The following is a 110977-nucleotide window of genomic DNA, read 5'->3' on the forward strand; positions in this document are numbered from 1 at the left end:
CATGCCGTAGATGGTGGTGTTGTACTGGTCGTGCGAGCGCGTGGTCAGCAGCGTGAAGACCACCGCATCCTTGTAGCGTTCGCGCGCGATGTGCGTGGGCGTATCGCGCGGCACGGCATGGGCATGGAAGCTGGCCTTGCCCGATGCCGTGGCCCACACGCGCTCGCTGGCCGTGTTGCGCAGGCGGAACCCGCCGGGCACGGCCACGCGCTGGTTGAAGTCCTTGAAGTCGGGGAACACCTTCTCGATCTGGTCGCGGATGCGTGCGTAGTCTTCCACCAGCCACAGCCAGGGCACGTTGCTGCGCGCGCCCAGCGTGGCGGCGGCAAGCCGCGCGACGATGGCGGGCTCTGACAGCAGGTGCTCGGACGCGGGCGGGTTGATGCCCACCGAGATGTGCACCATGCTCATCGAGTCTTCCACCGTCACGCCCTGCGGGCCGGTGGCCTGCATGTCGATCTCGGTGCGGCCCAGGCATGGCAGGATCAGCGCCTCCTTGCCATGCACGATGTGGCTGCGGTTGAGCTTGGTGGTCACGTGCACCGTGAGGTCGCAGCGCTGCAGGGCCTTCCAGGTCTCGTAGGTGTCCGGCGTGGCGGATGCGAAGTTGCCGCCCAGGGCGAAGAACACCTTGCCCTTGCCGTCCAGCATGTGGCGGATGGCCTCCACCGTGTCCACGCCGTTTTCGCGTGGCGGCTCAAAGCCGAACACGTCGCGCAGCTTGTCGAGCAAGGCGGCCGGGGGCTTTTCCCAGATGCCCATGGTGCGGTCGCCCTGCACGTTGCTGTGGCCGCGCACCGGGCACGGGCCCGCGCCCTCGCGGCCGATGTTGCCGCGCATCATGAGCAGGCTGACGATGGCCTGGATGGTGGCCACCGCGTACTTGTGCTGGGTGATGCCCATGCCCCAGCAGGCGATCACGCTCTTGGCGCCGATGTAGATGTCGGCCGCGGAGCGCATCTGCGCCTCGGTCAGGCCCGACTCCTGCTCCAGCAGCGCCCAGGATTCGGTGCGCAGGTCGTCCGCCATGGCCGCAAAGCCGGTGGTGTGCTCGGCGATGAAGGCGTGGTCGAGCACGCCGCCGCGCGCGTCCTCCTGCTCCAGCACATGCTTCATCATGCCCTTGACCGCCGGCAGGTCGCCGCCCACGCGCAGCTGGAAGTAGTGGGTGCTGATGGGCGTGGAGCCCATCGTGGCCATCTCCAGCTTGTCCTGCGGGTCGGCAAAGCGCTCCAGCCCGCGCTCGCGCAAAGGGTTGAAGCTCACGATGCGCGCGCCGCGCTTGTGCGCCTCGCGCAGCTCGCCGAGCATGCGCGGGTGGTTGGTGCCGGGGTTCTGGCCGAAGATGAAGATCGCGTCGGCGCACTCGAAGTCGTGCAGGGTCACCGTGCCCTTGCCCACGCCGATCTGCGGGCGCATGCCGCTGCCGCTGGGCTCGTGGCACATGTTCGAGCAGTCGGGAAAGTTGTTGGTGCCGAACTGGCGCACGAACAGCTGGTACAGGAAGGCCGCTTCGTTGCTGGCCCGGCCCGAGGTATAGAAGATGGCCTGGTTGGGGTCGGGCAGCGCGTTCAGGTGGCGCGCGATCAGCGCGAAGGCATCGTCCCAGGAGATCGGACGGTACTGGTCGCTGGGCGCGTGGTAGGCCATGGGCTGCGTGAGCCGGCCCTGGTCTTCGAGCCAGAAATCGCTCTGCTCGGCCAGCTCGGCCACGGTGTACTGGGCGAACAGGCCGGGTCCGGCGCGGCGGGCGGTGGCCTCGGCCGCGACGGCCTTGACGCCGTTCTCGCAGAACTCGAAGGTGGACGCATGGTTGCGGTCGGGCCAGGCGCAGCCCGGGCAGTCGAAGCCGTCGGGCTGGTTGGCCGAGAGCAGCGTCTTGGCGCCCTTCAACGGAATGTCCTGGCGCAGCAGCGCGTTCTTGACGCTGTTGAGCGCGCCCCAGCCGCCGGCGGGGCCTTTGTAGAACTCGATTTTTTCTTGCTTCATCATGGTCTCCTGGACGGTGCGCCACGGCTTGGACTGTGCCACGCCCGCGGCGTTCCCGGCCCCTGCCCCGCAAGGGGCGCGCACAGGGCGGCTGCGGCCCCGTGCATCGGCGAAGGCGCCATGCCGGCGGCCTGCGCCTTCGTCACTGGAAGAACTTGGCGGCGCTCACCAGCGTCTTGTAGATGCCCCAGACGAGCGGCACACCCACTGCCAGCCACGCGAAGGCCACCAGCGCGGGGCTGGTCGCACCGCCGCTGCCGGGGCCGCCGCCCACTTCGGCCGCCACGCTCTTTTCGTGGGCCAGCTTCTTCTCGTGCGCCAGTTCCTCGTCGCTCATGAACCACTTGTCGGCCAGCGGACGCACCATCAGGTTGGCGATGAGGCCGATCACCAGCATGCCCACCAGGATGTACATGGTCTGGTTGTACACCTGTTCGCGCGGCAGGCCCAGGCCCAGTTGGTATTCGCGCATGTAGTTGACCACCACGGGGCCGAGGATGCCGGCCGTGGCCCAGGCCGTCAGCAGGCGGCCGTGGATGGCGCCCACGAACTGCGTGCCGAACAGGTCGGCCAGGTAGGCCGGCACCGTGGCGAAGCCGCCGCCGTACATCGACAGGATCACGCAGAAGGCACCCACGAACAGGAGCTTGCTGCCCGCGCCTGCAGAGCTGGGGATGCTCGCGTACATCAGGCCGCCGAGCACGAAGAAGATCACGTAGGTCATCTTGCGGCCGAACTTGTCGGACAGGCTGGCCCAGAAGAAGCGGCCGCCAATGTTGAACAGCGACAGCAAGGCGGTGAAGCCGCCGGCCACGGCCGCAATGGCGGCCAGCTGGGCCTTGTCGAGTTCGCCGAACTTCTGCTGCACACCGATCAGGCCGCCGCCGAAGACTTCCTGCAGCATGGGCGAGGCCATGCCGATCACGCCGATGCCGGCGCTCACGTTCATGCACAGCACGACCCAGATGAGCCAGAACTGCGGGATGCCCCAGACGCGCTTCACGTGCACGTGGCGCTGGGTGATCATGGCGTTGGCCGAGGGGGGTGGCGGGGTCCAGCCGGCGGGCTTCCAGCCCGTGGGCGGCACGCGGTAGCCCACGGCACCGGCCATCATGAACACGAAGTACACCAGCGCCATGACCACAAAGGTCTGCATCACGCCCACGTCGGTGGGGCTCGAGAAGTGCTTCATCAGGTCCACGGCCAGGGGCGAGCCGATCATCGCGCCGCCGCCAAAGCCCATGATGGCCATGCCGGTGGCCATGCCGCGCCGGTCAGGGAACCACTTGATCAGGGTGGACACGGGGGAGATGTAGCCAAGCCCCAGCCCGATACCCCCGATCACGCCCGAGCCCAGGATCATGAGCCAGAACTGGTGCAGGTGAATGCCCAGCGCCGACAGCAGCATGCCGCCGCACCAGCACACGGCCGAGACCACGCCGGCCTTGCGCGGGCCGGCACGTTCCAGCCATCCGCCCCAGATGGCGGCAGAGCAGCCCAGGAAGACGAAGAACAGGGTGTACATCCACCCCAGCGTGGCCACGCGCCAGTCGCAGCCCGATGCGAACAGCTCGGCGAAGAAGCTCATGTCCTTGGCGCAGGCCGCGCCCGTGCCGGCCGTGGAGAGGGCCTTGGACAGCGGCAGCCAGAACACCGAGAAGCCATAGGCCATGCCGATGCACAGGTGGATTGCAAGCGCTGCCGGCGGCACCAGCCACCGGTTGAAGCCGGGCGCGGCGATGATGCGCTCCTTGTCCAGGAAGCCGGGAGACGCGTGGGCCCCGGGCAAGGCGGCCGAGCCCGCTGTGGATGCGTTCATAGGTTCTCTCTCCTGTGATGTCGTGCAGGCGCTGCAGGGCGTGCACCAGTTTTTCTTGACGCAAGTCAATTGCGCGGGGCGGAGTGTCCGGACAGGAGCGCCATGGCGTCAAATTGAATCGGCACATGCTGCGATTCAACAATTGAATGACGCGAATGGAAATTGATTGCAGATGGCTTGCAATCAGCCAAAGTCAGTCACGCTAAAGCCGACGAAACTGGCGCGGTGCCAAGCCAGTGCACCCGTGGAACTGGCTTTGCCAGGCCACGGGGTGCGTCCCCCCTTGGGCGAAGGCGCCGAAGGCGACTCAGGGGGAGTCCCTCAGCTCTCCGCAGTGCAGCGCCACATGGTCCCGCCAGGCAGGCTGGTCCAGCAGCTCGAGCGCGGCTTCGAGGGCCCGGGAAACGCGGGGCCCGCGCTGGGTCATGAAGCCGATGGGCGTGCGCACATCGGGCGCGACCAGGGGCAGGGCCTCCAGGCCGCGTTCGCTGCGCGCGGCGGCCACCATGGCGCCCGGCAGCACGCTGCAGACCTCGCCCGACAGCACGGACAGCACCAGGGTCAGCACCGAGTTGGTCTCGATGGCCGGCGGCACGGGCTCGCCCGCCTCGCGGAACGCCTCGTCGATGATGAAGCGGTTGTGCATGTCGGGGGTGAGCAGGCACAGCGGAAGCCGCGCCGCGTCCTTCCAGCGCATGGGCGCGCCGATGCACAGGCGGTCCGGGCCGGGCGTGCGGGCACGGCGCAGCAGGTAGTAGTGTTCGTTGCACTGCGGCCACGAGCGCAGGTTCACGCGCTTGGCCTGCATGCGCTCGCTGTAGCCCACGGCCAGGTCCAGCGACAGGTCTTCGAGCCGCTGTTCGAGCTCCTGCGAACTCATCGACAGCACCACGGGCAGTATGCCCGGGTGCCGCGCCTGCAGCATGGCCGCAAAGCGCGAGAGGATGGGCACCGCCGTGGGCGTGGACGCCATGCGCAGGCGGCCCTGAGGCTCGGCCTCCGTGCTGCGCAGTTCCTGGCGCAGCACCTCGTTGTCGCGCAGCATGCGCTGCGCCGTGGCCAGCACGGCCTCGCCCTCGTGGGTCAGGCCCACATAGGTGCGCGCGCGCTGCACGATGACGACCCCGAACTCCTCCTCCAGCGAGCGCAGCGCGTTCGACAGCGCCGGTTGCGTGATGTGGCAGGCCTGCGCCGCCCGGCCGAAGTGCCGGTGCTCGTGCAGGGCAACCAGGTAGCGCAGGGAGGCGAGCAGGTTCATGGGCGGTGGTTTGCAGGCATTTTTTTGGCTGTAGCGCTTATGTAGAAAGCGCTAGAAGCTCACATTTCAGGAACAATCAAGTATCTCCGGCATCGGGCATAGGGCTGTCCGCCAGTTCACGCTCGATCTGCTCGATGCTGGGAAGGCTGGTCTGCAATTCTGCGGGCAGGGATTCCAGCAACTTGTACTCGGCAATGCCCATCGGTTGCGACTTGTCTCCGAGAGCGTACTCAGCCACCACCTTGTTCTTGGTTTTGCACAGCAGCAGTCCAATCGTGGGGTTGTCGTACTCGCCCTTGACCTGGCGGTCCACTGCCGTGAGGTAGAAGCCCAATTGGCCGAGATGCTCGGGTTTGAATTTGCCCGCCTTCAATTCGATCACCACATAGCAGCGCAGTTTGAGGTGATAGAACAACAGGTCGATGAAAAACTCGTCGCCACCCACATCCAGCAGCACCTGCCTGCCCACGAAGGCAAACCCTGCGCCGAGTTCCAGCAGGAATTCAGTCACATGCTTGACCAGGGCACCTTCGATTTCGCGCTCTTGAGCCTCGTCGGACAAGCCCAGGAAGTCAAAACGGTAGGGGTCTTTCAGAGATTCTCGGGCCAAGTCCGACTGCGGCTTGGGCAAGCAGCCCTCAAAATTCGTCACCGCCTGGCCGCTGCGTTCCAGGCGACGTGTTTCGATATGGATGTTCAGCATATTGCGCGACCATCCATGCGCAATGGCACTTTGTGCATAGGCCAGCCGTTGCGCGGGATCTTTCAACTGCGACAGAAGCACCAGGTTGTGGCCCCAAGGCAATTGTCCAACAGCCTGTTGGACAATTGCCGCATCAGGCCACGCCTGCGCAAACGCGCGCATGTACATGAGGTTAGCCCGAGAAAAGCCCTTCATCTCAGGAAAGGCTGCGCGCAAGTCCTGTGCCAGCCGATCGATCACCTTCGAGCCCCAACCCTGCGCCGCCTGGCGCTGCAGGATGTCCCGGCCGATCTGCCAGTACAGCAGGACCAACTCACGGTTCACAGCGAGCGTGGCGCGCTGCTGGGAGCCGTGGATGCGCCCCTTCAACTCGGCCAGCCAATCGGCGTAGCCTGCGGGCGGGTCGATCAGGCCGACGGGCTCTTCGCTCATGGGGTTAGTCCTCTGCGCAGCTTTTTGGTGCGCTACCGCTTGTCCATCAAGCGCCAACAGCTATCCATTCAATAGCAAACCCGACCTCAGGTGTTCTTGCTGATCGAAATCGTCGGAAACTTGTTCGAGAAGTCCTTGGCCTGCTGCGCGATCTTCACCGCCACGTCGCGCGCCACCTTCTTGTAGATCTGGGCGATCTCGCCATCGGGGTCGGCCACCACCGTGGGCTTGCCGCTGTCGGCCTGCAGGCGGATGCTCATGTCCAGGGGCAGCGCACCCAGGTAGTCCATGTGGTAGTCGGCCGCCATCTTCTTGCCGCCGTCGGCGCCGAAGATGTGCTCCACATGGCCGCAGTTGCTGCACACGTGGGCGGCCATGTTCTCGACGATGCCCAGGATGGGCACGCCCACCTTCTCGAACATCTTGATGCCCTTCTTGGCGTCCAGCAGGGCGATGTCCTGCGGGGTGGTGACGATCACCGCGCCGGTCATGGGCACGCGCTGGGACAGCGTGAGCTGGATGTCGCCGGTGCCCGGCGGCATGTCGATGATGAGGTAGTCCAGATCCTTCCAGTTGGTCTGGCGCAAGAGCTGCTCCAGCGCCTGCGTGGCCATGGGGCCGCGCCAGATCATGGCTTCGTCCTGGTCCACCAGGAAGCCGATGGACATGACCTGCACGCCGTAGTTCTCCAGCGGCTCCATGGTCTTGCCGTCGTCGCTTTCGGGGCGGCGGTTGATGCCCAGCATCATGGGCTGGCTGGGGCCGTAGATGTCGGCGTCCAGCACGCCCACGCTGGCGCCCTCGGCGGCCAGGGCCAGGGCCAGGTTGGCGGCCGTGGTGCTCTTGCCCACGCCGCCCTTGCCCGACGCCACGGCGATGATGTTCTTGACCTGGGGCAGCAGTTGCACGCCGCGCTGCACCGCATGGGCGATGACCTTGGTGGTGATGTTGACCGAGACGTTCTCGACGCCCGCCACGCCCTTGGCAGCGGCCACCAGGCTGCGGCGCAGCTCGGGCACCAGGCTCTTGGCGGGGTAGCCCAGTTCCACGTCGAACGCGATGTCGCCACCGGTGATCTGCACGTTGCGCACGGCGCGGGAGCTGACGAAATCCTTGCCCGTGTGGGGGTCCAGAACGCTGGAAAGAGCGGCCAAGAGGCCCTGTTCGGTGACTGCCATTCAATTAACTCCTGTGGGTCCGCTAGTCTATTCCGAAGGACGGTGCCCCTTCGACTGAAGGACAATGCGCGCCTATCGCGTCCCTGGCGCATCCGAACCCACCGAGAAGAAGAGAAGGTTTCCCCGTGAAATTCAAGATGGCCGAAAAGTCCCTGTTTGCCATGCTGCTGCGCTCACCCTGGTGGGTCAGCTTCCTGGTGGTCGGCCTGATCGTGATGGCGGCGGGCGCGCTGCTGCCCAAGGAATACTTCGTGGTCGGTGCGCTGGCTGGCTTTCCCATCCTGGTGGTGGGCTGCATCGCGGCCTGGAAGCAGTTGCGCGCCCCCAACCCCGCCCGGGTGGCCGAGATGCTGGACGCCGTGGCCAGCATGCCCTGGCGCAGCTTTGCCGACACGCTGGCCGCCGCCTGGACGCGCGCGGGCTACGCGGTCGAGCGCCTGCCCGCCACCAGCGCGGCCGACCTGTGCCTGACCCAGGACGGGCGCACGACGCTGGTCAGCGCCCGCCGCTGGAAGGCCGCCACCCACGGCGTGGAGCCGCTGCGCGAGCTGCACGCCGCGATTCAGGCCCGGGGGTCGTCGGGCGGCATCTACGTGGCCACGCACGGGCAGTTGAGCGACAACGCACGCCTGTTTGCGCGCGACCACGGCATTGCCGTGCTGCAGGGCGATGCCGTGGCGGTGCTGCTGCTGAGCCAGCGCTGACCCGGCCTGCCGCTGCGGCCCGGCCCGCGGCATCTCGGTGATGCCGCCACCGCCAGGCACGCCGCCCGCCGCCCGCCATGCGGGTTTTCCCAGATGAGGCCGGCCGTGGCGCACCCCACACTCGGGGCACACCCCGCCCTACAGCCGATGCCATCGACCCGCCCCCACACTGCGCCCGCCTCCACCGCGTCCACGCCCCCCACCCGCCCCACGGGCCTGCTGCTGACCGGCGGCGGCGCCCGCGCGGCCTACCAGGTGGGCGTGCTCGAAGCCATTGCCGACATCCGCAACGCCTGCGGCGCAGGCGAGGAGCCCAACCCGTTTCCGATCATCACCGGCACCTCGGCCGGTGCCATCAATGCCGCCGCGCTGGCCTGCGGCGCGGACCACTTCGACCGAGCGGTGCGCCGCATTGCGCGGGTGTGGAGGCAGTTCCACGCCAGCCAGGTGTACGGGGCCGACTCGCTGTCGGTGATGCGCAGCGGGGCGCGCTGGCTCACACTGCTGTCCATGGGCTGGGCCCTGGCGCGCTGGCGGCGCATGCGGCCCCGGTCGCTGCTGGACAACTCGCCGCTGGAAAAACTGCTGGTCAAGATGGTGCCGCTGGTGCGCCTGCCGCGGCTCATCCGCAAGGGCCACCTCACGGCGCTGGCGGTGACGGCATCGAGCTACAGCTCGGGCGAGCACGTGACCTTCTTCGAATCCAATGCGCCGGTGCAGCCCTGGGTGCGCTCGCAGCGCAAGGCGGCCCGCGACCGCATCACGCACGAGCACCTGCTCGCGTCCTCGGCCATTCCGTTCATCTTTCCGGCCAAGGGCATCACCATCGGCGACCACACCGAGTTCTTCGGCGACGGCTCCATGCGACAGTCGGCCCCCATCGCACCGGCCATCCACCTGGGGGCCGAGCGCATCCTCGTGATCGGCGCGGGCCGCATGCACGAGCCCAAGGGCGACACCGCCGCCAACCCCACGGCCAACTACCCGTCGCTTGCGCAGATCGCGGGGCATGCGCTGTCCAACATCTTTCTCGATGCCCTGGCGGTGGACGTGGAGCGCGTGCAGCGCGTGAACCAGACGCTGTCGCTCATCCCCGAAGACGTGCGCAACAAAAGCGCGCTGCGCCCCATCGAGCTCTTGGTCATCGCGCCGTCGCAGCGGCTGGACGCCGTGGCCGCGCGCCATGTGGGCGAGCTGCCCGGCCCGGTGCGCACCATGCTGGCGGCGCTGGGTGTCACGTCCAACATGGCGGATGTGCGCGGCGCGGCGCTGGCCAGTTACCTGCTGTTCGAGTCCGGCTACACGCAGGAGCTGATGGCCCTGGGCCGCGCCGACACGCTGGCCATGCGCGCCGAGGTGTGCCGGTTCTTCGGCTGGACGGACACCGGCGCCGAAGTGCAGACCAAGCACCACGCCTGACACCGAGTCGCCTTCAAGAAATATCCAACCGTTCACGCTGAGCCTGTCGAAGCGCCGCGCAGGGCTTCGGCAGCTCGAACGGTAGGGGGCATTGAATGATCGAACGCGAGCCCGCATGGGTTGCGCCTACCGTCTACTTCTGCTGCAGCACATCCTTGGGCAACCAGCCCAGGCCATGCGCATGCAGGCTCTGCACATACAGCCGGTCGGCCGTCTCGGTGATGGCCGTGGTCTCGGGGTAGGCGCCCGTCGGGTCCTGCAGGTCTGCCACCACCTTGCCGTCGTCGGTGAACGCGATCACGTGGCCGTAGGGCTTGGGGATGGGCCACAGCGCGCGCGGCAGTCGCAGCGTCAGGCTGCGCAGCCAGGGCTTGCCGGCCATGTTGTCGATGGCGGCGCCGCGCGGCTTGGCAAAGCCCAGCCAGATGCGGCCGTCCATGCCGCGCATGAGGTTGTCGGGGTAGCCGGGCAGGTTGTCCAGCAGCACGCGGGCCTGGGGCGCCGGCTGGCTGCCGGCGGGGGCCTTCACCTTGGCATCGGCCTCGCTGATGTCCAGGTCGTTCGCGTCCACCGCGATCTTCCACACCCGGTACTTGCCGGTCTCGTTGACGAACAGGCTTTGCCCGTCCTGGCTGAGCGCCACGCCGTTGGCAAAGCTGATGCCGCGCGCCACCACGCGCGTGGCGCGGGTGGCGGGGTCGTATTCGAGCACGCGGCCGGTGCTGGCCTGCTCCAGAATGTCGAGCACGCTGGCCTCGAAGGTGCCGCCCCAGTCCTTGGGCGCAAAGCGGGTAGAGGCGTCGCTCAGGTACATCTTGCCGCTTCGGGCCACCACCACGCCGTCGGCGTAGCGGATGGGGTCGTTGCCGACCTTGTCGGCCAGCACGGTGACCTTGCCGTCGGGCGCGATCGACAACAGCCCCTTGACCGCGTCGGCCGCAATCAGGTTTCCCGCTGCGTCGAAGTCAAAACCCAGCACCCGCCCGCCGGTGTTGGCAAACACCTCCTGGCCCGATCCGTCGGGGTTCATGCGCAGGATGTTGCCGCTCAATACCGTGGTGTAGAGCTTGCCGTCCTTGCCCAGCGCGATGTGCTCGGGGCCGACTTCGCCTTTCAGGTCGATCATCCGCAGCCCTGCCAGGCGCTGGTTGGGCGCGTGCACGCCCTGGTAGCCCGGCGCGGCCGGGGCCGTCCACGCCACCGGCCGGATGGGCACGGGCCACCACGCCAGGTAGGCCGCACCCGCCAGCAAGATGCCGCCCACACCCCACCCCAGAGTCTTTGCCAAGGTCCTCTTCGCCATCGATTTGTCCTGTGGTTGTCGATGCCGCGCATTGTGATCCAGCGCCGGGCCGGCCCCGCCGCGGAGCGAAGGGGCTGCGAGCGCCTAAAATCACCGGTTCCGCCTGAGAAAGCCGCTTTTCATGACGTCATCCGCACGCAAACTCTTCGTTACCACCGCCCTGCCGTATGCCAACGGCAACTTCCACATCGGCCACATCATGGAATACATCCAGGCCGACACCTGGGTGCGTGCGCAGCGGATGCAGGGCAACGCGGTCAACTTCGTGGGCGCGGACGACGCCCACGGCGCGCCCATCATGATCGCGGCCGAAAAGGCCGGCAAGACGCCCCAGCAGTTCGTGGCCGACATCGCCGCCGGCCGCAAGCAGTACCTCGACGGCTTTCACATCGCCTTCGACAACTGGAGCAACACCGACAGCCCCGCCAACCATACGCTATCGAAGCAGATCTACCTGGACCTCAAGAAGGCCGGGTTCATCGAGACCCGCACCATCGAGCAGTTCTTCGACCCCGAGAAGAACATGTTCCTGCCGGACCGCTTCATCAAGGGCGAATGCCCGCGCTGCCACGCCAAGGACCAGTACGGCGACAACTGCGAGGTGTGCAGTTCCGTTTATGCGCCCACCGACCTGATCAACCCCTTCTCGGCCCTGTCGGGCGCCAAGCCGGTGCTCAAGACGTCGGAGCATTTCTTCTTCAAGCTGTCCGACCCGCGCGCGGTGGAGTTCCTGACCACCTGGACGCAGGACGGCGTGCATGTGCAGCCCGAGGTGGCCGCCAAGATCAAGGAATGGTTCGGCGTGCGCACCAACCCCGACGGCAGCACCAGCGAGGGCCTGGACGACTGGGACATCTCGCGCGATGCGCCGTACTTCGGCATCGAGATCCCGGATGCGCCGGGCAAGTACTTCTACGTGTGGCTGGACGCGCCCGTGGGCTACCTGGCCTCCCTGAAGGAGCTGCTGGAGCGGCGCGGCGAGGACTTCGACGCCTACATGGCCGACCCGGCCGTCGAGCAGTACCACTTCATCGGCAAGGACATCATCACCTTCCACACGCTGTTCTGGCCGGCCATGCTGAAGTTCAGCGGCCGCAAGACGCCCACCAGAATCTGCGTGCACGGCTTCATGACCGTGAACGACGGCGAGAAGATGAGCAAGAGCCGCGGCACGGGCCTGGACCCGCTCAAGTACCTGGCACTCAAGATGAACCCCGAGTGGCTGCGCTACTACCTGGGCGCCAAGCTCAACGGCAAGAACGAAGACATCGACTTCAACCCCGAAGACTTCATGGCCCGCGTCAACTCCGACCTGATCGGCAAGTACGTGAACATCGCCAGCCGCGCGGCCGGCTTCATCTTCAAGCGCTTTGGCGGCCAGCTGGGCCCCGTGAGCGACGACGGACAAGCCCTGCTGGCGCAGCTGCGCGACGCCCGGGCCGGCATCGTGGCCGCGTACGAAAACCGCGACAGCGCCCGTGCCGCACGCGACATCATGCTGCTGTGCGACCGGGTGAACAGCTACGTGGACGCCAACAAGCCCTGGGAGCTGGCCAAGCAGGACGGCATGGACGCACGCCTGCAGGACGTGTGCACCACCTGCATCGAAGCCTTCCGCCTGCTCACCATTTACCTCAAACCCATGCTGCCCGCCGTGGCCGCCCAGGTGGAGGCCTTCCTGAACGTGCAGCCGCTGCAGTTTGCCGACGCCGGGCAGCTGCTGGGCGCCGGCCACACCATCGGCCAGTACCAGCACCTGATGCAACGCGTGGTGCCCGAGCAGCTGGAAGCCCTGTTCGAGCCCCCAGCGCCCGCCACACCAGCGCCAGCCGCTAGCGAAACCATAGCAGCCCCCGGCGGCGAGGAACTGGCCCCCACCATCGGCATCGACGACTTCACCAAGATCGACCTGCGCATCGCGCTGATCGTGAACTGCGAGCCGGTGGAGGGCTCCACCAAGCTGCTGCGCCTGACGCTGGACGTGGGCGAAGGCAAGACCCGCAACGTCTTCAGCGGCATCGCCAGCGCCTACAAGCCTGAAGACCTGGTAGGCAAGCACACGGTGATGGTGGCCAACCTGGCACCGCGCAAGATGAAGTTCGGCATCTCCGAAGGCATGGTGCTGGCTGCCAGCCATGGGGATGAGAAGGCGAATCCGGGTATCTACGTGCTCAACCCCTGGCCGGGTGCTGCGCCGGGCATGCGGGTGCGGTGAGCCGTATTCGCTCGATGACCTCCGATCGGATCTGATGCGACGCCGCCCCGCGCTTGCGCTCGGCGGCTGACCGCAGCACCAAGATGCAGAGCCGAAGCCGCTCCATGCGCACCCTCGTTGTTTTCGGTTTCTCCGCAGTCCTCGGAATTTTTTCTGACTCAACAGGAGCGTCTGAGAAGGCCTTTACCGGAGACTTCGAAGGCACGGGCCGAGCATGCTCAGGGGAGCTGCGTGTGCGGACGAAAACCCTCGAATGGCGTTCAAGTTTCAGCACCTGCTTGCCCGCGCATTACGAAGTTCTGGAAAGAAGCGCCCATGGCTCCATGGAACGAATCGTTTTTCGGCTGAAGAAACGCAGCAGCCAATGCCGCTACCCGGTGATAGAAGCGGCGCGTACCAGCGACTACGGCTGGAATGTGACGGGCTACCAGTCCTTGGAAGGGTTCCAGAAAAAAGAGCTGCCGGACTGGAGCAACTCCCCGCTGCCCGACAGGCAAGTACTGTCGTGCCCGATGACCAAGACCCACTAGCGCCAAGGCCTGCGGCAAGCGCCGTGGCGTCGCCGAACACGGCCGCGATCAACTCCCCGCGTACCGCCCCGGCCGGTGGCTGATCCACAAGAACCCGCTCATCACGAGCACTGCCAGCACCGAGTACGCCACCCGGTCTGCGGGCACCACAAACAGCGCCAGCAGCACCACCGTCCCGTCGATCATCATCTGCACCTTGCCGGCGCGCATGCCGTAGCGGCTTTGCAGGTACAGCGACACCACGGTGGCGCCGCCCAGGCTGGAGCGGTGGCGTGCGAGGAACAGGCAGCCCGTGCCCAGCAGCAGCCCGCCCAGCAGCGATGCGAACAGGGGGTTCAGGTAGTCCACGCGCATCACATGCGGGAACAGTTCGGTCAGCAGCGACAGCAGGGCCACGCAGACAAAGGTCTTGAGGGTGAACTCGCGCCCCATGCGGGTCCAGGCAAACCAGTAGAACGGCAGGTTGACCGCGAAGAACAGCTTGCCGAACGAGATGCCGGTGACGTAGTGCAGCAAGAACGCCGCCCCCGCCGTGCCGCCCACCAGCAGCCCCGCCTGGTTGAACAGCATGAGCGCCATGGCCACGAACAGCGTGCCGGCGAACAGGGCCTGGGCGTCTTCGAAGGCGCCGTGGCGCAGGGAGGGCAGCGGCTGCGGCACGGCGCGCGCTGCGGCCTCGGGCGCGGTGTGGGGTGGCGGGGGAGCGTCGTTCATGGGGGCTTCAAAGGGGTGGGCTGTGGTCGCAGCGGCAGCATTGGCAGCGACAGCACCCAGCCAGCATCATCCATGCCAGCCGTGGCCCCGCCATGACAGCCGCGCCGCTCACTTACTTGCCGCCCTTGAACTCGGGGGCGTCCAGGTCGGGGCCCGTCTGCGTGCGCAGCACGACGTGGTCGGGCCCGTGCACCACCGTGAACACCTTGGCCTGGTTGGAGCCCTCCAGGTAGCGCCAATCGACGTGGGTTTCGTTTTTCAGCGCGTAGGGCGTGACCTTGGCGGGCTTGCCCAGCAGGCGGCGGACTTCGTCCATGCGCTGGCCGGGTTGCACGCGGGCGAAGTTCTCGGGCGTGAGCACCTGGCGCAGGGCCGTCATGCGGCCATCGGGGCCCAGGGTGATCATGTAGTTGACCTGGCCCGCGGGCTGGCGGTTGTACTCGAAGGTGCGGGCGCCGCCGGGCTCGTCCCACACGTTGTCGGGGGCGCCGAAGCGGTCGCGCACGTCGGCTTCGGTCGACACGCCCTCCTTCAGTTCACTGATGCGCTGGGGGTCGCAGGCGGTGAGCGCCAGCAGCGAAAAAGCGGCGATGGCCAGCGTGGCCGCGCGATATATCAAAGGCATAAGTCGGTCCCGGTAAAATCAGCAGGCTTGCGATGCACTCCTGCGTGCTCACGGCAGTGCAGAACACGCCCACTGAAAGAGGTTAACAGTCCATGTCCATTTTCCGCCGCCCCGACTACCAGTCCGACGCTACCCAGTTCATCAACCAGCTCAAGACCAGCCATCCGGCGCTGGACCAGCAGCAACAGGCGGGCCGCGCCCTCCTGTGGGACAAGCAGGTAGACCGCAAGATCTGGGTGGAATACCGTGACGGCCAGGTCGCCCAGAAGCCCTACGTGTACCAGACCAACGCGGACTGACCCGCATTGGCGCTCCCATCGGGCCTCCAGATAGCCTCCACCGCTTTGTGCACAAGCGCTGGCAGCTATATTTTCAATAGCAATCCATGACCCCATCGCGCGAAGCCGATGCCGCAGGCGGCGTGGGCAGCATGCCCGACGTGGTCGACCAGGTAGCGCTCGCGCGCCTGTACGGCGAGCCGCTGTTCGCGCTGCCCACCGACCTGTACATCCCGCCCGACGCGCTGGAGGTCTTCCTCGAGGCCTTCGAAGGCCCGCTGGACCTGTTGCTGTACCTGATCAGAAAGCAGAACTTCAACATCCTCGACATCCCCATGGTGGGGGTCACCAAGCAGTACCTGGCGTATGTGGACGAGATCCGCAGCCGCAACCTGGAGCTGGCGGCCGAATACCTGCTGATGGCGGCGATGCTGATCGAGATCAAGTCGCGCATGCTGCTGCCGCCCAAGAAGCAGGAAGGCAGCGAGGAGCCTGAGGACCCGCGCGCCGAGCTGGTGCGCCGCCTGCTCGAGTACGAGCAGATGAAAATGGCCGCCGCCCGCCTGGGGCAGCTGCCGCAGTACGGCCGCGACTTCCTGAAGGCGCAGGTCTACATCGAACAAAGCCTGCAGCCGCGCTTTCCGGACGTGCACGTGGTGGAGCTGCAGGACGCGTGGCGCGACATCTTGAAGCGCGCCAAGCTCGTGCAGCACCACAAGATCACGCGCGAGGAGCTGTCGGTGCGCGAGTACATGAGCATGGTGCTCAAGACCCTGCAGGGCCGCCGGTTCGTCGAGTTCGAAGAACTCTTCGAGCCCGAGAACGGCAGCACCGTGCTGGTCGTGACCTTCATCGCGCTGCTGGAGCTGGCCAAGGAGACGCTGATCGAGATCACGCAGGCCGAAGCCTTCGCGCCCATTTACGTGCGCCTGGCTTATGTACCGGCATGACACCCCCTGAGCGGCTGCGCCGCTTCCCCCTTTCTCGCTGCGCGGGAGGGGGACGCCACCGGCGGCCTGGCGAAGCCAGTTCCACGGTGGCACTGGCCTGAAGCAGCGCCGGTTCCAACGGCAACTACGGACCCCATATGGCATCCCACGACTTCGACGTTCTCATCGTAGGCAGCGGCCTGGCCGGCCTTTCGGCCGCGCTGCACCTCGCCCCCACGCACCGCGTGGCGGTGATCACCAAGCGCGCGCTGCAGGATGGCTCCAGCGGCTGGGCGCAGGGCGGCATTGCCGCCGTGCTGGCCGATGACGACAGCTTTGCGGCGCACATCGAGGACACGCTGGTCGCAGGCGCGGGCCTGTGCGACCTGGCCACCACGCGCTTCGTGGTGGAGAACGCGCCCGCATCGATCGCCTGGCTGCGCGAGCTGGGCGTGCCCTTCACACTCGAAGGCGACCAGCTGCACCTGACCCGCGAAGGCGGCCACAGCGCCCGGCGCATCGCCCACGTGACCGACGCCACCGGCGCGGCCGTGCAGCGCACGCTGATGGACGTGGTGCGCGCCACGCCCGGTATCACCGTGTTCGAGCACCACACGCTGGTGGACCTGATCACCACGCACAAGCTGGGATTGCCCGGCCACCGGTGCCTGGGCCTGTATGCGCTGGACGACGCCACCGACTCCGTCGTGACCTTCCGCGCGCCGCAGACCATCCTGGCCACGGGCGGCGCGGGCAAGGTGTACCTGTACACCACCAACCCCGACACCGCCACCGGCGACGGCATTGCCGCCGCGTGGCGCGCGGGCTGCCGCGTGGCCAACATGGAGTTCATCCAGTTCCACCCCACGGGGCTGTACCACCCGCACGAAAAATCCTTCCTCATCAGCGAGGCCGTGCGCGGCGAGGGCGGCCAGCTCAAACTCCCCGATGGCACCCGCTTCATGCCCGACCACGACCCGCGCGCCGAGCTGGCCCCGCGCGACGTGGTGGCCCGCGCCATCGACTTCGAGATGAAGAAACACGGCCTGGACTGCGTGCACCTCGATATCTCGCACCAGAGCCCGGCGTTTTTGCAGGAGCACTTTCCGAACATCCTCGCGCACTGCGCGGCGCTGGGCATCGACATCACCAAAGAGCCCATCCCCGTGGTGCCCACCGCGCACTTCACCTGCGGCGGCGTGCTGACCGACCTGGCGGGCCGCACCGACCTGCCGGGCCTCTTTGCGGTGGGCGAGGTGGCCTGCACCGGCCTGCACGGCGCCAACCGGCTGGCCAGCAACTCGCTGCTCGAATGCATGGTGTTCGCGCGCGCCGCTGCCCAGGCCATTGCCGCAGCGCCCGCGGCAGACCTGCCCGCCCTGCCCGCCTGGGACGACAGCCGCGTGACCGACGCCGACGAGTGCGTGGTCATCTCGCACAACTGGGACGAGCTGCGCCGCTTCATGTGGGACTACGTGGGCATCGTGCGCACCAACAAGCGCCTGGAGCGCGCCGCGCACCGCATCGCCACGCTGCAGGGCGAGATCAACGAGTTCTACGCGAACTTCCACGTCACGCGCGACCTGCTGGAGCTGCGCAACCTGGTGCAGGTGGCCGACCTCATCGTGCAGAGCGCGCAGATGCGCCGCGAAAGCCGGGGCCTGCACTTCAGCCGCGACTACCCCGAGCTGGCCGCTCCCGCTGCGCCCACCATTCTCGTTCCCCCCGTGGTCAAACGCACCGCAGAAAAACCGAGCCTGCGGCCATGACCTACAGCGTCAAGGAAATCTTCTACACCCTGCAGGGCGAAGGCGGCCAGGCGGGCACGCCCGCCGTGTTCTGCCGCTTTGCGGGCTGCAACCTCTGGACGGGCCGCGAGCAGGACCGCGCGCAGGCCGTCTGCCAGTTCTGCGACACCGACTTCGTGGGCACCGACGGCACGCTGGGCGGCAAGTTCGACACCGCCGAGCGGCTGGCCGAGACCATCGCCGCGCAGTGGCCTGCGGGCGCGGGCCACCGCCTGGTGGTGCTGACCGGCGGCGAGCCCCTGCTGCAGGTGGACGCCGCCCTCATCGACGCGCTGCATGCGCAGCAGTTCCGCATCGCCGTGGAGAGCAACGGCACGGTGAAGGCGCCGGACGGCATCGACTGGCTGTGCATCAGCCCCAAGGCGGGCGCGCCCTTCGTGCAGCGCAGCGGGCAGGAGCTGAAACTCGTGTGGCCCCAGCCCGGGTTCGACCTGCAGGCGCTGGAGCGTGACACCCAGTTCAGCCATCGCTTCTTGCAGCCCATGGATGGCCTGCTGCAGCGCCAGAACACTGCCGCCTGCATCGACGCCTGCATGGCCCACCCCGCATGGCGCCTGAGCCTGCAGACCCACAAGCTCACCGGCATCCGGTGAACCGAATTTCTCCGTCAGTCCTATGTTGTTCACCATTTCCCAGCGCTTCTTCTTCGACGCCGCCCACACCCTGCGCCGCGAGATCGAGGCCGAAGGCAGCCGCCGCGTGCACGGCCACACCTACCATGCCGAGGTTTCGCTGAGCGGCCCGCGCGATCCCGCCACCGGCATGGTGCTGGACCTGGGCCTGCTGCGCCAGGGCCTGGCCGTGGTGCGCGAGCAGCTGGACCACCACCTGCTGGACGACGTGCCCGGCCTGGGCACCCCCACGCTGGAGAACCTGTGCGTGTTCATCGCAGCGGCCCTGCCCGCCGACCTGCAGCCACGCGTGAGCCGGGTGCGCGTCTGGCGCGACGCGCTGGGCGACAGCTGCACGCTGGACCTGCCCGTGGCCTGACGCAGACTGCCCGCACCGCCACAATTTTCAGACGCCAACCCAGGACGCCCGATGTTCCGCACCCTGCTCAAATCCAAGATCCACCGCGTGGCCGTGACCCAGTGCGAGCTGCACTACGAGGGCTCCTGCGCCATCGACGAAGACCTGCTCGATGCGGCCGACATCGCCGAGAACGAGCAGGTGCACCTCTGGAACATCAACAACGGCGAGCGCTTCATCACCTATGCCATCAAGGGCCAGCGCGGCAGCGGGATGATCTCGGTCAACGGCTCGGCCGCACGCCGCGCGTCGGTGGGCGACCTGATCATCATCGCGGCCTTCGCCCAGGTGCATGAAGACCAGGTGGCCACGCACCAGCCACAGCTGGTGTTCGTGGACGAGAACAACCGCCAGACGGAACTGCGCCACGCGGTGCCCACCCAGGCGCTGTGATTTCACTTTGTCTGCAAACTTACCCGACCCCGTTCACGCTGAGCCTGTCCAAGCGCCGCGCGAGGCTTCGACAAGCTCAGCCCGAACGGCTGTGAATGCAATGAACCGGCGCAAATCCGCATGAGTGCGACCCCACAACCTCCACCCGACACCCTGGCCGCCCGCAGCCTCGCCAGCGTCTGGCACCCCTGCACGCAGATGAAGCGGCACGAGGCCCAGCCGCCCGTGGCCATCGCCCGCGCGCAGGGCCCCTGGCTGTACGGCACCGACGGCAAGCGCTACCTGGATGGCATCAGCTCCTGGTGGGTCAACCTGTTCGGCCACAGCCACCCGCACATCCAGGCTGCGCTGGTGGACCAACTGGGCCGGCTCGACCACGTGATGCTCGCGGGCTTCACGCACGCGCCGGTGGTGGAGCTGTCGGAGCGCCTGGCTGCACTCACCGGCCTGGGCCACGCGTTCTACGGCAGCGACGGCGCAGCCGCCACCGAGATCGCACTGAAGATGAGCGCGCACTGCTGGCGCAACCGGGGCCGGCCCGCCAAGAGCCGCTTCGTGGGCCTGGCCGGCGGCTACCACGGCGAGACGGTGGGCGCGCTGGCCGTGACGGACATCGCGATCTTCCGCGAGGCCTACGCGCCGCTGGTGCGCCTGGCCGACACCGTGCCCAGCCCCGATGCGCGCGGCGCCGCCGCTGGCGAGACCGCTGACGATGTGGCGCAGCGCGCCGCAGCAGGCCTGGAAGGCTGGCTGGCAGAACACCACGCAACCACCGCGGCCTTCATCGTCGAGCCGCTGGTGCAGTGCGCCGCCGGCATGGCGATGCACAGCCCCGACTACCTGCGCCGGGCGCGCGAGCTGTGCGACCGCTATGAGGTGCACCTGGTGGTGGACGAAATCGCCGTGGGCTTTGGCCGCACGGGCACGATGTTCGCGCACCAGCAGGCGGGCATCCGGCCGGACTTCATCTGCCTGTCCAAGGGCCTCACCGGCGGCACGCTGCCGCTGTCGGCCGTGCTGACCACCGATGCGGTGTACGCGGCTTTCTACGACGACGACGTGGCGCGCGGCTTTTTGCATTCGCACTCGTACACCGGCAATCCGCTGGCCTGCCGCGCGGCGCTGGCCACGCTGGAATTGTTCGACCAGCTCGACGCACTGAAAGCCAACGCCGCGCTGGCGCAACGCCTCGACGCGGCATGCGTACCCATCACCCACCACCCACGCGTGCACCATGCGCGGCGCCAGGGGATGATCTGGGCGTGGGACGTGGACACTTCGCTGCCCGACTTTGCCCGCCGCTACCACCAGCACGCCATGGCGCGCGGGCTGGTGCTGCGCCCCATCGGCAAGACCCTGTACGCCATGCCGCCCTATCTGCTCGACGACGAGGCCGTGCAATGCCTGGCCCGCGGCGCGCTCGACGCGCTCGACGCCACCCTGCAAGAGGAAATTTAAATGATTGGATGTTTTGTGACCGGCACCGACACCGGCGTCGGCAAGACGCTGGTGTCCGCCGGCCTGCTGCACGCGCTGGCGCCGCACCACCGCCACGTGGTGGGCATGAAGCCCGTGGCCGCGGGCCTGGTGCCCTGGGGCGAGGACTGGGCCAGCGAGGATGCCATCGCACTGCGCTCGGCCTCCACCCTGGCCGTGGCGCCCGAGCTGGACAACCCCGTGCTGCTGCCCGACCCGCTCTCGCCCCACATCGCGGCGGCGCGGGCCGGCGTGGAGATCGACATCGCGGCCATCGTGCGCAGCTACCAGGCGCTGGCGGCGCAGGCGGACGCCGTGGTGGTGGAAGGCGCAGGCGGCTTTCTGGTGCCGCTGTCCGACACGCTCACCGGCGCCGACCTGGCCCAGGCCCTGGCACTGCCTGTGGTGCTGGTGGTGGGCCTGCGCCTGGGCTGCCTGAACCACGCGCTGCTGACGGCCGAGGCCATCCGCGCGCGCGGCCTCACGCTCATCGGCTGGGTGGCCAACCGCATGGACCCCGGCATGGAAGCGGCCGGCGACAACATCGCCTACCTGCGCGCCCGCCTGGGCGCCCCGCTGCTGGCCGAGGTGCCCTACCAGGACCTGCCCGAGGCACGCAGCATGCAGCTGGAGCTGCCGCCGGCATGGCTGTGACCGGCACGTCCGCTGCGGGCTCGACCGCAACATCGTGGCTCGATGAGATCCCGGGCCGCCTGGCCGACATCGAGCGCGCGCACCTGCTGCGCCGCCGCCGCGTGGTGGAGCCGGCAGGCGGCGCACGCCTGCTGGTGGACGGCCAGCCCATGCTGGCGTTCTGCAGCAACGACTACCTGGGCCTGGCCAGCCATCCTGCGCTGGCGCAGGCCGCGCGCGAGGCCACGCACACCTTCGGCGTGGGCTCGGGCGGCTCGCCCCTGGTCAGCGGCCACAGCGCCGCCAACGCCGCGCTGGAGCACGACCTGGCCGCCTTCGTGCAACTGCCCCGTGCGCTGTACTTCTACGCGGGCTACGCCACCAACGCGGGCATCATCCCGGCGCTGGTGGGCGATGGCGATGCGGTGTTCTCTGATGCGCTCAACCACGCCTGCCTGATCGACGGCGCCCGCCTGTCGCGCGCCATCATTCACCGGTACCCGCACGCCGACCTGCCCGCGCTGGAGGCCGCCCTGGCCGCCAGCCCCGCCCGGCGCAAGCTGGTGATCAGCGATGCGGTGTTCAGCATGGACGGCGACCTGATCGACATCCCTGCCCTGCTGGCGCTGTGCGAGCGCTACGACGCCTTGCTGCTGCTGGACGATGCGCACGGCTTCGGCGTGCTGGGGCCCCAGGGGCGCGGCAGCCTGGCGCAGGCGGGCTTGACGGGTGCGAATGCCGCGCGCCGCGTGCTCTACATGGCCACGCTGGGCAAGGCCGCGGGCGTGGCAGGCGCCTTCGTCGCGGGCGATGCAGCGCTGATTGAATGGCTGCTGCAGAAAACGCGCACCTACATCTTTGCCACCGCGGCCCCGGCGCTGCTGGCCAGCGCGCTGCGCGAAAGCCTGGTGCTGATCGCCGCGGCCGACGACCGCCGCGCGCACCTGCAGGCCCGCATCACCCAGTTGCGCGGTGGCCTGGCGGCGCTGCCCGCACCAACGGCCTGGCACCTGCTGCCGTCGCAAACGCCTGTGCAGGCACTGGTGGTGGGCAGCAACGAAGCCGCGCTGGCCGCCATGGACAGCCTGCGCGCGCAGGGCCTGTGGGTGCCGGCCATTCGGCCACCCACGGTGCCGGCGGGTACGGCACGGCTGCGCATCGCACTGTCTGCCGCGCACACCGAGGCGGACGTGGAAGACCTGCTGGCCGCGTTGCGCCAGCATGCAGCAGAGCGTCTGGGCTAGCCGCTCGAAGGATCGGGGTGGGTCACCGGTCCTTCGGCAGTCCTCAGATGCTTTCCTTGATCACCCGGCTGTTGATGGGCTGCAGCGGCCGTGCGTTGGCGCTGTACATGTGGCGGAACGCATTGATCTGCTGCGGGCTGAGCTTGACGGGCTCCTTGAGCACCATCCACTGCACGCCTTCGGAGCATGGCGGCGTGGTCAGCGACCCGGCAAAGCTGTAGTAGCCCTTGCTGGCAGGCAGCAGGCTGCTGGCGTCGAGGGAGAGTCCGTTCACCGTGACCTGCTCGCCCGCACGGGGCAGGTGGGCAAAGATCGGGGCCCAGGCGGCATTGGCCTTGCCGGGCTGGATCAGCACGGCCACCACGCCCAGCGTGCCGTCTTCGGCCTTGTGCACGAAGTGCGCCACCATGGCCGCGCGTTTGCCGCCAATGGCTTCTTCGCTGGGCGTGTGGAAGTGGAACTGCAGCAGCTCCATCGGCTTGCCGTCCACCACCAGCTTGCTGCCGGCGGGCATGTTGACCTGCACCGTGTGGCCGTTGTTGAGCAGCGTGGGGGCGGCGGGTGTGTACTGGAAGTCGAGCGCGGGCAGCGCTTCCTTCACGGTCTTGCGGATGTTCACCGGGCTTTGCGCCGCGCCGCGCGCGCAGGCTTCAAAGCCTGCTTCCAGCTCGCCCCAGTGGGTGGCGCCGTGTTTGCCTTTGTATTCCCAGTGCGGGTTGGCGCTTTGTGCGTTGGCAGCGGCAGCGGTGCACAGTGCGATGGCGGCCAGGGCGATGTGTCGGACGAATGCAGGGTGGGTCATGGCATGGAGGGGATGGTGAACAGGCAATCATCGATCTGCGCGCGTTCAATCCCTTGCCGAACACACGACGCCCGGCCAGGGCCTGCTCTGCGGCCGAACGCGCCATATTCTGCGCACCTGCCTGCTGAGTTGCAACACAAATGATACGAATGGCCGCCACCGTCGGTACCGTGCCACGACAGCGCCCGAACTGGGCGAGCTTAAGGAAGCGATAAGAAATCTGTGGTTTGTGGCGCGCTGGCTGCGCTTGGGCCACACACCCCGAGGGCACGCCGCCCCGCCGGCACCATCCAGCCCCTTAAACTGGCGCCGGGTGCGCAACCTTTGTGCCCTGTGTGCCTGCCGATGCGGCACATGCCCCTGAACGGACCCTTCACCATGCCCCATCTCGTCGTCGAATACACCAGCAACCTGCCGCACTTCCCCGAAGCCGAGGCGCTCAAGGCCCTGAACGCCCAGCTGTGCGCCCACCCCGAAATCCAGGACGAAGCCGACCTGAAGACCCGCTTCGTGGTGGCCGACAGCTTCGAGATCGGCACTGCACCAGCCAACCGCGCCTTTGTGCATGCACAACTGCGCCTGCTGGCTGGCCGCTCGCCCGAGGCCAAGAAGGACCTCTCCGGCCGCGTGGCCGCGGTGCTGCGCGAGCTCTCGCCCCGGCCTGCCGGCGTGCTGGTGCAATTGAGCGTGGAGGTGGTGGACATGGACCGCGGCTCCTACGCCAAGGAACGGCTCTGACCCTCCGACAGCCGCCGCGTGCCAGCGGCAGCAGCGGGCCCCGCGTTCAGCGGGCTTCGCGGTCCGCGGGTCCGGCCACCTGCGGCAGTGCGCCGGGCGCGTCCATCTGCGCCTGCAGCCAGCCGCGCAGGCTGTTGATGAAGGCCCAGCCCTGCACGCGCGGCAAGTCGGCCAGGCGCACCACGGCTTCGGCCACCTGCCCTTCGCGCAGCGCCACGGCCCGCCCCACGCCAGGCAGCAGGCCGCAGGCCAGGGGCGGGGTGACCCACTGGCCGTCCAGCAGCACGGCGATGTTGCCGAAGGTGCTCTCGGTGATCTCGCCCGCCTCGTTCCACAGCACGGTGTCGAACACCCCCGGCGTGGTGGGCGCATACGCCGCGTAGTGCGCGCGGCGGGTGGTCTTGTGCCGCACGAACTCGCCGTGGGCCGCTTCGAAGGCGGTGGCGGCCAACTGCAGGCGCACGGGCTCCGCGGTGGGCTGCAGGGCAAAGGCTTCGGCGCGCGCACTGCCGTCGGCGGCCAGCAGCAGCCGCACGCGCCAGGCGCCGTTGAAGTTCTGCAGCGCCGCGATCTGCAGCTCTTGCCGCACGGCATGGGCGTTCCACGGATAGCCGAAGTGCACCGCCGCCTGGCCCATGCGCGCCACGTGCAGGTCGGCATGGCGGAACTTGCCGTCGTTCAGAGCCAGTGTTTCCAGGATCTCGAAAGGCATGCTCGCGCGCTCCACGAATGCGCGCTTGTGGCGCCACTCCTGCCATTCTGCGGCAGCTTCGGCGCCCGAGGTGATGCCGCTGCCGATGCCGCAGGTGGCGCTCCACCCATCTTCCGGTCCGCGCCCCCCGTGGAGCACCACGGTGCGGATCGGCACGTTGAAGGTGGCGGACACGGCGTGGGTGGCGCCGCCCGGCCCCGCCTTTCTCATTCGCCCCGCGGGCCGCACCACGCCCACGGCGCCGCAGTACACGCCCCGGGGCTGGCCTTCGAGCGCATGGATCATCTGCATGGCCCGCACCTTGGGCGCGCCTGTGACGGAGCCACACGGGAACAGCGCCGCGAACACGTCGGTGAGCGTGGTGCCGGGCCGCGTGCGCGCCACCACGTCGGACGTCATCTGCCACACGGTGGGCAAGGCCTGGGTGGCGAACAGTGCGGGCACCTGCACGCTGTGCGGCAGCGCGATGCGCGACAGGTCGTTGCGCAGCAGGTCCACGATCATCACGTTCTCGGCACGCTCCTTGGGCGCCGTGCGCAGGTGGTCGGCACGGGCCGCATCCTGCTCAGGCGTGGCGCCGCGCGGGGCGGTGCCCTTCATGGGGCGCGCCAGGATGCTGCCGCCCTCGGGCGCGTCCTGCCAGTCGAAGAAGAGTTCGGGCGACACCGACAGCACCTGCTCGCCGCCCGCGTCGATGTGCGCGGCGTAGCCGCCGGGCTGCGCCCGCAGCAGCGCTGCAAACAGCCCGGCGGGGCTGCCCTGCAGCGTGCCCGTCAGCGGCGCCGTGTGGTTGACCTGGTACAGCTCGCCCGCGCCGATGGCATGCTGGATGCGCGCCATGGCGTCATCGAAGGCGGCGCGGCCCGGGGCGCCGGTCCAGGCCACTTCGGCAGGGTCTTGGGGGGCTGCACCCGCCGCGTCGGCGGGCCACGGCAGGGGTGCGTCGTGCACCGCAAACCACGCCAGCGGGCCATCGGCCGCATGGGTCTGCAGCGCAGCATCGAACGCGGCAGCAGCCTCGTAGCGCACATACCCCACGCACCAACGCCCTGCCGCGGCCGCCGCATGCACGGCGTCGAGCACACCGCGCACACCGGCCAGGTCGCGCGCCACCAGCACCTCGCGCGGCACACCGAACGCGTGGCGCAGGCGCGCCCTGTCGGCATCCTGCGGCTGGGTGAAGTCGATGCGCGAAATACCAGTCAAAACCGCTCCTACCGCTTGATGAATGAGCGCAAGCAGCTATCAAATAAGTAGCGCATCATTGCCACCACGCCCTCAGGCAGCGCCCAGGTGCGGCACCAGCGCTGGGGTGGGCTGCCCGTTCTTGAGCGCCGCAGTGAAGGCCAGCATGCGGTCGATGGGCTGGCGGGCGCGCGGGATGAGGGCCGGGTCCACCGTGATGGCGTTGGCGCCGGTCTCCAGCACGCGGGCCACGTCGGCCAGACCGTTCATCGCCATCCAGGGGCAGTGCGCGCAGCTCTTGCAGGTGGCGCTGTTGCCGGCCGTAGGGGCTTCGTAGAACGTCTTGCCGGGATTGAGGGTGCGCAGCTTGTGCATCATGCCGTTGTCGGTGGCCACGATGAACTCGGTAGCATCCAGCTCCCGCGCAGCCTTGAGGATGGCGCTGGTGGAGCCCACGGCGTCGGCCAGCGCCACCACGTCGGCGGGGCTCTCGGGGTGCACCAGCACCTTGGCGCGGGGGTGTTCCTTTTTGAGGGCTTCCAGCTCGAAGGCCTTGAACTCGTCGTGCACGATGCAGGCGCCGTTCCAGAACACCATGTCGGCGCCGGTCTCGCGCTGGATGTAGGCCCCAAGATGCCGGTCGGGTGCCCACAGGATCTTTTGCCCCGCGGCCTTCAGGGCGCCCACGATGTCGAGGGCGCAGCTGGAGGTGACGAGCCAGTCGGCGCGTGCCTTCACCGCGGCGCTGGTGTTGGCGTAGACCACCACGGTGCGGTCGGGGTGCGCGTCGCAGAAGGCGCTGAACTCGTCGATCGGGCAGCCCAGGTCCAGCGAGCAGGTCGCGTCCAGATCAGGCATCAGGATGGTTTTTTCGGGGCTCAGGATCTTGGCCGTCTCGCCCATGAAGCGCACGCCGCTCACCACCAGCGTCTGCGCCGCGTGGTCGCGGCCAAAGCGCGCCATCTCCAGCGAGTCGCTCACGAGGCCGCCGGTTTCTTCGGCCAGGTCCTGCAGGTCGGGGTGCACGTAATAGTGCGACACCATGACCGCGTTCTTTTCCTTCAGCAGGCGGCGGATGCGGTCCTTGAGCGCCGCGCGCTCGGCCGGCGCGGGCTCGGGCGGCACGCGCGCCCAGGCGTGCTTGGTGGAACAGACGCCGCCGTCCGCGCCCGGGGCGGGCTGCTCGTACTCGACGTCCTTGATGGCAATGGTGGTCATGGGGTACTTGCTACCAGCGGCTGGGGCTGGTTTCGTGGAGGGGTAAGCATATCGGCCCGGCCCGCCCTGCGCTGGCAACCCTGCGCAACGCAGGGTCGGCCGGGCGGGTGCGGCCAGGGGCTCAGGCCAGGTCCTGCAGGCGCATCGAAAAGTCGGTGGCCTGCACGTCCTTGGTCAGCGTGCCGATGGAAATGCGGTCCACGCCGGTGTCGGCCAGTGTGCGCAGCCCTTCGAGCGTGACGCCGCCCGAGATCTCGAGGATGGCACCGCCGCCAGGGTGCGCGGCGTTGATGCGCACGGCCTCCTGCAGCGTGGGCAGGGGCATGTTGTCCAGCAGAACCATCTTCGCGCCGGCCTGCAGGGCCTCGGCCAGCTGGTCCAGCGTTTCCACCTCGATCTCGATGAATCGGGCCTGGCCCGCCACCGCCTGCGCAGCCCGCAGCACGGCCGTCACGCCGCCGGCCGCGGCGATGTGGTTTTCCTTGATCAGCACCGCATCGTGCAGGCCGATGCGGTGGTTGGTGCCGCCGCCCACGCGCACGGCGTACTTCTGCGCCAGGCGCAGGCCCGGCAGGGTCTTGCGGGTGTCGACGATCTGCGCGCGGGTGCCGGCCACCACGTCCACGTAATGCCGCGTCTTGGTGGCCACGGCCGAGAGCAGTTGCAGGAAGTTGAGCGCGGTGCGCTCGGCGCTGAGCAGCGCGCGGGCCTGGCCTTCGATCTCCAGCACGATCTGGTCGGCCACGCAGCGCTGGCCTTCCTGCACGCGCCAGGTGAGCTGCACGCCAGGGTCCAGCGCGCGCAGCGCGGCCTCGGCCCAGGGGGCCCCGCAGATCACGGCGGGCTCACGCGCCAGGATGCGGGCACGGGCGCGGCGGCTGGGGTCGATGAGCCCGGCCGTGAGGTCGCCGGTGCCCACGTCTTCGGCCAGGGCGCGGGCCACATCCTGCTGTGCCAGCGCGGCCACGGCCGCGTCGGTTTCATCGTCTCGATTTTTCATGGTGGGCAAGCATAGCGGCATCGCACAGACGCGCCGAAATTTTGACGGGCGCCGGACAAGGTGTTCATCGTCCGCAAAGGGTCGCGCAGCAGCCTTTGTGGTACGGGATGCGCGGCAGTGCGCATGGCGGACAGCCAGTGACCGGCCGGCGTGCGACGCATCGGACCGGCAGCCGCAAGCCTGTGCCGACCCAGATAACCGACCGCGCTGCGGGCACGGGCGTCAATCCGCGCCGTCGTCAGACATGTCGTGCGACCGGCGGCTGGCCAACAGATCAGCGGGCGTTCTACCTGCCACATTGACGGCCCTGTCGTCCGCTCCGTGCCGGCGCAGCAGGTCGATGACCTTCGGGTTGTCATCCAGCGCGAACCAGAGCGTCCCCCCGCCCGGCTCGTTCACCCACGTTTGGCCGCTGCAGTAATGCAGCGCTGTGTTGCCATACGCGTCCACCGCGTGCAGGTCGGCCCCGGCGGACAGCAGGTACTGGATCACCGCCAAATCGTCCGCCAGCGCTGCCGCCATCAAGGCCGTGCCAAGGCGGCCCACCGGCCCCTTGAACGCGCAGGCGACCTTTGTCCCGCGGGCATTCACGTCGCAGCCCAGTTCCTCCACCAGATAACGCACCATCTCCAGCTTGCCGGGCATGATGCTATGGGCAGAGCAAGCGACGAGCAGCAGATCAGGCCCCGCCAGGTGCGCGTGGTGCTGGGCGAGCTTGCGCACCATGTCCAGCGAAAAGCTGCGGACTGCGCCCTGCAGTGCGCCCGCGTTGACCGTTGCGCCGTGTGCCATGAGCAGATCAACGAACTCCACGCTGCCGGACTCTGCCGCCAGGCCCAGGGCGTCCGAGCCATCCCTGTTGCGCACGGCCATGTCGGGGCGGCGTTGCAGCACGGTGTGCAGGTTGTGCACGTTCCTTTCCCACTCCCGCGCCGCACAGGCTGTTTCTTCCGGGTCTTCTTCGTCGTCGCTATCGGTGTCGGTGTCGGTGTCGCCGTCCATCTGCGCATCTGCACGCGCCGAAATGGCCCAGCGGTAACTCGTACTCGCCGCGAGCAACGGCGTGTCGCCGTTGTAGTTGCAAAAGTCCACGCCGCCTTCGCTGGCGATCACGGCATCGAGTTCAGCCAAGGTGATCTTGCGATCTCCCATCGCGCTGATGAAGTCATCGGCCGCTTCGCTGGCGTGGTGGCGGGCGTCCTGCTCGTCGTCCACATCCTCACCGGCTTCGATCATCGCCAGCTTGCCCCCCTCGGACAGGGAACCCGGGTTCTCCTCGTGCGCCAACGTTTCAATGAAGTCCCAGTAGTAGGCCGAGAGGTCCACGCTCTCGCTGCTTGCGAAAGGCACCAGCACCAGATCGCCACCATCCACATCGCATTGCGTGCCCAGCAGCTCAAACGCCCGGGCAAGGTAGTGCGTGCTGGCGAACTCTTCGGGGTTCTGCAGGTAGTCCGCGATCACCATGTGTTTGGGGCACCCGCGCTGCAGGTTCTTCAATGCGGCGGCATGGTCGGCCACACGGATCCGGAAAGCTCCAGGTTCACTGACAAATACGCTGGTTTCCATGGGTCCACACTCTCGTCTTGGTTGGTTGGCTGGGTTTGAAATGGGCACCTGGCCTCAGCCGGTGCAGCGTGTGTTGGTGTAGAGGGCCGGTGCCAGAACCTTGGCTTCTTGGCCCCATGCATCGCTCACCACGACCTCGCCGCTGCGGGCTGCGGCGATCAGGGCTTGGAACGAAGCGGAAAACTCGCGCTGCGTGAGCAAAGCCCGCGCCCTGTGCACGAAGCGGGTGCGCGGGCTGTCAGGGCCTTCCTGGTCCACGTCGAAGTGAAAGATGCGGTACACCGCCAGCATGACCAGCTCGCGCCACGCCGCGTTCTGCGGCACGTCCGATTGCGCGCAGTGGTGGTACCACAGGTCCATCGGCCGTTCGTACTGGAAGATCATGTCGCTGCTGCCGCGGTTCAGGGGTTCAGGCCGCACCAGCCATTGACTCATGGTCCACAGCGTATCCAGCGTGAAGCCGTGCTGCATCATTGGAAAATCTTCGTAGTCCAGGGTGTACCGGGGTGCGCGACTGTAGTAGGTGTTGATCGTCACCGGAAGGCGCACGGTCTGCAGCTTGACGTCGGGCCACATCAGATTGAAGAGGCGTTCGGTCTGGCCCTCGGTATGCACTTCGATCCGTCGGCAGTCCGCAAAGGGCTCGGGCGCAGGCGGCAGGCTGGCGGCCACTGCGGGCAGTTCTTTTTCCAGATCGGCCATGCGAAACATCCGCAGGCTGCCCGACGCAGGCTCGCTCAGACCGATCTGCCACAACCCGTTGAACCCGATCAACCGGTCGTTCCAACGGGCATGGGGGTTGTTCATGAACTGGTCGCGCAGGGGTCGCAACACCGCATCGTCACGGCTAGGGTGCAGGTACAGAAAGAGCAGCAGGTCCAGGTGGCGCGTGGTGGAGCTTTGGCTCCAGTCATGGAGCTTCTTCCACTCGGGGAGCTGGCCCTTCAAGAAGTATTGCTTGATGATGCTCCGGGCCTTCTTGTTCTTGTCCAGCACGTACAGCAGCTTCTCGACCTCCAGCCACTGCTGCTTGCGCTCTGCCATCCAGGCCTTGTCACTGGTTTTCCAGTGGCTGGTATCGAATCCATCCCAGTAGTCCATCGACCCCTCCATGTCTTTCTTCACAGGACCCCCACGCAGCGGCCAATGGCGGTGGATGATAGCCAGTGGATGGCGTGGTGCACTGGACAAATTGTCCGGTGTTGCCTTTCAGTGCACTGCGGTCCGCTACAACGTCCTGCGGGCGCCCTCCGAGGGCGGTAGGGACAGGGGTATCGCATAGACTCGCGGCAATTTTTGCCACTGCGAGCCCCATGACTGCCACCAGCACCGCGTCTGCCACGCCCTACGGCACCCTGCCGCCTGCGTCGCCCCTGCCTCAGCGCAGGCCCGTAAGCCTGCCGCGACTGGCGCAGATGCGGGACGCTGGCGAGAAGATCACGATGCTGACGGCCTACGACGCCACGTTCGCCGCCGTGGCCGATGCGGCGGGCGTGGAGTGCATCCTGGTGGGCGACTCGCTGGGCATGGTCTGCCAGGGGCTGCCCAGCACCGTGGGCGTGGCGCTGGACACCATGGTCTACCACACGGCCAGCGTGGCGCGGGGGCTGCACCGCGTGCAGGCCACGGCCTGGCTGATAGCGGACCTGCCCTACGGCACCTACGCCGAAAGCCGCGAGCAAGCCCTGCGCAGCGCCTGCGCGCTGATGCAGGCCGGCGCGCACATGGTCAAGCTGGAAGGCGGTGGCTGGACCGCACCCACGGTGGAGTTTCTGGTGCAGCGCGGCATCCCCGTGTGCGCCCACCTGGGCCTGACGCCGCAGACCGTGCACGCCCTGGGCGGCTACCGCGTGCAGGGCAGGACGGACGGTGCGGCGCGCACGCTGCGCCAGGAAGCGCACGAACTGGAGGACGCCGGTGCGGCCATGCTGGTGCTGGAGATGGTACCCGCCGCGCTGGCGGCCGACATCACGGCGGAGCTGCCGCACTGCCACACCATCGGCATCGGTGCGGGCAACGGCACCGCGGGCCAGGTGCTGGTGCTGCACGACATGCTGGGCATGAACCTGGGCAAGATGCCCCGGTTCGTGCACGACTTCATGCAGGACGCCGGCAGCGTGCGCGGCGCCATGGAGGCGTACGTGCAGGCCGTCAAGCAGGGGCGGTTTCCGGACAACGCACTGCACGCGTGGTAGCGCCAGGCGTCGATCCATACCCAGCGCCGATTGCCGATTGCCCCCGTTGCCCACGCACGCAAGCGCGTTCGCCAATCCCTGCCTTTTTTCTTCATCGCCGCACGGCCTCTTCACCATGCTCATCGCCCGCTCCGTTGCCGACCTGCGCCAGGCCCTGGCCCCGTACCGTCGCCCCGCCTTCGTGCCCACCATGGGCAATCTGCACGACGGACACATCGCCCTGGTGCACCAGGCCAAACCCCTGGGCGACGTGACGGTGGCCAGCATCTTCGTGAACCGCCTGCAATTCTTGCCGCACGAGGATTTCGACAGCTACCCGCGCACCTGGGAGGCCGACTGCGCGCAACTGCAGGCCGCCGGCTGCGATGTGCTGTTTGCACCGCGCGAGGCCGACCTGTACCCCGAGCCCCAGACCTTCAAGGTGCACCCCGACCCACTGCTGGCCGACATGCTGGAGGGGCACTTTCGACCCGGCTTCTTCGTGGGCGTGAGCACGGTGGTGATGAAGCTGTTTGCCTGCGTGCTGGGCGCCACGGGCGGCACGGCCGTGTTCGGCAAGAAGGACTACCAGCAGCTCATGGTCATCCGCCACATGGTGCGGCAGTTCGCGCTGCCCATCGAGGTCGTGGCGGGCGAGACCTTCCGCGCCGCCGACGGGCTGGCCCTGAGCTCGCGCAATGGCTACCTGGGACTGCAGGAGCGCCAGGAAGCCGTGGCGCTGTCCCAGGCGCTGCAGCAACTGGCACAGCGCTGGCGCGGCGCCCCGGCCCCTGACCCGCAGCACGCCGCAGCGTGGGAGCAGCAGGCCCTGGACGCCCTGCGCGCACGCGGCTGGCAGCCCGACTACCTGACGGTGCGCCGCCGGGTGGATCTGCTGGCACCCACGGCCGAGGACGCGCCGGGCACACTGGTGGCGCTGGGTGCGGCGCGCCTGGGCACCACGCGGCTCATCGACAACCTGGAGTTCTGATGCTCTGCTATTGATAGCAGCTAGCGCTTGCCAGATGAGCGGCAGAGGCTGTTTTGATTCAATGTCTACCGAGCCCACCCGCCCCGCGCCAGCCACCCCAGCAACGCGCGGTTGACGGCGTCGGGCTGCTCCATGGTCAGCATGTGGCCACACTCGGCCAGCACCTGGTAGTCAGCGCCCGGGATCAGCGCTGCGATCTCGGCCGAGCATTCGGGCGGCGTGAGCTGGTCGGAGTCTCCGCACACCACCAGCGTGGGGCAGGCGATGCGGGGCAGGTGCAGCCGGGCGTCGGGCCGGTGGATGACGGCGCGGTTTTGCCGCACCAGTTGCTCGGCGCCGGCGCGCAGGACGAAGTCGAGGTAGGCCTGCACCAGGTGGGGCTTGGCGGCGCCGGCGGGGTGGAAGGCGAACGCGACATTGGGCTCGATCACCTCGCGCACCCGGCCCTGCGCGAACAGCTCCATCGCGGCCTCGCGCAGGGCGCGCATCTCGGGGGCTTCAGGCCGGGCCGAAGTGCCCAGCAAGGCCAGGCCAGCCACCCGAGCGGGCTCCTGGCGCGCCGCTTCCATCGCGACCATGCCGCCCATCGAGGCGCCGCACAGCAGCAAGGGGCCGCCATGGAGCGCCAGCACCTGCGCAGCCATGTCCTCGATGCGCAGCGCTGAAGGCTGGGCATGGGCGGTGGTCACCACCGGGTGCAGGTCGGCAGGCATGGCGGCCAGTTGAGCCTGCCACATGGCGGCATCGGCCGCGAGGCCCGGGATGAAGACCAATCGGGGGAGCGCGGTGGCGTGGGATGAAGATGTCGTCATGTCCGCCAGTGTCGCAAGGATCGCGCCGGGCTGCTGGCCGCGGCGCGGGAGGCCGTCCGCCGGCCGGGGGCGATCTCAGAGGGCTGTGGGCACGCCGGGGTCTGGCACGCCTGCATCCGGCCGGCCGCCGGCCTGGGTCTGCGCCCGCACCAGGTCGTGCACGAACCGCAGCTTGCGCATGGCGCCCGCCGACAGCGCAAACGGATAGGCGTCGTGCTGGCCCAGGCTGCGGCTCAGGCTGTTGAGCATGAGCGTGAGCGGCACCCACTGGCGCACCATGTCCTGGAACCCGGGGCGCGGCATCGCAAACGGGTCGGTGACATGGTGGCGCACACTGCCGCGCGGGTCGGGCACGGTGACGCCGGCCGAGTAGCTGGCGGCGGTCTCCAGCAGGTCGATCATGTGCAGGTAGTGCGCCCAGGTTTCGGCCCAGTCTTCCCACGGGTGCGAGGCCGCGTAGGCGCTGACGTGGCGCGTGGCCCAGTCGCCCAGCTCGCCCTGCTTGGCGTAGTGGGCATCGAGCGCGGCGGAGTAATCCTGGCGCTCGTCGCCGAAAAGGTCACGGAACGACTCCAGCAGGCCGCCGTCGCGCACCAGCTGGTCCCAGTAGAAGTGGCCGGATTCGTGGCGCAGGTGCCCGATCAGCGTGCGGTACGGCTCGCCCAGCGCGATGCGCCGGCGCGCCCGCTCATCGTCGTCGGCCTCTGCGATGTTGAGCGTGATGATGCCGCCCAGGTGCCCGGTGAGGATGGGCGGCCCGCCCGGCATGTCTGCCAGGAACTCGAACACCGGCCCCGCCCGGCCCGGCACGGGCTCCAGCCCCAGCCGCGCCAGCGTGTAGAACAGCTGGCGCTTGGCGCCTTCGATCTGCTTCCAGCGCCGCATGTTGGCGTAAGCCGACAGGTCGGGCAGAAACCGGGTTTGCCGGCACGACGCGCACAGGTCGGCAAAGTCATTGGCCGGGATGGCGAAATTGCACGCCTGGTATTCGGTATGGTTGCGGCACATTCGGTACAGGCGCCCGGTGTGCTGCGTGCTGCCCTCCTGGCTTCTGCGCCGCCACAGCCCATCACCGTCCTGCGGAGCGGGCGTCAGCGCAGCCAATGTCATCTGGTCGGGCAGAAACGCCAGCGTGCTCCCGCAGTTCAGGCACTGCACGCTATCGAAGAAAACCAGGTGACCGCAATGGTCGCAATTGAATACGCGCATGGTGGTGAGCTTAAACCCTGGTGCGCTCTTCGGCACACGGTGTGCGTGTCAAAGAGGAAAACAACGTATGTCAATGAAAAAGAGCAGGCTCCAGGGGACCCTGGAGCCTGCTCAGTTCTCGTCCCGGCGGGCGACGGCCTGAATGGCCGTCACCCTGGGGTCAAGCGTTCCGCTCAGGGACGGACAACGATGCTGTTGCGCACTTCGCGCACATGCTTGGTGTTGCGGGCAATGGCTTCAGCCTGGTTCTTTTCGGTTTGCGACTTGGCAAAGCCCGACAGCTGCACCGTACCGTTCAGCGTTTCCACGCTGATGGAGGTAGCGGACACGCTCTTGTCTTCAGCCATCTTGGCCTTCACAGCCGTGGTGATGCCTGCATCATCAACGTAGGAACCCATAGTTTGCTGGTCGCGAGCCACCGAGCAGCCCGTGGCCGTGACGATGGTGATGCCAGCTACTGCGGCGAAAGCGAGGGCACGTGCGTATTTCATGATGTTGTCCTTGTTGAAAAATGGTTGGGAACGCGGGTGCTGGAGTTATCTCAGTCTGCCGGCCTGTTGCACCCTCCGCGGCCAGCGGACTGTGGGGGATCGATGAAGTGTCTGGAGGTTGCCCTGTCACCTGGGTTGCGTGTCCTTCAGCGTCTTGGTGAGCCAGAGGACCTGCGGGTCAGGCGGCGTGGAGCAACTCGCACGATTTGATTTTGAGTTAGTACGCTGGGCGGCGGCGCGAGGCCCACAGCAGCAGGGTGGCCAAAGCGGCGCCCGATGCGGCGGCAATCACCAGCGACTTGGCGGGCTCTTCGGCCACGTAGCGCGTGGTGGCCTCAGCAGCTTGCTGCATCTGGCGGCGGGCACGGGCACTGGTTTCTGCGCAGTAGTCGATACCGCGGCTGGCCAGCTCCTGGGCACGGGCTGCCAGGTCGTCGATGACGGGGTCGGTCTGCTCGCGCAGGCTACGCACCCCTTCTTCGGCTTTTTCAAGCGACTTGTCGGCGGCCTTGCGGGTGGATGTCACGGCGTCTTGGGCGCTTTGCAGAACGTCGTCAGCCAGGTGGCGGGCGTTGTCGGCGACTTTATCGGTGGCGGTCTGGATGCTCATTGTTCAAACTCCTGGTAAATGGGGATGCTGGTGTGCGGTCGGGTTGCCGGCGGGCGTCAGCCCTTTCGCAGCAGCCCCAGGACAAAGGTCACAACGGCCATGATCACGAACACGAAGAACAGGATCTTGGCAATGCCCACGGCGCCAGCAGCGATGCCGCCAAAGCCGAACAGTGCCGCGATCAGCGCGATCACCAGAAAAACAACTGCGTAGTGCAACATTTCCTTCTCCTTGTGAGGGGCCGGGCTGGCCGGCTGGTCGGTCGGGTGGCACGAGAACTTCAGCGCCTGGGGTTAACTGTATGGATGAACCAGGCTGGCCGATGCCGGTGCCCGGCGCGCCCCCGTGTCGGCGGCACCGCGCGGGCCGTGTAGGACGGCGCCGTGTAGATGGCGAATTGACTGCGCGAGTGCGGGCGCAGCGCCATGCGCTCTGGCCCCAGAGCGCAGCAAAGGTCACCCAGGGAGATCGGCGCTGCGATGACGCAGCGCGCACCGGCGCAGGTGCCGTGTTCCTGCAAGCCCGCCGTGGATCGGCGCGCCCGTGGCGCACCGGCTCAGAAGGTCGAGGAAGAAACGGGCGCCGCAGCCACAGTCGCTGGCGTGGCTTGAGCGGTCTGGGTCGCGTTGTCTTGCTGAGAGGACTCGTCGCCCTCTTCGCGCTTCAAGGGCAGGACCGCAGATACCAGCGTGCCGTTACCCGGCCGCGAGGTGATCGACAGGCGGCCGCCGGCAGCCTCCACCCGGTGGCGCATGCCGGACAGCCCGTGCGAGGTGGGCCGCACGCTGCTGGGGTCGAAGCCCTGGCCGTTGTCGCGCACCTGCACCGAGACATGCGTGGGATAGGCGTGCACCGACACCAGCACCTTGTCGGCCTTGGCGTACTTGCCGATGTTGGTCAGGGCCTCCTGCACCATGCGGTACACAGTGAGTTGGGAGGCATCGGGCAGTTGCACGGATTCGAGGCTAGTCTCGACCTCGATGGCGGCGCGCTCGGCATATTCGCGCGTGAGGATTTCGATGGCCGCAGTCAGCCCCAGGTTGGACAGCGAGGAAGGCCGCAGGTCTTCGATGATGCGGCGCTTGAGCGCGATGCCACTGTTGAGCGTCTCGGTCAGGTGCTTGAGCCGTTCGGAAACATCTGGTGCGGTGGCGTCGATCTTGGACTTGAGCCGTGCCACATCGAGCTTGGCCGCCGTCAGCAGCGCACCCAGTTCGTCGTGCAGTTCGCGCGCCAGGTGGGCGCGCTCTTCCTCGCGCACCTGCTGCAGGTGGTTCGCCAGTTCGGACAGCGTGGCCGTACGCTCCTTCACCAGGCCTTCGAGCCGGTCGCGCTCGCGCTCGAGCAGCGCCTGCTCGCGCTGGCTCACCTGCTGCACGGCCTGCGTCTGGCGCAGGTACATGTAGAACGCCAGCAGTCCGATGGCCGTCACGGTGGCAATGCCGATGCGCGAGAGCATGAGGGACTGCTCCACCTGCTGCTGCCCCTGCTGCACATAACGGTCACTGCGGGCGATCAACTCCTGCGAGTGCTTGCGGATCGCCTCCATGTGCTCCTTGCCCAGGTCGGTGTGCAGGATGAACTTCCAGGCGTCGTCGTTGCCCTGGCGGCGCAGCCGCAGGCTGAGCTCCATCTCGGCGAGCTTGCGCGAGATCTGCCGCGACAGCAGCGCGAATTCCTGCATGTCGTCGGGGGCATCCATGAACTGCTGGCGCAGCCCGTCCAGATTGGTCTGCACCGTGGCGACAGCCTTGTCGTACGGCTCCAGGTAAGCTTCATTGCCGGTGAGCAGGTAGCCGCGCTGGCCGGTCTCCGCGTCCAGCATGCTCTGCAGCAGCGAATTGACGGCCTTGCGCGTATCCTGGCCATGCGCCATCTGCGCCACGGCGTCCTGCGACCGCATGTGCCCGGTCTCGTTGATACCCACCAGCACCATGGCTGCCAGCAGGGCCATTGGCAGGCTGATCGCCATCCTCCGGACCTTGGGTAACCATCGACGGGTGTTTTCTTTGAGGCTCATACGCGTTATTCTGGATAATGTCCGGTGACCCGGGCGTCATGTTGCCATTGCGCAGCATGAGGCTGGAGAACCTGTGCAACCAACAAGCATCGGGTGCGGCACCCCGCCCTGTGAAAGAAAGATCGATGATCAAGATTGGTATTGTGGATGACCACGCGATTGTTCGCTCCGGCCTGCGGCAGTTTCTGTCGGAGCATGTAGACCTGCGGGTCGAAGGTGAGGCCTCCAATGGCCGCGAAGCCATCGATCTCGTGCGCAACAAGGAAATCGATGTCCTGCTGATGGACCTGTCCATGCCCGGCCAAAGCGGCCTGGACGCCCTCGCCATGCTGCGCGCCAAGGCCCCCGACATGGGGATCCTCATCCTGAGCGGCTACCCCGAAGAGCACTACGCGATCAACCTGATCCGCCAGGGCGCCAGCGGCTACCTCAACAAGGAATGCGAGCCTGCGGAGATCGTGGAAGCGATCCGCACCATTGCATTGGGCCGCCGCTACCTCACGCCCGCCGTGGCCGAACTGCTGGCGCAGCAGCTCAACCGCAAGGACGACGCACCACCGCACGAACAGCTGTCCGAGCGTGAGTTCCAGGTGTTCCTGAAGCTGGCCAAGGGCGAGACGGCGGGCGATATCGCCAAGGCCCTGTCGCTCAGCGTGAAGACCGTGAGCACCTACCGCACACGGCTGATGGAAAAGATGAGCCTGTCGTCCAACAGCGACCTGACGTACTACGCGCTCAAGAATCGCCTGATCGACTGACATGCTGCGCCAACGGCCTCTAGTCCGGACCGGCCGGACAGGGCCGGCCATGGCTGTCGCACCACACACACGGGTAAAAAACGAGCCTCCCGCATGCGACGGGGAGGCTGCGAGGGATCACAAGGGCTGACCAGGCGCCGCCAAGGGCTGGCCAGATTCCAGGACGGCAGGGGCTGTGCTGTGCTGGACACAGTAGTCCACCAGCGCGTCGATTTCATTGGATTTGTCGAACACGGCATCCACACCCAGTTGCGCACAACGCATGCGGACATCGGGGGTGGCATAGTTGCTCAGCACCACCATCTTCTGGCCCGGCCGGCGCGTGCGGCAGGCCGCCAGCACTCCCAGCCCGCTGCCCTGACGGAGAAACAGGTCCACGATGGCCAGGTCCCACATGCCGGCATTGGCGGACAGCCAGTTCTTGCCTTCATCTTCCGTTTCTGCAACCCCCACGGCCTCTACCGACGCCAACTCTTCGAGGGTTCCGATCAGGTTCTCACGAATGGTCGCGTTGTCTTCAACAATGTAGGTGCGCAGTTTCACAGGAGTATCCAGTTTCACGAGCAACGCCGGGTTGACGTTGGTCGAGCCTCAAATTTAGATGCTCATGCCTTGGGATTCTGCCAGCGGCCGGACGCGAGGCCTGTAGGAACATTCCTACCGCGCAACACATACTGCGCAATCAGGGGCGCGCGGCACATGCATCGTGCTCCATTCCATGGTGCGACCATCCAGCATCAAGAGCCGGCCCGCTAAAGACGTTCCCACTCGGGCCACTAGCTTCAGGGCCTCGGCCGCCTGCATCGCGCCCACGATGCCCACCAGCGGCGCAAACACGCCCATGGTGGAGCAACGCACTTCCTCGAACTGGGCCTGCGGCGCAAAGATGCAGGCGTAGCACGGGCAGGCGGCGTCGCGCGGGTCGACCACGGTGATCTGCGCATCAAAGCGGATCGCCGCCCCCGCCACCAGGGGCTTGCCATGGCGCACGCACGCCCGGTTGACCGCGTGGCGGGTGGTGTAGTTGTCGCAGCAGTCGAGCACCACCGTGGCATCGCGCACCAGCACGTCGAGCGCCTGGTCATCGACCCGCGTCTTGAGCGCAGTGACCTTCACCTCGGGGTTGATCGCCGCCATGGCCGCTGCCGCGGACGTCACCTTGGCCTGCCCCACCCGCTCCGTGGTGTGCGCGATCTGCCGCTGCAGGTTGGTCAGGTCGACCACATCGTCGTCCACGAGCGTGATGTGCCCGACGCCTGCCGAGGCCAGGTACAGGGCTGCGGGCGAGCCCAGCCCCCCCGCGCCGATGACGACCGCATGCGCTGCCAGCAGCCGCTCCTGCCCTTCGATACCGATGTCATCGAGCAGGATGTGGCGGGAGTACCGCAGGAGCTGGTCGTCGGTCATGGGGGCAATCTCAGGCTGGAAAACACAATCGGTGGCGCAAAAGCAAAAAGCCGGATTCCGCAGGAATCCGGCTTTCAGGGCTCAGAAGCGAAAGCTCAATTCTCTTTCTTTTCTTCCTTGCGTTCGGTCTGCGTCTTGCTGACCAGCACCGCACGGCCCTTGAGCTGGTTGAGCGCCTGCACGAGCTGGAAGTCCTTGTCCGAACCGAACTCGGGGATCTTGCGGTCCGCAGCGGGCTTCTTGGCTTCTTCTTCCAGGCGCTTGCGGGCATCCTCGCGGGCCTTTTCACGGGCCTCGTCCTTCTTCTCTTCGCCCTGGCCGCTGTTCAAGTGCTTGTCCAGGTCGGCCTCGCGCATGCGCAGGGCGGCAAAGATGTTGCCCTCTTCCGACTCGTCGATCATCACGTCGGGCACGATGCCCTTGGCCTGGATCGACTTGCCGCTCGGGGTGTAGTAGCGCGCTGTCGTCAGCTTGATGCCGGTGTCGGGCCCCAGCGGACGCACGGTTTGCACCGAGCCCTTGCCGAAGGTCTGGCTGCCCATCACGGTGGCACGCTTGTGGTCTTGCAACGCACCGGCCACGATTTCGCTGGCCGAGGCCGAGCCTTCGTTCACCAGCACCACCAGCGGCACCGACTTGAGCGCGGCCGGCAGGCGGCGCAGCGGGTCGCCGCCGCCACGGCGCTGATAGAAGTCCGGCGAGGCCTTGTACGTGGCCTTGCTATCGGCCAGCTGGCCGTTGGTGCTGACCACCGTGACGTTCTCGGGCAGGAATGCGGCCGAGATGGCGACGGCCGCATCGAGCAGGCCACCGGGGTCATTGCGCAGGTCGAGCACCAGGCCCTTGAGGTTGGGCTCCTGCTTGTAGACCTCTTCCACCTTGCGCACGAAGTCATCGACCGTGCGCTCCTGGAACTGCGACAGGCGGATCCAGGCGTAACCGGGCTCCACGACCTTGCCCTTGACGGACTGGGTCTTGATCTCCTCCCGCGTGATGTTCACGGGGAAGGAGCGGTTCTCGTCCTTGCGGAAGATGGTCAGCGTGACCTTGGTGTTGGGCTCGCCGCGCATGCGCTTGACGGCGTCGTTGAGCGACAGGCCCTTGACCGCGGTTTCGTCGATCTTGGTGATCAGGTCGTTGGTCTTGAGGCCTGCGCGGAAAGCGGGAGAGCCTTCGATGGGGGAGACCACCTTGATGAGCCCGTCTTCCTGGGTGATCTCGATGCCCACGCCCACGAAACGGCCGGAGGTGCCCTCGCGGAATTCCTTGAAGGACTTCTTGTCGAAATACTGGGAGTGCGGATCCAGGCTCGACACCATGCCCGAGATGGCGTCGGTGATGAGCTTCTTGTCATCCACAGGTTCGACGTAATCGGTCTTCACGAGCCCGAAAACCGCCGACAACTGCTGGATTTCCTCCAGCGGCAGCGGCGTCATCGCCCCGCGCGCCACTGTCTGCAGCGACACGGTGGTGAGCGCACCCGCCACCACACCTACCGACACCCATCCCGCAATTTTGAGTTTCTGGCCCATAGAGCACCTTTTACCGCTTCGAAATCAATATACACCTTGGAGGGGTAGAACCCGCCGCAGTTCCGCTCGGGCGCTCGTTCTGACGGGGTATTTGGCAGGCTTTCCCCGTCTTTACGCGACTTTTACGCCTTGCCTTGCGATGCCACGGCAGCTGCAGCCTTGGCCGCCGCTTCGGCGTCACCCAGATAGTAGTGACGGATGGGCTTGAGGTCGGCGTCCAGTTCGTATACCAGTGGAATTCCGTTGGGAATGTTCAGGCCCACGATGTCCGACTCGGAAATGCCATCGAGGTACTTCACCAGCGCACGGATGGAGTTGCCGTGGGCCGCCACCACCACACGCTTGCCCGAACGGATCGCCGGGGCCATGGCTTCGTTCCAGAACGGCAGCACGCGCTCCACGGTGTCCTTGAGGCATTCGGTCAGCGGCACGCTGCCTTCGGCCAGGCCGGCGTAGCGGCGGTCGCTGCGCTCGCTGCGGGCGTCGGTCGCTTCCAGGGCTGGCGGGGGCGTGTCGTAGCTACGGCGCCAGACCAGCACCTGCGCATCGCCGTATTGCTTGGCCATGTCGGCCTTGTTCAGGCCCTGCAGGGCGCCGTAGTGGCGCTCGTTCAGGCGCCAGTCCTTCACCACGGGCAGCCAGGTGGAGTCCATCTCGTCGAGCGTGTACCACAGCGTATGGATGGCGCGCTTGAGCACGCTGGTGAAGGCCAGGTCGAACTCGTAACCTTCTGCCTTGAGCAGCTTGCCGGCGGACATGGCCTGCGACACGCCGGTCGGCGTCAGGTCCACATCAGTCCAACCGGTGAAGCGGTTTTCAAGGTTCCAGGTGGATTCGCCGTGGCGGATCAGGACGAGTTTGTACATGGCTTCCCTAAGGTCAAAACTGAGCATTCTAAAATTACGCCGTTCGCCAACCCAAGGAATCTTCGTGAAATTCATTATCGACAACTGGTATCTGATCTTTGTTGCACTGGCTTCGGGCGGCATGTTGCTGTGGCCGGTCCTCAAAAGCGCCAGTGGCGGCTCGCTGACCCCGGCCGGGGCCGTGCAGCTCATCAACCGTGAAAAAGCCGTCGTCATCGACGTGTGCGAGACCGAGGAATTCGCCGCCGGCCACGTGAACGGCGCCAAGAACGTGCCCCTGGGCCAGCTCGAAGAGCGCCTGCCCACGGTCGTGAAGAACAAGGCTTTGCCCCTGGTGCTGGTGTGCGCGAGCGGCGCCCGCGCCAACCGTGCGGTGGGCATCGCCAAGAAGCTGGGCTACGAGAACGCCCAGGCCCTGGCCGGCGGCCTCAAGGCCTGGCGTGAAGCCAGCCTGCCTGTGGAAAAAGCCTGATTCGCCCCCAGCTATTCCCATCGCGATAGGCTGGCAACCCGTTTTGTTGCCCCACAGGAAAGAAAAGGAAGGATCGCCATGCAACCCGTGAAGATGTACACCACCGCTGTCTGCCCCTACTGCATCCGGGCCAAGCAGATCCTCAAGTCCAAGGGCGTCGAGCAGATCGAGGAGATCCGCATCGACACCGACCCCGCGGCGCGCAACCACATGATGGAGATCACCGGGCGCCGCACCGTACCCCAGATCTTCATCGGCACAACGCACGTGGGCGGCCACGACGACCTGGTGGCCCTGGACGGCCGCGGCGAGCTCATGCCCCTGCTGGGCGCCACGGCCTGACCCCACCCCGGGCGGCTGCATAATGCTGCCCCATGTGCCCGCTGCGGGAGTTGTCCCCCGGCGGGTTTTGTTTTGCTGAAAATTCCGTTAGAGCAAAGAGACTATCCACCATGGCCGATCAAGAAAACCCCGTCTTCCAGATTCAGCGCGTCTACCTCAAGGACCTGTCGCTGGAGCAACCCAACTCCCCCGGCATCCTGCTCGAACAGGAGCAACCCAGCGTGGACATCCAGCTCGGCGTGGAAGCCACCCCTGTGGCCGAAGGCATCTTTGAAGTCGCGGTGACCGCCACCGTGCAGACCAAGATCAAGGACAAGACCGTGTTCCTGGTCGAAGCCAAGCAAGCCGGCATCTTCGAGATCCGCAACATCCCCGAAGACCAGATGGGCCCCATCATGGGCATCGCCTGCCCCCAGATCGTGTACCCCTACCTGCGCGGCAACGTGGCCGACCTGATCAACCGCGCCGGCTTCCCGCCCGTGCACCTGGCAGAAATCAACTTCCAGGCCATGTACGAACAGCAGCAGGCCCAGGCCGCCGGCCAGCCTTCGCCGATCATCACGCAGTGATGCAACGCGGCCCCTGGGCCGCATCGCACCTTCCTTCCCCCTGTCTCGCCGCGCTGCGCGCACGGGATGGGGACGCAGCCGGCGGTCTGCCCAAGCCAGTTCCGCGGCGGCCTCGCCCGGACAGTGCTGTCCGGTGGGCTGAGGGCGAGATGCAGCATCAGGGACGATTGAATTCACGATCTTTTGGGACTCCAGCGCTTACCTGACAAGCGCAAGCAGCTATGAAAATCATAGTATTGGGCGCCGGCGCCTGGGGTTCGGCCGTCGCCATGAGCGCGGCCCAGCACCCGGCCGGGCATGCCGTCACCCTCTGGGCCCGTGACACGGCCCAGGCGCAGCAGATGCGCAGCCAGGGGCAGAACGCGCGTTACCTGCCCGGCATCGCCTTTCCCCCTTCCCTCACCTTGGCCGGCGGCGACTTTGCCGCCCTGCTGCCCGGTGCCGACCTGGTCATCGTGGCCACGCCCATGGCCGCCCTGCGCGGCATGCTGGCGTCGTTGCGCGGCTGCACCGCACCGGTGGCCTGGCTGTGCAAGGGCTTCGAGGCGGTGGCACCGGGTGCGGATGTACAGAGTTTCGGGCTGCTGGCGCATGAGGTACAGGCGCTGGTAGCTCCTGATTTAATAGCAGGCGTCTTCAGCGGCCCCAGTTTTGCGCAGGAAGTGGCGCTGGGCCAGCCCACGGCGCTGGTCGCCGCCAGCAGCCACGCCGCCGTGCGCGACGCGCTGGTGGCGGCGTTTCACAGCAAGAGCGTGCGCGTGTACGCCAACGAGGACATCGTCGGCGTGGAAGTGGGCGGCGCCGTGAAGAACGTGCTGGCCATTGCCACCGGCCTGTGCGACGGCCTGGCGCTGGGGCTCAATGCCCGCGCGGCGCTCATCACCCGTGGCCTGGCAGAGATGACACGCCTGGGCCTGGCGCTGGGCGCGCGCCCCGACACCTTCATGGGCCTGTCGGGGCTGGGCGACCTCGTGCTCACCGCCACCGGGGACCTGTCGCGCAACCGGCGCGTGGGCATGCTGATGGCGCAAGGCCACAGCCTGGCACAGGCCGTGGAGTCATTGGGGCACGTGGCGGAGGGGGTCTACAGCGCCCGCACCGTGGTGCAGCGGGCGCAGGCTCTGGGGGTGGACATGCCGATCGCGCAGGCTGCCGTGGCGCTGCTCGATGGTGAGGTCCAGCCTGCCGAAGCGGTGGCGCAGCTGATGGGGCGCGGGCCCCGCGACGAAATTTGATCGGTGACTCCGGGCCCGGAGTGCCCGTGGCCCTGCCCGGGTTCCCGCCGCGCAAACTGCCGCACTGCTGAACGCTGGACTACCCACCCACCGACAACCGCAGCAGCAGGCCCTCTTCATCGTCGGGATGAAAGAAATACGGGTAGAAGCTGCGCTCGTCCTTGGACAGGCTGGGCCGGCCGCCAAACTGGTCGATGAGCCGGCGCGCCTTCTCCGCACTCATGTGCAACAGCACCGCCGGGGCTCCCACCCGCTGGCAGATGCGTTCGGGCCCCAGTTCGTCGAAGCGCAGCATGCGTTTGTAGAACGGCGCGTGGCGCGGATTCACCTCCACGATGATGTCGGTCGCCCGCCGTGCCCGAAAGGCCACGATGCAACCGATGTGGAAGATCGCGCCCAGCACCTGCTTGGAGCGCACGCCGGGGTCCATGGCCAGCTTGCCGATCTCGCAGATCCGCGCGCCGCGCGCGCGCAGGGCCTCGATGTATTCGGGGTACTGCTCCTCGGCCCCCAGGTGGCCGTCGTCCATGTGGACTGACAACGTGCCCTGGGCCTGCCCGTCGATCTGCACCACGATGCTGCTCAGGTCGCTGTCGTGCGACAGCGTGGCCTGCATGTGATAGCCCCGGCTGGCATACATGCGGGCCAGCAGGCCCTGGCCTTTGCGGGACAGGCGGATCTTGCAGGTCTTGGTCTCGACGCCGCCCAGGACGCTCAGGTACTCACCCGGATAGGCGAGCTCGACGATGGTGTGTCCTTCGGCATGCATGGACGGCTTCCCTGTGTTGGAGGACCGGCCGACAGCGATGCACGGGGCCTACAGCCAAGTCCCTGGTGTGTGTTGAGACTGCCAGCTTAGCGGGATGCGGGGCGCCTGTCGTGACAGGGTTTTATAGTGCGACGAACGGCGCATTGCGGTATGCCAGCGGCATCTGCGGCGCACGGAGCATGATGCGGCGAGCCAACAAAAAACGCCGCCCGGCGCTTTTGCAAGCGCCGGGCGGCGTCATACCTTGGAGGGTGACGGGTCAGAACACGCCGAACAGCATGAGCAGCAGTACGACAGACAGTGGGACGCCGAGAAGCCAGGCAATGATGGGCATGGTGAACTCCTTGAAGGGGTGAGGTGTTGAGATGTGTTCACCTTATCGCCCACCCCGGCAGCAGAATGTGCGCCACCACTGCGCATGCGCGTAGTCCCCTGCCTACCGGGTGTCGGCCCTGCGCCCGCCGCGCGCTACTGCTCTCAAAGCCCCAGTTCGAGCGCGAGCAATTCGTCCACCGTCTGGCGGCGGCGAATCAAGCGGGCCTGGCCGCCATCCACCAGCACTTCGGCGATCAAGGGGCGCGTGTTGTAGTTGGAAGACATCGATGCGCCATAAGCACCGGTGTCGTGGATCACCAGCAGGTCGCCCACCTGCGCCGCAGGCAAGTCGCGCGGCAGCACCACGCCGCCGTCACCCTGGGTGAACACGTCGCCCGACTCGCACAGCGGCCCCGCCACCACGGTGGGTTGCGATGCACCGGTGGTGGTGCCATCGCGGCGCAGCAGCTCCATCGCGTGGAAGCTGCCGTACATCGAGGGGCGCATGAGTTCGTTGAAGCCCGTATCGACCAGCACGAAGCGGTTGTTGCCCGCGTTCTTGGTGGCACGCACCTCGCCGATCAGCACGCCGGATTCAGCGACCAGAAAACGGCCCGGCTCGATCTCCAGGCCCAGCTTGTGGCCCACCACCGCCTCGGCCTGCTGGCGCGCCGCGTCCCACAGGCCGTGGTAGTGCTGGGTGTCCACCACCGGGTCACCGCTGCGGTACGGAATGGACAGCCCGCCGCCAGCCGAAATGGCGTGCAGGTCGTGCCCCGCCGCGTGCGTGGTGCGCACCAGGTTGACCATGGCGCCGCACACTTCAGCCAGGTGGCTGTAGTCCACGCCGGAGCCGATGTGCATGTGCAGGCCCACGAGCTTCAGGCCGTGCTGGGCGATCGCAGCCAGCGCCGCGGGCAGGTCGGTGTGCCAGATGCCGTGCTTGCTGTGCTCGCCGCCGGTGTTGGTCTTGTTGCTGTGCCCGTGGCCAAAGCCAGGGTTGATGCGCAGCCAGACGCCGTGGCCTGGCGAGCGCGGGCCCAGTTGGTGCAGCATGTCGATGGAGCCCGCATTCACAGGCACGCCGTGCTCGACCACGCAGTCGAGCGTGGCGGCATCGAACAGGTCGGCGGTGAAGACGATCTCGGACGACTCGCCGCCCGCCACATAGCCAGCGGCCAGTGCCCGCAGGATCTCGCCGCGCGAGACGGCATCCACCTTCACGCCCTGCTCGCGCATGAGCTTCAAGATGTGGATGTTGGAACACGCCTTCTGCGCAAACCGCACGGTCTCGAAGTTGGACACCTGCGCAATGCGCTGGCGGATGGTGGCCACGTCATACACCCAGGTGGGGGTGCCGAACTGGTCGGCCAGGGCCCACAGCTGGGCGGGCGAGAAAGGGTTGGACATGCAGAAGTCTCCAGAAGGCGCTGTGTCAAAGCCGGAATGATGCCGACCGTCGCCCATTTCAGCAAATACCGAAATGTGCACACCCCATTCGTAATGGATATGCTCTCAACCATGCCCTCCCCCACCCAGAGCGCCCCTGCACCGCCCCTGACCAGCCGCATCTCCCACCGACACATCGAAGTCTTCCGCGCCGTGATGACGGCGGGCGGCGCCACGGGTGCGGCCGACCTGCTGCACAGCTCCCAGCCCACCGTGAGCCGCGAGCTGGCGCGGCTGGAATCCTTGCTGGGCTACGCGCTGTTCGAACGTGCCCAGGGCCGCCTGCGCCCCAATGCCCGCGCGCTGGCGCTGTGGGACGAGGTCCAGCGGTCCTGGCAAGGGCTGGAGCGGGTGGTGGACCGCGCAGTCGCCCTGGGGCGCGACGGCGCAGTGCAACTGTCGGTGCTGTGCCTGCCCGCACTCGCCCATGCGCTGCTGCCGGCTGCGGCCGCGCAGCTGGTGCAGACCCACCCGGATACCCGACTGGCGGTCACGCCGCAGGAATCACCGCTGCTGGAGGAATGGATGAGCGCCCAGCGCTTCGACCTGGGCCTGTGCGAGCAGACCGCCGCACCGCCCGGCACCAGCGCCGAAGTGCTGCTCACGCTGGATGAGGTGGCCGTGCTGCCCGCAGGCCATGCGCTGGCGCACCAGGCGATCCTGCAGCTGCAGGATTTCGCCGGCCAGCCGTTCGTGAGCCTTTCACCCGACGACCCCTACCGCCGCCAGATCGACGCGCGCTTTGCCGAAGCAGGCATCACCCGCAGCCAGCGCGTGGAAACCCACAGCGCTGCCGCCGTCTGCGCCATGGTGCAGCACGGCCTGGGCGTGGCCATCGTGAACCCGCTGACGGCCCTGGCCGAAGCCAGCGACCGGCTGGTGGTGCGGCAGCTCGGGTTTTCGATCCCGTTCAGCGTGACGGCGCTGCGCCCGCTGTACCGGCCGCCGCAACCCGAGCTGGAGCCCATGCTCGACGCCCTCCGGCAGCAGGCCGAAGTCCTCGCGAAGCAGTGGGCGCGGATTGCCTAGCGCCAGGCCCGAGCGCGGCAAAACCGCAATCCCGTAATCTCGATGCAAAGCCGTGCGTGGCCCCGCGCAGGCACCCAGCCTTTCTCACCAGGCCAAAACCCATTGCTATTCTTTAAATAGCACAAAATCCACTATAGGCAAGCGGTAGAGGCGTTTTTCCCCTGAATCAGGGCGGCGTGAGGCTGCGCACCTTCACCGCCAGGCGCTCCTGCACGGAAGGCGAGACGAACTTGACCACCTCACCACCCAGCACCGCGATCTCGCGCACGAAGGTGCTGCTGATGAACTGGTACTTGTCGCTGGGCGTGAGGAACACGGTCTCGACCTGCGGCATCAGGCTGCGGTTCATGCCGGCGAGCTGGAACTCGTAGTCGAAGTCGGTCACCGCCCGCAGGCCGCGCACCATGGCCTTGCCGCCGCGCGCCACCACGAAGTCGCGCAGCAGGCCCGAGAAGGCTTCCACCTGCACCTGCGGGTAGTTCTTGACGGCTTCCTGGACCATGTCGATGCGCTCTTCCAGCGAGAACAGGGTCTTCTTGTGGTGTCCCGCCGCCACGGCGACGATCACGCGCTCGAACAACTGGGTGGCCCTGCGCACCACGTCTTCATGCCCCAGCGTGATGGGGTCGAAGGTTCCGGGGTATACGGCGAGCACGTTCTGGGCCATGGCTGGTTGTCTCCTGTCTGGCGAATGACGTTGGCCCCGGCCTCTGGAAGCCAGGGCTCCCGGGGCCTGCCGGGCCGCGTGCGCGCATTATGCAGTGCAGTGCAACATGAAACGGGGCGGGTGCTCTGAGGTCCCCCACCTGTCCACCGCCACAGGACGGCGCCTGAGTGACGTCAGGCCAGCTCAGGCCAGCGGCTGCCCACCCGGCGCCAGCAGCATCAGGCGCGCCACCAGCGCCACCAGGTCCTGTTGGCGCACCGTGCGGGTCTTGAACAAAAGCGCACTGAGCTGCGTGCGCACAGTGGTGATGCGCACCCCGCGTGCATCGGCAAAGTCCTGCGGCGTCTGCCCGCGCATCAGCGCCTGCAGCAGGTCCGCCTCTGCCGGGCTCAGGCGATACGCCTGGCGCGCCAGCGCCACCGCCGCCTCGCAGCCCAGGCTGCGCTGCATCACCACCCAGGCCACGCCCGGCGCCTGCTGCAGCATGCCGAGCGATGCCAGGTCGCTGATCGACAACGCCACCAGCAACAGCCCGCCGTCGAGCTCCACACAGCCACTGTGCCCCTGCAGCGACTGCACGAACAGTGCGCGCAGGGTCGGGTCGGCCGTGCTTGCCAACAGCGGGCCGCGCTGCAGCGTCTGCAGCAAGCCGCCTTGCCCTGCCCCAGCCCAGAGCGCGCGCACCCGGGCATTGGCGTGCAGCAGCCGGCCTGCGGTGTCGAAGAACAGGATGCCCATCGGCATCTGCTCCATCAGCGCCTCCATGCCGCGCGTGCGCGCACGCAGGGCCACCATCTCTCGGTGCAGGTAGGCGGCGCGCTGCACGGTGGCGAATTCCGCCTCGAAGCGGGCTACCTCCTCGCGCGAGAAGCCCTCGTCGTCGCCCTGGCGGAACATCGACATGAACAGATTGCCCACCGGACTCGACGCGCCCTGGCTGCCCCCGAACATGCGCGTGCCGATGCCGTACTCGCGCAAGAAGTCGTTGTAGATCTCGGTGCGGCGAAAGCCCCGCGTGGCCTCCAGCGGCGCATCGGTGGCCACCCAGACACCCGACAGCCCCATGCGCGCACGCCGCGCCATGGCGTCGTCCCAAAGCGGGTCACTCAGCCGGTAGTGCGTGGCGTAGCGCTGTGCGGCTTCGGGCGTGACGCCCATGGCCAGCAGCGCGGGAGCGCCGTCGCTCGACGGCGACTGCAGCCAGTAGTCCACCTCGGGATGCGCGGCAAACTGCGCGCCCCATTGCGCCAGTTGGTCCAGCCCGCTGGCCAGGAAGGCACCGCCCAGCAGGTCGGCACGAAAGCTCGCGGCGTAGCCCGACAGCGCGTCGCTGAAACGCTCGCCGTCGGCCACCGAACCCATCAGATTGCCCAAGGCAGGGTGCAAGGGGAAGTCCTTGTGAAAAGGGGCGGATGCTAGGCACATCCGCTGCAGGCGTCATCGTCCATGTGAATGATGTTGCGGCGCAGCACCGACTCCTTCACCTGGCGGATGGGCGGCGGACACAGGCGTTTTTACAGTCCCGCCACGCTGCAGTCAAACCGGGCTGCGGCCGTGTGTGACCGTTACTTTTCATCCACCTGCCCATGAACCTCCATCGCCCATTGTTCCGCCTCGCCCTTGCCAGCCTTGCGCTGGCAGCGCCCCTTGCCGCGCAAGCGCAATGGGCCGTCATCAACCCGATCAGCCAGCCTGCAGGCCAGTTCACCATCACCTGCACCGACTACCCGATCCCCTCCAGCCAGCAAGTTTGCGCGGTCACGCCGCCGCCTTCCGCAGCGGGGGGCACCGTCAGCGGCAACTGTGGCGGGCAGTTGCGCCTGCCCGACGACCCGCTCCAGCCCAATACCTGGCTCTACCAGGTCGGCCCTCGGCCGGCCAACCCGCCCACCGCCACCTGCGATCTGCGGGTCACCGCAGCGCCCACCGCTGGCACGGCGGCCATCCCCACGCTGAGCGAATGGGCGCTGATCCTCATGGCGCTGGTGGCCGCAGCCCTGGGCCTGGGAGCGCTGCGCCACAAGAGAATCTAAGGTCATTCCCACCTGCCGGCGCGTACCCAGCAGGCGCCAGCAGCTATCAAAAAAGGAGCATCCCATGGTTCTGCCGGCGCGCATCAAAACATCGATGCGACGGGCACACGGGCAAGCATCGGGGCTTTTCACATCATTCACCTGAACGATGCCAAGCACGGGCTCGCCGCCCTACGATGCGCAGCCCTTGCCTTGATGCCCCACCCGTGACCTCCCCCACCACCGACGCGATTTTCGACACCCCGCAGTGCCTGAACTGCACCGCCCTCCTCACCGGCCCCTACTGCGCGCAGTGCGGGCAAAAGAAGGCCGGCCGCATGGGCGCGGCGACGGTGCGCAAAGAGGCGTGGGCCCGGTTTCGTTGGTTTGAATGGGAGGTGATCCGCCACGCCCTGCGCGTGCTGCCGCAGCCAGGCACGCTGGCGCGCGAATACGTGCTCGGGCAGCGCAAGGACCATCTGCACCCGCTCACGCTGCTGTGCCTGGCCATCGGCCTGCTGCTGATCGTGCTGGGCCATACCGATTACCTCACGCCCGAATTTCCGAGCGAGGCCGCCGCCAGCATGTATGCCCTGGTGAGCGCCTATTCGAAGTGGTCGTTTTCGCTGGGCGCGGTGGCCGCATTCGCCAGCGCCTGGCTGCTGTTTCGACGCCGGCTGGGCTACAACGCCACCGAGCTGCTGACGCTGGCGCTGTACTGCCAGTCGGTGTTCATCGCGCTGCAGATGGCCAACCAGTTGCCCCTGGTGCTGGCGCATTCGCCCGCCCTGCTCAAGTGGCACAAGCAGTGGTCTCCCTGGTACATGACCGCACTGCAGGCTTTGGCGTTCATGCTGGCCCTGCGGCAGTTCTACCTGCTCGATGTGCGGCGCGACGCGGTGCGTCTGCTGCTGGCCGGCGCGCTGTTCGCCGTGCTCAAGTGGCAGGCGACGGCGCTGTATGCCCGCGGCGTGGTCGAGGTCGTGCTGTGGCAGATGGGGCTCTAGGGATCCTCTGCACGAATCGAGCTGCCAAGTGTGCAGTGCGGATCGGGATGGAGTGCAAGGCGCAAAACGCAGCCATAGCCGTAGCTATTGCGAGTATTTGCAACGCCGCAGGCCGCCCGAGACCGCAGGTGCCCACGGCGCGATGATTCGTGCAGAGGGTCCCCAGAGCGTGCGGCGGTCGCGCCGGCGGTTGAGGTTCGGCACGCACGGCCGCCACAACGCTCCTCAAAACTTCATGAAATGTGTGAAAAGTCCGCCACATCATTCACCTGAATGATGTGACTGCGAGCCTGCCGCTCCTACCATCCGGCGCATTCATCGACACAACCGGGGAGCGCGCATTGAGCAGCAAGGATTGGCATGGGCAACAGCTCGGGATTGCAGGGTTCGAGACCCTGATGGCCGAGAGCCTGGAAGCCCTGGGCGAGCCCGACATGGCGCCGCGCCTGCTGCGCCACCTGGGCGAGGCCCTGGGCAGCCACAAGCTCGTGCTGTTTTGCCCGCTGCCCGGCGAAGGCGACCCGCTCGCGGCCAGCCAGTGGGGCATGCCCGACGACTTTCTGCAGCGCTACGCCGACCTCATCCAGGTGAAGGACGCCTGGAGCGACGCGCTGGAGCGACAGCACGAGCAGGCGCTGGCACGCGGCGGCTCCCTCAGCCAGCAGTTGGTGGCCACCAGCGCGCTGAAGAAAAGCGCGTTCTACGCCGACTACCTGCGGCCCCTGGGCATCGACGCCATGGTCAACAGCATCGTCGAGGCGTCGCCCGAGTGCGGCATGCACGTGCTGGCGCTGTACAACGAACTGGGCCAACCCGAATTCAACCCCGCCCAGTTCGCCCAGCTGCGCGCGGTCACGCCCTGGGTGCGCAGCCTCATGCGCGCCCAGCGCCGCCTGCGTCTGGCCGAGCGCCACACCGCCGCGCTGGAGCGCACGCTGGACCAGTTGCCGCTGGGCCTGCTGCACGTGAACCCCCACGGCACGGTGCGCTACCTGAACGACCACGCTCGCTACTGGATGGGCGTGCAGGACGACTGCCGCGTGCTGCTGCGCCACGCCACGGGCTGGCATGCGCGCCAGCCGCTGCAGCTCGCCCAGGTCCACGCAGCCTTGCCGCCGCTGCTCACGGCGTGCCTGAGCACACGCACACCGGTGTCGGCACGCCTGCAGACCTCACACCACCACGCGCTGGTCGCCCTGGCCGCGCCCCTGCGCGGCCAGCCGGGGGCGGCACTGCAAGACCCGCTGGTGCAGTTCGTTCTGGTGCCGGAGACCGTGCAGGACACGCAGGCCGCAATGCCCGTGTGCAGCGCGCTCTATGGCCTCACGCCCGCTGAAGGCGCCCTGCTGCCGCTGCTGCTGCAGGGCATGACCCCGCGCGAGATGGCCGACAACCAGGGCGTGAAGATGCCCACGGTGCGCACCCAGCTGGCCAGTCTGTATGCCAAGACGGGCACCCGCGGCCAGACCGAACTGGCCCAGCGCGTGCTGCGCGTGGCGGCCATCGTCCAGCCCTGAATTTCCATCCCTCTCCTTCTCCATACATATCCCAGACCCAGGAGCCTGACCGCATGAAGCACATCCCCACCGCCAACATCCGCCCCGTCGCCATCGCCTGCGCCGCCTTGCTGGGCCTGGCCTGCGCGGGCGTCGCGCTGGCGCAAAAGGCCGCCGCCACCGCGGGCCCCAAGCCCACCAAGGCGCAGCTCGTCGCCGAGCTGGCCGCCACGCTGCAGGCCTGCTCGTACGACGGCAGCCCGGTGGCGTTCTCGCCGCCCGACCTGTCCAAGGGGGGCGGCACCGGCAAGCAGGTGGTGGCCGAGATCATGAAATACACCGGCCTGCCCGCCAACTTCGTGGTGGTGGAAGGTCAGGTACCCAACGCGGCGGCCGTCATCATGCAGGGCCCCGACAAAGTGCCGCGCCGCGTGATCGCCTACAACCCGTCCTTCATGGGCGACGTGATCCGTGCCACCAAGGCCAACAACTGGGCGCCCGTGAGCATCATGGCGCACGAGATCGGACACCACCTGTCGGGGCACACGATCGTGCCCGGCGGCAGCCAGCCGCCCATCGAGCTGGAATCGGACAAGTTCAGCGGCTTTGTGCTGTACAAGATGGGCGCGCCGCTCAAGGACGCGCAGAACGCCATCGCCACGCTGATCCCCGAGAAGGACGGCGAGACCCACCCCGGCCGCCGCAAGCGCCTGGCCGCCATTGCCGCAGGCTGGACGGAAGCCTGCGAGCTGCAGGGCGGCGGCGCCGCATGCCAGGGCGGCACCCCAGGCGGCAAGTCCGTCGCCGTGGCCCAGGGGCCTGCGCCAGCGGCCACTCCTGCGCCTGCAGCGACCGCAGCCACCCCAGCGCAGACGCCAGTCGCCAAGCCCGCCCCTGCACCCGCCAATGCCCCTGCCATTGCGGCAGCGCCCGCACCGGCACCCGCCGCCACGGCAGCCGTGGCCCAGGTCCTGCCCAAGGCAGACGCCAACGCCCTGCCCTCCAAGGGGGTCCAGTTCATCTACGACGAGTTCGGCATCCTCGACCCTACGATCCGCGCACAGTTCGAAAAGCAGATGCACGACCATGCACAGAAGACCGGCGTGGAGATCGTCACCCTGCTGGTGAAGGACCTGAACGGCAAGACCGCCGAGGAATACGCCCAGGCCATGATGCGCCAGCTGCGCGTGGGCAAGCTCGACGTGGGCAACGGCGCCGTGCTGGTGGTCGCCCCGGAGCAGGGCCAGGCCGCGGCCGTGCTGGGCGCGGGCGTGGCACTGGACATGGGCAGCCAGGACAAGGCTGCCCAGCTCGACCGCTGGATCAAGACTGCCTGGACCCTGTGCAAAAAGAAGAACGCGTGCGGCAACTGGACGGAAAACCTGATGCTCGCGGCCGACCACATCCGCCGCGACACCAGCCATTCGGACTGGACCATCGCCTACAGCTCGCTGGGTGACCTGCAAAAAACCGATGCCGCCGAGAACGGCAAGGTGACGGACCCCAAGCAAAGCAAGACCTGGCGCAAGATCACCCGCCTGTCGGGCACCGTGGAAAACCTGGCACCGCCCACGGGCGTCAAAAGCGCCTGGGTGAATGAGGCAAAGCTGAAGGCCGGCGCAAAAGCCGTGCTTTTGCGCAGCGCCGAAGGCCTGACCACCATGCTCTACATCGACCCACGCACCGAGGCGCTGATGCCCGGCGGCAAACTCGAGCAGGGCAAGACCTACACCGTGATCGCGCGCGCGGCCGGCCTGTCGTGGAACCCCAAGGACACGCAGTCGCTGGACCTGCTGAGCTACGCGGTCACGGAGTGACGACCGGCATGCGCACCACCACCCTGGCCATGGCGCTCACCGGCGCCGCCAACCTGCTGCCCGCGCTGTTCTTCATGTTCACCGTCCTGCTGGGCAGCAACGGCCTCAACTCCGCACAGGGCGCCCGCCTGCTGGGCACGATGGCACTGCTGCTGGCGCTCATCTGGATCGCGGGCCTGTTCCTGGCCCGGCACATGGCGCAGTGGGGGCTCGCGCGCGGCTGGTCGGGCCTGGCCAGCGTAGCGGCAGCTGGCACATGCGCCGTAGCGGTCTATACCGTTATGGCGGTGCTGGCTACGTTCATGGTGCTGCTGTGGGTGGGTGCATGAACGAATGCCGCCGCATCCCGCAATGCAGGCACCAACGCCTGGGCTATATGAAAAGCGACAACCTTTCCCAACCCACCATGCTCCGCACCCTGCACACCATCACCCTCGCCCTACTCATGGCCTCCGGCGCCGCCCACGCAGCCGAACACTTCTGCGGCCAGCCCACCACCGCCCACCCCATCGACAAGGCCCTTGGCGCTGCCTCCGCGCGCAGCGGTGGCGTGACCGTCGACCTGCACGACGCCCAGTCCGCCGCCTATGCGGCGTGGGACAAGGAGCTCAATCGCATCTACGCCCAGACACTCAAGGCCGCAGGCCCTGCCCGGCGTGATGCGCTGCGTGCGGCGCAGCGCGCATGGCTGGCTTTCGACACCGCACAGGGCCAATGGGACGTCGCGATGCATGCCGACCAAGGCAGTTCGGCCGCCCTGAACATTGGCGGGGCCGCCCTGGAGCGCCGGCGCGCCCGCGTGTGCGACCTGAGCCGCGACCTGCAAAGCCTGAAAAATGAATGAGCGGCCTGCTGCCCGCCGAGCCCTGCTGGCCGCGTGGTGCGCACTGCTGGCCCACCCAGGCCGCGCCCAGGGCGGCGCACGCGTGTGGCTGCGCATCCGCAACGACTCCCATGAACCCTTCGAGCAAGTGTGGCAGGGCCTGCCCACCCACGGTACCGCCGTGGAACTGGGCCCCCTGGCCCCGGGCCAGACAAGCCGCTGGCACGCCCTGCCGGCAGAGCCTGCCGCGCACTACCGCAAGACGCGCATCCAGTTGGCCCGGCGCCAGATCATCCACGTGAACGATGGTGCCTACCCCGATGGCCGGGCCACACTCGCTGCCAACCACCGCTACACCTTGGCCTACGCACTGACCGACCGCGGACTGGCACTGACCGTGATCGAAGAAGGCACCCGGCCGCCAGATACAGCCTCACAGTCCTGATTGCCCCTGAAAGCATAGGTATTTGCGCACTGCAGACAAGCGCAAGCAGCACTGGAGACGCCACATTCCAGGACCGTACGAGACACCACCCCAACCGCAGCAGTGGGACCTGGCGCGCGGAGCACGACAAACGATTGCGCAGAGCAAACTTTTGCGTGAGGCCGTGACGTCGTACACATCGGCCCAGCTCGCCTCCACCACACACCGTAAAGTCTGGAAGCCCAACGCTGGGGCGCGTCAAACCCCACCAGACGCCAGATCGCCACGAACGACGAGCGGACCTATTCAGGTGCTGACCGCTCCCCGGCGCAGCAAGTGCGCGTGCACCGCCCCAGCCTTCAGATGCCGGTGCACCACCAGACCCCAATCCGCCAGTTCCTCGTCCACCCACACCCGCGGTGCTTCCAGGTAGATGTGCCCATCGGCCGCCACGGCGCGTGCTGCGGCCTGCAATGCCTTGCCGAAGATATCGCTGCCAAACGGGGGGTCGAGCAGGATCAGGTCGAGGCTGCCGGGGCCGGCCTGTTGCAGCGCGGACAGGCCGTCGCCGCGGGTCACGCGTACGGTGGTGGCCTTCAGGCGCTGCTGCTGGGTGTTCAGCTGCGCGACCAGGGCGGCATCGTTTTCGACCAGTTGCACGGCTGCGGCGCCGCGCGACGCGGCTTCCAGGCCCAGGGCACCGGTGCCGGCGAAGGCGTCCAGGCAGCGCCAGCCGGTCAGGTCCTGGCCCAGCCAGTTGAAGAGCGTTTCGCGCACGCGGTCGGGAGTGGGCCGCAGGCCCGGGTGGCGGGCCACGGACAGGCGGGTGCGCTTCCACTGGCCGCCGATGATGCGGATCTCTCCCGCGCCCTTGTGCACCACGGCAGATGCGGCGGCGTCCTTGGGCGCTTTCTTGGCAGGCGCTGGCGCAACTGCACCGGCCTTGCCGCCAGCGGGTCCGCCACCGGGCAGGATGCGCGACAGTGCGCTTGGGCGCAGTGTGGAGCGGCTCATGGCTTGCCTCCCACCACCACGGTCACCATGCGCTCGGGCTGCAGCTTGCGGGCCATGGCGGCGCGCACTTCGGCCACGGTCAATGCGTCGACTTTTTGGGTCCACTTGTCCAGGTAGTCGAGCGGTAGGTCGTTCCAGGCGATGTTGGCCACGTTGCCCAGCAGCTTCTTGTTGCTGTCGATGCGCAGCGCAAAGCCGCCGATGAGGTTGTCCTTGGCCGCGCGCAGCTCGGCCTCGGTGGGGCCTTCGGCCACGAAGCGGGCGATGACGTCGCGCGAGACCTTGACGGCCTGGGCCGCCTGGTCCGGGCGGGTCTGCAGGCCCACTGTGAAGGCACCGGCATGCATGCCGGCCGCAAAGTAGCTGTATACGCTGTACGAGAGGCCGCGCTTTTCCCGCACCTCGTTGGTCAGGCGCGAGACGAAGCCACCGCCGCCCAGGATGTGGTTGCCCACCAGCAGCGCGATGAAGTCCGGGTCGCGGCGCTGAAAACCGGGCTGGCCGATCAGCACATGCGCCTGGGCCGACGCGAACGGGATGTTCTGCTCGGCCGGCGCGGCCAGCGCGTTGATCTCGCCCACCGCTGGCAGCGGCGCACAGCCCGACGTGGCGGGCAGGCGCGAGAGCAGCGTGGCCACCAGCGTCTGCGCCTGTGCGCGCGACACGGCGCCCACGATGCTGACCTTGGCGCGGCAGGCCGCGATGAGCTGGGTGTGGAAGGTCTGCATGTCCGCGATGTTGACGCGGGCGAGGCTCTCTTCGGTGGTGCGCCGGCCGTACGGGTGGCTGCCGTACACGGCCGAGGCGAACGCGTAGCCCGCCACGGTCGCCGGACGCGTGTTGGCTTCCTTCAGGCTGGCGGTCCAGCGTGCGCGGTCGCGGGGCCAGACATCGGCGGGCCAGCTGGGCTCGCCGATCTGGCGCGCGGCCAGGCGGGCGGCCTTGTCGAGCAGTGGCGGGTCGGTGAGCGAACGCAGGGAATAGTGCAGGACGTCGTTCTCGGCGCCGGCCTCGAAGTTCGCGCCCAGATCGGCCCAGGCCTCGCCCAGGCCGTTTTCGTCCAGCGCGGGCTCATTGCCCGCGGCCTTGACGCCCTTGGACGCCATGGCGGCCACGGCGCTGGCCAGGCCCTCCTGCCCCGCAGGGTCGCGGCGGCTGCCGGCATCGAAGTCGATCTGCACGTCCACCATCGGGATGACCGGGCTTTCGACCAGGTAGATCTTGGCGCCGTTGGCCTCCGTCCAGTGCTGGATGGGCAGCAGAGCCCAGGCCGGGCTTGAAGAAAAAATTGCTCCAGCGCTTATCAGACAAGCGCGAGCAGCTATATTTTTGATAGTAATCATGTGGAATGGCCCCAGTGCGGGTTCAACGGATCACAGCGCCGGGCGGCAGTGTGGGGCGGGGGCGGGGTCCATCCAGCGGCTGCGGCAGCAGCGTGCCGACGGTCAGTTGGTCGTCGCCGAAGTACTTGGCGGCCACGGCCTGCACCTGCGCGGGCGTCACGGTGCGCAGCAGCGCCAGCAGGCGCTCGTTGGCGTCGAGCGGAAAGCCCTGGATCCAGTTGCCGCCCAGCTCCTGGGCCTGGTTCATGACGGAGTCGCGCTCGTACACGGTGGAGGCGATCCACTGCGTCTTGACGCGTGCGAGTTCGGCCTCGCTCACGCCGTCACGCGCCACGCGGGTGACTTCGGCGCGCAGCGCGTCTTCGACCTGCTGCGCCGTCTTGCCCGCAGCCGGCACGCCGCTGAGCATGAACAGGCTGGGACCGCGGCCCGTGACCATGGCGCCGCTGTTGGCACTGTCGGCCACACGGTTCTCGCCCTGGGTCAGGGCGCGGTCCAGGCGGGCGCCGTCGTAGCCGCTGAACACGGCCGACAACACCATCAATGCCAAAGCGTCGTTGTCGGCGTCGGTGAGCTTGTCCAGCCGCTCCAGGCTGGGCGTGCGAAACGCCAGCGCCACGTAGGCCTGCTCCGCAGGGGCCTTGACGGCGATGCGGCGCATGCCCTGCTGCACGGGCTCGATGCGCGGCTTGCGCTCGGGCAGCGCATGGGCGGGGATGCTGCCGTAGTACTTTTCGGCCCACGCGCGTACCTTGGCGGGCTCCACATCGCCGGCCACCACGACCACCGCATTGGTGGGCGTGTACCACTGGCGGTAGAAGGCGCGGGCGTCGTTGGGGGTGAGCGCATCCAGGTCGCTCATCCAGCCGATGATGGGGCGCCGGTAGGGCGATGCGATGAAGGTGGTGGCAAAAAGCTGCTCGGACAGCATGGCCCGGGGCTGGTCTTCGGTGCGCAGGCGGCGCTCTTCCTTCACCACCTCCAGCTCTTTCTTGAACTCCTCGTCCGGCCACTGGTTGTTGGCAAACCGGTCGGACTCGAGCTTCATCACGTCTTCGAGCCGGTTGGACGGGATCTGCTGGTAGTAGCCCGTGTAGTCGCGGCTGGTGAAGGCGTTCTCCCTCCCGCCCAGGGCCGCGACGCGGCGCGAGAAGTCGCCGGGCGGCAGCGTCTTGGTGCCCTTGAACATCATGTGCTCGAGCACGTGGGCGACGCCCGTGACGCCGTCGACCTCGTCCATGGAGCCCACGCGCACCCACACCATGTGCACCGCGGTCGGCGCGCGGCGGTCCGGCTGCACGATGAGCTGCATGCCGTTTTTGAGCGTGAACAGCTCTGCGCCAGAGGCCGTACTCGACGGCGTGGCGGGGGTTGGGACAGCCGGGGTGGTCGCCGCAAAGGCAGCCCCGGACGAGAGGCAGGCCACCAGGGCCAGGAGGGTGAAAGCGCGTTTCATAGAATGGCTGATTCTAAGAACCCGCCAATGTTCAGTTTTTTCAAGAAAAAGCCCTCCCCCGAGTCCACCCCGGCCCCGGAAGCCGCCGCACCTGCGGACGCGCCCCCGGCCACAGCCGCGCCGACGCCGCCCATCGCCCCCACAGCCCCTGTAGCCGCGCCCGTGCCATCGTCGTGGCCTGCCGCGCCGGCCACCCAGGCACCGGCGCCGGTGCCCCCCGTGCCCCCGGCCGCTGCACCGGCCCCGTCGGCCTTTGGCTGGCTGCGCAATCCCTTCGGCAACAAGGCGGCGGAGCCTGCACCCGCGGCGCCGGCAGCCGCACCGGTGGCTGCACCTGCAACCGCACCTGCAAACGCACCCGCACCGGTATCTGCTCCTGCGGTGGCATCTGCAGCAACACCGGTGTTTTCGCCCGTCCCGGTGACGCCGTCGACGCCCGCACAGGCGCCTGCGCCCACGTCACCTCCCGCGCCTCCCCCCGCGCTGCGGGTCCCAACGCCCTCGCCGTCCATCCCGGCACCAGCCCCGGTGCTGGCCCCCGTGCCGCCCGCGCCTGCCCTGACGCCCGCACCGGCACCGGCCCCCGCCGTCGCGCCGCCACCGGCGGAACGCACGGGCTGGCTCGACCGCCTCAAGTCCGGCCTGCGCAAGACCGGCACCAGCATCACCACGGTCTTCACCGGCACGCAGATCGACGATGCGCTGTATGAAGAACTGGAAGAAGCCCTGCTCATGGCCGACACCGGCGTCAAGGCCACCACGCACCTGCTGCTGGACCTCAAGCGCCGGGTGAAGGAGGCCAAGGCCACCGATCCCGCCGCGGTCAAGGGCTTGCTGGCGGACGCCTTGGCCGACCTGCTGCGCCCGCTGGAAAAGCCGCTGGTCATCGGCGAGTTCACGCCCACCGTGATCATGGTGGCGGGCGTCAATGGCGCGGGCAAGACCACGTCCATCGGCAAGCTCACCAAGCACCTGGCCGACGAAGGCGCCGCCGTGCTGCTGGCCGCGGCCGACACCTTCCGCGCCGCAGCGCGTGAGCAGCTGGGTGTCTGGGCCGACCGCAACACGGTGGAGATCGTGAGCCAGGAAGGCGGCGACCCCGCTGCCGTGAGCTTCGATGCCGTGACGGCCGGCAAGGCACGCGGCAAGGACGTGGTGCTGGTGGATACGGCCGGCCGCCTGCCCACGCAGCTGCACCTGATGGAAGAGCTGAAAAAGATCCGCCGCGTGGTGACCAAGGCCGATGCCACGGCGCCGCACGAGGTGCTGCTGGTCATCGACGGCAACACCGGCCAGAACGCGCTGGCCCAGGTACGGTCCTTTGACGATGCCCTGCAGCTCACCGGCCTGATCGTGACCAAGCTCGACGGCACGGCCAAGGGCGGCGTGCTGGCCGCCATCGCGCAGGAGCGCCCCATCCCGGTGTACTTCATCGGCGTGGGCGAGAAGCTGGAAGACCTGGAAACCTTCAACGCCCGCGAATTCGCGCAGGCACTGCTGAACTGACCCTGGCACCACGCTCCGCCCGACACCATGGCCCCGCCCCGGGGCCATTTTCACGTTTACGGATCCCGGCAATTCCCCCATGATGGGGCTTTCCCCTTCTGGAAGAAGCGTGCGGAAGGCCCATGTTCATTGAGCTGGTCAAAGGTCTCGCCCTGTTGCTGGCTCTGTGTTTTCTGCACAGCACCAGCATTCGCCTGTGGCGCCAGCACCCACTGACCGGGCAGGCCGTCTCCGGCGTGTTGTTCGGCGGCATCTGCGTGGTCGGCATGCTGACCCCCGTGGTGCTGATGCCGGGGGTGATCTTCGACGCGCGGTCGGTGGTGCTCAGCATGGCCGGCCTCTTCGGCGGCCCGCTGGTGGCCTGCATCGCCGCCGCCTTGGCCGCGGCAGGCCGGCTGTGGCTGGGCGGCGGCGGCACCGCCGTGGGCCTGGCCAGCATCGCGCTGTGCACGGTGCTCGGGCTGCTCTACCGTGAAGCCCGCACGCGCGGACACCTGAGCGTGAAGCCGCTGCCGCTGGCACTGTTCGGGCTGCTGGTGCACGCGGCGCTGCTGGGCGTGTTCCAGTGGCTGCCAGCCGCGGTGGTGGCGCGTGTGAACGAGACGCTGGCGCTGCCCTTCTTGCTCACCTTCACGCCTGCCACGGTGGCGCTGGGCCTGCTGCTGCGCGACGTGGAGCAGCGCCTGGCCACCGAACGCGCGCTGGCGGGCAGCGCCGCCCGGCTGCGGGCCATTGCGCATGCGATCCCGGATGTGCTGCTGGTGCTCGATGCACAAGGCCGCTATGTGGAGGTCTTGTCGCCCGACGATGCGGCGCTGGCGGCCCGCCCGTCGCACCTCATCGGGCAGCGGCTGCATGACGTGCTGCCCGCCGGGCAGGCAGACAGATTCCTGCACCTGGTCACGCAGACACTCGCGTCGGGCCAGACACACAGCATGGAGTACGAGATGCAGACGTTGTCCGGGCTGCGGCATTTCGAGGGGCGTGCGCAGCCACTGGGCGTGACGGTGAGCGGCCAGCCGGCGGTGGTGTTCCTCGCGCGCGACATCACCCACCGCAAGCAGGCCGAGAGCGCGCTGCGCGAGTCGGAACTGCGCTTTCGGTCGCTGCTGCGCAACATACCGTCCATCTCGGTGCAGGGCTACCTGGCCGACGGCACCACGAGCTATTGGAACCAGGCCTCCGAGCACCTGTACGGCTACACGGCCGAAGAGGCGCTGGGCAGCAACCTGCTGGACCTGATCATCCCGCCGCCGATGCGCGAGGCGGTGCGTCAGAACGTGCAGCAGATGTTCGCGACCGGCGAGGCCATCCCCGCGGGCGAGCTGCAACTGCGCCGCAAGGACGGCACGCCCGTGCACGTTTTCTCCAGCCACGCCTACATCCACGTGCCCGGCCAGCCGGCCGAGATGTTCTGCATCGACATCGACATCTCGGGACGCAAGGCCGCCGAAGACGAGGCGCGGTACCTGGCGTTCTACGACGCGCTGACCCAGCTGCCCAACCGCCGCCTGCTGGTGGACCGCCTGCAACAGGTGCTGGCCAGCGGCGCGCGCTCGGGCCTGACCACGGCGGTGCTTTTTGTGGACCTGGACAACTTCAAGACGCTGAACGACACCCGCGGCCACGAGGTGGGCGACCTGCTGCTCAGGGACATGGCCGACCAGCTGCGCCGCTGCGTGCGCGAGCAGGACACCGTGGCCCGCCTGGGCGGCGACGAGTTCGTGGTGGTGCTGCAGGCGCTGAGCAGCGATGCAGCGGAGGCCGCCGCACAGGCGCGCACGCTGGGCGAGCAGATCCTGGCCCAGTTGCGCCAGCCCTCGGTCCTGGCAGGCCACGAGCACCATTTTTCGGCCAGCATCGGCATCACGCTGCTGCGCGGTCACCAGGACTCGGTGGACGAAGTGCTCAAGCAGGCCGACATGGCGATGTACCGCGCCAAGGATGCCGGGCGCAACACCCTGCGGTTTTTCGACCCCGACATGCAGCAGGCCGTGAACCGCCGCGCCCAGCTGGAAACCGAGCTGCATGCGGGCCTGCGGCAGTCGCAGTTCCTGCTGCTCTACCAGCCGCAGGTGGACAGCCACGGGCACGTCATCGGCGCCGAAGCCCTGGTGCGATGGATGCATCCGGTGCGCGGCATGGTGCCGCCGGCGGAGTTCATTGCGCCGGCCGAGGAGTCCGGCCAGATCGTGCCGCTGGGCCGCTGGGTCTTGCAGACCGCGCTGCGCCAGCAGGCGCTGTGGCGCGCGCACCCCGCACTGGCCCGGCTGGCGCTGGCCATCAACGTGAGCGCGCGGCAGTTCCTGCAGGACGACTTCGTGGCCCAGGTGCTGCAGCTGCTGCAGGACACCGGCGCGGACCCCACGCGCATCAAGCTGGAGCTGACCGAGAGCCTGCTGCTGGACAACGTGGACAGCGTGATCGCCACCATGCGCGCCCTGAGGGCCCACGGCGTGGGCTTTTCGCTGGACGATTTCGGCACGGGGTACTCGTCGCTGAGCTACCTCAAGCGCCTGCCGCTGGACCAGATCAAGATCGACCAGGGCTTTGTGCGCGGGGTGCTGCAAGAGCCCAACGACGCGGCGATCGCACGCTCCATCATCGCGCTGGCAGGCAGCCTGGGCCTGGACGTGATCGCCGAAGGCGTGGAAACCGTGGCGCACCACGAGTTTCTGCTGGCGCACGGCTGCCGGTCCTTCCAGGGCTACCTGTTCGGGCGGCCGCTGGCGCTCGATGTGTTCGAGCGTCAGGCGCGCGAATCATCGTTGCCTGGCTGATTTGCACCTCGCAAGCCTTGCTCCCCGGCCAGCGCCCGGCGCCGCACAGTGCGCCCGGCCACAAAAAAAGCGCCCGAGGCGCCTTTCTTGTCAGCGGGGCCAGAGCCCAGCCATTACATCGCGCTGATTTCGCCCGACGAGATCTGGCCTGCGCGCAGAGCCTGGGCAGCCTGGGCCTGCACGGCAGCGCGGTCAGCGGTGGACTTGTAGGTCACCACGCGGGAGCCTGCGGGTTCGATGCTGCGGGTCTGGGCGACGCTGGTCGCTTCAGCAGCCACTTCGGCGCGGGTGCGGTTGGTGTCGAACTTGGCGGCGAACTGAGAAGCATCGGCTTCGTCAGCGTGGGCGCCGAAAGCAGCGAAAGCGGACACAGCGGCGATGGAGAGGAAGCGTGCGGTCTTGTTCATGATGGAACTCCTGTGATGCGGTGAATAAGGATGAGGATCGAAAGTACCTAGGTACTCAGTGATACGGGGCGCTGAATCGATTGGATTCAGATCAACCCTGCTCACCCGAAGGGATCTGGCCGGTGCGCACAGCGTCAGCAGCCTGGGCACGCACGGCAGCGCGGTCGGCGGTGGATTTGTAGGTCACGACGCGGGAGCCTGCGGGTTCGATGCTGCGGGTCTGGGCGACGGTGGAGGCTTCGGCAGCCACTTCAGCGCGGGTGCGGTTCGTGTCGAACTTCGTGGCGAATTGCGAAGCATCGGCTTCGTCAGCGTGGGCGCCGAAGGCAGCGAAAGCGGACACAGCGGCAATGGAGAGGAAGCGTGCGGTCTTGTTCATGATGAAAGTCCTTGAAGTTAAAAGCGTCTCAATAAAGCCGGTACAAAAACCATTCTTGAACCGGGTTCGGTGAGTCGCCTTGCGGGTTCGGCTCATCGATGGGTTGAACTGTACGCCGGTGGTGTTCAAAGAAAAACCGCTTGGTCGCGAACTGACTGTTCTGTAAATGGCAACAATCGCTTTTCAGCACCGAATACACGCAATAAACGCAGGAATCATTGAAATTTTGTTCTTTTAGCTGCACGCAATGCAGCAATAGGACACCTTTCAAACACCCTCGCAGCGATTGGGCGGGCGTTGTAGTTTTCATAAATTCCATATGAATCAATGGTCTGCGTGCGAATTGGCCGACATCCGCGACGCATGCCGCCCTACCCATGGCGGCCTGCATGCCATGGCACCATGGTTGAACAAACATAGGGAACTTGGGGCTTAGCACTCGATCAGAACGAGTGCTAATATTCACGGCTTAGAGGAAAGGATTCCTGGAATGAACATTCAGTATGGAACCGCGACGACGACTTTGGCGCCTTCCAACCCTTGGGCGCTCGTGCCCCCGCTGGGCAATTTGGACGCCTACATTTCGGCCGTCAACCGCCTGCCGCTGCTGACCCCCGAGGAAGAGCAGACCTACGCCCGCCAACTGCGCGACCACAGCGATGTGGACGCTGCCGGACGCCTTGTGATGTCGCACCTGCGCCTTGTGGTGTCGATCGCTCGCCAGTACCTCGGCTATGGCCTGCCCCATGGCGACCTGATCCAGGAAGGCAACGTGGGCCTGATGAAGGCCGTCAAGCGCTTCGACCCTGAACAGGGCGTGCGCCTGGTGAGCTACGCCATGCACTGGATCAAGGCCGAAATCCACGAATACATCCTGAAGAACTGGCGCATGGTGAAGGTGGCGACCACCAAGGCCCAGCGCAAGCTGTTCTTCAACCTGCGGTCCATGAAGCAGGGTTTCAAGGCAGACGCTGCTGCGGCCGATGCAGCGACCCACCGCGACACCCTGTCGGACAGCGAGATCAACGCGGTGGCCGCGCAGCTCAACGTCAAGCGCGAGGAAGTGATCGAGATGGAAACCCGGATGTCGGGCGGCGACGTGCTGCTGGACCCAGCTCCGTCGGACGACGGCGAGCAGGCGTTCGGCCCCATCGCCTACCTGGCCGACGCTTCGCACGAGCCCACCGCCATGATCGAGTCGCGCCAGCGTGACGCGCTGGCCACCGACGGCATCGCCACGGCCCTGGAAAGCCTGGACGACCGCAGCCGCCGCATCGTCGAAGAGCGCTGGCTCAAGGTCAACGACGACGGCACCGGCGGCATGACGCTGCACGAGCTGGCGGCGGTCTACGGTGTGAGCGCGGAGCGTATCCGCCAGATCGAAGTGGCTGCGATGAAGAAGATGAAGAAGGCACTGGCGGAATACGCATAAGCTTCCGCACCGTTTGCCAGAGGCAGCACGAAGTAGCGCGTTAACATCGCTGCTTCGCGGCTGGCACAACCACCAGAGGGCCCCGTCGGGGCCCTTTGTCATTCCAGCCTACCGAACGAACAATTCCAAGGAGATGCTCTTGTCACGCCCTGTTCCCCGCCGCGCCGCCCTGGCATTGGCGCTTGCCGCCCTGTCGCCATGGGCCCTTGCACAGCAGTCCCCGCAGAAGCCCGCCACCAAACCTGCGGCGGCGGCTGCCCCCGCTGCGGCTGCGGCACCCGTGGCGTGGCCCACCAAGCCGGTGCGCATCATCGTGGGCTTTCCCGCAGGCTCTTCGCCGGACCTGACAGCACGCACCATCGCCGAGCCCCTGTCCAAGGCGCTGGGCCAACCGGTGATCGTGGAGAACAAGGTGGGTGCGGGCGGCAACATCGGCGCCGATGCAGTGGCCAAGGCGCGTGACGACCACACCATCGGCCTGATGATCAACGGCAACATGACCATCGCCAAGATGCTCAACCCCGCCGTGCCCTATGACCCCATCAAAGACCTGGCCCCACTGAGCCTGATCGGCACCTCGCCGCTGGTGCTGACCGCGCCCGTGAGCCAGCCCGGCGTATCCGCCACGGCCGATGCCCGCGAATTCTTCGTGGCGGCCCGCAATGGTGGCGACAAGTGGAGCTACGGCACGCCGGGCGTGGGTACGGTCGGCCACATCGGCACCGAACTGCTCAAGTCGCGCAGCAACATCAACCCCGTGCACGTGCCCTACCCCGGCTACCCGCAGGTGGCCACGGCCATGTTGGGCGGCCAATTGCAGATGGCGCTGCTGCCCCCCGCCCTGGCCCAGGCCCAGGTCAAGGCCGGCAAGCTGCGCGCCATCGGCGTCACGTCCGCGGGCCGCAGCCCGCTGGTGCCGGACGTACCGAGCCTCGCGGAGGCCGGCATCACGAACTTCAACCTCGAGATCTGGAACGCCTTCGCGGCACCGGCCACCATGCCCAAGCCCATCCAGGCCAAGGTGGCGGCACTGATCAGCGAGATCGCCCGCAGCCCCGACGTGCGCAGCAAGCTGTTCCAGCAGGGCTGGCAGGTGGTGGGCACCTCGCCCGAGGGCCTGGCCAACCGCATCAAGGCAGACACCAACCTGCTGGGCGGCGTGATCGCCATGCGGGGCATCAAGGCCGAATAAGGGCCTCGGCTGTACCTGATAAAAACCAAGGGCCCGCAAGCGGGCCCTTTTTGTTTCGCCACGCGTTGCCGATGCAGACGTGGTGGAAGTGACTGAGGTGGTGGCGGCGAGGATCGCTCGGCCGCTCAGCCCGCTTCGCCCAGCAGCGCCTTCACGTCCGAAGCCAGAGCTTGCGCGCCGCTGCCGTAGCGGTTGTACACCCGCAGGCGTCCTGCCGTGTCGTACACGTAGCTGCCGGCGGAGTGGTCCATGGTGTAGCTCGTGGGCGTCTTGCCGTCGACCTTCTTGTAGTAGATTTTGAAGTCCTTGGCGACCGCGGCCAGCTCTTCGGGTGTGCCGCGCAGGGCCAGGAAGCTGGGGTCGAAGTTGGTCATGTAGGCCTTGAGCACTTCGGGCGTGTCGCGCTCCGGGTCGACCGTGACGAAGATGCCCTGCAGGCGATCGCCATCCTTGCCCAGCATCTGCTTGACCTCGGCCAGCTCCTGCATCGACGTAGGGCAGACATCGGGGCACTGCGTGAAGCCGAAGAACACAACCACCACCTTGCCCGCAAAGTCCTTGATGTGGCGCGGCTGGCCGTTGTGGTCGGTCAGGGGCAGGTCGCGTGCATAGTCGGCGCCGGTGATGTCCACGCCACGGAACTCTGCCTTCTTCTCGGTGCATGCCGTCAAAAGCCCGCCACCGCTGATGGACAGGGCGGTAACAGCTATCGTTTTAAGAGCATTTCTCTTGAGCATGGTATTTACAGCACATAGTGGTCCACCAGCAGCGCCGCGAACAGCACGCTCAGGTGGATGAGTGAAAAACGGAAGGTCTTGCGCGCCAGCGCGTCCGAGTAGTTGCGCCACAGTGCAAAGCCGTAGCCGCAAAAGCCCGCGCTGAGCACCACCGCAGCCGCCAGGTAGATCCACGAGCTCATGCCGTACACGAAGGGCATGAGGCAGCCCGCGAACAGGATCAGCGTGTAGAGGAACACCTGCAGCCGCGTGAACTCGTTGCCATGGGTCACCGGCAGCATGGGCAGGCCGGACTTGCGGTAGTCCTCCACGCGGTACAGCGCCAGCGCCCAGAAGTGCGGCGGCGTCCACAGGAAGATGATGAGGAACAGGATCAGCGCCTCGGGGCCCACATCGTTCGTCATGGCCGCCCAGCCCAGCACCGGGGGCATCGCGCCGGACGCGCCGCCGATCACGATGTTCTGCGGCGTGAGGGGTTTGAGGATCACCGTGTAGACGACGGCATAGCCGACGAACGTGGCGAAGGTGAGCCACATGGTCAGCGGGTTCACCCAGAAGTAGAGCAGCAGCGACCCGGCTGCGCACAGCGCCGCCGAAAACAGCAGCGTCTGGGCATTGGACAGTTCGCCCTTGGCAGTGGGGCGCCAGGCGGTGCGCTTCATCTTGGCGTCGATGCCCTGCTCCACGATGCAGTTGAACGCGGCGGCCGCGCCGGCGACCAGCCACACCCCCACGCAGGCGATGAGCATCAGGCCGAACTGCGCCGCGGTGGGCATGCCCGGCACCGCCAGCACCATGCCGATGAGCGCGCAGAACACGATGAGTTGCACCACGCGCGGCTTGGTCAGGGCATAGAACTGCGCAAAGCGCGATGGCGGGGCAGCAAGGGCGGGGACAGCGGTCATGCAGAGACTCTCGGTGCGGTGGAACGCACAGGAAAATTGTGGGTGGCGGCAGCCACGCGGCTGGACGCCAGGGCCCAGGTCAGCACCACCACCAACGCAGCAGCGCCGCCGGTGTGCAGCACGGCGGCGACCAGGGGCCAGTCCAGCACCACGTTCGACAGGCCCGTGGCCAGCTGCAGCAGCGCCAGGCCTGCCAGCCAACGCGCCTGCACCGGCAGCGCGCCGGTGCGGTGCAGGCGCCATGCGGTCAGGCCCAGCGCCAGCAGCACCACATAGGCCGCGAGCCGGTGCACATAGTGGATAGCGGTCAGGCCCGCAAAACTGATGTGGCTGCCGTCTTGCAGCATGCCGAGCGCGCGCCAGATCTGAAAGCCCTGCGCAAACTCCATGTCGGGCCACCAGCTGCCCTGGCAGGTGGGGAAGGTCGTGCAGGCCAGCACGGCGTAGTTGGTGCTGACCCAGCCGCCCAGGACCACCTGCGCACTGACCAACACGCCCGTCCACACCAGCGCACGGCGCAGACCTGGGGACACCGCCACGGGGACCTTGCCCAGTGCGGTGTGGGTGTGGCGCACGGCCTGCACACAGAGGAGCGCCAGCAGGACCAAGCCGCCGATCAGGTGGAGCGTGACGATGGCAGGAAAGAGCTTCATGGTCACCGTCAGCGCACCAAAGGCGCCCTGCAGGCACACCCAGAACAGCGTGAACGTGGGCCACCAGGGGCTCAGCGGCGGTCGCTCGCCCTCGCCCCGCGCCGCGCGGCGGTGCTGCACCCAGGCAGAGACCGTGAGCACGATGATGAGCACGCCCACGCCGGTGGCCAGGTAGCGGTGGATCATTTCGACCCAGGCCTTGCCGTGCGTCACCGGGCCGGTGGGCATGGCCTCCTGTGCGGCCGCGATTTCGCTGCGGGCGCCCACGGGACTGGCGCTGCCATAGCAGCCGGGCCAGTCCGGGCAGCCCAGGCCCGAGTCGGTCAGGCGCGTGAACGCACCGAACAGCACCAGATCGAAGGTGAGGAACAGCGTGAGCACCGTGAGCGCCTGCAGGCGGCGCAATGGCGACGTGCCGCGGTTGCGCAGCCCCACCCACACGAGCGGGCCCAGCGCGATCACCACGCCCAGCAGCATCATGCGGGCCAGCGGCGCGAGGTCGTACAAAGGCTGTGACGCGTCCATCGTCAGGGCTTTCCTGGCCGGCCGGCCTCGTCCCAGGACGACGAGGCGCGCAGCAGGCGTTCCAGGTCACGCTTGGCCTTGGCCGCACCGCTGCTGTCCATGGCAGCCGGAAAACGCATCATCCAGTTGCCCATGGGATCGACCACGTACAGGTGGTCGGCCAGCTGGTGGCCATCGGCCGGGGCCAGCCAGGCACCCAGCGCCGCAGCGTCCACCCGCAGCGCCGTGGCCTTCTGCAGCGCGGGCTGCAGCTCGGCAGGCACGGGCGCGCCATCGTTCACGAGCCACACCCAGTCCACGCGGTCCTTCTCCCTGCCAACGCTCTCGCGCAGCTGCCGCTGCAGGTACAGGTGCTTCTGGCACGCAGCATCGCAAGCCCCCCCGGCCACGCTGACCAGGAGCCATTGGCCCTTGAGCGAGGACAGCGGCACCGGGCTGCCATCGAGCGCCGTGGCGGTCAAGGCCGGCATGGTGCGCTGGGGATCGATCAGCTCGCCATAGTTGCGCCGGCCTTCGGGGCGGATGACGTAGTAGGTGAAATAGGAGGCGACGACCGGGGCCGCGCAGATGAGCAACACGCCCAGCATCTTCCAGCGGCCGTGGTGCGTGCGCTGTGCCGACGCTACCGCATCGCCAGCGGCAGGCAGCGTGTGCACGGTCAGGCCCAGGGGATGCTCGTCCCCCTGGCCCTCAGGCGGCAGGCTGGCTGCGCGGGCGAATGAACCGTCGGACGAGTTGGAACCAGACATAGAGAAGTCCAATCAGGCCACAGAGCCCGAACCATTGAAATGCGTAACCGTAGTGTTTGTCGACACCGGCGCCGACCACAGGCCAGTCGCGTTGCAAGCCTTCGCTTGCCGTGCCGGTCTGGAGCACCGTGAGATTGGCGAGCGCAAGACCGGTTTCGGTGCGATACGCTGCCAGGTCGAGATTTTGCCGGATGCGGGAAGACCCCTGAGCACTATCGGCGCCCTGGAACTCATACAGCCGCGATGGCGACGCTGCCACGCGGCCCTCCACCCGGACCACGGCATCTGCCGGCGTCTGGATGAGCGGCAACTGGGTGCGGTCCTGGAAATTGCGTGGCGCCCAGCCGCGCTGCACCAGCACCACCCCACCGCCGGGCGCGCTCAGCTGCAGCGGCGTGAGCACGAAAAACCCCGGGCGGCCCTGCATCTGGCGGTTGTCGAGGTACACCGTGTGCGCAGGCAGCCAACGCCCCTCGAGCTGCACCGCACGGTGCACCAGCGCCTGCGTGTCTGCGGCTGGCACTGCGGGGCCCGCGCTGGCGAACAGGCTCACCCCATCGATCGCGGGCAGCCGCCCGCGCTCGTCCAGCGCAGCCTGCAGCGCCTCTTTCTCGGCCGCGCGCGACAGCTGCCAGCGGCCCAGCGAGGCCGTGATGGCCATGCCTACCAGCGCAGCCAGCGCGATCAGCCAAAAACGCAGGCCCACAGGACGTTGGACAGTGGTCACGGGATAATGGGCTCCATGAAATATCTTGTGGTGATGGCGTTCATTGCTATTTTGGCGAGCCTCGCGTCGGCGCTGTTCTTCATGATGCGCAGAGGCCGGAGCGAGAAGGACGACCGGGCCAAGGGCAACCACATGGCCAAGGCCCTGGCAGTGCGGGTCGGATTGTCCATTGTGCTGTTTTTGTGCCTGCTGCTGGCCTGGAAGCTCGGCTACATCCAACCCACGGGGCTGCCTGCGAGCCGCTGAACGCCCTTGGGGGTGCGTGCCCCTGGTCGCCCGCAGCCAAGCATCCCGGCAGGGCCCACCAAGCTGCCTGCAGCCGCGAGCGGTGCGCCTTGGCTGGCCCAACAACAAACAAAAAAGCGCCTTGCGGCGCTTTTTTTGTCAGTGCCTGGCGCTCTGCCTACATCCAGTAGACCAGCACGTACAGGCCCAGCCAGACCACGTCCACAAAGTGCCAGTACCAGGCCGCACCTTCGAAGCCGAAGTGCTTGTCGGCCGTGAAATGGCCCTTTTGCAGGCGCAGCGTGATCACCAGCAGCATCAGCATGCCCAGGAACACGTGGAAGCCGTGGAAGCCGGTCAGCATGAAGAAGGTGGAGCCGAACACGCCCGAGTTGAGCTTGAGGTTCAGGTCGGTGTACAGGTGGTAGTACTCGTAGCCCTGCACGCACAGGAACACGAAGCCCAGCACCACGGTCGCCCACATGAAGGCGATGGTCTTGCCGCGGTGATTTTCACGCAGTGCGTGGTGGGCGATGGTCAGCGTCACGCCCGAGGTCAGCAGCAGCGCGGTGTTGATCGTGGGCAGCCAGAAGGGACCGACGGTCTGGAAGGGCTCCACGATACCGGCGGGCGATGCCGTGACGCCCGCGGCGATGCTGGGCCAGACGGCCTTGAAGTCAGGCCAGAGCAGCGCGTTGTCCAAGCTGCCCAGCGCGGGCACCGAGTGCGAGCGCGCCCACCACAGGGCCGTGAAGAACGCGCCGAAGAACATCACCTCGGAGAAGATGAACCAGCTCATGCTCCAGCGGTAGGAGATATCGATCTTGTGGCCGTACAAGCCGCCCTGGCTCTCTCGCACGGCGTCGCCGAACCACTGGTACAGCACGAACAGCCACCACACCATGCCCAGGGCCAGGGAATACTTGCCCCAGTCGTGGCCGTTGATCCATTGGCCTGCGCCCAGGATGACGAAAAACAGCCCAGCTGCCGCCATCACCGGGTGGCGAGACTCTGCAGGCACGTAGTAGTACGGGGTTCCGCCGTGGGTCGATGCACTCATTTCAGCTCCTGGCTCTCAAAATCTTTGTTTGTCTCGGTCTTGTCTTCGGGGTACGTCGTCCCCCACCCGATTCGACCAATATTCATCTACTTATTCACGCAACTCACACTATCCAGTTCACCAGCCCGATCAAGCCGATCACCAGCAGGAAGACAGCCACCAGGCCGACCACGATGATGTGCAGCGGATTGAGCTTCTCCACATCCTGCTGGTACTCGCTGCCCTTGCGCAGGCCGATCAGCGACCAGGCCACGGCGCGCACCGTGCGCAGCAGCGAGCCCTTGCGTTCGTGCGGCTTAGCAGCCACTGCGGGCTGCTCCACCGGTGCGCTCATGACCCTGCCCCTGTGACCAGAGCTGCCGGGAGCACGCTGCCCACGGCCGCTGTCGATTCAGGTGCTGGGGGCGTCTTGCCACCGACTTCGAAGAAGGTGTAGGACAGCGTGATCGTGGTCACGTCCTTGGACAGGCGCGGGTCGATCACGAAGGCCACCGGCCACTCCTTCTTCTCACCGGGCTCGAGCGTGTACTGGTTGAAGCAAAAGCACTCGAGCTTGTTGAAATGCGCTGCCGCCTGACGGGGCGCATAGCTCGGGATGGCCTGGGCCGCCATGCGGCGGTTTTGCACGTTCTGGAACTCGTACATCACCGTCGTCAGCTCGCCAGGGTGCACTTGCACCGAACGCTGCGCGGGCTTGAAGTCCCAGGGGCCGCGCGCATTGGCGTCGAACTCGACGGTGATGGTGCGGGTCTTGTCCACCTGCGTGTTGGCAGGCACCTTCACGTCCTTGCCCGCCACGCCGTTGCCTGGCACCTGCCGCTCGGAGAGCGACAGGATGTTGATGCCCGTCATCTCGCAGATGTGCTTGTAGATGGGGATCAGCACATAGCCGAAGGCGAACATGCCGGCCGCGATCACGACCAGCTTGCCGACCATCTTGGCGTTTTCGCGGTGCAGGCTCATGGCAGTCGGTGCGTTGTTCAGCGGGACATCAGCACGACCTTGACCATGAACCCGACGAAGAAGACGACGGCCACGGAAGCAAGGATCAATGCCATCCGCAGGTTGCTCTTCTTTTGTTCGGGCGTCATGGGCATGGCATCAACCGATCACGCGGGTTGCCGTGGCATCCAGCTTGGGTGGGTTTTCAAAGGTGTGGAACGGTGCAGGCGATGGCACTTCCCACTCCAGGCCTTCGGCTCCGTCCCAGGGCTTGGCGGGGGCCTTTTCGCCCTTGCCGCGCATCGCGGGGACCACCACGGCCAGGAAGAAGTACACCTGCATCAGGCCGAAACCGAACGCGCCCACCGAAGCGATGGCGTTGAAGTCTGCGAACTGCATGGGGTAGTCGGCATAGCGGCGGGGCATGCCGGCCAGGCCCAGGAAGTGCATCGGGAAGAACGTGATGTTGAAGGTGATCAGCGAGCCCCAGAAGTGGATCTGGCCGCGCTTTTCGGAGTACATCACGCCGGTCCACTTGGGCAGCCAGTAGTAGACGCCAGCGAACATGGAGAACAGCGAGCCGGCCACCAGCACGTAGTGGAAGTGGGCCACCACGTAGTAGGTGTCCTGCAGCTGGATGTCGATGGGCGCCATGGCCAGGATCAGGCCGGTGAAGCCACCCATCGTGAACACGAAGATGAAACCCACTGCGAACAGCATGGGGGTCTCGAACGTCATGGAGCCGCGCCACATCGTGGCGATCCAGTTGAAGATCTTCACGGCCGTGGGCACGGAGATCAGCATGGTGGCGTACATGAAGAACAGCTGGCCCGTCACAGGCATGCCGGTCGTGAACATGTGGTGGGCCCACACGATGAACGACAGGATGGCGATCGACGAGGTGGCGTACACCATGGAGGCGTAGCCGAACAGCTTCTTGCGGGCGAACGCGGGCACGATCTGGCTGATGATGCCGAAGGCCGGCAAGATCATGATGTACACCTCGGGGTGGCCGAAGAACCAGAAGATGTGCTGGTACATCACCGGGTCGCCGCCGCCGGCGGGGTTGAAGAAGCTGGTGCCGAAGTGGCGGTCCGTCAGCGTCATGGTGATGGCGCCAGCCAGCACGGGCATCACGGCGATCAGCAGGTAGGCGGTGATGAGCCAGGTCCAGGCGAACATGGGCATCTTCATCAGCGTCATGCCGGGGGCGCGCATGTTCAGGATGGTCACGATGATGTTGATCGAGCCCATGATGGACGAGGCACCCAGGATGTGCATCGCGAAGATGCCAGCGTCCATGGAGGGGCCCATCTGCAGCGTCAGCGGTGCGTACAGCGTCCAGCCGGCAGCGGGTGCGCCACCGGGCATGAAGAACGAGCTCACCAGCATCAGCGCCGCAGGAATCATCAGCCAGAAGCTGAAGTTGTTCATGCGCGCGAAGGCCATGTCGGAGGCGCCGATCTGCAGCGGGATCATCCAGTTCGCAAAGCCCACGAAGGCCGGCATGATGGCGCCGAACACCATGATCAGGCCGTGCATGGTGGTGAGCTGGTTGAACAGCTCGGGATTGACCAGTTGCAGGCCGGGCTGGAACAGCTCGGCGCGGATCAAGAGGGCCAGGATGCCGCCCACCATCAGCATGGTGAAGGAGAACAGCAGGTACAGCGTACCGATGTCCTTGTGGTTGGTGGCGAACACCCAGCGGCGCCAGCCGGTGGGACCATGGTGGCCATGGTCGTCGTGTGCGTGGTCGCCAGCGTGCCCGTGGTTGTCGAGAACTGCGCTCATGTTGGATTCCTCAATCAATACGTAGGGCGATGATTACTTGCCGCGCTGGGCCACGATTTCAGCCGGCTGCACCAGCTGTCCGGTCTTGTTGGACCAGGAGTTCTTCGTGTAGGTCACCACAGAGGCGATATCGGTATCGCTGAGCTGCGCCCAGGAAGGCATCGCACCATTGGCCGCGCCCTTGAGCAGGATCTGGATCTGCTTGGCGTGGTCGGCGTCGAGCACGATGGCCGAGCCGTCCAGTGGCTTGATGGGGCCGGCGCCCTTGCCGTTGGCCTGGTGGCAGGCTGCGCAGTTGGCGGCGTACACCTTCTCGCCGCGCTTCATGATGTCGTCCATCGTCCAGACCTTGGTCGGGTCGTCCAGCTTGGCGGCGGCCTTCTTCTTCTGGTCGGCCACCCACGCCGTGTAGTCCTCGGCGGAGACGACCTTCACGTGGATGGGCATGTAGGCGTGTTCCTTGCCGCACAGCTCGGCGCACTGGCCGTAGTAGTCGCCGATCTTCTCGGCGCGGAACCAGGTGTCGCGCACGAAGCCAGGGATCGCATCCTGCTTGATGCCGAAGGCGGGCACCATGAACGCGTGGATCACGTCGTTGGCGGTGGTGATGATGCGGATCTTCTTGTTGACCGGCACCACCATCGGGTTGTCGACCTTGAGCAGGTAGTTGGCGGGCGCTTCCTTGACGTTGCCGCTGTCGGACATCACGCGGTGGCTGCTGTCCAGCGTGGAGATGAAGGCCAGGCCCTCGCCTTCGCCGGTGATGTAGTCGTAGCCCCACTTCCACTGGTAGCCCGTGGTCTTGATGGTGAGGTCGGCGTTGGTCGTGTCCTTTTGCGCCACCAGCACCTTGGTCGCCGGCAGGGCCATCAGGATCACGATGATGAAGGGGACGATGGTCCAGACCACTTCGACAGTGACGGACTCATGGAAGTTGGCCGCCTTGGCACCCTTGGAGCGGCGATGTTTCCAGATCGAGTAGAACATCACGGAGAACACTGCCACGAAGATCACCGTGCAGATGATCAGCATCATCCAGTGCAGGAAATGCTGCTCTTCTGCGATCTTGGTGACGGGCGGGGCCAGGTTCAGCTGGTTGACTGCGGGGCCGCCAGGCAGGTCCTGAACGGCATGGGCTACGGAACCTACCCATGCACCGGCAATCAGCAGCAGAGAAGCCAGCTTGTTGGAAATGCTCTTCATAGTTCTCACTTACTTCTAAGCCTCAATTTAACCAATCCCCTGTGTGCGCCTGCGTGGGGTCAGGCTGCGCGCAAGGCCATGCGGATCTCCGATGCCAGGGCCGGGCGAAGCTCGGGGCGCACGTAACGCCCCACGTCTATCGACCGTCCTTGGCCAGACAAGGTGATCAGCGATCGGTCGCCGGTCTTGGGTTCCACACGGACCCAGTGCCGGTCGAATTCGGCGCGTTTCAGCTTGCCTGCTGTCTCCTGCTCCACCACCAGGCGCGAGCCCTGCAGTGAAATCCTCTCGCCGTCGGCCGCATGACGTCCGTACATGGCGAATGCCCATCCAACAACCACTATCTCCAGCCATGCGAACGGCATGACCAGCCGGGCTCCGAGCATCCAGAAAAAAGTCGCAATGCCCAGTGATACCGAACACAGCGACAGGTACATCCACCCCATCTGCGCGGGGGTGACCGAGCAGTTGCGAGCCAGGCGCCAATCGATGCGCTGGCCCGAGACAGTGGCAAAACGAAAGATCAAGCCTGTCACCGGTGGTGCTCACAAGACCGGCGACTGCCGCCGCACCAGCAAAAATACCGGTGCTGCATGCGCAGCCGCCACGTTGCGCGGGAGGATGTGCCCGAAATCCCAATAACCCTGAATTGTACCGTGCCTTGTTCCACATCATTGACACGCTGTTGCAAGTGAAGGCCATACCCCCATATGGGTGCGCCGCCTTCGCAACACTCTCGAAAAGCAAGTCTGGAAAACCCTGTGCGGGCCTGCCCGGTCAGGGGTTGCGCGGCCCGCCGTTGTGACCGTCCTTGCTGCCCTGGCGCAGCATGGCGCGCATGTCCTGCAGCGACACGGCGCTGCTCTCGCTCACGCGCAGGCGGGGCGCGGGCTTGAAGGCGTGGCCGTAGATGATCTCGAAGGTCAGTGCCAGTTGCCCGCCTTCCGCCGGGTCGGACAGCCGCTCTGCCAGCGCCTCGTACAGGCGGTCCCGCCAGCGCCGGCCGCGCAGCGCGCCGAAGCGCTCGGGATGCAGATTGCAGCCGAGTTCGCGCAGCTCCTGCACCAGCCGCTCGGGCGTGGCAAAGGTCAGCCGGATGCGCTCCATGTCCATCACGGGCTCGGCGAAGCCGGCGTGCACCAGCATGTCGCCCCAGTCGTGCATGTCCGTGAAGGCATGGCCTGCCGGCGGCCAGACCAGTGCGGCGTAGACGGCATGCAGCTCGCGCAGGGTGTCCGGGCCCAGGCACGAGAACATCAGGTAGCCGTCCACCGCCAGGGCACGGTGCCACTGGCCGATCAGCGCCTGCGGGTCGGCGGCGGTGTGCAGCGCCATGTTGGCCCACAGCATCTGAACGCTTGCATCCGGCGGCATGCCGAACTGCGGGCTGCCCGCACCCCAGCGCGCGGGGCTCCACCAGGGCTTGGCCAGGGAATGCTGCGCTGCGCCGTCATGCCGGGGCGCGCTTTCGTAGACCTGGCAACGTGCCTTGGGATAGCGGGCACTCACCAGCGCATGGCCCTGCAGGCCGCCGCGCAGGGCGTCCCAGTGGCACCAGGATTCGGGGGGCTTGCGTATCCACTGCAGGCGGTCTTCCATGCGGCGCGCCACTTCTTCGTGCAGCCAGGGCGATGTGGCGGGCGCAGCCGCATGCCAGCGGGCTGCGGCGGTGGGGTCGATGGTGGGGGGACGCTCGGAAGACATGGAGGGGTGTGCACGGGGACGCGCGAGTATATTGATTCATGCTCTTCAAGGCCCTTCTAGGGATTTCCCGCCGCACGCGCGCCTCGGCCGCCCACATTCCCAGCCAGTGCGCGGTGTGCCATGCCTGGCCGTCGCAAAGGATGTGCAATGCCTGCGCCGCGCGGTTCGCCCAGCCGGCTGCACGCTGCCAGCGCTGCGCCCTGCGCGTGCCGGACGGAGTCGCCGTCTGCGGGGCCTGCACGCTGCACCCTCCGCTGTTCGATGCCTGCATCGCAGCTGTGGACTACGCCTACCCCTGGGCGGACATCCTGGGCGACTTCAAGTTCCGCGGCGATGCAGGGTGGGCGGCCACGCTGGCGACGCTGATGCGCAGCACGCCCTGGATCGAACCTGCGCTGGAGGCCGCCGACCGCGTGCTGCCCGTGCCGTTGTCCACCGACCGCCTGCGCGAGCGGGGCTTCAACCAGTCGGCGCTGCTGGCGCGGCAGCTGGCTGGCGCCAAGGCCGACGCGCTCACCCTGCTGCGCATCCATGCCACCGAAGCCCAGAGCAGCCTGCCGCGCGCGCAGCGCCTGCGCAACCTCCACGGCGCCTTTGCGGTGGAACCGGCACGCGCCGCCCGCCTGCAGGGCCAGCGCGTCGTGCTGCTGGACGACGTGATGACCACCGGAGCGACCCTGCATGCCGCCACACAAGCCCTGCGCGAAGCCGGCGCGGCGCACGTCACGGCCATCGTGCTGGCCCGCACCGGGGCCGACTGACGGGATACTTTTGATTACCAGCGGTTGCTCAACTCACACTTGCGACGATGACAATAGGGGCCTATGTTCCATATCGTCCTCGTCGAGCCAGAGATCCCGCCCAACACAGGGAATGTGATTCGCCTGGCGGCCAACACGGGCTGCACGCTCCATCTGATCGAACCCCTGGGGTTCTCGATGGACGACCGGCAGATGCGCCGTGCCGGGCTGGATTACCACGAATACGCCCAGGTGCAATGCCACGCCGGGTGGACCGCCTTCCTGCGCGACGCGCAGCCGGACCCGGCGCGCATGTTCGCCATGACCACGCACGGCTCGCAGCCGGTGCACTCCACCCCGTTCTTCCTGGGCGACTGGCTGGTCTTCGGCGCCGAGACGCGCGGCCTGCCGCCCGAGCTGCGCGACAGCTTCCCGCCCGCCCAGCGCCTGCGCCTGCCGATGGTGGCGGGCCAGCGCAGCCTGAACCTGTCCAACGCGGTGGCGGTGACCGTGTTCGAGGCGTGGCGCCAGAACAGCTTCGCCATGCCCGATGGCGGCATCGAAGTGGAACCTGAAGGCACGATCATCAGCGGCTTTGCGCAGCTGAGCTGATCCAGGCCGGCTCCGCTTGCGGCAAAGCTGCCCGGACTGCACGGCCTGGGCTCAAGACAAGCCGCACCAGCACGGTAGTGGCACCGCGCATTACCCGGCACGTTGGAGTTTGAACAAGGCAGGCAAAACGCCTTGCCTGCCTTGCCTCGCCCGGTCCAGTCCATCCCAGTCAGGACCTAGGGATCCTCTGCACGCATCGAGCTGCCACGTGTGCGCTGCGGATCGGGATGGAGTGCAAGGCGCAAAACGCAGCCATAGCCGTAGCCATAGCCATAGCTATTGCGAGTATTGGCAACGCCGCAGGCCGCCCGAGACCGCAGATGCACACGGCGCGATGATTCGTGCAGAGGGTCCCTAGCTCTTCTGGCGCTGCTGCTCCGCCATCGCCAGCGGCACCTGCTCGCTGAGGAAATCCAGAAACACCTTGGTGCGTGCCGGCAGCATGCGGCCCGAGGGCAAAGCAGCGTAGACGGTGTAGCGCGAGAAGATCCACGCGGGCAGGATGTGCACCAGCTCGCCCCGTGCGAGGTGCTCTTCCGCCAGCAGGCGCGAAGTGACGGCCACGCCGGCGCCGTCCACGGCGGCGCGCAGCAGCAGCTCGGTGCTCACGGACTGCAGCACCGCGGGCATGTCGATTTCCTGCGCGGGCTGCTTGCCGCTGAGCGACTGCAGGCGCAGCTTGCGCCCGGGCCCCGCTTGCGAGCGCGCGGCCATGCCTGAGTCGCGCAGGTGGTCGTGGTGCACCAGGTCCTGCGGTTCGCGCGGAATGCCGCGGCGCTCCAGGTAGTCCGGCGATGCGACCACGATCGCTTCGCCCTGCAGCAGGGGCCGCGCCACGATGTTGGCGTCGAAGTCCTCGCCCGCGACCATGATGGTCACATCGAACTCGTCCACGCGGGCCATCGCGAAAGCGTCGATGCTGATGTCCAGCATCAGCTTGGGGTAGTGGGCATGCCACAGCGCCACCATGGGCGCGAGGAAATTGCTGGCCAGCACGGGCGCTGCCACGATGCGGATGGTGCCGCGCAGGTCGCGCGTGCTGGCGGCGGCCGCGGCTTCGGCGTCATCGATCTCGTGCAGGATGGTGTGCACGCGCTGCAGGTACGACTCCCCCGCATCGGTGAGCGCCAGCTTGCGCGTCGTGCGCTGCAGCAGGCGCGTGCCCAGGTGCTGCTCCAGCTCGGCCACCATGCGGGTGACCACCGGCGGCGACATGTCCATGGCGCGGGCGGCGGCGGCAAAGCCGCCCTCCTCCACCACGCGCTCGAAGACCTTCATGGCTTGCAGACGGTCCATGGTTCAAGCCTCCTGCCTAAAAACACGAGCGTCTAACGAGAGCGCAGTCCGTGGAACACGCGCGATCCAGGCCAGCGACCGCCGCGCAAGGGCCGCCCAAGCTGAGCAGCGGCGCTTCCCTTGCGTGCGCTGGCGGTGTCCCCCTTCCCGAATGGCGCAGCCATTCGAGAGAAGGGGGAAGCGGCACAGCCGCTCAGGGGGTTGTCCTTCTACGCCGGAGCGCCGAAGTTGCGCGCCAGCGATTCCGCCACGCACACCGGCTTGTCGCTGCCCTCGCGCTCCACGGTCACCAGCCACGTCATCTGCATGCCATCGGGCGCCACGGGCTCGGCGGCCTGCAGCGTCAGGCGCGCACGCAGGCGGCTGCCCACCGGCACCGGCGCGGTGAAGCGCACCTTGTTGAGCCCGTAGTTCACGCCCATGCGCGAGCCCTCGATGGCCAGGCCCGTCTCGAAGAACTGCGGGATCAGCGACAGCGTGAGAAACCCGTGCGCGATCGGCGCGCCGAACGGCCCGGCCTTCGCACGCTCGGGGTCCACATGGATCCACTGGTGGTCGCCCGTGGCCTGGGCGAACAGGTTGACCTGTTCCTGCGTGATGGTGATCCAGTCGGTCACGGCGACCTCCTGGCCGACGCTGGCGCTGACTTCGGAGTAGGAGCGGAAGATTTTCATCGCCCCAATGTAGCGCCGCACCCGGGCGCGCCTTGTCTGGCGCGGGACAGCAGGTGTTTTCCCGCAGGATTTCTTGTTTCACAGCGTCCTTCAAAACCGCGTCCGTCATGCGTCGAGCCAGGTGCGGATGCCTTGCCATTGCTCCAGGTCCCGCGCCACACGGCCCGGCGCCACGTCGAACAGCGTGAGGCCGTGCGCCGCCAGGTGCACATAGTTCTGCGTGTCGCGCAGATAGCCCAGGACCGGAAACCCCAGCGTGGCCACGAAGTGGTGCAACTGCTCGGCCGCCTTGGTGCGCCCATCCACCCGCATGCCCACGATGCCCACTGGCACGCCCGCTGCGTGGCGGTGCTCGGCCAGTTGGTCCAGAAAACTGCGCGTGGCAAAGATGTCGAACACGCTGGGCTGCAGCGGCACGATGACCTTGTCGGCCAGCTTGAGCACGTCGTTCAGCCGCCAGCCATGCAGGCCGGCAGGCGTGTCCAGCACCGCGTGCGTCGTGCCCTTGGGCGGGCGGCTGATCACGTCCGAGCTGGCATCCCAGGCTCCGATGGTGCGCGCGGCCGGAGGCCGCAGGCCCAGCCACAGTTTGGCGGACTCCTGCCGGTCCGTGTCGCCCAGGATCACGGGGTGCCCCTGGCTCGCAAAGTAGCCCGCGATGTTGGTGGACAGCGTGGACTTGCCCACGCCGCCCTTGGGATTGGCGACAACGATCACTGGCATGGCGAGCTCCTTCGAATCTTTGGGTTCATGAAAACTACAAGCCGAATCGTGCCCTACCGCTTGATGGATAAGCGCTAGCAGCTATTAAATTCAGAGCAAAACCGTGCAGACCGCACGGACCGCACAAACCACCAGCACGGCGGCACTGCAGCCACCCGGGCCGGTCCGCCCTCAGGCGTGCTGCCCGCCCCGCTTCACAAAGAACAGCCCCGCACCCACCGCCATCAGCAGCCCGCCGAACACCCGATTCTGCGTGCGCACGGCCCGCGCACTGCGCATGAGGCGGCGCAGCGCGCTGGCCCCGAAAGCGTAGCCGTGCATCACCACCACGTCCACCGTCAGCGTGGTGGCGGCCATCACCAGCAGTTGCGTCCACAGCGGGCGGGTGTCGGTCATGAACTGTGGCAGCACGGCCACCATGAAGATGATGCCCTTGGGGTTGGTGGCATTGGTCAAAAAGCCCGTCAGGCAGCGCTTTTGCCAGGTGCCCGCCGACGCGGCATCGTCGCCCTGCACGGGCGACGCATCGCCCGCGCGCCATTGGTTGAAGCCGACGTAGATCAGGTAGCAGGCGCCCAGCACCTTCACGATGCTGAAGGCCACCTCGGACGCCAGCAGCAGCGAGCCCACACCCGCGCCTGCGACCAGCAAGATCAGCAGCAGCCCCAGCTGCAGGCCCAGGATGGTGGCGCCCGTCTTGCGCACGCCGTACGACAGGCCGTGGCTCATCGACAGCACGGCGCCGGAGCCCGGCGACACCGCTATCAGGCACGATGCCGCAAAAAACGCCAGCCAGGTCTGCAAGTCCATGAGGTCACACCAAGAGAAAGCCAAGAGGGGCCCGCATCTTAGCAACGCGGCCTGCCTGGCGGCTTGACGCAGGCAAAAACAGCCGCTCGCGCTCAGCCACCCAGCGCAAGCAGCTATCAAAACAGAAGCACGCCGGTGGACTGCCGCGCAACCACGTCAGGCTGGTGCAGGAAACAAGGCACACCCGCTGCCGCGCGGCCTCAGCGGTGCCAAAATCCATGCCATCCGTACGCCTTTAGCACGGGCATGCGGACGTGCGGCCTCAAGCCCCGCACAGGCCCGCTCGTACGTTCCGCACACGCTCCCCCACACCTTGAACAGGCCACGGCTTTGACCGTCGCCCCACAGCCTTTATTCAGACATGGAACACGCCCCTACCTGGCTCACCTACGGCTTCCTGTACCTCACCGCCGCGGTGCTGGCCGTGCCCATTGCCAAGGCGCTGGGCCTTGGGGCCATCATCGGTTACCTGGCGGCGGGCATCGCCATCGGGCCCTGGGGCCTGGGGCTGGTGAGCAACGTGCAGGACATCCTGCACTTCGCTGAATTCGGCGTGGTGCTGATGCTGTTCCTCGTCGGGCTGGAGCTGCAACCGAGCCGCCTGTGGGCGCTGCGCCGCCCCATCTTCGGCACGGGCTCCGCGCAGGTGCTGGGCTGTGCGGCCGTGCTGTTTGCGCTGGGTGCCCTTGCCGGACTGCCCTGGCGCGTGAGCCTGGTGGGCGCCCTGGGCCTGGCCTTGTCATCCACAGCCATCGCGCTGCAGTCGCTGGCCGAGCGCAACCTCATGCGCACCCAGAGCGGGCAAGCGGGCTTCTCCATCCTGCTGTTCCAGGACGTGGCGGCCATCCCCATCCTGGCGCTGCTGCCGGTGCTGGGCGCCGCTGCGGGCGACGGCGCGGGCCACACGCCGGGCGAGATGGCGCTGGAGGTGCTCAAGATCGTGGGCGTGATCGCCGCCATCATCCTGGGCGGGCGCCTGCTGCTGCGCCCCGTGCTGCGCTGGATCGCCAAGAGCAACACGCCCGAGATCTTCACCGCCGCTGCGCTGCTGCTGGTGGTGGGCATCGCCTACCTGATGGTGATGGTGGGCCTGTCGATGGCGCTGGGCGCCTTTCTGGCCGGCGTGCTGCTGGCCGACAGCGAATACCGGCGCGAGCTCGAAGCCGACATCGAGCCCTTCAAGGGCCTGCTGCTCGGGCTGTTCTTCATCGCCGTGGGCATGAGCATCGACTTCGGCGTGATCCTGCGCTCGCCCGGCCTCATGGCCGCCATCCTGGTCGGCTTTCTCGCAGCCAAGGCGATCGTCATCTACACCCTGGCCAAGCTCGTCAACATCCCCTACCAGGAGCGCCCGGTGTTCACGCTGCTGCTGGCCCAGGGCGGCGAGTTCGCTTTCGTGGTGTTCCAGGCCGCCGCCGGTGCCAGCGTGTTCCCGGCCGAGACCGCATCCCTGCTGATCGGCGCGGTGGCGCTGTCGATGCTGATCAGCCCGCTGCTGCTGGTGGTGCTCGACCGGGCGCTGCTGCGCCGCTACGCCCACGTCAAGGCCCCCGCGGCCGAGGAAATCTCCGAGCCGCAAGAGGCGCCCATCATCATCGCGGGCTTCGGCCGCTACGGGCAGATCGTCTCGCGCGTGCTGCTGGCCCAGGGCTTTCGCACCACAGTCCTGGACCACAGCGTGGAGATGCTGGAAGTGGCGCGCACCTTCGGCTACCGCGTGTTCTACGGTGACGCCACGCGCCTGGACCTGCTGCGCATCGCGGGCGCCGAGCACGCCCGCATCCTGGTGGTGGCGGTGGACGATGCCGAGCAGTCCCTCAAGATCGCCAAGCTCGCACGCGAGCACTTCCCCCACCTGCAGATCGTGGCCCGCGCCCGCGACGTCACCCACTGGAACAAGCTGCGCGACGCAGGCGTGACGCTGGTGCAGCGCGAGCTGTTCGAGTCCAGCCTGCAAAGCGCGCACACCGTGCTGGAACTGATGGGCCTGACACCCGCCGAAGCCACCGCCATCGCCCAGCGCTTTCGCGCCCACAACATCGCGCTGGCCGACCGCATGTACCCGCACCACAAGGACCGCGCCAAGTTCATCGCCGTGGCGCGCGAGGGACGCAACCAGTTTGCGGAGCAGATGGCGAGGGAGCGGCAGGAGAGCGCGGCGTTGGACGCTGCGGGTGGCGCGTATCCTGGGTATGGCGCGGCGGAAAGTAGGGATGGTGGTGAAGAGCCTGCCAGCGTTCAAAAATTGGATGAAAACAAGCACTAGCCCTGATCGCCGAAAATTCATATCGCCAAGCATTGCGCTTTGGCAACTGGTGCAGTCAGAGTTCTGCGCGCCGCATACGGAGAATGGGTGTGGTTTGAGATGGGTCTGGCTGGGATCCATTCCACCGACTATGCAGATAGCGTTTTCTGAAAAGCTTTGAAGTCTTCGGAGAGGCTTTTTTTGAAACGGTCTGTCGTGCGTGACTCTGGCTTCCAGCGGTCCGTTTTGGCCAACCACTGCCGGAAATTCGCCCGCATAAACATCTGCCCCGACTCTTTAAGATCCATGTCGGAGAGGTAAAAGTGCTCGGGCTTCTCTCGATACCTCGTGACCAAGCTCACAGTTGCAAGACTCATTTCATCCAAGGCCTGCGCAACGCCCAAGGAGATGCACAGCGCCCTATCCCGATAAGCTGTGTTCTTGTTGCGCGGAAGGAGCAGAGGATTTGAGAGGTAGAGATCCCCAAACTTCCGGCAGAGAGCGTCATGCAACTCGGTGAGGGTCTTGTCGGTTGCCTCCCTGACGCAAGACATGCAGACACCCTGGGCCGCCTTCAGAGTCTCTTCGAGCGCTAGCCGTCCGCACGCGCTGCAAACCCCACGAGCGGGTTCCATAGAAATCTCCCGAAGTAAAAATGCGATCTTGGTCCAGCAGCTTTTGGGGCTGCATGGAAAGGCTCCGTTCAAATAGCACAGCGCCCATGGCAGGGTTCGGACGCTAAAGAATCAACGGCCAGCAGGCTCCAGCGTCAACACATGCAGCACCGCACGCTGATCCGGCACAACCTCGACATCGGTCCAACCGCCCACGCCAGCGGGACGCGCATGGCCCCGTGTGCAGGCTGCCACCAGCGCGACCCCTGGCTGCGGCTGCACGGTCAGGCGCACCGGCGGTGGAGTGCGGTCTTGTGCGCCCACGGCAATCTCGTAGCGCTTGGCGATGAACTGGGTAGAGCGACCGAACTGTGCACCCAGCGCGCGCAATGGCGCGTCCGCCAGGCAGTAACGCTGGCGCAGGTTGGCTTTTGCGAGGGCCTGCTGCGTCATCAGGGCGTACCCGGGGCGCAGCCGGTAGCGGATGTCCAGCGTCTGGCCCGCGGGCAGCGCCACGCCCAGTGTGCGCTGCGCGCGCCACTGGGCGAGGTGGTCGGTGCCCGAGGTGCCCACCGCACCTGCGCGGACCAGTTGAGCGAGCAGGTCGGCAGAGATGCCTTCGGTGGGGACGAACGGGGGCGTGTCGGCGATCAGCCAGGGGTTGATGCCGGCCTGTTGCAGCAGGGTAGAAACATCCACGGCGCCTTTGCCTGCCACTGCCTTGACGGATTCCGTCAGGGGAACAGGCTGCCCCGCGCTGAGAACACGCAGCTCGGGAAAATGGCGGTCCGGGTACGTTTCCGAATCCCCCAGCCAGCCGTACAGCGGGCCTTGAATCACCCACTGCGCTGGCGCTGGCCGTGTGGGTTGAGCCGTCAGCGAGACGGTCACTTCACCCCCCTCCATGCGCACCGCGCTGCGGGCGATCACGCTGCGTGGCGATGAATCCTGCGGTGCAGAGAGCATGCGGGGGGCGACTCCCTCGCTGGTGTCGTCGGCCATGGCGGCGTGGCCCAGACACAGGCTGCCGATGACCGCTGCGGCACAGCGGGCAGCGGCGCGCAGCCGCGACGAACGCTCATGAATTGCAACGGTCATGGCGCAGTGGTCTGGTAGCGGTAGACCTTCGGAGGGTCGGGCCGCCAGTACCGCAAGGATGCAGGCATGTAGGCCGGTCCGTTCGGGCGGGTGGCGGTGAAGATGTCGTTTTGCTGCGTCCAGCTCCTGCCGCTGGCGTTGACGCGCGCGGTGGTGGCGTCTTCCTTCTGGAGTGCGGAGCCTGCATAGATCGCCATGTGGTTCGGCCAGGACAGCACATCGCCCACCTGCATCGGCTCATCGGACGCCAGCAGGCGAAACAGCCCCGACTGCCGCGCATAGGTGGGAAAGGTACCCGAAGGCTGATAGTCGTAAGGAAAGCCTGCCGCGCGGTAGATAAGGAAGGTTGTCCCGCTGCAGTCCCCGGCCACTCCTTTGACGGACGAAGAGCCCCGCAGCGAATAGGCGGTTCCTTTCCAGGTCGCAGCCTCCTTGATCAACGGAAGGGCCTCGTTGGCGGTGATATCGCGCCTTGTCGTTTGCGTCATGTCGGAAAGGTTTTGGGAAGTGGGTGCACAGCAGACACCTGGGCTGCACTGAGCGTGCAGTAATGCAGCCAGCTCGCCCTCGCTCGGTGCGTTTGCAAAGCCCGCGATGGTATCGGCCGGAACCGCTCTTTTAGCGCTGCAATTCGTTGGAATGTGTGCCACATCCGAAACATTTGCAGCAAACTGCTTCTGCATTAAAAAACGCCGTCAAGCGCTCATCCCAGCACATCCCTCCCCTGTGCCGCCTTATCAAACAAGAACTATTCGCATTACAATCAGCATCCGACAGCAAGCCGACGTCCCGACCCAGTGATGTGAGCCAGCACCTTTCGTTTTTCCGCTCACACCAACGGGATCCCCATGTCTTTTCAGCTTCCGCACGCTGCGGCTGTGTCTACTTCGCCGCGGGCATCGCGCGCGCGCCCGCGGCAGGCCGCTATCCTCGCATTGACGCCGCTGGCCTTGTGCCTGGCCCAGGCCGCCGCCGCGCAGCAGACGGCCCCTGCAGCTCCAGAGGCCGCCTCCCCCAACGCTACCGCCCCCCAGCTGCAAGAAGTCCGCATCAACGCCAGCACCGAAAAGGACATGGGCTTTGCCCCGGTCGAGGCCCAAACCGCCGGCAAGGCGCCCATGCGCCGGCTGGAGACGCCGCAGTCGGTGAGCGTGGTCACGCGCGAGCAGATGGAGTCGCGCCAGATCGTGAACGTGCAGCAGGCGCTGCAAACCGTGGCGGGCGTGAGTCCCGTCAACTTCGGGCGCCGGGGGTTTGACGACATCAACATCCGCGGCTTTCGCTCTACCGAATCCATCCTGGTCGACGGCCTGGTGCAAAGCCCCGGCATGTGGGCCAAGCTGCAGCCCTACGGCTACGAGCGCTTCGAGGTGCTCAAGGGTTCGGCGTCGGTGCTGTACGGCCAGGTGCAGCCCGGCGGCATCGTCAACGCGGTGAGCAAGCGGCCCAAGAAGGACGCGCTGAACGAAGTGGGCGTCGAGGTGGGCAGCTTCGGCCAGCGCACGCTGCAGGCCGACGTGAACAAGCCGCTGTCCGAATCGGGCAAGACGGCGCTGCGCATCAACGCCCAGGTGTCCAACGCCGACGACCCGACGCAGTTCGTCTACCGCAAGGACCGGTGGTTCGCGCCCTCGCTCTCCATCGACCTGGGCGCGCAGACCGACCTGGTGCTGTTTGCCACCTACAGCCGCAGCGAGTGGATGCGCCAGCAGGGCATCACGCCGTATGGCACGCTGCTGCCCAACCGCAACGGCACGCTGTCCCGCACGATGTTCACCGGCGAGCCTGCCTTTGGCGTGTACGACGTGGAGAGCACCACGCTGGGCTATGCGCTGGAGCACAAGGTGTCCGACGCGATGACCTTCCGCCAGAACGTGCGCTACGAGACCGAGAAGGGCACGGGCAACTTCGTCTCCAACCAGGCGCTGCAGGCCAACCAGCGGCTGCAGAACCGCCAGGCCTCGCGCCAGTACATGGACTACGACCTGCTGGCCACGGACACCTCGCTGCTCACGCGCTTCGAGGCGCTAGGCGCCAAGCACCAAATCGTCACGGGCCTGGACGTGCGCAGCGGCCACAGCCTGCTGGCCAGCCGCACCTGCCGCATCGGCGCGCTGGATTTGTTCGCGCCCGTCTACGGCATGCAGGCCGTGTGCCCCACGGCGCTGACCAGCGACGCGCCCGCCAAGCTCACCGTGGCCGGTTTGTATGCGCAGGACCAGATCAAGTTCGGCCAAGGCTGGACGGCCCTGGTGGGCCTGCGCCGCGACTGGTCCACCAACGACACCGACAACCGCGTGACCAACACGCAGACGCGCCAGAAGGACAGCGCCACCACGCTGTCCGCCGGCCTGGTGTATGAGTTCAAGCCCGGCTGGGCCGCGTACGGCAGCTACGGCGAGTCCTTTCTTCCCCAGTCGGGCCTGACGTTTGCGGGCTCGCCTTTCGTGCCCGAGACCGGCAAGCAGTGGGAAGCCGGCGTGAAGTACGAGTCGCCCAATGGCCAGCTCACCGGCGCCCTCGCCGTCTTCGACCTGGTGCGCGAAAACGTGACCACGGCCGACCTGGCAAACACCGGCTTCAGCGTGCAGACCGGCCAGCAGCGTGCGCGCGGCCTCGAGGTGGAACTGGGCGCAGACATGAAGAACGGCTGGAAGCTGACCAGCGCCTACACCTACACACAGACCAAGGTCACGCGCGACAACAACGCCGCCATCGTGGGCCTGCCGCTGAACCTCACGCCGCGCCACACGCTCACGGCCTGGGCCACCTACAAGCTGCCAAAGGTCCAGCGCATCACGCTGGGCATGGGCGGGCGCTATGTCAGCGAGCAGATCGGCTCCTACCCGTTCACGCTGCCGTCGTATGTGGTGGCCGATGCGTCCATCAGCTACGCGGGCGACAACTACCGCGTGACGGCCGGCGTGAAGAACGTGTTCAACAAGGCGTACTACGACGGCGCGATCAATGCCAACGTGGTCTCGCCCGCGTTGCCGCGCAGCTTCAACCTGGGCGTGACGTATTTCTTCTGACCGCAGCGCCATCACTCCGCCACCGCCAGCCGACCATGACCAGCCAGCGCACCCTGAACCGCCTTTTCGTGCTGCACTCCTGGGCGGGCATCGTCACGGGGCTGCTGCTGTTCATCGTGTGCTTCTCGGGCGCGGTGGTGGTGTTCAAGAACGAGATCGACCTGTGGGCCAACCCGTCGCTGGCGCAGTTGCCACGCTCTGACAAACCCGCGTCGCTCGACGTGGTGCTGACGCAGTTGCACACCCGCTACCCCGGCGCCACGGTGGAGACCATCGCGCTGCCCGATGCGGTCAACCCGAGCTACTTCGCCTTCGTGCGCGAGCGCGGCGCGCCGGCCAGCACGCGGACCAAGGTGGCACTGCGCTCGGACACGGGCGCGGTGGTGGGCCCGGTGGACAGCCAGCTCGGCCAGTACCTGCGCATGCTGCACGTGTTCCTGTTCTTCGGGCCGCGGTGGATCGTGGGCTTTCTCGGCGCGGCCATGCTGGTGCTGATCGTCACGGGCATCGTCATCCACCGCAAGATCCTGGCAGAGCTCTTCACCCAGCGCTGGGGCCGCAGCTTTCGCGTGGTGATGTCCGACCTGCACAAATCCGCGGGCATCTGGGGTTTGTTCTTTCACATCCTGATCGCCACCACAGGCGCGTGGATGGGCCTGGCGCCGCTGTTCGAGCAGGGCTACAAATACGTGACCACCGCCAACAGCAACACCAGCGGCACCGATGCCGCCAAAGCCCCCAAGCCTGCGCGCAAGGCCGCGGGCGATGCCGCAGAGCCCGTGCGCATGCAGTCGCTCGATGCCCTGTACGCCACCGCGCAGCAGGCCGTGCCGGGGCTGGAGGCGCGCTACGTGTCGATGCGCCGCTGGGGGACTGATACCGCTGAGGCGGGCTTCACCGGCAACCTGAGCGACCACCTGGCCAGCACTGCGCGGGTGGACATCAACGCCGCCACCGGCGTGCCGAAGAAGGTGCACGACCCGCGCACGGCCGGCTTCTGGTCGCTGGTCAATGGCCTCATGGAGCCGCTGCACTTTGGCGACTTCGGCGGGCTGGCGCTCAAGTGGTTGTATTTCTTGCTGGGCATGACGCCCGCGTTCCTGTCGATCTCGGGCACCTTGATCTGGCTCGACGCGCGCCAGCAACGCCGGCGCGAGGCCGAGGCCGCAGGCGGCGGCATCGCTGCGGCGAGTTGATGGTCATTGAACCGGTCACGCTGGGCCTGCGGAAGCACCGCGCAAGGCTTCGACAGGCTCAGCCCGAACGGTATTGAATGATTGAAAGCCCGTCTTTGCGAGGCCCATCCACTCCCATGTCCACCTCCAGGCCCCCCATTCGTTTTTCTCCTTGACCATGCAACGCTTCTTCCTGGCCCTGCACGCCACCACGCCCGCCGCGCTCGTCGTGGCGGTGTTCGTGCATTTATGGGGGCCTTCCGGCATGCCGTCGCTGGCCCAGCGGCCGGTATGGGCGACGTGGGTGCTCATCGGCGCGTGGCTACTAATGTCGGGCATGGCCGCATGGGCGCTGCGCACGCTCGCGCTGTGGCGCGTGGCGCTGGGCGGTGCGGGTGCCATGCTGGCCATCGCCGGCGTCGTGGGCCTGGCGCTGGGCAGCGCGCACGCGGTGGGCATGTGCGCCAGCCTGCTCGCCGTGGGCCTGGCGTTTGCGGGCATCGCCGCCTTCATCGGGCCGCGGCGGGTGCAGGCCCACCGGCGCAAGGCAGCGCGCCACGCCACCGTGGCCACATCGGGCCCTGCAGCGCACCCGGTCGCTCCCCGTCCGCGCTGGCATCCGCGCGGCTGGGGCCGCCTTGTGGTGCCGGCGCATCTGCCCTTCTGGCTGAGCGGCCTGCTGGCTGTGGAGTCTTTCCGCCTGGCCCACATCGTAGCCACCGAACCCGCGCGCTCGTCCGGCATGCTGGGCCTGCTGCTCGCCTTCTTCATCGCCCTGCCCGCCGCCACGCTGCGCCACTGGGCGCCGCGCACCACCGTGCTGCTGTGGGCGGTGGCCGCGCTGGCCTATGGCGGCCTGGCGGCCAAGGCGGGGCTGGTGCAGTGGGCTGTGGCGTGTGCACTGTGCGCAGTGGCAGCCGGGGCCCCACTGCTGTTGCGCGCGCGGCGGGCACTGCGCTGGCGGCAGACGGGCAGTAACGCGCCGCACCCACCAGCCCCAGCGGCGGACCCTCACCCCCCGGAGGCTGCATGAACGAATTCACCGGCCTGTGCGCCGCAGTCGCTTCGCTGATGGCCCTGACCTGCTGGGCGCGCAGCGTGCCCACCCGCGCGTGGGGCGACGGCAGTCCCGCACCCCGCCGCGCCTGGGCCGTGGCACTGGCCACCGTCGTGCTGCAGGTGCTGACCGCGACTGCAGCGGCGGGGCTGGCTGCAGGCGTCGCCCTGGTGGTTGCCGCCTGGATGGTGCTGGGCTGGCTGCTGGTGCTGGCCATGAACCAGTGGCCCACTGCCAGCCTGCAGTGGGCTCGCCGGCTGGGCGCGCTGGGCGGCGCGGGCTGCGTGCTGGCGCTGGCGTGGCACTTCTTCTTCCAGACCTGAGCCTTCTTTCTTCAATCAAAAATGCCGCTACCGCTTGTTGAATAAGCGCTAGCAGATATCATTTTTATAGCATCACAACCACGCACTGAATGCTGAGTGCCCACCCGGCGCCACGGCACAATCGCGGCCATGGACCCCTCGCTGCTCGACGCCCCCTGGGTGCACACCCTGCGCTTTCTTCTGGAGGTGGCTGCCACCATCGCGTTCGCTCTGTCGGGCGTGATCGCTGCCGCGCGCAAGCGGCTCGACGCCGTGGGTGTGTGCGTGCTGGCCTTCGTCGCGGCCTTTGGGGGCGGCACGCTGCGCGACCTGCTGCTGGACCAGCGGCCCTTCTTCTGGATCCGCCACACCGGTTTTGTCTGGGGCATCCTGGCCCTGTGCGTGGGCGCGATGCTGTTCATGCGCCAGCGCCACTTCGAGCCCACCCAGCGCGCCATGCTCGTGCCCGACGCCATCGGCCTCGGCTTGTTCGCTGCGGTGGGAGTCGACATCGCCACCGCCGTCGGCATGGAGCCGATCATCGCCGTGATGATGGGCGTGATCACCGGCGCCTTTGGCGGCGTGCTGCGCGACGTGCTGTGCAACGAAGTACCCCAGGCCTTCAGCGACCACCGGCCGTATGCGCTGTGCGCGTTTGCCGGTGGCTGGGCCGACGTGGCCCTGCGCCACCTGCACGCGCCCGACTGGGCTCCGCTGGTGGCGTGTGTGCTGCTCACCGCGGGCCTGCGCGGCCTGGCGCTGTGGCGCAACTGGGAGCTGCCGGCCTGGCGGGTGTGAGGCGCGGCCAGACGCTGTGTGGACGCTCCGCGGCATGCGATGCGGCACACTGGCCTGCCGCCCCCGTGACAGCTGCGCACCGCCGCTACCTGCACACTGGGCCACGAGGAGCCATCGAACCATGACGACCCCCGACCACCCCACCCCCGCCCACCTGCGCGCCACAGCGCTCATCGACAGCGACGCCCCGGCCGTGCAGGCCTTCGCGGCCGAGCATGCACGCGGCGCCACTGACCGTGAGCGTGCCGTCGCCCTGTACCTGGCCGTGCGCGACGGCTTCCGCTACGACCCCTACCGCATCGACCTGTCGCCCGAGGGCATGGCAGCCAGCAGCGTGCTGGCCCACGGCCACGGCTGGTGCGTGCCCAAGGCCGCGCTGCTCACCGCCGCGTGCCGCGCAGCGGGCATCCCCGCGCGCATGGGCTTTGCCGACGTGCGCAATCACCTCTCCACCGAGCGCATGCGCGAGACCATGAAGACCGACCTCTTCATCTGGCACGGCTACACGGACATCTGGCTGGGTGGCCAATGGCGCAAGGCCACGCCGGCCTTCAACATCGAGCTGTGCGACCGCTTCGGGCTGCTGCCGCTCACGTTCGATGGCGAGAACGATTCGATCTACCACCCGTTCGACAAATCCGGCGCACGCCACATGGAGTACGTGCACCAGCGCGGCGCGTTTGACGACATGCCGCTCGCGCAGATCGTGGCGGATTTTCAGGCGGTGTACGGCGGTTGGCTCGACAGCGGCAGTGGTGCTAGCAGCAGCACCACCAGCGTGCTGCACGGCGCCAGCTTTGCCGACGATGTGGAGCAGGAGGCCGCGCGGTGACGTCCAACCCCTCCTCAGCGCACGCCCCTCTGCCGCAGATCCCCCAAGGTTTCGTGGCGCTGGCCTCGGGCGGGCCGTTCATTGAGCACAACGGCCCGCTGTATGTGCGGCACGAGGGCGACGTGGTGCGGTTCGGATTTCGGGTGGAGCACCGCCACGTCAACCCCATGAACAACCTGCACGGCGGCATGATGGCCAGCTTTTGCGACATGCTGCTGCCGCTGTCCGTGCACCGCAAGAGCACCGAGGTGGCCGACCGTTTTTTACCGACCATCAGCCTGCAGATCGACTACCTCGCCCCTGCCCCGCTGGGCGCGTGGGTGGAAGGCGAGGCCGATCCGCTGCGCATCACGCGCTCGCTGGTGTTTGCGCAGGGGCAGGTCACGGCCGATGGCGTGCCTTGCGCGCGGGTGAGCGGGGTGTTCAAGATCGGGCCGGCTGCTGCACGCAACGCGGTGGAATGAGCAGCTGCGGGAAGCCGGAAGCCGGAAGCCTATTTCCACATCACCTCTTCGACAGATTCATTCATAGATACATGATTTTGTCGATTTTCATTCATCTATGAATGAAAAGAGGGTTTTCACAACAATACAGTGAAATTCATAGATGTCAGAAAATTCAATTTGCACTAACATCTATGAATGCCCGTTCAAAACACCAGGCCCACTGACCACCCCCAGGCTGTGCTGCAGCAGATCGAATTGCTGGCGCAGAACATCGTGATCGCGCGCAAGCGCCGCAAGGAAACGCAGGCGCAGTGGGCGCAGCGGCTGGGGGTGTCGCAACCCACCATGGCGCGCATCGAACGGGGCGACCCATCCGTCGCGATGGCGTCCTACGTCATGTGCATGTGGATCATCAACCCGGCCCTGGGCCTGGCTGACCTGGTTGCGCCGCAAAACGACATGGCCTCGCTGGAACGGGAAGTGGCCCGGACCCGCAGCCGGCCCCAAGCCACCAGGGCTGCGGTGCAAGAGGCGCCCTCCACTGATGTGCGGCAAGGCCAGATGGGGTATTCGGAGCCGAAACCCGCAAAGGGAAAAACGGCCCAAGCCGAACCTCGGGCTTCTCACGTTGCGCGGGAAGCAACGACAAGTCCCTGGGGCCCACCACAGGATGACAACGTGCAGCGGGCCACGCAGGTAGCCGCTGGGCTGGGCATGTCCGATCACAAGACCAACAGCACCGCAGCGGGTTTGGCGGCCCTCATCGCCGGCCACAACAAGGTGCGGCCGTGAGCATGGCCGACGTCACCCCGCGCTCCTACCAGCCGCAGGACACGCTGTACGTGTGGGCGCTGGTCAACCCTGCCAACCCTGTTCTGGCGGGCGCTGTCAGCCTGTCGCAACTGGTGCCCAACTGCGCCACCTTCCATTACGCCGCAGACTGGTGGCAGTTTGCGCTGAGCGAAGACCTGCCCCTGCTGGCCGGCCAGATGTTCAGCGCAGGCCACAAGGACAGTGCGCCCGGCGCCATCGACGATGCCCGCCCCGACCGCTGGGGCGAGCGCATCATCCGCCACATCGACCGCCCTGCACGCCTGTCGATCCTGGAGATGCTGCTGTTCGCGGGGGACGACCGCTTCGGCGCTTTGGGCATCTCGACATCGGCCGACCACTACGTTCCCCGCCGCATCGGGCAGTACCCGCAGCTGCGCGACCTGGACGCCATGGTGCGGGCAGTGGAAGACGTGCAGTCCCAAGCCCCGGTCACCCCCGAAATCCAGCGCCTGGTGCAGCCCGGCGTGACGCTGGGCGGGGCCCGGCCCAAGGCGCTGCTGCAAACCGACAACGGCCCCTGCGTGATCAAGTTCAGCGAACTCGACGACACCGTGGACACGCCCCTCATCGAACACGCCACGATGACGCTGGCAGCGCAGGCGGGTATCCATGTCGCCACCACGGGTGTGCTGCCCATTGCATCGCGCCAGGCGCGCCCATCCCAACGCCATGCGCTGACGATCCAGCGGTTTGACCGTCTGCAGACCGAGGCACTGAACCTGCGAGTGCATTGCATTTCTGCCAAGACCGCGCTGGCAGCGGCAGGCCTGGCCGAAAGCTATGGCGCGCTGGCCACGGTACTGCTGCGCCAGGCCCACCCGGACCGCCACAAGGCCCTGCGCGAAGAGCTTTTCAGGCGCATGGTGTTCAACATCCTGATGGACAACACGGACGACCACGAACGCAACCACTGCCTGCGCCTGGGCTTTGATGGCTACTACGACCTGGCCCCGGCGTTCGACGTGGTGCCCACACGGCAGAACATGGGCTACCAGGCGATGGTGGTGGGCCGGCACGGGGCGCAGTCCACGCTGGACAACGCGTTGACCGACTTGAACGAGTTCGGCATCACACGGGCCCGGGCCATCGCATTGATCCAGGACGTCGCCCAGGTGGTAGCGCAATGGCCCCGGCATTTTGTGCAGCATGGCGTCTGCCCCGCAGACATGGAGCAGCTCGCCGCCAGCATCGACCGCGATGCGCTCAGGCAGCAGCGCGAAGCTTTCTGCTGATCTGCCGTCGCAGAACGTTGCGCTGCACAGCACTGCACTGCGCTGCGCTGCGCTGCTTTGCATTGCCACGCATCAAGCCACGCCCATCACCGCCACCACATGCTCCACAAACCGCGCCAGCTTGGGCAGCTGCCGCCGGTCCGGCGCATAGACCAGTTGCACGGCGCGCGCCGCGGGCAGGCAGTGCTGCATCACCGGCACCAACGCGCCGCGGGCCAGGTCGTCGGCCAGTAATACCTCGGGCTGCATGATCAGGCCCAGGCCGCGCAACGCGGCCTGGCGCAGGCCTTCGCCCTGGTTGCAGGTCAGGCGGGCGTTCTCGGGCCAGAAGAAATCCGTGTCGCCATCGCGCAGCGTCCACTCCACGCGGCGCTGCCATGCCGAATGGCTCAGGCACTGGTGGCGGTCCAGGTCGGCCGCGCGCCCGGGCGTGCCGTGGCGCTGCAGGTAGGCGGGTGCGGCAGCGATCACCATGCGGTAGGGGCGCAGCGGGCGGGCCACCAGGCCTTCATCCACCACCCGGCCGATGCGCACCGCCACGTCAAAGCCCTCGCCCGCCAGGTCCACCACGCTGTCGGTGAGCTGCAGGTCCACGCGCACCTGGTCGTGCACCCGCAGAAAGTCGGCCACCAGCGGCGCAATGACGTGGGTGCCCAGGGTGAAGGGCGCGCTGACCCGCAGCAGGCCCTGGGGCACGGCGCGGCTGCGCTCCACGGCGGACTCGGCCCAGCGCACTTGCTCCAGCACGCGCCTGCTGTCTTCATAGAACGCGGCGCCCACCTCGGTCAGGCTGTTCTGGCGCGTGCTGCGCTGGAACAGGCGCGCGCCCAGGTGGGCTTCGAGCTGCTGGATGTGTTTGCCCACCATTACCGCCGACACCTGCAGCTGGCGCGCGGCGGCGGCGAAGCTGCCGGCCTCGACCACGGCCACCATGACTTCCATGTTGCGCAGTTTGTCCATGGCAGATTCCTAATCAATGGTTAGCACAAGAATAACTTCAATGTACTTTATGCATTGTTTGATTCACAAAAGAATCAGGGCCTGTCTGTTCCTCCCCCCGTTCTTTTTCAACCTTCAAGGAAAACACCATGTCCAAGATTCTTCTCATCGGCGCGAGCGGCACCATCGGCCAGGCCGTGATGGCCAACCTGGGCGCACGGCATGACGTGATCACCGCAGGCCGCAGCAGCGGCACGCACCGCGTGGACTTTGCGCAGCCGGGCGCGGTCGCACAACTGTTCGAGGCGGTGGGCACGGTCGATGCCATCGTCAGCACCGCCGGCAACCTGCACTTCGGCCCGCTGGCCGACATGACGCCCGAGCAGTTCAACCTGGGGCTGCAAGACAAGCTCCTGGGCCAGGTGCAATTGGCTTTGATCGGCCAGAAGTACCTGACCGATGGCGGCTCCATCACGCTGACCGCGGGCATCCTGTCGATCGAGCCCATCCGCAACGGCGCCAGCGCCACGGCGGTGAACGCCGCCATCGAGGGCTTCGTGGCCGCCGCCGCCATCGAGCTGCCGCGCGGCCTGCGCATCAACGCCGTGAGCCCCACCATCCTCACCGAATCGGTGGACGTGTACGGGCCGTTCTTCCCAGGCTTCGACACCGTGCCTGCCGAGCGCGCCGCACGCGGCTACCAGCGCAGCGTGGAAGGCGCGCAGACGGGGCGCGTGTACCGCGTGCAGTGATCACGGCAACCTGCACCCCACCCAGCTGGGAATGAAAAGAAAATAGCTGCTGCCGCTTTTCTATCAAGCGTCAGCAGCTATCATTTTAGTAGCTGCAATGACCGAAGGCGCAGCTCAGTCCAAGCTGGCGCCCGACTCCTTGACCACCTTGCCCCACTTCACGGACTCGGCCTGGATGAAGGCGGTGAACTGCTCGGGCGTCTCGCTGTACGTCTCGGCGCCTTGTTCATTGATCTTCTTCTTCACCTCGGCCTGGTTCAGCACCTTGACCAGCGCGGTGTTCAGCTTGGCCAGCACCGGTGCGGGCGTGCCAGTGGGCGCGAACATGCCGAACCAGGACGTGGCCTCATACCCCGGCACGCCGGCTTCGGCGATGGTGGGCACGTTGGGCAACTCGGGCGAGCGCTTGGCCGTGGTCACGGCAATGGGCACCAGCTTGCCGCTGCGCACGTGCTGGATGGCCGAGGGCATGTTGTCGAACATGATGCCGATCTGGTTGCCCAGCAGGTCGGTGACGGCCGGTGCGCTGCCCTTGTAGGGCACATGCACCATGTCCACCTTGGCCAGGCTCTTGAACAGCTCGCCCGACAGGTGGATGGAGCTGCCGTTGCCCGACGAGCCGAAGTTCACCTTGCCGGGGTTGGCCTTGGCGTAGGCGATCAGCTCCTTCACGCTCTTGTAGGGCTGTGCCGGGTTGGCCACCAGCAGGTTGGGCACATTGGCCACGCGTGTGAGCGGCGCAAAGTCCTTGATGGGGTCGAACGGCATCTTCTTGTACAGGCTGGCATTGATGGCGTGCGTGCCCACGGTGCCCATGAAGAGCGTGTAGCCATCGGCCGGGGCCTTGGCCGCCAGCGCGCCACCGATGTTGCCGCCCGCGCCGGCACGGTTGTCCACGATGACCGATTGGCCGAGTTCGGTGGTCAGCGCCTGGCCGATGATGCGGGCCAGGATATCGGTGGTGCCGCCCGCGGCAAAGGGCACGACGATGGTGACGGGCTTGGTGGGGTAGGCCTGGGCCATTGCTGCGCTGCTGCCCAGCAGGCCAGCACCGGCGATGGCGGCAATGCCCGCGCAGGCAGCGGCCGACAGTGCGAAGCGGCGGGTGGTGTGGATGGAACGGGTCATGGTTTGTCTCCTTCAGAAAGGTGGATGAAATGGGTGTCACGAGCGCGGAACCCGCCGCGCCGTGGCCTCAACCGGGCGCCAAGGCCTCCGGGCGAGAACAGGGGGTGCGCCCCTTTCAGGGCTGCAGTGCAAATGCGTTCAGGTGGCTAGACAGGTGCCACGCCGAGCGTGGTACCACCGCACACGTACAACACCTGCCCGGTCACGAAACCGTTGTCGGGCGAGAGGAAGAACAGCGCCGCGCGCGCCACGTCGTCGGGCGTGCCCATGCGACCCACGGCGATGCTGTTCAGGATGCGCTGCGTCTGCGGCGCACCTTCGGGGTTGCTCTGGCGGAACAGCTCGGTGGCGATGGGCCCGGGGCCGATGGCGTTGACGGTGATGCCGTCGCGCCCCAGCTCCATGGCCAGCGTGCGCGTCATGCCGATCATCCCGGCCTTGGTGGCCGAATACACGATGCGGTCGCCTTTGCCCAGCGCGGCACGCGACGACATGTTCACGATGCGGCCCTGGCCGCTCGCGCGCAGGCTGGGCAAAAAGGCTTGCACCAGCAGCATGGGCGCGCGCAGGTGCAGGCCCACCACGTCGTCCAGGTGCGCCGTGGTGGCGGTGTCGATGGTGCCGGGGCGCGTGGCGCCGGCGTTGTTCACCAGCGCCGTGACATTGTGTTTGGCGGCGATCTCGGCCGCGCGATCACGGGTCGATGCCTCGTCGGTCAGGTCGCCCTGGTAGGACGTGAGCAGCGGGTGGCTCCAGCTGGGCAGCAGGTAGTCCAGGTTGACCACGGCGCGGCCCTGGGCTAGCACGGCCTCGGCGATGGCGCGGCCGATGCCGTTGCTGGCGCCGGTGACGACCGTGACGGGAGTGCTTTTATCGATGGCGGTCACACGCGCTCCAGGATGATGGCAATGCCCTGCCCCACGCCGATGCACATGGTGCACAGCGCGTACTGGCCGGCGTGTTCGTGCAGGCGGTTCACAGCGGTGGTCACCAGGCGCGCACCGCTGGCACCCAGCGGGTGGCCCAGCGCAATGGCGCCGCCCCAGGCGTTCACACGCGCATCGTCGTCCTTGATGCCCAGCGCGCGCAGCACCGCCAGGCCTTGCGCGGCAAAGGCTTCGTTGAGCTCGATCACGTCCAGGTGGTCGATGGTCAGGCCCGTCTGCGCCAGCACCTTTTGCGTGGCGGGCGTGGGGCCGAAGCCCATGATGCGCGGCGCCACACCGGCCACGGCCATGCCCACCACGCGGGCGCGGGGCTTGAGGCCATATTTGGCGGCATTGGCTTCGTCGGCCAGCAGCAGTGCGCAGGCGCCGTCGTTCACGCCGCTGGCGTTGCCCGCCGTCACCGTGCCGTCGGGCCGCACCACGCCCTTGAGCTTGGCCAGCGCTTCCAGGCTGGTCTCGCGCGGGTGCTCGTCCTGGCTCACGATGATGGCGTCGCCCTTCTTTTGCGGGATGTGCACCGGCACGATCTCGCGCGCCAGGTGGCCGGCCTTGATCGCCGCCACAGCGTTGAGCTGGCTGGCCAGGGCCATGCGGTCCTGCGCCTCGCGCTCGATGCCGAAGTCGGTGGCCACGTTCTCGGCGGTTTCGGGCATGGAGTCGACGCCGTACTTTTCCTTCATCAGCTTGTTGATGAAGCGCCAGCCGATGGTCGTGTCGTACACCGCGTTGTTGCGGCTGAAAGCGCTCTCGGCTTTGGGCATCACGAAGGGCGCGCGGCTCATGCTCTCCACGCCGCCCGCGATCATCAGGCCGGCCTCGCCCGACTTGATGGCGCGCGCTGCGGTGCCCACGGCGTCGAGCCCCGAGCCGCACAGGCGGTTGATGGTGGCGCCGGGCACGTCGATGGGCAGGCCCGCCAGCAGGCTGCTCATGTGGGCCACGTTGCGGTTGTCTTCACCGGCCTGGTTGGCGCAGCCGTAGAGCACGTCGGTCACGGCCGCCCAGTCCACGCCGGGGTTGCGGTCCATCAGCGCCTTGATGGGGATGGCGCCCAGGTCGTCGGTGCGCACGCTGGAGAGCGCGCCGCCATAGCGGCCAAAGGGGGTGCGGATGGCGTCGCAGATGAAGGCTTGGCGTTGTGTGCTCATGGTGTTGTCTCCTCGTTTCTTGGGGGTTGGATTCAGGCGGCGGGGCGGATGGGCAGGCCCACCAGTTGCTCTAGCTCAGGCAACTGCAGGCCGGGCACGGTGTCGATGAGCTGCAGCCCGGTGGGCGTGCAGGCCAGTGTGCACAGATCGGTGTAGATGCGCTTCACGCAGGCGACACCGGTGAGCGGGTAGGTGCATTGCGTCACGATCTTGCTGGCGCCCTGCTTGGTCAACAGGTCCATCATCACCCAGGTCTGCTTGGCGCCGATGGCCAGGTCCATGGCGCCGCCCACGGCCGGGATGGCGCCGGGCTCGCCCGTGCTCCAGTTGGCCAGGTCGCCCGTGGCACTGACCTGGAAGGCGCCCAGCACGCAGATGTCGAGGTGCCCGCCGCGCATCATCGCGAAGCTGTCGGCGTGGTGAAAATACGCGCCGCCGGGCAGCAGCGTCACCGGCTGCTTGCCGGCGTTGATGAGGTCGTAGTCCTCCAGCCCCGCAGCCGGCGCCGGGCCCATGCCCAGGATGCCGTTCTCGCTTTGCAGGATGACCTCGCGGCCCGCGGGAATGTGGTTGGCCACCAGGGTGGGCTGGCCGATGCCCAGGTTGACGTAGGCGCCGTCGTGGATGTCCTGCGCCACGCGTTGTGCCAGTTCTTCTTTACTACGCTTTTGATAGCTGCTCACGCCTGTTCCTTGTGCGGTAGGGGCCGATTTCATGCCGATTTTTTGAAACCGCCGGCCTGCGTGGCGGTGCGGTCGATCTTCACGACATGGGTCACGTAGATGCCGGGCGTGACGATGGCCTCCGGGTCCAGCGCGCCCAGTTCCACCACCTCGTGCACCGTGGCGATCGTGGTCTTGGCGGCCGTGGCCATCACCGGGCCGAAGTTGCGGGCCGACATGCGGTAGGTCAGGTTGCCCCAGCGGTCGCCCTGCTCGGCCTTGATCAGCGCCACGTCGCCGTGGATGGGGTACTCCAGCACATAGTGCTTGCCGTTGATCTCGCGCGTCTCCTTGCCGGCGGCCAGCTCGGTGCCGTGGGCCGTGGGGCAGAAGAACGCACCGATGCCCGCGCCCGCAGCACGCAGGCGCTCGGCCAGGTTGCCCTGGGGCACGAGTTCGAGTTCGAGCTTGCCGCTGCGGTACAGGTCGTCGAACACGTAGCTGTCGACCTGGCGCGGAAAGCTGCAGATGATCTTGCGCACCTGGCCGGCCTTGAGCAGCGCGGCCAGGCCCTGGTCGGCATTGCCGGCGTTGTTGTTGACCACCGTGAGGTCGCGCGCGCCCTGGGCGATCAGGCCGTCGATCAGTTCACCGGGAATGCCGGCCGTGCCGAACCCGCCTATCAACACCGTGGCACCATCCTTCACCCCCGAAAGGGCCTGGGCCACCGACTCCGCCAGCTTGTTGATCATCGAACCGCTTTCATGATGTGCTTGTCTCGGGATAGAATTTGTTCGCTTATAGAACAAATGTTCGCATAAAGAATTATAGAGGGCCGCTGCATGAATACCGAAACGCTCCCCACCAAAGACCCCAAACCCAGCGACAGCTATGTGCAGTCGTTCGCCCGCGGGCTGGAGGTGATCCGCTCGTTCAGCGCCGCCCGGCCGCAGCAGACGCTGAGCGAAGTGGCCGCGCAGACCGGCCTGACCCGCGCGGGTGCGCGCCGCATCCTGCTCACGTTGCAGACGCTGGGCTATGTGGAGACGGACGGCAAGCTCTTTCGGCTGAGCCCGCGCATCCTGGACCTGGGCTTTGCGTACCTGTCGTCGCTGCCTATCTGGAACCTGGCCGAGCCGGTGATGGAAGACCTGGTGGAAGACGTGCGCGAGTCGTCATCGGCCGCGGTGCTCGACGGGCTGGACATCGTCTACGTGCTGCGGGTGCCCACGCACAAGATCATGCGCACCAACCTGGGCGTGGGCTCGCGCCTGCCGGCGCCGTGGACGTCGATGGGCCGGGTGCTGCTGGCCGGGCTGCCCGATACGGAGCTGGAGGCGCGCCTGGAGCAGCACCCGCTCGAGCGCTTCACCGCGCACACCACCACCGACCTGCCGACACTGCTGTCACGCATCCGCGAGGCACGCCAGCAAGGCTGGTGCCTGGTGAACCAGGAGCTGGAGGAGGGTTTGATATCGATTGCCGCGCCGCTGGCCGACCGCACAGGCCGCACGGTGGCGGCGCTCAACATCAGCGGCCAGGCCAACCGGACCAGTGCGCAGATGATGCAGGAGACCCTGCTGCCCGCGCTGCTGCGTGCGGCCAGGACCATCTCACGGATGATGGGTGCGCCGCGTACCTGAGCGGCAGCGCATTGAGAGGCAGCACTGCCAGGTGTGATTCGGGGGAACTATGCAGTGCAGTGCAGTGCGATTTCATGCGGGCCGCGCGGCGCGGTGAGAATCACCGATGGGACGATTCACCGCAACGAGTTGCCGGGGCTGACACCCTGGTGGCCTTTGCCTTGCGTGGGTGCAAAGGCCAGGGCACCACCGCCCAACAGCTCGCTGCGGTGACTGGCACCACGGCACGCAAAGTGCGGCCGTGGCAGGAAACGCGCGGGGTCAGTCTTTGCGGCGAAAGCCCACCACCAGCACCATGCCGCCCAGCACCATGGCACCCAGGCTCATCCACTGTGGAATGACGACCGCCTCGTAGTTGTCCTGGGCCGTCAGATCCAGTACACCCAGTGGCGCCTGCAAAGCGTCGCCGCCAATGCTGATTCCGCCGGCCACAAACACCGCCATGCCCATCATCAGCAGCAACACACCCGCAATTCGCAGTGCAGTCATGAACGCATCTCCAAGCACCGGGCCATCCGTGGAATCTGGCAGATAGGGCCCGGCTCTCTCTGCGCAACGCAAATGTAGAAGCGGCCCGAAAGCCGCCGCGTAGGACATGGCCGCAGACTATGCTGCGTTGACGACGCGCCCCGCAACCCTGCACGCCCCAGGCCCACGGGGTGCGTGCTAACCTTCCGCCCCATGTTCAGCCCCTCCCAAGCCGATGTGCGCCGCTTTCTCTGCGGGGTGCACACCAAGACCCAGGCCGGCGCCCCCATGGAAGCCATCGAGACGCTGGCCAGCCTGTGGATCGCGGAGCACCCCGAATACCACGGCGAGCTGTCCGACGCCGATGCCGCCGTCGCCCGCAACTACGACGAGACCCCGGGCCAGACCAACCCTTTTCTGCACTTGTCGATGCACCTGTCCATCAGCGAGCAGTGCAGCATCGACCAGCCCCGCGGCATCCGCCAGGCGGTGGAGCTGCTGACCGCGCGGCTGGACTCCCTGCACGACGCCCACCACGCGGCCATGGACTGCCTGGGCGAGATGCTGTGGGAAAGCCAGCGCGCCGGCCGCCCGCCGGACGGCCAGGCCTACATCGCCTGCGTACAGCGGCGCGCCACCAAGGACTGACAGGGCACGGAAAACACGCCCTGCCGAGGGAGCTTGCCGCTTCTTCCCGCTGGCGCACACAATAGGACACACCGACACCGGCCACGCGAGGCACGCTCCTTGCGTGCAGCCTGTCCAGTCCGGTCCAGGAGCCCCCAACGGATGCGCGCATTTCAGCTCTCCCTGCGAACGGCCATCGCCGTGCCTTTCGCCGCGCTGTTCGCAGCCACGGTGGCACTGCAGGCCGTCACGCAGCACCGGCAGATCACCGATCTGATCGACCAGGAGAGCGTGCGCCTGCTCGATGCGATCACCAACACCTCGCGCGGGCGGCTGGCCGAGTTTCTGGAGGCGCCCTTCCTCATCCAGCGCAGCATCGGCGATGCCATAGCGCGCCATGGCCTGTACCAGCCAGGCAACCTCAAGCCCGTGTACCAGCATTTGCAGGGCATTTTTTCCGAGCTCTATACAGACCACCAGCAGATCAGCCTGCTCAGCTTCGGCAGCCAGACGGGCGAGTACGCCGGCATCCGCCGGGACGCCAGCGCACGCAGCGGCTTCAAGCTGATCCTCAAGGACGGCTCCACCCGCGGCCTCATGAACGTGTACGAGGACGCCACCCCCACCAAGGTGGCCGCGGCCTTCCCCCACTACGACCCGCGCGTTCGGCCCTGGTATGCACCGGTGGCGCAGTCGGGCAAGGCCCTGTGGTCGCCCATCTACACCACCGCCGGCGAGCGGGGTGACGTGACCATCTCGGCCGCGTCGCCCGTCGTGGTCAAGGGCCAGCTGGTGGGTGTGATGGAGGCCGACGTGCGGCTGGACACCCTCAACCGCTTTTTGCGCGAGGAGCCGCTGCGCGGGCAAGGCCAGATCTTCATCACCGACGCGCAGGGCCGCATGGTCGCGCACTCCGAGCCCGGCGCGCTGGTCAGCGACCGGCAGGACACCGCCGGCCAGCGCGAACGCCTGAGCGTGGACCAAAGCGCCAGCGCGCAGATCCGCGCTGCCGGCGCCTACCTGCAACAGGCGCCCACCACGGCCGAGGGAACGGGCTTTCGCTTCACGGTCCAGGGCGAGCAGTACTTCGGCCGGGTCACGCGGTACGCGGACGCACGCGGCATCGACTGGCGCATCGTCGTGCTGCTGCCGGAGTCCGACCTGCTCGGCGACTCGCGCAGTTCCAGCCGCCGGGCGCTGCTGGCCACCGCCGCCATCGCCGTTCTGGGCCTCATCCTCGGGCTGTGGGTGATCGAGCGCGCCGCGCGCCCCATCCTCATGACGGCCGAGGCTGCCAACCGCATTGCACGCGGCGAATGGAGCACCGGCATCGAAAAAAGCAGCCCGCTGCTGGAGACCACCATCCTCGTGCACGCCTTCAACCAGATGGCGGAGCGGCTGCAGCGCTCGTTCAACCAGATGCGCGAGCTGCTCATCTACGACAGCCTCACCCAGCTGCTCACGCGCCGGGGCCTGCTGGAGCAGGCCAACTGGACCGAGCCGCAGCCTGCGGTGCTGACCCTGGTGGGGCTGGACGCCTTTCGCGCCATCAACGACAACGTGGGCTATGGCACGGGCGACCGCCTGCTGCAGGCCGTGAGCGAGCGCCTGCGCGCCCGCCTGCCCGCCCCCGTGCTCATGGCGCGCCTGGGCGGCGATGAGTTCGCGCTGCTGCACCTGGCCGGCGGCGAGTCTTCAACGCAGGCGCAGATCGCCAAGGCAGTGCTGGCGCTGTTCTCCACGCCGTTCTCTGCCGGCGCCGACGAGGTCATGGTGCATGCATCGGTGGGCGTGGTGGGCGGGCACCTGCGCGGCGACGACCTGCCCGAATGGCTGCGCAACGCCAGCATCGCGCTGGGAGAGGCGAAGCGGCGCGGCCTGAACCAGTGCGTGGTGTTCGAGCCCAGCATGGCAGAGCAGTCCAAGGAGCGCGCGCGGCTGGCCACCGAACTGCGCCAGGCCCTGGAGAAAGACCAGTTCCTCGTGCACTACCAGCCCGTGATCGAGCTGGCCACCGGCCGCGTGAGCGGCGCCGAAGCGCTGCTGCGCTGGCACAGCCCCACGCGGGGCATGGTGCCGCCGGGTGTGTTCATCCCGGTGGCCGAAGAGTCGGACCTGATCCTCGCCCTGGGCGACTGGGTGCTGCGCCGCGCCACGCGGGACATCGCAGAGCAACTGCCGCGGCTGCCCGAAGGCTTCGACCTGCATGTGAACGTGTCCGCGCGGCAGCTCATCCAGTCGGACTTCCCGGCCGCGCTGCAGCAGGTGCTGGCCACCAGTGGCCTGCCGCCGCAGCACCTGACGCTGGAGCTGACCGAGTCGGTGCTGATCGAGGGCGATGCGGTGACCGGCCAGCGCCTGGCACGCATCCGTGCGCTGGGCGTGAAGATCGCCATCGACGACTTCGGCACCGGCTACTCGTCGCTGGCGTACCTGAGCCGCCTGCCGTTCGACTGCGTGAAGGTCGACCAGAGCTTCGTGCGCAACCTGCTCGACTCGCCGCAGAACGCTGCCATCGTCACCGCCGTGCTGAACATGTCGCAAGGTTTCGGCGTGACCGTGGTGGCCGAAGGTGTGGAGACACAGGCCGCCGCGCAACGCCTGCGCGAAATGGGCTGCGCCAGCGCGCAGGGCTACTGGTTCGGCCGCCCCGCGCTGCTGCAGGAGATGGACCTGTCGGTGCGGTCGCTGGACGGCGACGGCAAGGGCTCACCGCCAACACCGCCAACACCGTCGTCAGCGCCATCCACGCAGGCATGAAAAAACCCGCCAGGGCATGGCGGGTTGTTCTGGTTGCGGGCGGGTGACTGATCACACCGCCGGGCTCTTGCTGCGATCAGCGAAAGCGCGATTGCGGCACCACGTGCAGGTCGCCGTCGATGCCGCTGATGTAGTTGGACAGCGCCTTCAGCTCGGCATTCGTGAACTGCTTGGCGACACCGCCCATGATGGCGTTGCTGCGGCCCACGTTGGGGTTCTTCTCGGCCTTGTACGACTTCAGGGCGACGAACAGGTAGTCGGCGTGCTGGCCGGCGATCTTGGGGTAGGACGGGTCGATGGGCTTGGCGAAGTTGTCGCCGTGGCACGAAACGCAGGCGCCCTTCTTGAGCAGCTCGGCCACTTGCACGCTGGGTTCGCGGGCGGGCTTGGCGGGCAGCTCTGCACCCGTCTTGCCATGCTGCTCGTAGTAGGCAGACACGTCGGCGATGTCCTTTTCAGACAGCGAATCGGCGATACCGCGCATGGTGGGGTGCTTGCGCTCGCCCTTTTGGTAGGCGGTCAGCGCAGCGGCGATGTACTTGGCGCTCTGGCCCGAAATCATCGGCACCTTGTGCACTTCCGGAAAGCTGGCCTGGTAGCCCGGAATACCGTGGCAACCGATGCACATGGCGATCTTCTGCTTGCCTGCTTCCACGTCGCCTTTGGCTTCCTGGGCATGGGAGACGGCGGTCACGGAAGCGACAGCCAGGGCGAATAGCGTGGTCAGCGTTTTGTTCATTTTGCGCGCACAATCTCGTGGAAGTTCAGTCAGCTCTGGGGATCTGATCAACAGCAGATTATAGCCAGCGCCTGTCAAGCCCCATCCATCAACGATCCGGTGATTTCCCTCATGAAATTTCAAGGTTCCCAGAACTACGTCGCCACCCAAGACCTGATGCTGGCCGTGAACGCAGCCATCACCCTGCAGCGCCCGCTGCTCATCAAGGGCGAGCCCGGCACCGGCAAGACGATGCTGGCCGAAGAAGTGGCCCAGGCGCTGGACATGCCACTGTTGCAATGGCACATCAAGTCGACCACCAAGGCCCAGCAGGGCCTGTACGAATATGACGCCGTGAGCCGCCTGCGCGACAGCCAGCTCAATGATGGCGACAGCGCCGACCGCGTGAAGGACATCCGCAACTACATCGTGCAGGGCGTGCTGTGGCAGGCCTTCACGGCCGACCGGCCCGTGGCGCTGCTGATCGACGAGATCGACAAGGCCGACATCGAATTCCCGAACGACCTGCTGCGCGAGATCGACCGCATGGAGTTCTACTGCTACGAGACGCGCGAGCTCATAAAGGCCAAGCACCGCCCGCTGGTGTTCATCACCTCCAACAACGAAAAAGAACTGCCCGACGCCTTCCTGCGCCGCTGCTTCTTTCACTTCATCAAGTTCCCCGAGGCCGACACCATGCGCCAGATCGTGGGCGTGCATTTCCCCACGCTCAAGA

113 protein-coding genes (2 of these 113 running past the window's edge) are annotated in these 110977 nt (G+C 67.1%); 51 read left to right on the forward strand and 62 right to left on the reverse strand.

The features are described 5' to 3' along the window. The 5 genes from ACIGHN_RS06875 to apbC all read right to left on the reverse strand — a co-directional run. Positions 1-1989, reverse strand: the 5' portion of a protein-coding gene (locus tag ACIGHN_RS06875; protein ID WP_396503786.1) for an FdhF/YdeP family oxidoreductase. 348 nt of this gene lie to the left of the window's left edge; 1989 of the gene's 2337 nt are visible here — the first part of the coding sequence; the start codon lies at positions 1987-1989; its stop codon lies beyond the left edge, outside the window. A 142-nt stretch (positions 1990-2131) separates the two neighbouring features. After that, entirely contained in the window at positions 2132-3808 is a 1677-nt protein-coding gene (locus tag ACIGHN_RS06880; RefSeq protein WP_396503787.1) for an OFA family MFS transporter, read from the reverse strand. A gap of 307 nt (positions 3809-4115) precedes the next feature. Further along, positions 4116-5066: a LysR family transcriptional regulator gene (locus tag ACIGHN_RS06885; protein ID WP_056423033.1), complete on the reverse strand. Its 951-nt coding sequence runs from the start codon at positions 5064-5066 to the stop codon at positions 4116-4118. Positions 5067-5142: 76 nt separating this feature from the next. After that, on the reverse strand, positions 5143-6201 hold the full coding sequence (locus ACIGHN_RS06890) for a YhcG family protein (RefSeq protein WP_396503789.1): 1059 nt from the start codon (positions 6199-6201) through the stop codon (positions 5143-5145). Between the two features lie 86 nt (positions 6202-6287). Continuing rightward, positions 6288-7379, reverse strand: coding sequence for an iron-sulfur cluster carrier protein ApbC (gene apbC / locus ACIGHN_RS06895; protein ID WP_396503790.1), 1092 nt, complete (start codon positions 7377-7379; stop codon positions 6288-6290). A gap of 137 nt (positions 7380-7516) precedes the next feature. Between apbC and ACIGHN_RS06900 the strand changes: the two genes are divergently transcribed. Both ACIGHN_RS06900 and ACIGHN_RS06905 read left to right on the forward strand, forming a co-directional pair. After that, on the forward strand, positions 7517-8083 hold the full coding sequence (locus tag ACIGHN_RS06900; protein WP_056423086.1) for a restriction endonuclease: 567 nt from the start codon (positions 7517-7519) through the stop codon (positions 8081-8083). A 147-nt stretch (positions 8084-8230) separates the two neighbouring features. Beyond that, positions 8231-9502 (forward strand): patatin-like phospholipase family protein, encoded by a 1272-nt coding sequence (locus tag ACIGHN_RS06905; protein WP_396503791.1) that lies wholly within the window; start codon positions 8231-8233, stop codon positions 9500-9502. Between the two features lie 133 nt (positions 9503-9635). Here the strand turns inward: ACIGHN_RS06905 and ACIGHN_RS06910 are convergent, their stop codons facing one another. Continuing rightward, a complete protein-coding gene (locus ACIGHN_RS06910; protein WP_396503792.1) occupies positions 9636-10805 on the reverse strand; it encodes an SMP-30/gluconolactonase/LRE family protein in 1170 nt (389 codons plus the stop codon). Positions 10806-10926: 121 nt separating this feature from the next. Between ACIGHN_RS06910 and metG the strand changes: the two genes are divergently transcribed. Together metG and ACIGHN_RS06920 are read left to right on the forward strand one after the other, a co-directional pair. Beyond that, positions 10927-13020, forward strand: coding sequence for a methionine--tRNA ligase (gene metG / locus ACIGHN_RS06915; protein WP_396503793.1), 2094 nt, complete (start codon positions 10927-10929; stop codon positions 13018-13020). Positions 13021-13124: 104 nt separating this feature from the next. Further along, on the forward strand, positions 13125-13550 hold the full coding sequence (locus ACIGHN_RS06920) for a hypothetical protein (protein ID WP_396503794.1): 426 nt from the start codon (positions 13125-13127) through the stop codon (positions 13548-13550). A gap of 48 nt (positions 13551-13598) precedes the next feature. Here ACIGHN_RS06920 and ACIGHN_RS06925 read toward each other — a convergent pair whose 3' ends face one another. Then, complete coding sequence (locus ACIGHN_RS06925) at positions 13599-14264, reverse strand: YitT family protein (protein ID WP_056418113.1); 666 nt, start codon at positions 14262-14264, stop codon at positions 13599-13601. 112 nt (positions 14265-14376) lie between these two features. Further along, the gene (locus tag ACIGHN_RS06930) at positions 14377-14889 is read right to left on the reverse strand and encodes a hypothetical protein (protein ID WP_056418110.1); all 513 of its coding nucleotides are present in this window, start codon (positions 14887-14889) and stop codon (positions 14377-14379) included. A 92-nt stretch (positions 14890-14981) separates the two neighbouring features. Between ACIGHN_RS06930 and ACIGHN_RS06935 the strand changes: the two genes are divergently transcribed. The 9 genes from ACIGHN_RS06935 to bioF all read left to right on the forward strand — a co-directional run bounded on the left by ACIGHN_RS06935 (position 14982) and on the right by bioF (position 22679). Next, positions 14982-15188 carry a DUF3460 family protein gene (locus ACIGHN_RS06935; protein ID WP_056418107.1) on the forward strand — a complete coding sequence of 69 codons (207 nt, stop codon included), beginning with the start codon at positions 14982-14984 and terminating at the stop codon, positions 15186-15188. A gap of 86 nt (positions 15189-15274) precedes the next feature. Beyond that, entirely contained in the window at positions 15275-16117 is an 843-nt protein-coding gene (locus ACIGHN_RS06940) for a ScpA family protein (RefSeq protein WP_056418102.1), read from the forward strand. A gap of 137 nt (positions 16118-16254) precedes the next feature. Next, positions 16255-17865 (forward strand): L-aspartate oxidase, encoded by a 1611-nt coding sequence (gene nadB, locus ACIGHN_RS06945; RefSeq protein WP_396503795.1) that lies wholly within the window; start codon positions 16255-16257, stop codon positions 17863-17865. Next, positions 17862-18497: a 7-carboxy-7-deazaguanine synthase gene (queE, locus tag ACIGHN_RS06950; protein ID WP_056161652.1), complete on the forward strand. Its 636-nt coding sequence runs from the start codon at positions 17862-17864 to the stop codon at positions 18495-18497. Before nadB ends, queE begins: the two co-directional genes overlap by 4 nt. 22 nt (positions 18498-18519) lie before the next feature. Continuing rightward, positions 18520-18894, forward strand: a complete 375-nt coding sequence (locus ACIGHN_RS06955) for a 6-carboxytetrahydropterin synthase (RefSeq protein ID WP_056418092.1) — start codon at positions 18520-18522, stop codon at positions 18892-18894. Between the two features lie 51 nt (positions 18895-18945). Further along, complete coding sequence (gene panD, locus ACIGHN_RS06960; RefSeq protein ID WP_056161647.1) at positions 18946-19326, forward strand: aspartate 1-decarboxylase; 381 nt, start codon at positions 18946-18948, stop codon at positions 19324-19326. 120 nt (positions 19327-19446) lie between these two features. Continuing rightward, complete coding sequence (bioA, locus tag ACIGHN_RS06965) at positions 19447-20784, forward strand: adenosylmethionine--8-amino-7-oxononanoate transaminase (RefSeq protein WP_396503796.1); 1338 nt, start codon at positions 19447-19449, stop codon at positions 20782-20784. Continuing rightward, a complete protein-coding gene (bioD, locus tag ACIGHN_RS06970; RefSeq protein ID WP_396503797.1) occupies positions 20785-21456 on the forward strand; it encodes a dethiobiotin synthase in 672 nt (223 codons plus the stop codon). It begins immediately after the preceding gene. After that, positions 21447-22679 (forward strand): 8-amino-7-oxononanoate synthase, encoded by a 1233-nt coding sequence (gene bioF / locus ACIGHN_RS06975; protein WP_396503798.1) that lies wholly within the window; start codon positions 21447-21449, stop codon positions 22677-22679. The genes bioD and bioF overlap by 10 nt, the downstream gene beginning before the upstream one ends. Positions 22680-22722: 43 nt before the next feature. Here bioF and ACIGHN_RS06980 read toward each other — a convergent pair whose 3' ends face one another. Further along, entirely contained in the window at positions 22723-23481 is a 759-nt protein-coding gene (locus ACIGHN_RS06980) for a carbonic anhydrase (RefSeq protein ID WP_396503799.1), read from the reverse strand. 378 nt (positions 23482-23859) lie between these two features. Here ACIGHN_RS06980 and ACIGHN_RS06985 point away from each other — a divergent pair, with 378 nt between their 5' ends. Next, complete coding sequence (locus tag ACIGHN_RS06985; RefSeq protein ID WP_056418377.1) at positions 23860-24219, forward strand: 5-carboxymethyl-2-hydroxymuconate Delta-isomerase; 360 nt, start codon at positions 23860-23862, stop codon at positions 24217-24219. Positions 24220-24265: 46 nt separating this feature from the next. Here ACIGHN_RS06985 and ACIGHN_RS06990 read toward each other — a convergent pair whose 3' ends face one another. The 5 genes from ACIGHN_RS06990 to ACIGHN_RS07010 all read right to left on the reverse strand — a co-directional run bounded on the left by ACIGHN_RS06990 (position 24266) and on the right by ACIGHN_RS07010 (position 31028). Then, positions 24266-26137: a chorismate-binding protein gene (locus ACIGHN_RS06990; protein ID WP_396503800.1), complete on the reverse strand. Its 1872-nt coding sequence runs from the start codon at positions 26135-26137 to the stop codon at positions 24266-24268. A gap of 72 nt (positions 26138-26209) precedes the next feature. Next, a complete protein-coding gene (gene nadA / locus ACIGHN_RS06995) occupies positions 26210-27334 on the reverse strand; it encodes a quinolinate synthase NadA (RefSeq protein ID WP_396503801.1) in 1125 nt (374 codons plus the stop codon). A 121-nt stretch (positions 27335-27455) separates the two neighbouring features. Continuing rightward, a complete protein-coding gene (gene nadC, locus ACIGHN_RS07000) occupies positions 27456-28334 on the reverse strand; it encodes a carboxylating nicotinate-nucleotide diphosphorylase (protein ID WP_396503803.1) in 879 nt (292 codons plus the stop codon). Between the two features lie 222 nt (positions 28335-28556). Next, positions 28557-29903, reverse strand: coding sequence for an ankyrin repeat domain-containing protein (locus ACIGHN_RS07005; RefSeq protein ID WP_396503804.1), 1347 nt, complete (start codon positions 29901-29903; stop codon positions 28557-28559). A 54-nt stretch (positions 29904-29957) separates the two neighbouring features. Beyond that, positions 29958-31028, reverse strand: a complete 1071-nt coding sequence (locus ACIGHN_RS07010; RefSeq protein WP_056423027.1) for a hypothetical protein — start codon at positions 31026-31028, stop codon at positions 29958-29960. A gap of 188 nt (positions 31029-31216) precedes the next feature. On the opposite strand from ACIGHN_RS07010, the gene panB reads away from it, so the two are divergent. Together panB and panC are read left to right on the forward strand one after the other, a co-directional pair. Beyond that, the gene (gene panB / locus ACIGHN_RS07015; RefSeq protein WP_396503805.1) at positions 31217-32098 is read left to right on the forward strand and encodes a 3-methyl-2-oxobutanoate hydroxymethyltransferase; all 882 of its coding nucleotides are present in this window, start codon (positions 31217-31219) and stop codon (positions 32096-32098) included. A gap of 115 nt (positions 32099-32213) precedes the next feature. Continuing rightward, positions 32214-33068, forward strand: a complete 855-nt coding sequence (panC, locus tag ACIGHN_RS07020; protein ID WP_396503806.1) for a pantoate--beta-alanine ligase — start codon at positions 32214-32216, stop codon at positions 33066-33068. Positions 33069-33133: 65 nt separating this feature from the next. Here the strand turns inward: panC and ACIGHN_RS07025 are convergent, their stop codons facing one another. The 6 genes from ACIGHN_RS07025 to ACIGHN_RS07050 all read right to left on the reverse strand — a co-directional run bounded on the left by ACIGHN_RS07025 (position 33134) and on the right by ACIGHN_RS07050 (position 38210). Then, positions 33134-33880, reverse strand: coding sequence for an alpha/beta fold hydrolase (locus ACIGHN_RS07025; RefSeq protein ID WP_396503807.1), 747 nt, complete (start codon positions 33878-33880; stop codon positions 33134-33136). A 75-nt stretch (positions 33881-33955) separates the two neighbouring features. Next, positions 33956-35089, reverse strand: a complete 1134-nt coding sequence (locus ACIGHN_RS07030; protein WP_056418062.1) for a putative zinc-binding metallopeptidase — start codon at positions 35087-35089, stop codon at positions 33956-33958. Positions 35090-35262: 173 nt separating this feature from the next. Further along, positions 35263-35580, reverse strand: a complete 318-nt coding sequence (locus ACIGHN_RS07035; protein WP_056161625.1) for a BON domain-containing protein — start codon at positions 35578-35580, stop codon at positions 35263-35265. Between the two features lie 217 nt (positions 35581-35797). Next, positions 35798-36190, reverse strand: a complete 393-nt coding sequence (locus tag ACIGHN_RS07040; protein WP_056418061.1) for a hypothetical protein — start codon at positions 36188-36190, stop codon at positions 35798-35800. 56 nt (positions 36191-36246) lie between these two features. Beyond that, positions 36247-36411 carry a DUF1328 domain-containing protein gene (locus ACIGHN_RS07045; protein ID WP_082485988.1) on the reverse strand — a complete coding sequence of 55 codons (165 nt, stop codon included), beginning with the start codon at positions 36409-36411 and terminating at the stop codon, positions 36247-36249. Between the two features lie 335 nt (positions 36412-36746). Beyond that, complete coding sequence (locus tag ACIGHN_RS07050; RefSeq protein WP_396503808.1) at positions 36747-38210, reverse strand: CHASE3 domain-containing protein; 1464 nt, start codon at positions 38208-38210, stop codon at positions 36747-36749. A gap of 125 nt (positions 38211-38335) precedes the next feature. Here ACIGHN_RS07050 and ACIGHN_RS07055 point away from each other — a divergent pair, with 125 nt between their 5' ends. Beyond that, positions 38336-38968 carry a response regulator transcription factor gene (locus tag ACIGHN_RS07055; protein WP_056418058.1) on the forward strand — a complete coding sequence of 211 codons (633 nt, stop codon included), beginning with the start codon at positions 38336-38338 and terminating at the stop codon, positions 38966-38968. A 117-nt stretch (positions 38969-39085) separates the two neighbouring features. Here ACIGHN_RS07055 and ACIGHN_RS07060 read toward each other — a convergent pair whose 3' ends face one another. From ACIGHN_RS07060 to gpmA, 4 genes are all read right to left on the reverse strand, one after another. Continuing rightward, a complete protein-coding gene (locus ACIGHN_RS07060; RefSeq protein WP_056418372.1) occupies positions 39086-39511 on the reverse strand; it encodes a response regulator in 426 nt (141 codons plus the stop codon). A 114-nt stretch (positions 39512-39625) separates the two neighbouring features. After that, positions 39626-40375, reverse strand: coding sequence for a HesA/MoeB/ThiF family protein (locus tag ACIGHN_RS07065; RefSeq protein ID WP_396503809.1), 750 nt, complete (start codon positions 40373-40375; stop codon positions 39626-39628). A 95-nt stretch (positions 40376-40470) separates the two neighbouring features. Next, positions 40471-41907 carry a S41 family peptidase gene (locus ACIGHN_RS07070; RefSeq protein ID WP_056418052.1) on the reverse strand — a complete coding sequence of 479 codons (1437 nt, stop codon included), beginning with the start codon at positions 41905-41907 and terminating at the stop codon, positions 40471-40473. A 122-nt stretch (positions 41908-42029) separates the two neighbouring features. After that, positions 42030-42773, reverse strand: coding sequence for a 2,3-diphosphoglycerate-dependent phosphoglycerate mutase (gene gpmA, locus ACIGHN_RS07075; protein WP_396503810.1), 744 nt, complete (start codon positions 42771-42773; stop codon positions 42030-42032). A gap of 64 nt (positions 42774-42837) precedes the next feature. Between gpmA and ACIGHN_RS07080 the strand changes: the two genes are divergently transcribed. The 4 genes from ACIGHN_RS07080 to ACIGHN_RS07095 all read left to right on the forward strand — a co-directional run bounded on the left by ACIGHN_RS07080 (position 42838) and on the right by ACIGHN_RS07095 (position 45391). Continuing rightward, positions 42838-43245, forward strand: coding sequence for a rhodanese-like domain-containing protein (locus tag ACIGHN_RS07080; protein WP_396503811.1), 408 nt, complete (start codon positions 42838-42840; stop codon positions 43243-43245). A gap of 78 nt (positions 43246-43323) precedes the next feature. Beyond that, positions 43324-43587 carry a glutaredoxin 3 gene (gene grxC, locus ACIGHN_RS07085; protein WP_396503812.1) on the forward strand — a complete coding sequence of 88 codons (264 nt, stop codon included), beginning with the start codon at positions 43324-43326 and terminating at the stop codon, positions 43585-43587. A gap of 110 nt (positions 43588-43697) precedes the next feature. Beyond that, positions 43698-44156: a protein-export chaperone SecB gene (gene secB / locus ACIGHN_RS07090; RefSeq protein ID WP_056161602.1), complete on the forward strand. Its 459-nt coding sequence runs from the start codon at positions 43698-43700 to the stop codon at positions 44154-44156. Between the two features lie 221 nt (positions 44157-44377). Further along, on the forward strand, positions 44378-45391 hold the full coding sequence (locus ACIGHN_RS07095) for an NAD(P)H-dependent glycerol-3-phosphate dehydrogenase (RefSeq protein ID WP_396503813.1): 1014 nt from the start codon (positions 44378-44380) through the stop codon (positions 45389-45391). 79 nt (positions 45392-45470) lie between these two features. On the opposite strand, the gene ACIGHN_RS07100 is transcribed toward ACIGHN_RS07095, so the two are convergent. Together ACIGHN_RS07100 and lysA are read right to left on the reverse strand one after the other, a co-directional pair. Then, positions 45471-46160 (reverse strand): N-acyl amino acid synthase FeeM domain-containing protein, encoded by a 690-nt coding sequence (locus tag ACIGHN_RS07100; protein WP_396503814.1) that lies wholly within the window; start codon positions 46158-46160, stop codon positions 45471-45473. Positions 46161-46637: 477 nt separating this feature from the next. Further along, positions 46638-47885, reverse strand: coding sequence for a diaminopimelate decarboxylase (gene lysA / locus ACIGHN_RS07105; protein WP_396503815.1), 1248 nt, complete (start codon positions 47883-47885; stop codon positions 46638-46640). Between the two features lie 111 nt (positions 47886-47996). On the opposite strand from lysA, the gene ACIGHN_RS07110 reads away from it, so the two are divergent. Then, positions 47997-48953: a LysR family transcriptional regulator gene (locus ACIGHN_RS07110; protein ID WP_396503816.1), complete on the forward strand. Its 957-nt coding sequence runs from the start codon at positions 47997-47999 to the stop codon at positions 48951-48953. Between the two features lie 166 nt (positions 48954-49119). Here the strand turns inward: ACIGHN_RS07110 and coaD are convergent, their stop codons facing one another. Together coaD and ACIGHN_RS07120 are read right to left on the reverse strand one after the other, a co-directional pair. Then, positions 49120-49620, reverse strand: coding sequence for a pantetheine-phosphate adenylyltransferase (gene coaD / locus ACIGHN_RS07115; RefSeq protein ID WP_056161593.1), 501 nt, complete (start codon positions 49618-49620; stop codon positions 49120-49122). A 183-nt stretch (positions 49621-49803) separates the two neighbouring features. Further along, positions 49804-51006 (reverse strand): helix-turn-helix transcriptional regulator, encoded by a 1203-nt coding sequence (locus tag ACIGHN_RS07120; RefSeq protein WP_396503817.1) that lies wholly within the window; start codon positions 51004-51006, stop codon positions 49804-49806. A gap of 200 nt (positions 51007-51206) precedes the next feature. Here ACIGHN_RS07120 and ACIGHN_RS07125 point away from each other — a divergent pair, with 200 nt between their 5' ends. The 7 genes from ACIGHN_RS07125 to ACIGHN_RS07155 all read left to right on the forward strand — a co-directional run bounded on the left by ACIGHN_RS07125 (position 51207) and on the right by ACIGHN_RS07155 (position 57220). Beyond that, positions 51207-51653: an IPTL-CTERM sorting domain-containing protein gene (locus tag ACIGHN_RS07125; protein ID WP_396503818.1), complete on the forward strand. Its 447-nt coding sequence runs from the start codon at positions 51207-51209 to the stop codon at positions 51651-51653. A gap of 206 nt (positions 51654-51859) precedes the next feature. Then, positions 51860-52639: a DUF3667 domain-containing protein gene (locus ACIGHN_RS07130; RefSeq protein WP_396503819.1), complete on the forward strand. Its 780-nt coding sequence runs from the start codon at positions 51860-51862 to the stop codon at positions 52637-52639. Positions 52640-52980: 341 nt separating this feature from the next. After that, the gene (locus tag ACIGHN_RS07135; protein ID WP_396503820.1) at positions 52981-54156 is read left to right on the forward strand and encodes a helix-turn-helix transcriptional regulator; all 1176 of its coding nucleotides are present in this window, start codon (positions 52981-52983) and stop codon (positions 54154-54156) included. A 53-nt stretch (positions 54157-54209) separates the two neighbouring features. Beyond that, positions 54210-55952 (forward strand): TPM domain-containing protein, encoded by a 1743-nt coding sequence (locus ACIGHN_RS07140; protein WP_396503821.1) that lies wholly within the window; start codon positions 54210-54212, stop codon positions 55950-55952. An 8-nt stretch (positions 55953-55960) separates the two neighbouring features. Further along, complete coding sequence (locus ACIGHN_RS07145) at positions 55961-56281, forward strand: hypothetical protein (protein WP_396503822.1); 321 nt, start codon at positions 55961-55963, stop codon at positions 56279-56281. 77 nt (positions 56282-56358) lie between these two features. Beyond that, the gene (locus tag ACIGHN_RS07150) at positions 56359-56796 is read left to right on the forward strand and encodes a lysozyme inhibitor LprI family protein (protein WP_396503823.1); all 438 of its coding nucleotides are present in this window, start codon (positions 56359-56361) and stop codon (positions 56794-56796) included. Continuing rightward, positions 56789-57220 (forward strand): hypothetical protein, encoded by a 432-nt coding sequence (locus tag ACIGHN_RS07155; protein ID WP_396503824.1) that lies wholly within the window; start codon positions 56789-56791, stop codon positions 57218-57220. Before ACIGHN_RS07150 ends, ACIGHN_RS07155 begins: the two co-directional genes overlap by 8 nt. Positions 57221-57505: 285 nt before the next feature. Here ACIGHN_RS07155 and rsmD read toward each other — a convergent pair whose 3' ends face one another. Genes rsmD through ACIGHN_RS07170 form a run of 3 tightly spaced genes read right to left on the reverse strand, consistent with a single transcriptional unit; the run spans position 57506 to position 61012 of the window. Continuing rightward, positions 57506-58213 carry a 16S rRNA (guanine(966)-N(2))-methyltransferase RsmD gene (gene rsmD, locus ACIGHN_RS07160; protein WP_396503825.1) on the reverse strand — a complete coding sequence of 236 codons (708 nt, stop codon included), beginning with the start codon at positions 58211-58213 and terminating at the stop codon, positions 57506-57508. After that, positions 58210-59556 carry a pitrilysin family protein gene (locus tag ACIGHN_RS07165; protein WP_056417998.1) on the reverse strand — a complete coding sequence of 449 codons (1347 nt, stop codon included), beginning with the start codon at positions 59554-59556 and terminating at the stop codon, positions 58210-58212. The genes rsmD and ACIGHN_RS07165 overlap by 4 nt, the downstream gene beginning before the upstream one ends. A gap of 22 nt (positions 59557-59578) precedes the next feature. Then, positions 59579-61012: a M16 family metallopeptidase gene (locus ACIGHN_RS07170; protein ID WP_396503826.1), complete on the reverse strand. Its 1434-nt coding sequence runs from the start codon at positions 61010-61012 to the stop codon at positions 59579-59581. Between the two features lie 402 nt (positions 61013-61414). Between ACIGHN_RS07170 and ftsY the strand changes: the two genes are divergently transcribed. Together ftsY and ACIGHN_RS07180 are read left to right on the forward strand one after the other, a co-directional pair. Beyond that, a complete protein-coding gene (gene ftsY / locus ACIGHN_RS07175; protein ID WP_396503919.1) occupies positions 61415-62518 on the forward strand; it encodes a signal recognition particle-docking protein FtsY in 1104 nt (367 codons plus the stop codon). A 122-nt stretch (positions 62519-62640) separates the two neighbouring features. Then, positions 62641-65298, forward strand: a complete 2658-nt coding sequence (locus ACIGHN_RS07180; RefSeq protein WP_396503827.1) for an EAL domain-containing protein — start codon at positions 62641-62643, stop codon at positions 65296-65298. 113 nt (positions 65299-65411) lie between these two features. Here ACIGHN_RS07180 and ACIGHN_RS07185 read toward each other — a convergent pair whose 3' ends face one another. The 3 genes from ACIGHN_RS07185 to ACIGHN_RS07195 all read right to left on the reverse strand — a co-directional run bounded on the left by ACIGHN_RS07185 (position 65412) and on the right by ACIGHN_RS07195 (position 66502). Next, complete coding sequence (locus ACIGHN_RS07185) at positions 65412-65705, reverse strand: hypothetical protein (RefSeq protein WP_056167760.1); 294 nt, start codon at positions 65703-65705, stop codon at positions 65412-65414. 91 nt (positions 65706-65796) lie between these two features. Then, positions 65797-66084: a hypothetical protein gene (locus tag ACIGHN_RS07190; protein WP_056415001.1), complete on the reverse strand. Its 288-nt coding sequence runs from the start codon at positions 66082-66084 to the stop codon at positions 65797-65799. A 28-nt stretch (positions 66085-66112) separates the two neighbouring features. Next, positions 66113-66502, reverse strand: coding sequence for a hypothetical protein (locus tag ACIGHN_RS07195; RefSeq protein WP_396503828.1), 390 nt, complete (start codon positions 66500-66502; stop codon positions 66113-66115). 72 nt (positions 66503-66574) lie between these two features. Between ACIGHN_RS07195 and rpoH the strand changes: the two genes are divergently transcribed. Both rpoH and ACIGHN_RS07205 read left to right on the forward strand, forming a co-directional pair. Continuing rightward, the gene (gene rpoH, locus ACIGHN_RS07200; protein ID WP_056417989.1) at positions 66575-67516 is read left to right on the forward strand and encodes an RNA polymerase sigma factor RpoH; all 942 of its coding nucleotides are present in this window, start codon (positions 66575-66577) and stop codon (positions 67514-67516) included. Between the two features lie 133 nt (positions 67517-67649). After that, positions 67650-68708, forward strand: coding sequence for a Bug family tripartite tricarboxylate transporter substrate binding protein (locus ACIGHN_RS07205; protein WP_396503829.1), 1059 nt, complete (start codon positions 67650-67652; stop codon positions 68706-68708). Between the two features lie 125 nt (positions 68709-68833). Here ACIGHN_RS07205 and ACIGHN_RS07210 read toward each other — a convergent pair whose 3' ends face one another. From ACIGHN_RS07210 to ACIGHN_RS07230, 5 genes are read right to left on the reverse strand one after another with little or no spacing between them, the layout of a single operon-like run. After that, a complete protein-coding gene (locus tag ACIGHN_RS07210; RefSeq protein ID WP_396503830.1) occupies positions 68834-69445 on the reverse strand; it encodes an SCO family protein in 612 nt (203 codons plus the stop codon). A gap of 5 nt (positions 69446-69450) precedes the next feature. Continuing rightward, positions 69451-70350 carry a heme o synthase gene (gene cyoE / locus ACIGHN_RS07215; RefSeq protein ID WP_056417983.1) on the reverse strand — a complete coding sequence of 300 codons (900 nt, stop codon included), beginning with the start codon at positions 70348-70350 and terminating at the stop codon, positions 69451-69453. After that, positions 70347-71528 carry a heme A synthase gene (locus ACIGHN_RS07220; protein ID WP_396503831.1) on the reverse strand — a complete coding sequence of 394 codons (1182 nt, stop codon included), beginning with the start codon at positions 71526-71528 and terminating at the stop codon, positions 70347-70349. Before ACIGHN_RS07220 ends, cyoE begins: the two co-directional genes overlap by 4 nt. A gap of 2 nt (positions 71529-71530) precedes the next feature. After that, a complete protein-coding gene (locus tag ACIGHN_RS07225; protein ID WP_056417977.1) occupies positions 71531-72277 on the reverse strand; it encodes a hypothetical protein in 747 nt (248 codons plus the stop codon). Beyond that, positions 72219-73004: an SURF1 family protein gene (locus tag ACIGHN_RS07230; RefSeq protein ID WP_396503832.1), complete on the reverse strand. Its 786-nt coding sequence runs from the start codon at positions 73002-73004 to the stop codon at positions 72219-72221. Before ACIGHN_RS07230 ends, ACIGHN_RS07225 begins: the two co-directional genes overlap by 59 nt. A gap of 15 nt (positions 73005-73019) precedes the next feature. On the opposite strand from ACIGHN_RS07230, the gene ACIGHN_RS07235 reads away from it, so the two are divergent. Continuing rightward, positions 73020-73250: a twin transmembrane helix small protein gene (locus ACIGHN_RS07235; RefSeq protein WP_396503920.1), complete on the forward strand. Its 231-nt coding sequence runs from the start codon at positions 73020-73022 to the stop codon at positions 73248-73250. Between the two features lie 157 nt (positions 73251-73407). Here the strand turns inward: ACIGHN_RS07235 and ACIGHN_RS07240 are convergent, their stop codons facing one another. The 8 genes from ACIGHN_RS07240 to ACIGHN_RS07275 form a co-directional block, all read right to left on the reverse strand. After that, positions 73408-74289 (reverse strand): cytochrome c oxidase subunit 3, encoded by an 882-nt coding sequence (locus tag ACIGHN_RS07240; protein ID WP_396503833.1) that lies wholly within the window; start codon positions 74287-74289, stop codon positions 73408-73410. A gap of 103 nt (positions 74290-74392) precedes the next feature. Further along, the gene (locus tag ACIGHN_RS07245; protein WP_396503834.1) at positions 74393-74623 is read right to left on the reverse strand and encodes a DUF2970 domain-containing protein; all 231 of its coding nucleotides are present in this window, start codon (positions 74621-74623) and stop codon (positions 74393-74395) included. After that, positions 74620-75252: a cytochrome c oxidase assembly protein gene (locus tag ACIGHN_RS07250; RefSeq protein ID WP_396503835.1), complete on the reverse strand. Its 633-nt coding sequence runs from the start codon at positions 75250-75252 to the stop codon at positions 74620-74622. Before ACIGHN_RS07250 ends, ACIGHN_RS07245 begins: the two co-directional genes overlap by 4 nt. A gap of 17 nt (positions 75253-75269) precedes the next feature. Continuing rightward, complete coding sequence (locus tag ACIGHN_RS07255; protein ID WP_232727916.1) at positions 75270-75380, reverse strand: cytochrome oxidase small assembly protein; 111 nt, start codon at positions 75378-75380, stop codon at positions 75270-75272. A 10-nt stretch (positions 75381-75390) separates the two neighbouring features. Continuing rightward, positions 75391-77022 (reverse strand): cytochrome c oxidase subunit I, encoded by a 1632-nt coding sequence (ctaD, locus tag ACIGHN_RS07260; protein ID WP_056167726.1) that lies wholly within the window; start codon positions 77020-77022, stop codon positions 75391-75393. Between the two features lie 33 nt (positions 77023-77055). Then, the gene (gene coxB / locus ACIGHN_RS07265) at positions 77056-78225 is read right to left on the reverse strand and encodes a cytochrome c oxidase subunit II (RefSeq protein ID WP_056417962.1); all 1170 of its coding nucleotides are present in this window, start codon (positions 78223-78225) and stop codon (positions 77056-77058) included. A gap of 59 nt (positions 78226-78284) precedes the next feature. Further along, positions 78285-78761 carry a DUF2244 domain-containing protein gene (locus ACIGHN_RS07270; RefSeq protein WP_056417959.1) on the reverse strand — a complete coding sequence of 159 codons (477 nt, stop codon included), beginning with the start codon at positions 78759-78761 and terminating at the stop codon, positions 78285-78287. Positions 78762-79002: 241 nt separating this feature from the next. Next, positions 79003-79929, reverse strand: coding sequence for a biotin synthase (locus ACIGHN_RS07275; RefSeq protein WP_396503836.1), 927 nt, complete (start codon positions 79927-79929; stop codon positions 79003-79005). Between the two features lie 38 nt (positions 79930-79967). Between ACIGHN_RS07275 and ACIGHN_RS07280 the strand changes: the two genes are divergently transcribed. Then, positions 79968-80690 carry a ComF family protein gene (locus ACIGHN_RS07280; RefSeq protein ID WP_396503837.1) on the forward strand — a complete coding sequence of 241 codons (723 nt, stop codon included), beginning with the start codon at positions 79968-79970 and terminating at the stop codon, positions 80688-80690. Positions 80691-80753: 63 nt separating this feature from the next. Then, the gene (locus ACIGHN_RS07285) at positions 80754-81281 is read left to right on the forward strand and encodes a tRNA (cytidine(34)-2'-O)-methyltransferase (RefSeq protein ID WP_396503838.1); all 528 of its coding nucleotides are present in this window, start codon (positions 80754-80756) and stop codon (positions 81279-81281) included. A gap of 354 nt (positions 81282-81635) precedes the next feature. On the opposite strand, the gene ACIGHN_RS07290 is transcribed toward ACIGHN_RS07285, so the two are convergent. The 4 genes from ACIGHN_RS07290 to ACIGHN_RS07305 form a co-directional block, all read right to left on the reverse strand. After that, positions 81636-82577: a LysR family transcriptional regulator gene (locus tag ACIGHN_RS07290; protein WP_056417948.1), complete on the reverse strand. Its 942-nt coding sequence runs from the start codon at positions 82575-82577 to the stop codon at positions 81636-81638. Positions 82578-82786: 209 nt separating this feature from the next. After that, a complete protein-coding gene (locus tag ACIGHN_RS07295; protein ID WP_056417946.1) occupies positions 82787-83251 on the reverse strand; it encodes a MaoC family dehydratase in 465 nt (154 codons plus the stop codon). 105 nt (positions 83252-83356) lie between these two features. Further along, positions 83357-83974 (reverse strand): AAA family ATPase, encoded by a 618-nt coding sequence (locus ACIGHN_RS07300; RefSeq protein ID WP_396503839.1) that lies wholly within the window; start codon positions 83972-83974, stop codon positions 83357-83359. A gap of 171 nt (positions 83975-84145) precedes the next feature. After that, complete coding sequence (locus tag ACIGHN_RS07305; protein ID WP_396503840.1) at positions 84146-84784, reverse strand: LysE family transporter; 639 nt, start codon at positions 84782-84784, stop codon at positions 84146-84148. Positions 84785-85145: 361 nt separating this feature from the next. Here ACIGHN_RS07305 and kefC point away from each other — a divergent pair, with 361 nt between their 5' ends. Next, positions 85146-87050, forward strand: a complete 1905-nt coding sequence (gene kefC, locus ACIGHN_RS07310; RefSeq protein ID WP_396503841.1) for a glutathione-regulated potassium-efflux system protein KefC — start codon at positions 85146-85148, stop codon at positions 87048-87050. Positions 87051-87178: 128 nt separating this feature from the next. On the opposite strand, the gene ACIGHN_RS07315 is transcribed toward kefC, so the two are convergent. The 3 genes from ACIGHN_RS07315 to ACIGHN_RS07325 form a co-directional block, all read right to left on the reverse strand. After that, the gene (locus tag ACIGHN_RS07315) at positions 87179-87664 is read right to left on the reverse strand and encodes a hypothetical protein (protein WP_396503842.1); all 486 of its coding nucleotides are present in this window, start codon (positions 87662-87664) and stop codon (positions 87179-87181) included. Between the two features lie 111 nt (positions 87665-87775). After that, positions 87776-88741 carry a hypothetical protein gene (locus ACIGHN_RS07320; RefSeq protein ID WP_396503843.1) on the reverse strand — a complete coding sequence of 322 codons (966 nt, stop codon included), beginning with the start codon at positions 88739-88741 and terminating at the stop codon, positions 87776-87778. After that, a complete protein-coding gene (locus ACIGHN_RS07325; protein ID WP_396503844.1) occupies positions 88738-89229 on the reverse strand; it encodes a hypothetical protein in 492 nt (163 codons plus the stop codon). Before ACIGHN_RS07325 ends, ACIGHN_RS07320 begins: the two co-directional genes overlap by 4 nt. A 360-nt stretch (positions 89230-89589) precedes the next feature. Here ACIGHN_RS07325 and ACIGHN_RS07330 point away from each other — a divergent pair, with 360 nt between their 5' ends. From ACIGHN_RS07330 to ACIGHN_RS07370, 9 genes are all read left to right on the forward strand, one after another. Continuing rightward, a complete protein-coding gene (locus ACIGHN_RS07330; protein ID WP_396503845.1) occupies positions 89590-91773 on the forward strand; it encodes a TonB-dependent siderophore receptor in 2184 nt (727 codons plus the stop codon). Positions 91774-91808: 35 nt separating this feature from the next. Further along, the gene (locus tag ACIGHN_RS07335; RefSeq protein WP_396503846.1) at positions 91809-92969 is read left to right on the forward strand and encodes a PepSY-associated TM helix domain-containing protein; all 1161 of its coding nucleotides are present in this window, start codon (positions 91809-91811) and stop codon (positions 92967-92969) included. A 157-nt stretch (positions 92970-93126) separates the two neighbouring features. Further along, on the forward strand, positions 93127-93981 hold the full coding sequence (locus tag ACIGHN_RS07340) for a hypothetical protein (protein WP_396503847.1): 855 nt from the start codon (positions 93127-93129) through the stop codon (positions 93979-93981). Next, positions 93978-94328, forward strand: a complete 351-nt coding sequence (locus ACIGHN_RS07345; RefSeq protein ID WP_396503848.1) for a hypothetical protein — start codon at positions 93978-93980, stop codon at positions 94326-94328. The genes ACIGHN_RS07340 and ACIGHN_RS07345 overlap by 4 nt, the downstream gene beginning before the upstream one ends. A 129-nt stretch (positions 94329-94457) precedes the next feature. Continuing rightward, positions 94458-95105: a trimeric intracellular cation channel family protein gene (locus ACIGHN_RS07350; protein WP_056167676.1), complete on the forward strand. Its 648-nt coding sequence runs from the start codon at positions 94458-94460 to the stop codon at positions 95103-95105. Between the two features lie 121 nt (positions 95106-95226). Further along, the gene (locus tag ACIGHN_RS07355; protein ID WP_396503849.1) at positions 95227-95937 is read left to right on the forward strand and encodes a transglutaminase family protein; all 711 of its coding nucleotides are present in this window, start codon (positions 95227-95229) and stop codon (positions 95935-95937) included. Next, on the forward strand, positions 95934-96401 hold the full coding sequence (locus ACIGHN_RS07360; protein WP_396503850.1) for a PaaI family thioesterase: 468 nt from the start codon (positions 95934-95936) through the stop codon (positions 96399-96401). The genes ACIGHN_RS07355 and ACIGHN_RS07360 overlap by 4 nt, the downstream gene beginning before the upstream one ends. A gap of 219 nt (positions 96402-96620) precedes the next feature. Then, positions 96621-97175, forward strand: a complete 555-nt coding sequence (locus ACIGHN_RS07365) for a helix-turn-helix transcriptional regulator (RefSeq protein WP_396503851.1) — start codon at positions 96621-96623, stop codon at positions 97173-97175. A 2-nt stretch (positions 97176-97177) separates the two neighbouring features. Continuing rightward, positions 97178-98449, forward strand: a complete 1272-nt coding sequence (locus ACIGHN_RS07370; protein ID WP_396503852.1) for a type II toxin-antitoxin system HipA family toxin — start codon at positions 97178-97180, stop codon at positions 98447-98449. Positions 98450-98521: 72 nt separating this feature from the next. On the opposite strand, the gene ACIGHN_RS07375 is transcribed toward ACIGHN_RS07370, so the two are convergent. Beyond that, the gene (locus tag ACIGHN_RS07375) at positions 98522-99409 is read right to left on the reverse strand and encodes a LysR family transcriptional regulator (protein ID WP_056417902.1); all 888 of its coding nucleotides are present in this window, start codon (positions 99407-99409) and stop codon (positions 98522-98524) included. A gap of 128 nt (positions 99410-99537) precedes the next feature. Here ACIGHN_RS07375 and ACIGHN_RS07380 point away from each other — a divergent pair, with 128 nt between their 5' ends. Then, positions 99538-100140 carry a short chain dehydrogenase gene (locus ACIGHN_RS07380; protein WP_396503853.1) on the forward strand — a complete coding sequence of 201 codons (603 nt, stop codon included), beginning with the start codon at positions 99538-99540 and terminating at the stop codon, positions 100138-100140. A gap of 114 nt (positions 100141-100254) precedes the next feature. Here ACIGHN_RS07380 and ACIGHN_RS07385 read toward each other — a convergent pair whose 3' ends face one another. From ACIGHN_RS07385 to ACIGHN_RS07405, 5 genes are all read right to left on the reverse strand, one after another. Next, on the reverse strand, positions 100255-101268 hold the full coding sequence (locus ACIGHN_RS07385) for a Bug family tripartite tricarboxylate transporter substrate binding protein (RefSeq protein ID WP_396503854.1): 1014 nt from the start codon (positions 101266-101268) through the stop codon (positions 100255-100257). A gap of 146 nt (positions 101269-101414) precedes the next feature. After that, complete coding sequence (locus ACIGHN_RS07390; RefSeq protein ID WP_396503921.1) at positions 101415-102146, reverse strand: SDR family NAD(P)-dependent oxidoreductase; 732 nt, start codon at positions 102144-102146, stop codon at positions 101415-101417. A 5-nt stretch (positions 102147-102151) separates the two neighbouring features. Continuing rightward, complete coding sequence (gene pcaF, locus ACIGHN_RS07395) at positions 102152-103363, reverse strand: 3-oxoadipyl-CoA thiolase (protein WP_396503855.1); 1212 nt, start codon at positions 103361-103363, stop codon at positions 102152-102154. A gap of 32 nt (positions 103364-103395) precedes the next feature. Next, positions 103396-104046, reverse strand: coding sequence for a 3-oxoacid CoA-transferase subunit B (locus ACIGHN_RS07400; protein WP_396503856.1), 651 nt, complete (start codon positions 104044-104046; stop codon positions 103396-103398). A 29-nt stretch (positions 104047-104075) separates the two neighbouring features. Next, positions 104076-104777 carry a 3-oxoacid CoA-transferase subunit A gene (locus ACIGHN_RS07405; protein WP_396503857.1) on the reverse strand — a complete coding sequence of 234 codons (702 nt, stop codon included), beginning with the start codon at positions 104775-104777 and terminating at the stop codon, positions 104076-104078. Positions 104778-104867: 90 nt separating this feature from the next. On the opposite strand from ACIGHN_RS07405, the gene ACIGHN_RS07410 reads away from it, so the two are divergent. Further along, a complete protein-coding gene (locus ACIGHN_RS07410) occupies positions 104868-105668 on the forward strand; it encodes an IclR family transcriptional regulator C-terminal domain-containing protein (RefSeq protein WP_396503858.1) in 801 nt (266 codons plus the stop codon). 261 nt (positions 105669-105929) lie between these two features. Here the strand turns inward: ACIGHN_RS07410 and ACIGHN_RS07415 are convergent, their stop codons facing one another. Further along, positions 105930-106157, reverse strand: a complete 228-nt coding sequence (locus tag ACIGHN_RS07415; protein ID WP_396503859.1) for a hypothetical protein — start codon at positions 106155-106157, stop codon at positions 105930-105932. 192 nt (positions 106158-106349) lie between these two features. Between ACIGHN_RS07415 and ACIGHN_RS07420 the strand changes: the two genes are divergently transcribed. After that, entirely contained in the window at positions 106350-106784 is a 435-nt protein-coding gene (locus ACIGHN_RS07420; protein WP_056417883.1) for a DUF1841 family protein, read from the forward strand. 141 nt (positions 106785-106925) lie between these two features. Then, entirely contained in the window at positions 106926-109523 is a 2598-nt protein-coding gene (locus ACIGHN_RS07425) for a putative bifunctional diguanylate cyclase/phosphodiesterase (protein ID WP_396503860.1), read from the forward strand. A 76-nt stretch (positions 109524-109599) separates the two neighbouring features. Here the strand turns inward: ACIGHN_RS07425 and ACIGHN_RS07430 are convergent, their stop codons facing one another. Beyond that, a complete protein-coding gene (locus ACIGHN_RS07430; protein WP_056417881.1) occupies positions 109600-110262 on the reverse strand; it encodes a cytochrome c in 663 nt (220 codons plus the stop codon). A 111-nt stretch (positions 110263-110373) separates the two neighbouring features. Between ACIGHN_RS07430 and ACIGHN_RS07435 the strand changes: the two genes are divergently transcribed. Beyond that, positions 110374-110977, forward strand: the 5' portion of a protein-coding gene (locus ACIGHN_RS07435; RefSeq protein WP_056417878.1) for a MoxR family ATPase. It continues 251 nt past the right edge of the window; only the first 604 of its 855 coding nucleotides appear in the window; its start codon is at positions 110374-110376; its stop codon lies off the right edge, out of view.

The sequence above is a fragment of the Acidovorax sp. NPDC077693 genome, from assembly GCF_044542805.1.
GTDB lineage: Bacteria > Pseudomonadota > Gammaproteobacteria > Burkholderiales > Burkholderiaceae_C > Acidovorax.

Bases quoted from the DNA above. Each gene is read 5' to 3' on its own strand.
- ACIGHN_RS06880 (WP_396503787.1), bottom strand. From the start codon at position 3,808: ATGAACGCATCCACAGCGGGCTCGGCCGCCTTGCCCGGGGCCCACGCG.
- ACIGHN_RS06885 (WP_056423033.1), bottom strand. From the start codon at position 5,066: ATGAACCTGCTCGCCTCCCTGCGCTACCTGGTTGCCCTGCACGAGCAC.
- ACIGHN_RS06890 (WP_396503789.1), bottom strand. From the start codon at position 6,201: ATGAGCGAAGAGCCCGTCGGCCTGATCGACCCGCCCGCAGGCTACGCC.
- apbC (WP_396503790.1), bottom strand. From the start codon at position 7,379: ATGGCAGTCACCGAACAGGGCCTCTTGGCCGCTCTTTCCAGCGTTCTG.
- ACIGHN_RS06900 (WP_056423086.1), top strand. From the start codon at position 7,517: ATGGCCGAAAAGTCCCTGTTTGCCATGCTGCTGCGCTCACCCTGGTGG.
- ACIGHN_RS06905 (WP_396503791.1), top strand. From the start codon at position 8,231: ATGCCATCGACCCGCCCCCACACTGCGCCCGCCTCCACCGCGTCCACG.
- ACIGHN_RS06910 (WP_396503792.1), bottom strand. From the start codon at position 10,805: ATGGCGAAGAGGACCTTGGCAAAGACTCTGGGGTGGGGTGTGGGCGGC.
- metG (WP_396503793.1), top strand. From the start codon at position 10,927: ATGACGTCATCCGCACGCAAACTCTTCGTTACCACCGCCCTGCCGTAT.
- ACIGHN_RS06920 (WP_396503794.1), top strand. From the start codon at position 13,125: ATGCGCACCCTCGTTGTTTTCGGTTTCTCCGCAGTCCTCGGAATTTTT.
- ACIGHN_RS06925 (WP_056418113.1), bottom strand. From the start codon at position 14,264: ATGAACGACGCTCCCCCGCCACCCCACACCGCGCCCGAGGCCGCAGCG.
- ACIGHN_RS06930 (WP_056418110.1), bottom strand. From the start codon at position 14,889: ATGCCTTTGATATATCGCGCGGCCACGCTGGCCATCGCCGCTTTTTCG.
- ACIGHN_RS06935 (WP_056418107.1), top strand. From the start codon at position 14,982: ATGTCCATTTTCCGCCGCCCCGACTACCAGTCCGACGCTACCCAGTTC.
- ACIGHN_RS06940 (WP_056418102.1), top strand. From the start codon at position 15,275: ATGACCCCATCGCGCGAAGCCGATGCCGCAGGCGGCGTGGGCAGCATG.
- nadB (WP_396503795.1), top strand. From the start codon at position 16,255: ATGGCATCCCACGACTTCGACGTTCTCATCGTAGGCAGCGGCCTGGCC.
- queE (WP_056161652.1), top strand. From the start codon at position 17,862: ATGACCTACAGCGTCAAGGAAATCTTCTACACCCTGCAGGGCGAAGGC.
- ACIGHN_RS06955 (WP_056418092.1), top strand. From the start codon at position 18,520: ATGTTGTTCACCATTTCCCAGCGCTTCTTCTTCGACGCCGCCCACACC.
- panD (WP_056161647.1), top strand. From the start codon at position 18,946: ATGTTCCGCACCCTGCTCAAATCCAAGATCCACCGCGTGGCCGTGACC.
- bioA (WP_396503796.1), top strand. From the start codon at position 19,447: ATGAGTGCGACCCCACAACCTCCACCCGACACCCTGGCCGCCCGCAGC.
- bioD (WP_396503797.1), top strand. From the start codon at position 20,785: ATGATTGGATGTTTTGTGACCGGCACCGACACCGGCGTCGGCAAGACG.
- bioF (WP_396503798.1), top strand. From the start codon at position 21,447: ATGGCTGTGACCGGCACGTCCGCTGCGGGCTCGACCGCAACATCGTGG.
- ACIGHN_RS06980 (WP_396503799.1), bottom strand. From the start codon at position 23,481: ATGACCCACCCTGCATTCGTCCGACACATCGCCCTGGCCGCCATCGCA.
- ACIGHN_RS06985 (WP_056418377.1), top strand. From the start codon at position 23,860: ATGCCCCATCTCGTCGTCGAATACACCAGCAACCTGCCGCACTTCCCC.
- nadA (WP_396503801.1), bottom strand. From the start codon at position 27,334: ATGACCACCATTGCCATCAAGGACGTCGAGTACGAGCAGCCCGCCCCG.
- nadC (WP_396503803.1), bottom strand. From the start codon at position 28,334: ATGAAAAATCGAGACGATGAAACCGACGCGGCCGTGGCCGCGCTGGCA.
- ACIGHN_RS07005 (WP_396503804.1), bottom strand. From the start codon at position 29,903: ATGGAAACCAGCGTATTTGTCAGTGAACCTGGAGCTTTCCGGATCCGT.
- panB (WP_396503805.1), top strand. From the start codon at position 31,217: ATGACTGCCACCAGCACCGCGTCTGCCACGCCCTACGGCACCCTGCCG.
- panC (WP_396503806.1), top strand. From the start codon at position 32,214: ATGCTCATCGCCCGCTCCGTTGCCGACCTGCGCCAGGCCCTGGCCCCG.
- ACIGHN_RS07025 (WP_396503807.1), bottom strand. From the start codon at position 33,880: ATGACGACATCTTCATCCCACGCCACCGCGCTCCCCCGATTGGTCTTC.
- ACIGHN_RS07030 (WP_056418062.1), bottom strand. From the start codon at position 35,089: ATGCGCGTATTCAATTGCGACCATTGCGGTCACCTGGTTTTCTTCGAT.
- ACIGHN_RS07035 (WP_056161625.1), bottom strand. From the start codon at position 35,580: ATGAAATACGCACGTGCCCTCGCTTTCGCCGCAGTAGCTGGCATCACC.
- ACIGHN_RS07040 (WP_056418061.1), bottom strand. From the start codon at position 36,190: ATGAGCATCCAGACCGCCACCGATAAAGTCGCCGACAACGCCCGCCAC.
- ACIGHN_RS07045 (WP_082485988.1), bottom strand. From the start codon at position 36,411: ATGTTGCACTACGCAGTTGTTTTTCTGGTGATCGCGCTGATCGCGGCA.
- ACIGHN_RS07050 (WP_396503808.1), bottom strand. From the start codon at position 38,210: ATGAGCCTCAAAGAAAACACCCGTCGATGGTTACCCAAGGTCCGGAGG.
- ACIGHN_RS07055 (WP_056418058.1), top strand. From the start codon at position 38,336: ATGATCAAGATTGGTATTGTGGATGACCACGCGATTGTTCGCTCCGGC.
- ACIGHN_RS07065 (WP_396503809.1), bottom strand. From the start codon at position 40,375: ATGACCGACGACCAGCTCCTGCGGTACTCCCGCCACATCCTGCTCGAT.
- ACIGHN_RS07070 (WP_056418052.1), bottom strand. From the start codon at position 41,907: ATGGGCCAGAAACTCAAAATTGCGGGATGGGTGTCGGTAGGTGTGGTG.
- gpmA (WP_396503810.1), bottom strand. From the start codon at position 42,773: ATGTACAAACTCGTCCTGATCCGCCACGGCGAATCCACCTGGAACCTT.
- grxC (WP_396503812.1), top strand. From the start codon at position 43,324: ATGCAACCCGTGAAGATGTACACCACCGCTGTCTGCCCCTACTGCATC.
- secB (WP_056161602.1), top strand. From the start codon at position 43,698: ATGGCCGATCAAGAAAACCCCGTCTTCCAGATTCAGCGCGTCTACCTC.
- ACIGHN_RS07095 (WP_396503813.1), top strand. From the start codon at position 44,378: ATGAAAATCATAGTATTGGGCGCCGGCGCCTGGGGTTCGGCCGTCGCC.
- ACIGHN_RS07100 (WP_396503814.1), bottom strand. From the start codon at position 46,160: ATGCATGCCGAAGGACACACCATCGTCGAGCTCGCCTATCCGGGTGAG.
- lysA (WP_396503815.1), bottom strand. From the start codon at position 47,885: ATGTCCAACCCTTTCTCGCCCGCCCAGCTGTGGGCCCTGGCCGACCAG.
- ACIGHN_RS07110 (WP_396503816.1), top strand. From the start codon at position 47,997: ATGCCCTCCCCCACCCAGAGCGCCCCTGCACCGCCCCTGACCAGCCGC.
- coaD (WP_056161593.1), bottom strand. From the start codon at position 49,620: ATGGCCCAGAACGTGCTCGCCGTATACCCCGGAACCTTCGACCCCATC.
- ACIGHN_RS07125 (WP_396503818.1), top strand. From the start codon at position 51,207: ATGAACCTCCATCGCCCATTGTTCCGCCTCGCCCTTGCCAGCCTTGCG.
- ACIGHN_RS07140 (WP_396503821.1), top strand. From the start codon at position 54,210: ATGAAGCACATCCCCACCGCCAACATCCGCCCCGTCGCCATCGCCTGC.
- ACIGHN_RS07145 (WP_396503822.1), top strand. From the start codon at position 55,961: ATGCGCACCACCACCCTGGCCATGGCGCTCACCGGCGCCGCCAACCTG.
- ACIGHN_RS07150 (WP_396503823.1), top strand. From the start codon at position 56,359: ATGCTCCGCACCCTGCACACCATCACCCTCGCCCTACTCATGGCCTCC.
- ACIGHN_RS07155 (WP_396503824.1), top strand. From the start codon at position 56,789: ATGAATGAGCGGCCTGCTGCCCGCCGAGCCCTGCTGGCCGCGTGGTGC.
- rsmD (WP_396503825.1), bottom strand. From the start codon at position 58,213: ATGAGCCGCTCCACACTGCGCCCAAGCGCACTGTCGCGCATCCTGCCC.
- ACIGHN_RS07165 (WP_056417998.1), bottom strand. From the start codon at position 59,556: ATGATTACTATCAAAAATATAGCTGCTCGCGCTTGTCTGATAAGCGCT.
- ACIGHN_RS07170 (WP_396503826.1), bottom strand. From the start codon at position 61,012: ATGAAACGCGCTTTCACCCTCCTGGCCCTGGTGGCCTGCCTCTCGTCC.
- ACIGHN_RS07180 (WP_396503827.1), top strand. From the start codon at position 62,641: ATGTTCATTGAGCTGGTCAAAGGTCTCGCCCTGTTGCTGGCTCTGTGT.
- ACIGHN_RS07185 (WP_056167760.1), bottom strand. From the start codon at position 65,705: ATGAACAAGACCGCACGCTTCCTCTCCATCGCCGCTGTGTCCGCTTTC.
- ACIGHN_RS07190 (WP_056415001.1), bottom strand. From the start codon at position 66,084: ATGAACAAGACCGCACGCTTCCTCTCCATTGCCGCTGTGTCCGCTTTC.
- ACIGHN_RS07195 (WP_396503828.1), bottom strand. From the start codon at position 66,502: ATGTTTGTTCAACCATGGTGCCATGGCATGCAGGCCGCCATGGGTAGG.
- rpoH (WP_056417989.1), top strand. From the start codon at position 66,575: ATGAACATTCAGTATGGAACCGCGACGACGACTTTGGCGCCTTCCAAC.
- ACIGHN_RS07205 (WP_396503829.1), top strand. From the start codon at position 67,650: ATGCTCTTGTCACGCCCTGTTCCCCGCCGCGCCGCCCTGGCATTGGCG.
- ACIGHN_RS07210 (WP_396503830.1), bottom strand. From the start codon at position 69,445: ATGCTCAAGAGAAATGCTCTTAAAACGATAGCTGTTACCGCCCTGTCC.
- cyoE (WP_056417983.1), bottom strand. From the start codon at position 70,350: ATGACCGCTGTCCCCGCCCTTGCTGCCCCGCCATCGCGCTTTGCGCAG.
- ACIGHN_RS07220 (WP_396503831.1), bottom strand. From the start codon at position 71,528: ATGGACGCGTCACAGCCTTTGTACGACCTCGCGCCGCTGGCCCGCATG.
- ACIGHN_RS07225 (WP_056417977.1), bottom strand. From the start codon at position 72,277: ATGTCTGGTTCCAACTCGTCCGACGGTTCATTCGCCCGCGCAGCCAGC.
- ACIGHN_RS07235 (WP_396503920.1), top strand. From the start codon at position 73,020: ATGAAATATCTTGTGGTGATGGCGTTCATTGCTATTTTGGCGAGCCTC.
- ACIGHN_RS07240 (WP_396503833.1), bottom strand. From the start codon at position 74,289: ATGAGTGCATCGACCCACGGCGGAACCCCGTACTACTACGTGCCTGCA.
- ACIGHN_RS07245 (WP_396503834.1), bottom strand. From the start codon at position 74,623: ATGAGCGCACCGGTGGAGCAGCCCGCAGTGGCTGCTAAGCCGCACGAA.
- ACIGHN_RS07250 (WP_396503835.1), bottom strand. From the start codon at position 75,252: ATGAGCCTGCACCGCGAAAACGCCAAGATGGTCGGCAAGCTGGTCGTG.
- ACIGHN_RS07255 (WP_232727916.1), bottom strand. From the start codon at position 75,380: ATGACGCCCGAACAAAAGAAGAGCAACCTGCGGATGGCATTGATCCTT.
- ctaD (WP_056167726.1), bottom strand. From the start codon at position 77,022: ATGAGCGCAGTTCTCGACAACCACGGGCACGCTGGCGACCACGCACAC.
- coxB (WP_056417962.1), bottom strand. From the start codon at position 78,225: ATGAAGAGCATTTCCAACAAGCTGGCTTCTCTGCTGCTGATTGCCGGT.
- ACIGHN_RS07275 (WP_396503836.1), bottom strand. From the start codon at position 79,929: ATGTCTTCCGAGCGTCCCCCCACCATCGACCCCACCGCCGCAGCCCGC.
- ACIGHN_RS07280 (WP_396503837.1), top strand. From the start codon at position 79,968: ATGCTCTTCAAGGCCCTTCTAGGGATTTCCCGCCGCACGCGCGCCTCG.
- ACIGHN_RS07285 (WP_396503838.1), top strand. From the start codon at position 80,754: ATGTTCCATATCGTCCTCGTCGAGCCAGAGATCCCGCCCAACACAGGG.
- ACIGHN_RS07290 (WP_056417948.1), bottom strand. From the start codon at position 82,577: ATGGACCGTCTGCAAGCCATGAAGGTCTTCGAGCGCGTGGTGGAGGAG.
- ACIGHN_RS07295 (WP_056417946.1), bottom strand. From the start codon at position 83,251: ATGAAAATCTTCCGCTCCTACTCCGAAGTCAGCGCCAGCGTCGGCCAG.
- ACIGHN_RS07300 (WP_396503839.1), bottom strand. From the start codon at position 83,974: ATGCCAGTGATCGTTGTCGCCAATCCCAAGGGCGGCGTGGGCAAGTCC.
- ACIGHN_RS07305 (WP_396503840.1), bottom strand. From the start codon at position 84,784: ATGGACTTGCAGACCTGGCTGGCGTTTTTTGCGGCATCGTGCCTGATA.
- kefC (WP_396503841.1), top strand. From the start codon at position 85,146: ATGGAACACGCCCCTACCTGGCTCACCTACGGCTTCCTGTACCTCACC.
- ACIGHN_RS07315 (WP_396503842.1), bottom strand. From the start codon at position 87,664: ATGGAACCCGCTCGTGGGGTTTGCAGCGCGTGCGGACGGCTAGCGCTC.
- ACIGHN_RS07320 (WP_396503843.1), bottom strand. From the start codon at position 88,741: ATGACCGTTGCAATTCATGAGCGTTCGTCGCGGCTGCGCGCCGCTGCC.
- ACIGHN_RS07325 (WP_396503844.1), bottom strand. From the start codon at position 89,229: ATGACGCAAACGACAAGGCGCGATATCACCGCCAACGAGGCCCTTCCG.
- ACIGHN_RS07330 (WP_396503845.1), top strand. From the start codon at position 89,590: ATGTCTTTTCAGCTTCCGCACGCTGCGGCTGTGTCTACTTCGCCGCGG.
- ACIGHN_RS07335 (WP_396503846.1), top strand. From the start codon at position 91,809: ATGACCAGCCAGCGCACCCTGAACCGCCTTTTCGTGCTGCACTCCTGG.
- ACIGHN_RS07340 (WP_396503847.1), top strand. From the start codon at position 93,127: ATGCAACGCTTCTTCCTGGCCCTGCACGCCACCACGCCCGCCGCGCTC.
- ACIGHN_RS07345 (WP_396503848.1), top strand. From the start codon at position 93,978: ATGAACGAATTCACCGGCCTGTGCGCCGCAGTCGCTTCGCTGATGGCC.
- ACIGHN_RS07350 (WP_056167676.1), top strand. From the start codon at position 94,458: ATGGACCCCTCGCTGCTCGACGCCCCCTGGGTGCACACCCTGCGCTTT.
- ACIGHN_RS07355 (WP_396503849.1), top strand. From the start codon at position 95,227: ATGACGACCCCCGACCACCCCACCCCCGCCCACCTGCGCGCCACAGCG.
- ACIGHN_RS07370 (WP_396503852.1), top strand. From the start codon at position 97,178: ATGGCCGACGTCACCCCGCGCTCCTACCAGCCGCAGGACACGCTGTAC.
- ACIGHN_RS07375 (WP_056417902.1), bottom strand. From the start codon at position 99,409: ATGGACAAACTGCGCAACATGGAAGTCATGGTGGCCGTGGTCGAGGCC.
- ACIGHN_RS07380 (WP_396503853.1), top strand. From the start codon at position 99,538: ATGTCCAAGATTCTTCTCATCGGCGCGAGCGGCACCATCGGCCAGGCC.
- ACIGHN_RS07385 (WP_396503854.1), bottom strand. From the start codon at position 101,268: ATGACCCGTTCCATCCACACCACCCGCCGCTTCGCACTGTCGGCCGCT.
- pcaF (WP_396503855.1), bottom strand. From the start codon at position 103,363: ATGAGCACACAACGCCAAGCCTTCATCTGCGACGCCATCCGCACCCCC.
- ACIGHN_RS07405 (WP_396503857.1), bottom strand. From the start codon at position 104,777: ATGATCAACAAGCTGGCGGAGTCGGTGGCCCAGGCCCTTTCGGGGGTG.
- ACIGHN_RS07410 (WP_396503858.1), top strand. From the start codon at position 104,868: ATGAATACCGAAACGCTCCCCACCAAAGACCCCAAACCCAGCGACAGC.
- ACIGHN_RS07415 (WP_396503859.1), bottom strand. From the start codon at position 106,157: ATGACTGCACTGCGAATTGCGGGTGTGTTGCTGCTGATGATGGGCATG.
- ACIGHN_RS07420 (WP_056417883.1), top strand. From the start codon at position 106,350: ATGTTCAGCCCCTCCCAAGCCGATGTGCGCCGCTTTCTCTGCGGGGTG.
- ACIGHN_RS07425 (WP_396503860.1), top strand. From the start codon at position 106,926: ATGCGCGCATTTCAGCTCTCCCTGCGAACGGCCATCGCCGTGCCTTTC.
- ACIGHN_RS07430 (WP_056417881.1), bottom strand. From the start codon at position 110,262: ATGAACAAAACGCTGACCACGCTATTCGCCCTGGCTGTCGCTTCCGTG.